Origin of the sequence: Methylorubrum rhodesianum (assembly GCF_014199985.1) — a bacterium.
In the GTDB taxonomy this organism is placed as follows: domain Bacteria; phylum Pseudomonadota; class Alphaproteobacteria; order Rhizobiales; family Beijerinckiaceae; genus Methylobacterium; species Methylobacterium rhodesianum.
On the sequence record NZ_JACHOS010000011.1, the window covers coordinates 1 to 110054 of the forward strand.

The window sequence follows — 110054 nt, forward strand, 5'->3', positions numbered from 1 at the left end:
ATCTCGCGGATGCCGGCCAGCATCAGCACCGAGATCGGGTAGTAGATCATCGGCTTGTCGTAGACCGGCAGCAGCTGCTTGTTGATCGCCAGCGTGGCCGGGTGGAGCCTGGTGCCGGAGCCGCCGGCGAGCACGATGCCCTTCATACGAACCCGTCCCGATCAGTTGGAGCGAACCGGCCCGATCAGCCGGTCGAGGATGTCGTCGAGCGCCGCCTCCCAGGGCCGCGGCGCGAGGCCAAAGGCGTCGCTCAGGCTCTGGGTCGAGAGACGGGAATTGGCCGGGCGCTTCGCCGGCGTCGGGTAGGCGGCGGTCGGGATGCCCTCGACCGCAACGCTGCGTCCGCCGCGCCGGGCCGCGCCCGCGACGATGGCGCGGGCGAAGTCGCACCACGTCGTCGCGCCGTCGTTGACGCAGTGAAAGGTACCGGTGGGCGCCCGCTCGTCGCCCGCCATCTGCAGGGCGATGGTGGCGAGGGTTGCGGCGAGGTCGGCGGCCGAGGTGGGGCAGCCGTACTGGTCGTCCACGACGGTGAGCTTCTCCCGCTCTCCTGCGAGCCGCAGCATCGTCTTGACGAAGTTGCCCCGGTGCGGGCTCACCACCCAGGCGGTGCGCACGATCGCGTGGCGCGGGTTCGCGCTGCGCACCGCCATCTCGCCGGCCGCCTTGCTGGCGCCGTAGACGCTCTGCGGGTTCACCGGGGCATCGGGGGCGTAGAAGCCGTCGCCCGCCCCGTCGAAGACGTAGTCGGTCGAGACGTGGACGAGGGGGATGGCGCGCCGCTTCGTCTCGGCGGCGAGGAGGGCCGAGGCCAGCGCGTTGAGGCGCCACGCGGTGGCAACTTCGCTCTCGGCCTTATCGACGGCGGTGTAGGCGGCCGTGTTGATCACCGCCGCGTAGGCGCGCGCGTCGAACGCCGCGGCAATGGCGGCCTCGTCGGTGACGTCGAGGCTCCGGCGGTCGGGGGCGTGGACCCGCACCCCCTCGGGCCAGGAAAAGGCCTGAAGCTCCGTGCCGACCTGCCCGGCCCCGCCGAGGATCAGGATGTCCATCGCTCTCACGCGCCCCTCACGCGCTCTTGCCCGCGAGGCCGAGCCGCTCGCCGGAATAGCGGCCCTCGCGGATCGGGCGCCACCACGCCTCGTTGTCGAGGTACCAGCGCACGGTCTCTTCCAGCGCCTGCTCGAACACCTTGGTCGGCCGCCAGCCGACCTCGGCCTCGGCCTTGCTCGGATCGATGGCGTAGCGCCGGTCGTGGCCGGGCCGGTCGGCGACGAAGGTGATCAGGCGATCGTGCGGGCCGTTCTCGGGGCGCAGGCGATCGAAGGCGGCGCAGAGCGCCTTCACCACCTCGAGATTGTTGCGCACCGAGCGCCCGCCGAGCAGGTAGGTCTCGCCGATCCGGCCGCGCTCCAGCACCGCGACGAGGCCGCGGGCATGGTCCTCGACATGGATCCAGTCGCGCTCGTTCATCCCGTCGCCGTAGACCGGCAGCGGCTTGCCCTCCAGCGCCGCCAGGATCATCAGCGGGATCAGCTTTTCCGGGAAGTGGCGCGGCCCGTAATTGTTGGAGCAGTTCGTCACCAGCACCGGCAGGCCGTAGGTCTCGTGCCAGGCGCGGGCGAGGTGATCGGAAGCCGCCTTCGACGCCGAGTAGGGCGAGCGCGGGTCGTAGCGGCTCTCCTCGGTGAAGAAGGCGTCCGGCGGCAGCGAGCCGTAGACCTCGTCGGTCGAGACGTGGAGGAAGCGGAAGTTCGCCTTCGCCACGTCGGACAGGCTCTCCCAGTGGGTGCGGGCGCCGTCGAGCATGACCTGGGTGCCGATGACGTTGGTGCGCACGAAGGCACCCGGATCGGTGATCGAGCGGTCGACATGGCTCTCGGCGGCCAGATGCATCACCGCGTCGGGCCGGAACGCGGCGTAGAGCGCGTGGACGCGGGCCGGATCGCAGATGTCGGCCTGTTCCAGGCGGTGGCGCGGATCGTCCGCCAGCGGCTGGAGCGAGATCGGGTTGGCGGCGTAGGTCAGGGCGTCGAGGGTGAGCACCTCGTGGCCGAGATCCTGCACCAGATGCAGCACGAGGGCGGAGCCGATGAAGCCGCAGCCGCCCGTCACCAGAATCCGCATCGATCTCAACTCCGTCGCTTCGTTCACGCGAGGCATCCGAGGATCACGCCCGGCTGCATCGCGGCCCCGTTCGGTTCGATACCAACCCTTGCGGTTGGACGCATCCGGTATCTCGGCTCAGAAGACCCGCCCGAGATCGGCCAGAAGCGGTGCGGCCTTGTCCTTGCCCGAGAGGATCGCGTCGGCCTCCGCCACCGGCCACTCGATGCCGATCGCCGGATCGTTCCAGCGCAGATTCCGGTCGTCGGCGGGGCTGTAATAGGCGTCCACCTTGTAGGCGACCATGGTGTTCGGCTCCAGGGTGCAGAAGCCGTGGGCGAAGCCGGCGGGCACGAAGAGCTGCTCGCCGCGCGCCGCGTCGAGCCGCACGGCGACGTGGCGACCATAGGTGGGCGAGTCCGAGCGGAGATCGACGGCCACATCGAGGATCGCGCCAGCCAGCACGCGGATCAGCTTGGCCTGGGCGTTGGGTGCGACCTGGAAGTGCAGGCCGCGGATCGTCCCGGGGGGTGCGGAGAAGGACTGGTTGTCCTGGACGAAGGCGTTGGCGATGCCGCGCTCGGCCAGCAGGTCGGCGCGGTAGACCTCCGAGAACCAGCCGCGATCATCGCCGTGGCGCTTCGGGATCACCCGCTTCACCGCCGGGATCTCCGTCTCGATCACCTGCATCCGCCGCTCCTGACTCGTCCGTGTCGGATCGCCCCGGGCCGTAGGCCGCGCGAATGGGGTGAAGTCAAGGCCGCATTGTCAAACACCGCCGCCCCCGCACCTTGCGGTAGCGTGGCCGTCTCACTACCGCTGTCGCGAGCCGGCGATCACGACCGGCGAGGAGGAAGACGAAATGACGACGTCGTGCGCCAACAGGCCTCGCGATCCGATGTTCCGCATGGCGGCCTTCGGGCTGCTGTTCCTGGCATCCGGCGGAAGCGCGCTGGCGCAGAAAACCTCCGACCTGTCCGGCCTTTGGCAGACCGAGACGGCGGGTTCGACGGTGCGCATCGTCCGCTGCGGCAACGGCTATTGCGGGACGATCGCGGCGACGGCCGGGCCGGGCGTCGATGCCAAGAACCCTGATCCGGCGCTGCGCACACGCAAAATCGTCGGCGTCCAGATCATGCAGGCCGGCACACCGAGCGGTGCGGGCTTCGAGGGCAGCCTCTACAATCCGAACGACGGAAAGACCTATGCGGGTAGCGTGGCTCCGAAGGGTCCCGACACGATCGAAGTCGCGGGCTGCGTGCTCAGCGTGCTGTGCAAGCGGCAAACTTGGCGGCGGATCCGCTAGACGGATCCGGCTTCAGCCATTCATTGATCCGCACCGCCCGCCGCCGACTCCGTGGCGGCGTCGCCGAGGTTGGCCTTCTCGGCGGCCGGCGGCTCGGCGCTCGCGACGGCCTTCGGCTCCAGCAGCGGCTGGAGACGGGCGGCGAGTTGCTTGTCGAGATGTCGGGCGTAGGCGCCCTTGAAGTAACGTTCACCGGTGCCGCGGCCGTAAATGCGGTCGTGCGCGACCGCCATGCGATCGACCTCGGGGCGGCACAGGAAGCCGGTCACGCCGGCAGCCTCGTACCAGCGCCCGTCGCGCGCGAGCCGCATGGCCTTGGGATTGGCGATCACCGTCTCGGCGAAGCAGGCCGTTGCCGCCTCCTCGAGCGGCGCCAGGACCGCGTGCTCGGAACCGGGAACATGCTGCCGTGCCGGGCGCGCCTCGGCCGCGGAACTGAGCACGACGAAGGCGAGACCGAGAAACGGCAAGGCTCTCATCACGGCGGTCATGGGGGCGCCTCGAACGGGTATCGAACGCCCGCACTGTTCGCCCAAGATCACGCCGGATCTAGGGCGAAAACAGGTTTCGCATGGTGCGGCGCGGAGCGAGTGCCGATCTGTCGCCCGGCCGCCACAGGCCGGATGGCTTAGGCGCTCTGAGGGTATCGCCGGGCCACCAAAGCGGACTCAGCCGCGTCGCATCGCGTTCCAGCTTCCGCTGCAGCTGATCGGGCCGTCGCCGAGCGTCGACCAGCGGCCGGCTCCGGTGCCGTTGGCGGACAACCGTCCGGACACCTGCGCCGCGTTCCCGCCCCGGGAGATGGTGCCGCGCACCGTTCCGTTCGCCGCAACACGACCGCTGATGTCGACCTCGCCGCCTCCGTAGACCGCCTCACCCCGCTGGATCTGGACACCGTAGCGATAGGCGCGGTCGCAGGGTCCATCGAGGGTGAGCACTTCGATGCTCCAGCGGCCGTCGTACCGGTTCGGGACCTGTACCTTCCGCTTGGCCGCCTCCGCTGTCCCGACGCCCAGCGCGACGATGGTGACAGTAGCGACGGCGAAAATCGGCAGACGCATGAGGTTGAAATCCGGCTTTGACTGTGGGGCCGCGCGGGCCCGCTTCAGCCGGAAGATTGTCTCGCATCCCGCAGTGTCAAGGTTGCTCACACCGCCTTGAGTGTCAGCGCTCCGCCCACTCGGCGGCCTCCCGCAGGAGCGCCAGCAGGTCGCAGCCGGCGAACAGGAAGCCGTGGACGCCCGCCTGGCGCAGGGCATCCGCCTCGGCGGGCTTGCCGGCGAGATAGATCGTGCCGGCACCGGCCGCCTTCAGCGCCTCGGCGGCGGGCACGGCCTCGGTCTGGTAGACGGTGTCGGACGAGCACAGGCAGGCGAGACGCGCACCCGACGCCTTGAAGGCCTCGGCCAGAGCGCCGGCATCGGAGAAACCGTCATTGCCGATCGCCTCGATACCGCCCGCGGCGAAGGCATTGGCGGCGAAGGTCGAGCGGGCATTGTGAACCGCCACCGGGCCGAGATTGGCGAGAAACACCGCGGGACGCTTGCCGATCCGCGCCAGGGTCGCGTCGGAGGCGTCGCGCAGGGCCTCGTAGGGCTCGGCGAGGCGCTGCGAGGGCAAGCCCCCCTGCGAACGAACGGTCTCCGCCGGTGCCACGTCGAGCACCGCCACCGGTTTCTCGGCGAGGAACGGAAATTCGCTGGCGCCGGTCAGCGGCTCCTTGCGGGTCGCCACCGCCTTCGCCCGCAACTGCGCCACCGCCGCGATCCGGCCCGCGAGGGCGCCGGAATCGAGGCTCGTTGCGAGGCCGCCCTCGCGTTCGATCTCCTGGAAGAGGCCCCAAGCCTTCTCGCTCAGTTCGGCGGTGAGCGCCTCGAAACCGCCCGCGCCGGCCGCCGGATCGGACACCTTGGCGAGGTTCGACTCCTCGATCAGCACGATCTGGCTGTTGCGAACCACGCGGCGGGCGAAGGCGTCGGGCAAGCCGAGCGCCTGCGTGTAGGGCAGAGCGGTGACCGAATCCGCCCCACCGAGGCCGGCCGACGCCGAGGCCATCGTGGTACGCAGGATGTTCACGAAGGGATCGCGGCGGGTCATCATGCGCCACGCGGTCTCGGCCAGAACCCGCAGCGGCTTCGGCTCCAGGCCGCAGGCCTGCTCCACTCGCGCCCAGAGCCGCCGGATCGCCCGGAATTTGGCGATGGTCATGAACTCGTCGGCATCCGCCACGAGGAGGACCGCGATCGCGTCGTGGGCGCGCTCCAGATCGTGGCCGCCGGCTTCCAGCGCCCGCAGGTAGGCGACCGCCGTGGCCAGCACGGCCGCGAGTTCCTGCACCTCGCTCGCTCCGGCCTCGTGGTAGGGCCGGGCATCGGCCAGAGCCACGCGCCCGCGATATCCGGCGAAGCTCGTGACGGTCTCGGAGAGGCGCGCCTCCCACCCCTGTTCGAGCCGGCCTGTGGCCGCGCGGGCGCCGAGGGGGTCGAGCCCGAGATCGAGGTCGAGGGCGGCAGGATCGTCACCGCGGCGCTCGACCAATTGCTTGAGCAGGGCGGCCGTCTCGAATCCAGCCGCGCCCGCGTCGAGCCTCAGGGCGATCAGCGGCAGCATCACCCCCTTCAGCGCCGCGTCGAGAGCGTCGAGCGAGGAGAGGTCGAGACCGAAGCCGCGGGCGGCGGGCGCATCGCGATGGACGAGCACCAGCGCGTCGGCGCCGCCCTCGAGGTCGGTCAGCGCCTGCGCCGCGGCCTTCTCCGCGTCCGGGTGGTCGATGCGCTGCGCCAGGCGCCAGGGCCCGGGTGCCCGCACGGGCTGCGTCACCCCCGCGGCCGGCTCGTAGAGCGGCTCGATGCGCAGGCCGTCGGCGGTCTTCGAGACGAGGCGCTTCTCGAAATCGCCCCCCTTCAGCGCGGCCTCGACGGCGCTGCGCCAGCGCTCGCGGGTCGCAGGCTCGAACAACTCGGCGAGCGGACGATCTTCCATCTTGGGCGAGACCTTGACGTTCTGAGCGTTTTCTCGCCGCTTCTTGAGCGAGCGGCGACTTGGCCGCAATCCCTCGCACGGGGCGCGGGCGGGCGACAACCGACTTTAGTCCGGGTTGCCGCGCCTGCCTCGTTCAAAATCCTGAAGGTTCAGCCAAAAATAATCAGTCCAGCGAAGCCCAGCGAGCCGACGATGATGCGCCACCAGGCGAACAGCCAGAAGCCGTGGCGAGAGACGTAGTCGAGCACCGTGCGCACGACGATCAGCGCCGAGATGAAGGCGGCGACGAAGCCGATGACGATCAGCAGCGCGTCGTTGGAGGAGAGGTTCTTGTAGTTGTCGAGCAGGTCCTTGGCGAAGGCGCCGGCCATGGTCGGCATGGCGAGATAGAACGAGAACTCGGTGGCCGAGCGCTTGCTCGCCCCCATCAGCATCGCGCCGACGATGGTGGCGCCGGAGCGCGACACGCCGGGGATCATGGCGATGCACTGGAACAGGCCGATCTTCAGCGCCATCGGCAGGCTGAACTCGAACACGTCGGTCTTGCGCGGATGCTCGGTCGGCCCGTCATGCGGCGCGGCCTTCGGCTCGCCCACGGTGTCGTCGATCACGAGCAGCACGAGGCCGCCGGCTACCAGCGTGGCGCAGACGATCCAGGGGTTGAACAGGTAGAACTTGATGTATTTCGAGAACAGGCCGCCGATGATCGCCGCGGGCAGGAAGGCGATCAGCACGGCGAGCACGAAGCGGCGCGCCCGCGGATCGTTCGGCAGCGCCGTGGCGATGCTCCAGAGCTTGCCGAAATAGGCGTACAGGATGGCCAGGATCGCGCCCAGCTGGATCAGCACCTCGAAGGTGTTGTTGGGCGAGTGGAAGCCGATGAAGTGCCCGATGAGGAGTTGATGCCCGGTCGAGGAGACCGGGATGAACTCGGTGGCACCCTCCACCACGGCGAGCACGAGCGCCTTCGCGATCAGGACGAGATCCATGAGCCTGCTGTTCCCCACGCCGATGTCCCGGCAGATGCGGAGCGCGGCAGACGACGGCGATGCGGCAGCTTTGCGGCGGCAGGGTTGACGGGCGGTTACCGAGTTGCGGCGCGTTTGTTAATGAGGTGGCAACGATGGAGAAATAATCCTGGCGCGTCGCCCCAATTTCGCCGGTGCGACACGGTCTGCCCAGGGCACTGCCTTCTTTCCGCTGAACCACGGCCTCGATGGCGACGCTCTATCATTCTCCCTTCTGCCCGAACTCGCGCTTCATCCGCCTCGTCCTGGCCGAGATGGGCATGGAGCCGACCCTCGTCGAGGAAAGGGCCTGGGAGCGCCGCCGCGACTTCCTCGTGATCAACCCGGCCGGCACCACGCCGGTGCTGGTGGAGCAGACCGGGCTCGCCATCCCCGGAGCGGGGGTGATCGCGGAATATCTCGATGAGACGCGGGGGCTCGGGCTTGCCGGACGGCGTCTTCTGCCGGACACCACCACGGCGCGGGTGGAGGTGAGGCGCCTGCTCGACTGGTTTCTCGTCAAGTTCAACAGCGAGGTGACCGAGTATCTCGTCACCGAGAAGATCGACAAGCGCTTCATGTCGTCCGCCGCAGGGGGCGGCCCTCCGGACATGAATGCCATTCGTGCGGCGCGCACCAACGTGCGCTATCACCTCCAATATGTCGGTTACCTGATCGGGCAGCGCCGCTGGCTCGCCGGCAACGATCTGACCTATGCCGACCTCGCGGCGGCCGCCCATCTTTCCTGCGTGGACTATCTCGGCGACGTGCCATGGGACGAGGACGAGATGGCGAAGGACTGGTACGCGCGTCTGAAGTCGCGCCCCTCCTTCCGCGCGCTCCTGGCCGACCGGGCGCCGGGGATGCCGCCGGCCGCGCATTACGCGGACCTGGATTTCTGAAATCCGGGAAGGCCCTTCTCGCGGGCCGCTCCCTGCGCGAGACCGTCGAGGCGCGCGCGCGCCATCTCGGCTTCGAAGCCGTCCGCGTGACCCGTCCCGACGCCGTGCCCGCCCTGCGCGAGCGGCTGCCCGCCTGGCTCGCGGCCGGGCACCACGGCACGATGGGCTGGATGGAGGATCGCGCCGAGCAGCGCGCCGCACCCTCGGCCCTGTGGGAGGAAACCCGCAGCATCATCATGCTCGGCATGAATGCCACGCCTCAGCACGATCCCCTCGACCTCGTCCGGCTGACCGATCGCGGCGCCATCGCGGCCTACGCGCAGCGGCGCGACTATCACGACGTGATCAAGGGCAAGCTGAAGGAACTCGGCGGCTTCCTCGCCGCGAAGTCGGGGGAGCCGGTAAAGGTCTTCGTCGATACCGCCCCCGTGATGGAGAAGCCGCTGGCGCAAGCGGCCGGGCTCGGCTGGCAGGGCAAGCACACGGTGCTGATCTCGCGCGAGCACGGCAACTGGCTGATGCTCGGCGCGATCTTTTCCCGCGCGGAACTGGAGCCCGACGCACCCGAGACCGACCATTGCGGCTCCTGCCGCCGTTGCCTCGACATCTGTCCGACGGACGCCTTCCCGGCCCCCTACCGGCTCGATGCGCGCCGCTGCATCGCGTATCTGACCATCGAGCATCACGGTCCGATCCCGCGGGAGTTCCGCGAGAGCATCGGCAACCGCGTCTTCGGCTGCGACGACTGCCTCGCGGTCTGCCCGTGGAACAAGTTCGCGGGCGCGGCGCGGGAGACGCGCCTGGCCACCCGCGAGGATCTCGCGGCACCGCCGCTCGCCGAACTCGCCCGCCTCGACGAAGCGGGGTTCCGGGCGCGGTTTTCCGGCACGCCGATCAAGCGCACCGGCCGCGACCGCTTCCTGCGCAACGTCCTGATCGCCATCGGCAACTCGGGCGATGCCGGGCTGGCCGAACAGGCGGTGGTGAGCTTGACCGATCCGGATCCGGTGGTGCGGGGCGCCGCGGTCTGGGCGTGCGGGCGGCTTCTCGGCCGGGCGAGGCTGCACGATCTGTTCGACGCCCATGGACGCGGGGAGACCGAGGCGCATGTGAGGGAGGAGTGGCGCGCCGCCGCCGGCCTTCCTATGGAAGCGGATCGCCCTCGGGAGACCTGACACCGCATGAACCTGTTCGTCTTCGGCCTCGGCTTCTCCGCCCGGCATTTCGCCGAGCGCGAACGGGCCCGCTTCGGCGCAGTGCGGGCGACGGTGACCGAGCCCGAACGGGCGAAAAGCCTCGCAGCCGAGACCGGCTTCACTGTCCGCGCCTTCGGGCCGGAAGCCGACGATCCCCGCATCGCCGAAGAGCTGGCCGATACCGATGTGCTGCTGATCTCCGCTCCGCCCGGCCGGGACGGCGACACGGTGCTCGCCCGACACCGGGAGGCGATCGCAGAGAGCAGGATCCGTTGGATCGGCTACCTCTCGACCATCGGCGTCTACGGCGATCACGGCGGTGCCTGGATCGATGAGACGACGCCGGCCGCGCCGAAAAGCGCGCGCTCGCGCGACCGCCTCGCCGTGGAAAATGCTTGGCTCGCGCTCGGGGCCGAGACCGGAAAGCCGGTACAGGTGTTTCGCCTGTCGGGGATCTACGGCCCCGGCCGCAACCCGATCGTGAAGCTGCGCGAGGGACGCACCCAGCGCATCGTCAAGCCGGGCCAAGTGTTCAATCGCATCCACGTGGATGACATCGCCGCGACGCTCGCCGCCTCGATCGAGCGCCCGCGGCCGGGCGCGGTCTACAACGTCACCGACGACGAGCCGGCGCCGCCGCAGACGGTGACCGAGCACGCGGCGGCGCTCACCGGATTGCCGCTGCCGCCGGAGATCGATTTCGAGACCGCCGACCTCAGCCCGATGGCCCGCAGCTTCTACGGCGAGAACAAGCGGGTGCGAAACCGGCTGATCCGCGAGGAGTTGGGCGTGCGGCTTGCCTTCCCGACCTATCGCGAAGGTCTGGCCGCGCTGATCTCCGACGCCCGCGGGTGATGGGGCTTTCGGATCAGACGAACTGAACGCCGATCCCGTCAGCGGCGCGACGCGCCACCCGGCAGCGCCGGGACGGTTCGCCGTCGATATGGAGGGTGAAGGTCTCCGGCAGGTCCGCCGCCTCGATCGCCAGCTTGGCACCGCCCTCCGAGAGGTTGAGGACCGTGCAGGGCAGGCTCTGAGGCTCGCCTGCCCTTCGCCCACGCGTCGGCACGAAGGTGACGTGACCGGACAGCGCCGTTCGGTGTCGCCCCTCGCCGCGCCGTTCCTCCAGGCCGACATTCCAGGCGTCGAGGCGGCTCGCGAACTCCGCCACGCTTGCGGCGGTGGCCTGCATGTCGGTGTTGACCTGACCGGTGGTCGCGCGCTGCCGGCCACTGTCCGCCGTCGTCTGCGCGATGAAGCCCTGCACCGTGTCGACCACGGCGGCGGTGGAAGCCAGGGCCGTGCCGACGTCCCGGGAGACGGCCTGCATGGCGCCGATCTCGCCGGTGATGCGGGCGGTGGCCGAGCGCGCCTGCTCGGCGAGACTCTTCACCTCGGTGGCGACGACGGCGAAGCCGCGGCCGGCCACGCCCGCGCGGGCCGCCTCGATCGTTGCGTTGAGGGCGAGCAGGTTGATCTGCTCGGCGATGCCGGTGATGACCTCGACCACGCCGGTCATGGCGGCGGCCGCGTCGTCGAGCTTGGTCGAGAGCGCACCGGCGGCGCTCATCCGAGCCTGGATGTCTCCGACCGCCTCGTGCGAGCGGTTCATCTGCTCGGCGATCGAGGCCGAGATCCGGTGCATTTCCTCGGACGCTCCCGCCACCGCCCGCACCCGGCCCAGCGTCTGCTCGGCCATGGCGAGGGCGCTGGCGCGCACCGCCATGCTCTGGCTGATGTCGAAGGCGTACTTGACGACCTTGAACGGGCGCCCGGCCGCGTCGAGAACCGGGTTGTAGGAGGCCTGGATCCAGACCTCGCGGCCGTTCTTGCCCACGCGCTGGTACACGGCCGAGGCGAACTGTCCCGCCCGCAGCGTCGCCCAGAACTGAGCATAGGCCGGGCTCGCGGCGTAATCGGGCGTGACGAACATCCGGTGGTGCCGGCCCTGCACCTCGGGAAGGGTGTAGCCCAGCGCATCCAGGAAATTGTCGTTGGCATCGAGGACGGTGCCGTCCATGTCGAACTCGATGACGGCCTGCGAGCGGCGGGCCGCCTCGACCTTCCCTGCCATGTCGGCGGCGGCGCGCTTCGCCGCCGTGATGTCGGAGGCGTACTTCACGACCTTGAAGGGGCGCCCGGAGGGATCGAGGATCGGGTTGTAGGTCGCCTGAATCCAGACGTCCCGTCCGTCCTTGCCGACACGCCGGAACTCGCCGGCCCGGTACTCGCCGCGGGCGAGAGCCTCCCAGAAGGCGCGGTACTCGGCGGACGCCGCCTCCTCCGCTCTGACGAACAGGCTGTGATGGCGTCCCTCCACCTCGTGCGCGGCGTAGCCGAGAGCGTCGAGGAAGTTGGCGTTGGCGCTGCGCACCGTCCCGTCGAGGTCGAACTGGATGACCGCCTGCGAGCGGCCGATCGCGGCGATCTGACCGGCCGTCTCGGCGGCGGCGAGGCGCTCGGTCGTCACGTCGAGGGCGAATTTGACGATCTTCCGGACACGGCCGGCGGCGTCGAGGACGGGGTTGTAGCTGGCCCGGATCCAGACCTTGCGCCCGTCCTTGGCGAGACGACCGTAGGCCGCCGTCTGGATTTCGCCGCGCCGCAGGCTCTGCCAGAATGCCTCGTACTCGGCGCTGTCGGCCTCCTGAGGGTCGACGAACAGCCGGTGATGCCGCCCGCGCACCTCGGCGAGCTCGTAGCCCATCAGCTTGAGGAAGTTGTCGTTCGCGTCGAGCACCGTTCCGTCGACGGCGAAGGTGATGACGGCCTGCGAGCGGTTCAGGGCGTCGAAGACGGACGCGGCGTCGGAGCGGCGAAAGGCGGCAAGCATCAGCAATCGGGCTCCGGCAGGCGCCTCAAGATGTCTCGTCCGCCTTAAGAAACCCCTGTTATGTTGCGCACGATCAATTGGTGCATTTCGCGGCCTGCCGATACCGCCGAGGGTGCTGGAGCCGTCCCGTTCAGATCTCCTCGCGGAGCCCCTTGCCGCGGCGCTCGAAGTAGAACGGGATCGGTCGGTAGGGCGGAAAGCCGGCTTCCGCCGCCGCCTCCAGATCGTCGAGGATCACGCGGGTGATGCGCGGCAGATCGAGCTTGCGCGCCGCGGCCAGATCGACCCAGGCCAACTCGGTGAGTTCGGCATCCGGCCCGACGATACCGGGCCGCTCGGCGGCCACCGCCCTCCGATCGACGGCGAAGAAGCGGGTATCGAAGCGCCGCACGCGCTTGGGCGGCGTGATCGCCCGTGCCACGAGATGCAGGGCTTCGAGGTCGGGCATCACCCCCTCCTCGTGGAACGCCCGCCACGCGCCTTCCGGCGCCGTTTCCGGCGGGCCGTAATCGCGGGTGCCGATGAGAAGGCCGGTCTCCTCGTAGGTCTCGCGGATCGCCGCGAGGGCGAGCGAGCGGCCGAGATGATGGGGCGCGCGGGGCAGCTTGGCGCGCAGGGCGTCGTCGGTCCGCTGCGACAGGGCGCCGGCCACCGGCATCTGCCGGTCGGACGCTTCGATCCGCCCTCCGGGGAACACGAACTTGCCACCCATGAAGGCGAGGCCGGCATGGCGCCGGCCCATCAGCACCTTCAACCGCTTCCGCGACCGGTCGAGGACGATCAGGGTCGCGGCATCGCGCGGCCGCAGGCGTGGCGGCGGGGCCGCCGCGGCGGATGGATCGCGCCCGTCCGGGTCAAGCCGATCCGAGTTCAGGAGCGCCGCCTGCCGTGCTTCCCGCGTCGCTTCCTGCGTCACCGCCGCGTCTCTCCCCCGTGCCGGTCCCGCCGCGCGCGGGCGGCGCCTTGCCGAAGCCGTGCATGCCGAACGTGTATTGCAGGCCGATCACCGCGCCCTTGACCGGCTGAAGAAGCCCCAGCGCGAGAACGAGGGTCAGCAGCGGCCAGACGGTGAGCGAGATCCCGAGCGGCACGTCGTAGCCCATCTCGACCTCGAGCACGAGGTAGCCGACGATGTGGCCCACGAGGAAGATGACGAGATAGGGCGGCAGGTCGTCGGCCCGGTGGCCCTCCATCTCCAGGCCGCAGGACTCGCAGGCCGGCCGCACCTTGAGGAAGCGCCCGAACATGTGGCCCTCGCCGCAATGCGGGCAGCGGTTGAGGAAGCCGCGCGCCATGGCCGGGACCAGCCGCGTCCGCTCCTGGGGAGACGGCGCCGGAGGGGAGAGGTAGGTTTCCATAGCCCGACTCTAGCTCCTCCCGCTCAGCGGCGCGAGCCGCGGTGGCGCCGCGCCGCATCGCCCTCGGACGCCGATCCCTTGCCCGGGCGCGGCTTGCCGGGCGTGGTCTTGCCCGGTGTAGTCTTGCCCGGTGTAGTCTTGCCCGGTGTAGTCTTGCCCGGTGTAGTCTTGCCCGGTGTAGTCTTGCCCTTGGCCTTGGCGCCGGCCTTGCCCGGCCTCGCCTTGAACCCGCTCCGCTTGATCCCGCCTCCCCTCGCTCCGGTGCGGCTGCGCCCTTCCGAGAGGATCTCGAAGCGCAGCGCCCCGGCCACCGCCGCCGCTTCCACGAGACGGACCTCGACGGTGTCGCCGAGGCGGTAGGTCTCGCCGCTGCGGTCGCCGACGAGGGCGTGCAGGGCCTCGTCGTGGCGGTAATATTCGTGGCCGATGGTGGAGACCGGCACGAAGCCGTCCGCACCGGTCTCGTCGAGCTTCACGAACAGCCCGGAGCGCGTCACCCCGGAGATCCGCCCCGAGAAGGTCGCGCCGACCCGGTCGGCGAGGTAGCCGGCGATCAGCCGGTCGATGGTCTCGCGCTCCGCCGCCATTGCCCGGCGCTCGGCCGCGGAGATCTGCTCGGAGACCGCATCGAGCATGCCAGGCGTGATGTCACCCGGAAGACCGTCCTTGCCCAATCCGCAGGCACGGACGAGGGCGCGATGGACGATGAGATCGGCATAGCGGCGGATAGGTGAGGTGAAGTGCGCGTAACGGCGCAGGTTCAGGCCGAAATGGCCTAAATTCTGTGCGGCATAGACCGCTTGTGCCTGCGAACGCAGCACCACCTCGTTGATGAAGGGGGCGTGCTCGCTCTCGGCCACCTGAGCGAGGATGCGGTTGAACAGGTCGGGCCGCAGCGCCCCGGCCTTCGTCATCTTGATGCCGACCGAGGCGAGCACTTCGGCGAGCGCGCGCATCTTCTCCAGGGCCGGCTCGTCGTGGACGCGGTAGATCAGCGGCGAACCCGCCTTCTCCAGGGTCTCGGCCGCCGCGACGTTGGCCTGGATCATGAACTCCTCGATCAGCCGGTGCGCCTCCAGCCGCTCCGGCACGATCACCCGGTCCACGCCCCCTTCCGCGTTGAGGAGCACCTTGCGCTCGGGCAGGTCGAGGGCGAGGGGACCGCGGGCGTCGCGGGCCCGCTTCATCGCCTCGTAGGCCGCGTAGAGAGGGCGGAGCGCCGTCTCCAGAACCGGGCCCGACTTCTCGTCCGGCCGGCCGTCGATCGCGGCTTGGGCCTGCGCGTAGGCGAGCTTGGCGTGCGAGCGCATCAGGATGCGGTGGAAGCTGTGGCTCCGCTTCACCCCGTCGGCGCCGATGATCATGCGCACGGCGAGCGCCGGACGGTCCTCGCCCTCGCGGAGCGAACAGAGATCGTTCGAGATCCGTTCGGGCAGCATCGGTACCACCCGGTCGGGGAAGTAGACCGAGTTGCCCCGCAGAAGCGCCTCCCGGTCGAGGGCCGAGTCCGGCCGGACATAGGCCGCCACGTCCGCGATCGCGACGGTGACCACGAAGCCGCCTTCATTGGCCGGATCGGGATCGGGTTGCGCCATCACCGCGTCGTCGTGATCCTTGGCATCGGGCGGGTCGATGGTGACGAGCGGCGCCTCGCGCCAATCCTCGCGGCCGCGCCGCGTCGCGCCCTTGGCCGCATCGGCCTCCGCGAGAACCGCGGCGGGGAAGACGTGCGGGATGTTGTGGAGGTGCAGCGCGATCAGGCTCACCGCCTTCTCGGAGCCGAGCGTGCCGAGCCGTTCCGTCACCCGCCCGCGGGGCAGGCCGAAGCGGGTCTCGCGCTCGACCGCGACGCTGACGAGATCGCCGTCGCGCGCCTCGCCCTCCTCGCCGGCGGGGATCGCGATCTCGCGCCCCTGCGACTTCTTCTCGACGGGGAGCAGGCGCCCGCCGTCGCGCCCGGCGCGATAGACGCCGATCACTTCCGCACGGTTCTTGCCGATCACCTTGATGACCCGGCCGGTATAGCGGCCCGGCGCCTCCGGATCGGGTGCGACGCGGATCAGCGCCCGGTCGCCGAGGCCGGGCGCCGGGCGGTTGCCCTTGCGGCCGGCACGGGGCACCTCGACGGCGATTTTCGGCGCCTCGCCCCCGCCCTCCCACTGCGCCGGGCGCGCGATCAGGTCGCCATCGCGGTCGCGCGAGACGATGTCGGCGAGAACGACGGGCGGCAGGCTGCCGCCCTTGCGGAACCCGCCGCGGTCGCGGTCGAGCGCGCCGTCGGCCTCGATCTCCTTCAGGATCGCCTTGAGACCGATCTTGTCGGCGCCCGAGATCCCGAAGGCTTTGGCGATCTCGCGCTTGCCGACCTTTCCGGGCGTCTCGGTGATGAAGGCGAGGATCTGCTCGCGGGAGGGAAGAGCGGGGGCACCCGCCTTCGGATTGATGCGTCTGGCCAAGGAGTCGGGCTCGCCGCGCCGGCCCGGACGGGCTCGACGCGCTGAAGATTCGATGATCGGAGAGACCGTGATGGGTCCCGATGTCCGACGAAGATGGGCTCTCGCAGCGCCCAGGACAACGTTTCGGCGTCGTCCGTGAACAGCTTCGGCCCCCTGCTCAGCCGGTCGAGGCGGATTTCCGGATCGTTTCGACGGCCGTGTCCACGTCGAATCCTCGGCTCGTCAGATCTTCGAGGGCGAAGGGCGCCATCCGCGGCAAGGTCAGGTTCACCTGCCCCTCCTCCGGCTGAAGCTCGGGCGCCTCCGCCGCGCGGACCGCCAGGGTCCAGGCGCCGTCGATCCGCACCGCATCGGCCGGCGGCGGATCGGCGGCGAGCCCCGCCAGCTTCTCCGCCGCCGCCTGCCGGAAGGCGAGGCTCCTGCCGTCGTCGGAGACGAGCGCCGCCTTGATCAGCTCGGCCAATGCGTCCCTGACCCTGTCCACACTCGCGTTCATGGGCGTCCCGTCCTCAGGCTGTTCCGCGTCGAGGAGAGCAAACGGAGTGCCGCGCGCGAGGTTCAGTAGGGCGTACCGCCCGCCCGCTGCGCCTTCAACGCCTCGGCGTACCATGTCAGCTCGTCGAGGAATCGGCCCGCCGCCCGACCGAGCCAGTCCTCGGCCGGCTCGCCGGCCTCGCTCAGCGCCTTCTGGACGCGCGGGATCGGCAGGAGCGAGGGAATGCTCGGCGTGCCGAGTTCGGCCAGCATCGCCCGCAGCTGCATCGCCGCGCGCACGCCGCCGTATTGTCCGGCCGAGTAGCAGCAGATGGCGGAGGGCCGCCAGAAATACTCTTCGAGGAAGTGGTCGAGGGTGTTCGAGAGCGCGGGCGGGATCGAGTGGTTGTACTCGGCCGACACCACCACGAAGGCGTCCGCACCGCGAAACAGCGTCGCCAGCCGCTCCAGCGGCTCGGGCGCCTCGCCCTGGGGATACTCCTTGTACATCCGGTCGAGCAGCGGGAGCTTCAGCTCGACCGGATCGACCAGCGGGGCCGCGTGGCCGCGGGCTTCGAGCCGCGCCGTGAGGAAGCGGGCGGCGCGGATGCCAGCGCGATCCGCGCGCACGGAACCGAGGATCACGGGGATGGTGAGGGTCATGGGCAGGTCTCCCGATCAGACGAGCCTACTCGCTCCGCCCCGACCGTCAGCGTCAAGCATTCCCCGAATAAAAAAGGCACCGGAGCCTCGAAGGCCCCGGTGCCGGACGCAGTACGCTGCGCGAGACAATCTTACAGCGAGTAGTAGTTCACGAACTCGATCGGGTGCGGGGTCATCTCGTAGCGCAGCACCTCGGTCATCTTCAGCTCGATGAACGAATCGATCTGGTCGTCCGAGAACACGCCGCCGGCCTTGAGGAAGGCGCGGTCCTTGTCGAGGTTCTGCAGCGCCTCACGCAGAGAGCCACAGACGGTCGGGATCTTCTTCAGCTCGCGCGGGGGCAGGTCATAGAGATCCTTGTCCATCGCCGGGCCCGGATCGATCTTGTTGATGATGCCGTCGAGGCCGGCCATCAGCAGCGCCGAGAAGGCGAGGTAGGGGTTGGCCATCGGATCGGGGAAGCGGACCTCGACGCGCTTGGCCTTCGGGTTCGTCGTCCACGGGATACGGCAGGAGGCCGAGCGGTTGCGGGCCGAGTAGGCCAGCAGCACCGGCGCCTCGTAGCCCGGCACCAGACGCTTGTAGGAGTTGGTGGACGGGTTGGTGAAGGCGTTCAGCGCCTTGGCGTGCTTGATGATGCCGCCGATGTACCACAGGCATTCCTGGCTGAGGTCGGCGTACTTGTCGCCGGCAAACAGCGGCTTGCCGTCCTTCCAGATCGACTGGTGCACGTGCATGCCGGAGCCGTTGTCGCCGTAGACGGGCTTCGGCATGAAGGTGGCGGACTTGCCGTAGCTCTGCGCGACGTTGTGGATGCAGTACTTGTAGATCTGCATGTGGTCGGCAAGCGTGGTGAGCTTGTCGAACTTCATGCCGAGCTCGTGCTGGGCCGAGGCCACCTCGTGGTGATGCTTCTCGACCTTCACGCCCATCGACTGCATCGCGGCCAGCATCTCGCCGCGCATGTCCTGGGCCGAATCCTGCGGCGGAACGGGGAAGTAGCCGCCCTTGGTCTGGATGCGGTGGCCGAGGTTGCCGCCCTCGTAATCGGTGAAGCCGTTGGTCGGAAGCTCGGTGGAATCGAGCTGGAAACCGGTGTGGTAGGGGTCGGCGCCGAACTTCACGTCGTCGAACACGAAGAACTCGGCCTCGGGACCGACGAAGATGTCGTCGCCGATGCCGGTGGAGCGAAGATACGCCTCGGCGAGCTTGGCGGTCGAGCGCGGATCGCGGGAATAGGGCTCGCCGGTCGACGGCTCCAGCACGTCGCAGACGATCGACATGGTGGAGGCGGAGAAGAACGGATCCATGCAGGCGGTCGCCGGATCCGGCATCAGCAGCATGTCGGACTCGTTGATCGCCTTCCAGCCGGCGATCGACGAGCCGTCGAACATCGTGCCGTCCTGGAAGATCTCGTCATCGACCAGGGAGACGTCGAAGGTCACGTGCTGCCACTTCCCGCGCGGGTCGGTGAAGCGGAAGTCGACGTACTTTACGTCGTTGTCCTTGATGGCCTTCAGCACATCGGCGGCCGTAGTCATGCTGTGCGTCTCCTCGGCAAAGTCTGAGAGCGGGGCGGTGGGCCACCCGCCGGGTTCGGGCGCGGGTCTAGCCGGTCCGTTCCTGCGGCGCGAGGGGCTGATCGGGAAAGCGGGACATCTCGAAGGGGCGGCGCGGCGTCCGCGGCTTCGTTCCTGATCCGGGCACCGGCCCCCTCTCGCACCCCCGGCCGGTCTCGCCGGCCGGCGCGGACGATATCGTCGGCGCTTCGCGGTTGCCACCCGTCGGAGGGCAAAAAATCCACGTGATCGCGGGACGTTCGAGAGGTTTCGTTCCCGCACGCGCCGCCGCAACGGTCGAATTTGCCGCAGGAACCCGCGTAACGATACCGTGACGATTGGCATGCCACGTGCTTAGGGCTGCCCGGAGCGTCCGCGGACAAATCGGGCGCTCGGGGGTCGGGCTGGCGCCCTGCTCTTTCCGCGGGTCGGCGTTTCGGATGCGGCGGGGAAGGTCCCTGCCGGACGCGATCCTCCCGGAGGGCAGGCTCTCAACGGCGCCGGTTCCGCAAAAGGTTTCGTCAGGACACGGATCCTCAAGGTACGAGAGACTCGGAATGACCAAGTTTAAGCTCGAGTACATCTGGCTCGACGGCTACACGCCCACTCCGAACCTGCGCGGCAAGACGCAGATCAAGGAGTACGACAGCTTCCCGACCTTCGAGCAGCTCCCGCTCTGGGGTTTCGACGGCAGCTCCACCCAGCAGGCCGAGGGCTCCTCGTCCGACTGCGTGCTGAAGCCCGTTCGCCACTTCCCCGACCCGACCCGCACCAACGGCGTGCTCGTGCTGTGCGAAGTGATGATGCCGGACGGCAAGACCCCGCATCCGTCGAACAAGCGCGCCACCGTGCTCGACGATGCCGGCGCCTGGTTCGGCTTCGAGCAGGAATACTTCCTCTATAAGAACGGCCGTCCGCTCGGCTTCCCCGAGACCGGCTATCCCGCTCCGCAGGGCCCGTACTATTGCGGCGTCGGCGCCTCGAATGTCGGCCCCGTGGCGCGCCAGATCGTCGAGGAGCACCTCGACCTCTGCCTCGCCGCCGGCATCAACCACGAGGGCATCAATGCCGAAGTGGCCAAGGGCCAGTGGGAATTCCAGATCTTCGGCAAGGGCTCCAAGAAGGCCGCCGACGAGATGTGGATGGCCCGCTACCTGCTGCAGCGCCTGTGCGAGAAGCACGAGATCGACATCGAGTATCACTGCAAGCCGCTCGGGGACACCGATTGGAACGGCTCGGGCATGCACTGCAACTTCTCGACCACGTTCATGCGCGAGACCGGCGGCAAGGAGTATTTCGAGTCCGTGATGGCTCAGTTCGAGAAGAACCTCGACGACCACATCGCCGTCTACGGTCCCGATAACCACATGCGCCTGACCGGCAAGCACGAGACGGCGCCGTGGAACAAGTTCTCCTACGGCGTGGCCGATCGCGGCGCCTCGGTGCGCGTGCCGCACTCCTTCGTCAACAACGGCTACAAGGGCTACCTTGAGGACCGCCGCCCGAACTCCATGGGCGACCCCTACCAGATCGCCTCGCAGGTTCTGAAGACGATCTCCGAGGTTCCGCTCCCGGGCGAAGCCGCGCAGAAGGCCGTCGCGTAAGGATTTCGAGGCCGGATATCGAGGCTAGAGACAAGCCGCTCCCGTCGAAGGACGGGAGCGGTTTTTTGTTACCTTACAATGCGCCGTCATCGCGAATACAGACGAAGCGATCCGGCGGCGCGGATTTTCCAGAGAAGGCGGAGCGCTGAGTTGCTTCGGCGCCGCCTTGTAACGACGGGATTTTAGGTCTCAAACCCCGAAGATCGACCACCCGGTCCGCTTCACCAGCATTTCCAGGGCGATGCGCCCGAGATGCGAGTTGCCCGCCGCATCCAGCCCCGGCGACCAGACGCAGATCGAGGCCTTGCCCGGCGCCACCGCCAGGATACCGCCGCCGACGCCGCTCTTGCCCGGCAGGCCGACGCGGTAGGCGAAGTCGCCCGACCCGTCGTAGTGGCCGCAGGTCAGCATGATGGCGTTGATGCGCCGCGCCCGCTCGGCCGAGATCACGGAGTGCCCGGCGAGCGGATGGTGCCCGGAATAGGCCAGGAACAGCCCGGCGGTCGCGAGCTGGCGGCAGGTCATCGCGATGGCGCAATGATGGAAGTAGACGCCCAGCGTGTAATCGACCGGATTCTCGATCACGTTGAAGGAGCGCATGTAGTTGGCCAGCGCCGCGTTACGGAATCCGGTCCGCTTCTCCGAGGCGGCCACCCGCTCGTCGATCGCGATGCTGTTGTCCTGCGCCACGAACTGCATGAAACGCAGGATCTCGCCGAGCGCCTCGCGCGGCTGGTGGCCCGACAGGATCAGGTCGGTGACGGCGATGGCGCCCGCGTTGATGAAGGGATTGCGCGGGATGCCGTTCTCCCGCTCCAGCTGCACGATCGAGTTGAACGGACTTCCCGACGGCTCGCGGCCGACCCGGCGCCAGAGCCGGTCGCCGACCATGCCGAGCGCCAGCGTCAGGGTGAAGACCTTGGAAATGCTCTGGATCGAGAAGGGGCTATCGGCGTCGCCCCCGGCCGCGACGCGACCATCGCCGTCGATCACCACGAGGCCGAAGGCCTGCGGATCGACGCGGGCCAGTTCCGGGATGTAGCTCGCCACCGTGCCGCGATCGGGCCGCGCCCGCATCTCCTCGGCAATGTCTTTGACGATACGGTCGAGATCGGGCACGGCGTCGCTCGGCTACGGCGCTTCACGGCAAGCGCGGACGAGCCCGGCCCTTCACGAAGCGGGCCAGGGAAGATCGGGCCGCCGGGATCAGATCGCGTCGGAGCCGGTCTCGCCGGTGCGAATGCGGATAGCCTCCTCGATCGTCGAGACGAAGATCTTGCCGTCGCCGATACGGCCGGTCTGGGCCGACTTGCGGATCGCTTCCACGGCACCCTCGACGAGGGCGTCCGAGAGCACGATCTCCAGCTTCACCTTGGGCAGGAAATCCACGACGTACTCGGCGCCGCGGTAGAGTTCGGTATGGCCCTTCTGCCGGCCGAAGCCCTTCGCCTCGATCACGGTGATGCCCTGGAGGCCGACCTCCTGGAGGGCTTCCTTCACCTCGTCGAGCTTGAACGGCTTGATGATCGCCTCGATCTTCTTCATCCGGAAAAGCCCGATCCGCCTGGTCCTTCAGTCAGCCATTTATGTACCATCGCCGCTGCCCGACCGCCACGGCGATTTGGATAACCGGGCTGGGAAGTTGCGTACGAAATATGCAAACAAAGCGGAATGTGTAGGCAATTCCGCTAAAATCGATGAATTTTCGGGCACACGTTGAGCCAGTTGCATGCATGAGCCGGTAAAATCCCCGAAGGCCGCGGAGCGGCTGCTCACCGTTGAGGCGATGCGCCGGGTCGATGCCGCCGCCATCGCCGGGGGGACGGCAGGCCTGACCCTGATGGAAGCGGCGGGCGCCGCCGTCGCCGACCGCACCCGCGCGCTGGCGCCCGAGGGCGGGCGGGTGCTCGTCCTATGCGGCCCCGGCAACAACGGCGGCGACGGCTTCGTCGCCGCCCGCCTGCTGGCCGGAGCCGGCTACCGCATCGATCTGCGCCTGCTCGGCGAGCGCGCCGGGCTCAAGGGCGACGCGGCGCTCGCCGCCAAGGCCTGGACCGGTCCGGTCGGCGATGCGGCGGCGGGAATGCCGGCGGCCGACCTCGTCATCGACGCGCTGTTCGGCGCCGGCCTCTGCCGCGATCTCGAGGGGGCGGCCCGGGCCCTGGTCGAAGCCGTCAACCGCTCCGGCATCCCCGTGCTCGCGGTCGATGTGCCCAGCGGCGTCGACGGGAACAGCGGCGCGGTGCGCGGGGTCGCCATCGAGGCGACCGAGACGGTGACCTTCGTCGCGCTCAAGCCCGGCCATCTGCTGCAGCCCGGCCGGACGCATTGCGGCGGCCTGCGTGTCGCCGATATCGGCACGGGCGAGGCCGCCTTCGCCGCCGGCATCGCCGGGGAGACGCGCGCGCTGTATCGCAATGCGCCCGGCCTCTGGACCCTGCCGCGTCTCACCGCGGCCAGCCATAAATACACCCGCGGCCACGCCCTCGTTCTGTCGGGCCCGGCCCACCGCACCGGCGCGGCCCGGCTCGCCGCCCGCGGGGCGCTGCGGGTCGGCGCGGGTCTCGTCACCGTGGCCTCGCCCGCCTCGGCGCTCCCGGAGAATGCCGCCCATCTCACCGCGATCATGCTGCGGGCATGCGAGAATGCCGACGATCTCGACGACATGCTGGCCGACGAGCGGCTCAACGCCCTGCTCCTCGGCCCCGGCCTCGGCACCGGCCCGGCGACCTGCGACCTCGTCGCGGTGGCGGCGGGGGCCGGGCGCGCCCTGGTGCTCGATGCCGACGCGCTCACGAGCTTCCGCAGCGAAGTGCGCACGCTCGCCCGCCATATCCGGGACGGTGAGGCGCGGGCCGTGCTGACGCCACACGAGGGCGAGTTCGCGCGGCTGTTTTCCGGCACGGAGGCCGTGGCCGAGGGGCTGAGCAAGTTCGAGCGCGCGGCGCGGGCGGCGGAGATCGCCGGGGCGGTCGTGGTTCTGAAGGGGGCCGACACGGTGATCGCCGCTCCCGACGGCCGCACGGCGATCAACGACCACGGTACGCCGCATCTCGGAACCGCCGGCTCCGGCGACGTGCTCGGCGGCCTCGTCGCCGGATTGCTGGCGCAGGGCATGGAGCCGTTCGAGGCGGCCTGCGCCGCCGTCTGGCTGCACGGCGATGCGGGCCTGCGGTTCGGGCCGGGGCTGATCTCGGAGGATATCCCGGAGCTGATCCCGGCGGTGCTGCGCGACCTCGCCGGCCGTGCGTGACCGCGGCCCGGCTATCCGGCCGCGGCGACGGCGTGCTTGCGGCCGTAGAGCGCGTAGAAGACCAGCCCGAACACGTTCCAGATCGCGAACCAGAGCTGGGTCGTCGCGGGCAGGCTGAGGAACAGGTAGCCGCAGCCCAGGATCGTGACCGGTCCGATGAGCCAGGGCACCGGCGCGCGGAAGGTGCGCGGCGCGTCGGGATCGCGCAGGCGCATCACGAGCATGCAGGCGGCGACCGCCACGAACGCCGCGAGCGTTCCGGCATTGGCGAGCGCCGCGAGTTCTCCCAGCGGAACAAACCCGGCGAGCACGGTCACGACGGCGGCGGTGAAGAGGGTGATCCGCACCGGCGTGCCGGTGGACGAGACCTGAGCCAGGCCCTGCGGCAGCATCCCGTCGCGGGCCATGGTGAAGAAGATCCGGCTCTGCCCGTAGAAGAAGGCGAGAATGACGGTGGGCAGGGCGATCACGGCCGAGGCCGCGAGGTATTGCGCCACCAGTGGGCGCCCGAGCTCGCGCAGGATGAGGGCCAGCGGCTCCGGGCTGTCGGCGAACCGGGTATAGGACACGGCCCCCACCGCCGCGACCGCCACCGCGACGTAGATCAGGACGCAGGCCGCCATTGAGCCGACGATCCCGATCATCAGGTCGCGCCCCGGGTTGCGCGTCTCCTCGGCGGCGGTGGCGATGGCGTCGAAGCCGTAGAAGGCGAAGAAGATGATCGCGGCCGCAGCCATGACGCCGCGCTCGACGCCGTCGGCCCCCACGCGCTTGGGGAAGCCGTACGGATCGAACGGTTCGAGATGGGTGGCGTCGAAGGCCGGCAGCGCGAAGGCGACGAAGACGACGAGTGCGGCGATCTTCACCAGAACCAGGGCTGCATTGACCGTGGCGCTCTCCCGCGTGCCGCGCAGGAGCAGCACGGCGACCACGACGATGATGCCGACCGCCGGGAGGTTGACGATGCCGCCCGCCTCCGGTCCCCGCATCAGGGCGGTCGGAACGCCGAGCCAGCTTTCCAAGAGCGGCGCCGCGTAGCCGGACCAGCCGACGGCGACCGCACTGACCACGAGCGAGTATTCGAGAATCAGGCTCCAGCCGATGATCCAGGCCAGCACCTCGCCGAGCACGACGTAGCTGTAGGTATAGGCGCTGCCCGAGACCGGAATCGTCGTCGCCATCTCGGCATAGGCCAGCGCAGCGCAGGCACAGATCGCTCCGGCGACGGCGAAGGACAGGATCACCGCCGGCCCAGCCTTGGCCGCGCCGACGCCGATCAGCGTGAGGATGCCGGTGCCGACGATCGCCCCGACGCCGAGCGCCATGAGGTGGGGCCAGCTCAGCGTCCGGACCAGCTGCCGCTCCCCGCCGGGCTCCAGTTGCAAGGGCTTGCGGCGAAGAAGGCTGGACGGCATTCGGGCTCCTGACGGGCGGTTGTAGGCGGACGCCGGCTCGCGCGAAAGTCACATCATCGCGCGGGCGTCGCCAGACACGCCCGCCCCGGTCCGGCGTCGTGCTTCCGAGCGCATCGGCCGTTCGTCGCTACGGTGAGAGGCTCGCCCGATCCGCCGCCAGCACCTCGGCGCGCTTGCGCTCGTCCGGGTTCAGGCCCGCAGTCGCCTGATCGAGGCCGGCATCGGACCGGCCTTGCGACGCGGCGGCGAGATTCCAGGCGGCCGCCTCGACGAGGTTCTTCGGCACGCCGCGGCCGGCGACGTAGAGCTTGGCGATCCGGTTCTGGGCGATGGCGTTGCCGCGCTGGGCCGCGTGCAAAAAGTAGCGGGCGGCCCGGGCCTCGTCCTTGGGAACCCCGTCGCCGTTGAACAGGCGGATCGCGAACTCGACCTCCGCCCCGAGATCGCCGTTGTCGGCGGCGCGGCGGAACCATTGCGCGGCCTGGGTCGTGTCCTTGGGCACGCCCTTGCCCTGGAGGTAGAGCACCCCGAGCGCGTATTGTGCGGCGGGAACCTCGGCCTCGGCCGCGGTTCGGAAGTTGGCCACAGCAGCGGCCAGATCCGCCGGCTTGTCGCTGGCGAGCTGGATCAGCGCGAGGTTGTAGCTGGCACTGGGCTGCCCCTTGCGCGCCGCCTGTTCGAGCCAGACCCGGCCGGCCTTCTCGTCCTTGGGCTGGCCGCGTCCGTCCATCGCCATCAGGCCGAGGGAGGCCATGGCGTTGGCATCGTTCTGCGCGGCGGCGAGCCGGTACCATTCGTGGGCGCGCTTCGGATCCTGCTTGACCCCGAGGCCCTGGTTGTAGAGCTCGCCCAGCAGCGTCATCGCCGCGGCGTCCTTCGGGTTCGTCTCGATGCGCCTCGTCGCCTCGCGGAAGGCGGTGACGTAGCGTCCGCGCTGGTAGGCGCCGTAGGCCGCGTCGGCATTCGGGTTCGCGGTCGTCGGCTGCGCTCCCTGCGCGTTGGCCGAGTACGGCGAGGGCAGCTCGCGCTTCAGATCGAGCTGGTTCGGCTTGGCCTGGCCCGCATTGGCCGGCGTCTGCGCAGGAGGCTCCTTCGTCGCCGGCTGTTTGGGGGCGGCATGCACCCCGCCGGCGCCGAGCGCGAGGAGGGCGAAGGCGCCGAAGGCCGCGAGGAAAACGGCTCGGGCCATGGCCTGCTTCGATCCCGCGAGCCCCCTTGCTGCCTCCAGCCGCAAGGCACGGTGGCCTTCGAAGAAGCTCGAGCGAGGGGCGCCCGGATTCAGGCAGGGGCGGTGGCTCGCAGGCCGGGCGCGACGTCCGACACCGCCCCTGTCCTCAGCCGCCGGGGCTTCGAACCCCCTCCCCCGCAGAAGGGAGAGGATTTCGACCGACACCGCCCCGGTCCTCACATCGAAAACGATCATCGCGCCCCGTCGAGCTGCGCCTGCGCGGCCCGCACAGCTTCGGGATCGTCGCGCCACAAGACGCTCTCCAGCCCGACGAACTCGGCGCCCGTTCCCGCGAGCGCGGCAACATCCTCGGCGGCGGTCGCCACGGCGATGCAGGGCGTCTCGAAGATCTCCGCCCACCACGCCGCGCGCTCGCGCACCTCTTGCAACTCGGGAGCGGCACCGTCGGGGAAGAGACCGCCGAACATCAGATAATCGACGCCGGTCTCGCCCGCGACCATCGCGGCATCCCGCGAGCCGAGGACGCCGCCGGTTCCGAGGATCCGGCCATCGCGCAGGCGCCCGCGCAGATCGCGCAGGGTCTCCTCATCGGCCCGGTCGAGATGCACCCCGTCCGCTCCGCCCCGGGCGGCGACGGAGACGACGTCGCCGGTGAGTCCCGGCACGCTGACGAGCACCGCCGCGCCGCGCTCCTGTGCCGACGGCGCCAGCCGCTTCACGAGATTGACGAGGCTGCGCTCGTCGGCAGCCGCCAGCCGCAGGATCACCGCCGCCACGTCGCCCGCGGCACAGGCCGCATCGAGCGCCGCGGCGGTCGCCTCGGCCTCGGGCGCGCCGAGGCCGTAGGGCGTGAGGAGGGCGAGGCGGGGCCGCGGCGCTGCGTCGGATTCGGGCATGGGGATCAGGCGTCGATCTTCGGGTCGAGGGAGCCGCTGGCGTAGCGCTTGGCCATCTCGGCCACCGAGATCGGGCGGATCTTCGAGCCGTTGCCGGCGGTGCCGAACTCCTCGAAGCGCTGCTTGCAGAGCTTCGTCATCGCCTCCATGGCGGGCTTCAGGTACTTGCGCGGATCGAACTCGGCCGGGCTCTCGGAGAGCACCTTCCGGATCTGACCGGTCATCGCCATGCGGTTGTCGGTGTCGATGTTGATCTTGCGCACACCGTGCTTGATGCCGCGCTGGATCTCCTCGACCGGCACGCCCCAGGTCGGCTTCATCTGGCCGCCGTACTGGTTGATGATGTCCTGCAGATCCTGCGGCACCGAGGAGGAGCCGTGCATGACGAGGTGGGTCGTCGGCAGACGGCGGTGGATCTCCTCGATCACGTTCATGGCGAGCACGTCGCCGTCGGGCTTCCTCGTGAACTTGTAGGCGCCGTGGCTGGTGCCCATGGCCACCGCCAGCGCGTCGACCTTGGTGGCGGCCACGAACTTCACCGCCTCGTCCGGGTCGGTCAGGAGCTGGTCATGGGACAGGACGCCCTCGGCGCCGTGGCCGTCCTCGGCCTCGCCCTGGCCGCTCTCGAGCGAGCCGAGCACACCGAGCTCGCCCTCGACCGAGACACCGGCCCAATGGGCCATCTTGGTGACGTTGCGGGTGATCTCGACGTTGTAGTTGTAGTCGGCCGGGGTCTTGCCGTCGGCCTTGAGCGAGCCGTCCATCATCACCGAGGTAAAGCCGTACTGGATCGCGGTGGCGCAGGTGGCTTCGTTGTTGCCGTGGTCGAGATGCATGCAGACGGGAATGTGCGGATAGATCTCGACGAGGCCGTCGATGAGCTTGGCGAGCACCACGTCGTTGGCGTAGGCGCGCGCGCCGCGGCTGGCCTGGAGGATGACCGGCGAGTCGGTGGCATCGGCCGCCGCCATGATGGCGAGCCCCTGCTCCATGTTGTTCAGATTGAACGCGGGCACGCCGTAGCCGTACTCGGCGGCGTGGTCGAGGAGCTGCCGGAGGGTGATGCGTGCCATGTCTCGATCCTCGTGCGATGCGGCCTTGAGCCGGGCTGGTCCCTTGCTCAGACCAATATAGGTGCCGCCGCGCCGTCAGCCTGCGCGGGGCCGTGAAAAACTTGGGCGCAAGCCGTGCCGTGCTTCCTCTCCCCTCAGCGGGTGAGGGAATCGCCGTTTGCGGCAGGACCTGAACCGGCCCCTCTCCCGCCTCGCATGAGCAAGGCCCCCTCCCCCGCGGAGGGGAGAGGGTTCCGGCCGTGGAATCAGCCCTGCGCCCGCAACGCCTCGACGCCGGGCAGTTCCTTGCCCTCCAGCCATTCGAGGAACGCGCCGCCGGCGGTCGAGACGTAGGAGAAGTCCTCGCCGACGCCCGCATGGTTCAGGGCCGCCACGGTGTCGCCGCCGCCGGCGACGCTGACGAGCTGGCCGGCCTTGGTGCGGGCCGCCGCGTGCTGGGCCACCGCCACCGTACCGGTGTCGAACGGCGTCAGCTCGAAGGCACCGAGCGGACCGTTCCAGACCAGCGTGCGGGCCTCGTCGATGGCACCGTCGATGGTGGCGATCGAGGAGGCGCCGACATCGAGGATCATCGCGTCGGAGGGCACGGCATCCACCGTCACGGTCTCGTTCTCGGCGTTCGCCTTGAACTCGCGGGCCACCAGCGCATCGACCGGCAGGATGATGGTGCAGTTCTTCTCCTTGGCCGCAACCAGGATGCGCTGGGCCGTCTCGGCGAGATCCTTCTCGCACAGCGACTTACCGACATCCTTTCCCTGAGCGTGCAGGAAGGTGTTGGCCATGCCGCCGCCGATCACCAGCATGTCGACCTTGGCGACGAGGTTTTCGAGGAGGTCGATCTTGGTCGAGACCTTGGCGCCGCCGACGATGGCGATGACCGGGCGGGCCGGGGATTCGAGCCCCTTGGTCAAAGCATCGAGCTCGGCCTGCATCAGGCGGCCGGCATAGGCCGGCAGCAGACGGGCGAGGCCTTCGGTGGAGGCATGCGCCCGGTGAGCGGCGGAGAACGCCTCGTTGACGTAGACGTCGCCGTTGGCCGCGAGCGCCTTGGTGAACTCCGCCTCGTTCTTCTCCTCGCCCGCGTGGTAGCGGGTGTTCTCGAGGAGGAGCACATCGCCGTCCTTCAGCGCGGCGACCGCCTTGGACGCCGCCTCGCCGACGCAATCCTCCCCGAAGGCCACCGGCCGGCCGAGCTTCTCGGAGAGCGTCGGCAGAAGCGGCTTCAGCGAGTCCTTCGGGTCCGCCTTGCCCTTGGGACGGCCGAAATGCGCCAGCAGGATCACCCGCCCGCCCTGATCGGCGATCTCGCGGATCGTCGGCACCACGCGCTCGATCCGGGTCGCATCGGTGACGCGACCGCCCTCCATCGGCACGTTGAGATCGACGCGCAGCAGCACGCGCTTGCCCTTCAGCGGGCCGGCATCGTCGAGGGTGCGGAAGTCCGTCATGGCGGCGTCAGATCGCTTCTTAGGGGTTGGAGGCCGGGGGATTGGCGGGAGCCGTCTGGCTCTGTCCGCCGACGCTGTGCGGCAGCATCCGGTCGAGGTTCAGCCGCTGGACCGCGACCATCAGCGCGACGGTGAGCACGGCGGTGATGATGGCGGTCAGAACCAGGGCCCCGGTCCCGGGCAGGCGTCCGACCCGGTCGGACAGGGTGCGGACTTCGCTGCGCAGCGAGGAGAGGTCGGCCTGACGGGCGGCGTCGTTCATCCGGGTCGAGGCCGACTCGACCTTCTCCTCGACGCGCGAGAGCAGCGCCTCCGAGCGGGCGTACTTGTCCTCGATGCGCGCGGTCTTGTCCTCGATGCGGGCAAGCTGGTCGGCGTGGTTGACGGTGGCGGGCGGCTCGGTCCTGCCGGCGCTCGTCGGCGGGGCTGCCGGAGCGGGTGTCGTCACGGCGGACGGCGCGGGGGAAGACGGCGCAGGGGAGGACGGGGTCGCGGGTGGAATGAAACCGCTCCCGGAAGGCTTGGCCGGCGAAGTCTCGGTCATCGCATACGCACCTTGGATCTTCGGCGAGTCGGGCTCGCCTAAGGGAACTCGAAGGCAATCGGGAGCGGCCGGACCGATCGGTCGGCCGCTCCCGTGGAAGCGTAGCTAGAGCGTCAGATCAGCTTGGCCATGGCCACGGCGGTGTCGGCCATGCGGTTCGAGAAGCCCCACTCGTTGTCGTACCAGGACAGGATGCGCACGAAGGTGCCGTCCATGACCTTGGTCTGATCGAGGTGGAAGGTGGACGAGTGCGGATCGTGGTTGAAGTCGATCGACACGTTCGGGCGGTCGGTCACGCCGAGCACGCCCTTGAGCGGGCCGGAGGCGGCGGCCTTGATCGCGTCGTTGATCTCCTGGACGGAGGTCGCGCGCTTGGCGGTGAAGACGAGATCGACGGCCGACACGTTCGGGGTCGGCACGCGGATCGCGGTGCCGTCGAGCTTGCCCTTCAGCTCCGGCAGCACGAGGCCGACGGCCTTGGCCGCGCCGGTCGAGGTCGGGATCATCGACAGCGCCGCGGCGCGGGCCCGGTAGAGATCCTTGTGCATCTGATCCAGCGAGGGCTGGTCGTTGGTGTAGGAGTGGATCGTCGTCATGAAGCCGCGCTCGATGCCGACGGTCTCGTCGAGGACCTTGGCGACCGGGGCGAGGCAGTTCGTGGTGCAGGAGGCGTTGGAGACCACCAGGTGGTCGCCCGTGAGCCGGTCGTGGTTGACGCCGTAGACGACCGTCAGGTCGGCGCCGTCGGCGGGGGCCGAGACGAGGACGCGCTTGGCGCCGGCGTCGAGATGGGCCTCCGCCTTGTCCTTCGAGGTGAAGATGCCGGTGCATTCCATCGCGATGTCGACGCCCAGATCGCGGTGGGGCAGCTCGGCCGGATTGCGCACGGCGGTGACGCGGATGCGCCGGCCGTTGATGACGATGTCGTCGCCCTCGACCGCGACCTCGGCCGGGAAGCGGCCGTGCACGGAATCGTAGCGCAGCAGGTGAGCGTTGGTCTCGACCGGGCCGAGATCGTTGATGGCGACGACCTCGATGTCGGTGCGACCGGCTTCGACGATGGCGCGCAGCACGTTGCGGCCGATGCGGCCGAACCCGTTGATGGCAACCTTGACGGTCACGGCGTGACTCCTTCGTAATGGGGCGCACCCGCGCGCCGATGGGAAACAGGTCGGGCCCGCCGGCGGCCTTCGCCAGCGGCGTCCGATGACGATGCGACCGCTCCAAGCGGGGCGGCACTGAACCGGGGATGAACCGTGCGGCAGCCCGCGCCCGTCCGGTCGGCGGACGGTCTGAGCGGGGAGCCGGGGAGAGTCACGGTTTTGGGATTCCGTTGGGCGGCCCCGCGCCGGGGGATCGAGGCCGGGCGCCGGCTCTCTAACATGGCGTCCGGGGCTGTCAAAGATCGGGGGTAGGCCTGTGAATTGGCTGGAATTTCGAATGCTCTTGGCTGAAACCTGTCGACCGCGAGGATTCGGAGTACCGCGAAAGTCCTTCCGCCGTCGGCCGTTTGCGTTCTGGCCGCCACGGCGCCGGACGCGTTCCGTGGCAGGCTCCGGCGAAGCGGCAACCGACGGGTGACCATGGCGCGAACCGATTCGAAGACGTTGCAGGTGAAGGAGCAGGCAAAGGGACCGGACGCCGGCCTGGAGGAGGCGCTTCACCGGCTCGACACGGCGCTCGCGCTGCTGGAAACGGCGGTGGCCCGCAAGCTCGAGGCCGAGCGCAGCCGCGGCGACCGGGAGACCGAGTTCGCCCTGCTCGAGGAGGACCGGGTCCGGCTCGCCGCCGAACTCGATGCGGCGGGCGCCCGTCTCGCCCGGATGACGAGCACCACCGGCGAGGTCAACCGCCGCCTCGATCGCGCCATCGAGACGGTGGAAGACGTCCTGTCCGGCTCCGCCGGCCGCTGAGTTCGAGTCAGGTTCATCACGGATGCCGCACGTCAACGTCACCATCGCGGGCAAGAGCTACCGCATGGCCTGCGGCCCCGGCGAGGAGGAGCATCTCTCCGCCCTCGCCAAGAGCTTCGACGACCGGATCACGGAGATGCGCGGTGCCTTCGGCGAGATCGGCGACATGCGCCTGCACGTCATGGCCTCGCTGACGCTGGCCGACGAGTTGCACGAGGCCCGGCGGCGCATCGCCGATCTGGAGCGGAACGCGGCCCAGGGCGCCGCCGAGCAGGCGCGGCTCGCCGGCGGCGTCGGCGTCGCCGCCGAGCGGATCGACCGGCTCGCCCGGGCCCTGTCGGGTCAGCCGACCGGGCATGCCTCCGGCAAGGGCGAGGCCGACCGCGGCAATTGACCGGGCCGGCGGGCGTTTCACGGCCGGATCATCGCGCCGGCTTCGATTTTCTCCGGCATGACGCGGTCAGCCCCTGGCGCAAGGGCCGCCGCGCGTCTATCTCTGGCGGGCGGGGCTGCAGAGTTCGTCAGGAGAACTTTCCCCGGGGCCTTATCGACTCCCTCGGGAGCTGTCACTGGCCTCGTCCGTGGACCTGGCCAACACGGCGCCCACCTACTCTGTAGGTTTCCCGGGATCGACACTCCAACGGCTCAGGTGGCTCCGCACTCTTCCCCCGAACGCTCGCTCAAGGCGAGCCTCCGCGCCGAGGCGCTCGGCCGCCGCGACGCACTCTCGCCCGAGGCCCGCGCCGCCGGCTCGTTGCGCGCCGCCGAGATCATCGCAGGCCTTCCCGAACTGGCGGAGGCGCCGCTCGTCGGTGCCTTCTGGCCGATCCGCTCCGAGATCGACCCGCGCCCGCTGATCGAGCGCCTGTTCGCCCGCGGCCAGCGGGTGGCGCTGCCGAAGGTCACGAAGCAGGGACTCGTCTTCCGCGAATGGCGCGCGGGCGAGGAACTGGTGAAAGGCGGCTTCGGCCTCAGCGAGCCCCGCGACGACCTGCCCCCACTCGACCCGACCGCCCTCATCGTGCCGCTCGCCGCCTTTGATCGGACGGGCCAGCGCATCGGCTACGGCGCGGGCTACTACGATCAGGCGATCGAGCGGCTCTCGCAGAACGGCCCCGTGCTGACGGTGGGCATCGCCTTCTCCGTGCAGGAGATCGCCCGCGTCCCGGCCGAGCCGCACGACCGCCCCCTCGACCATCTCGTGACCGAGACCGGCCCCGTACCGCTCCGGCAAAGCTAGATCTTCCTCACGATGCGCATCCTCTTCCTCGGCGACATCGTCGGACGCTCCGGCCGCTATGCCGTCACCGAACGGCTGCCTGGCCTGCGCGAGCGCTGGCGCCTCGACTGCGTGGTGATCAACGGCGAGAACGCCGCCGGCGGTTTCGGCATCACCGAGTCGATCTGCGACGAGATCCTCCAGGCCGGCGCCGATGCGGTGACCCTGGGCAACCACTCCTTCGACCAGCGCGAGGCCCTCGTCTTCATCGCCCGCCAGCCCAGGCTGATCCGGCCGGCGAACTACCCGCCCGGCACCCCCGGCCGCGGCGCCACCGTGATCGAGACGGCCCGCGGCGCCCGCGTGCTCGTCGTCAACGTGATGGGCCGCATCTATCTCGATCCCCTCGACGATCCCTTCGCCGCGGCCGAGCGGGAACTCGAAGCCTGCCCGCTCGGGGCGGCGGCGGACGCGGTCATCGTCGACATGCACGCGGAGGCGACCAGCGAGAAGCAGGCCATGGGGCATTTCCTCGACGGCCGCGCCAGCCTTGTCGTCGGCACCCACACCCACGCGCCGACCGGCGACCACCGCATCCTGCCCGGCGGCACCGCCTATCTCTCGGATGCCGGCATGTGCGGCGACTACGACTCGATCCTCGGCATGCAGAAGGACGAGCCGGTGCGCCGCTTCCTGCAGAAGACGCCGGGCTCGCGCCTCGAAGCGGCCACCGGCGAGGGCACCCTGTGCGGCGTCGCGGTCGAGACCGACGATGCGACGGGGCTGGCCAAGCGCGTCTGGGCGGTCCGGCTCGGGCCGCATCTGGAAGAGACTTGGCCGCGCGAGTGGGATTGAGGCCGCCTCGGCGCGCGTCGGGCGCCGCCGCACTGTGACTTGATCGCGGCAGGCCGAGCCGCCAGAGTGCCGCCGGTTTTGTCACAGCGGTGCCGCCGATCCCGGCGTCAGGCCCAACACGAGTATGGACCCGATGGCGGCCCGTTCCGCGTCCCTCGACACGCCTCCCCTGGCCAAGCCCGGCATGACGCTGGTGCGGATGCTGGTGTTCCTGGCGCTCGCGGGCTTCCTCGCCTTCGTCCTCTACAAGCAGATCACCCCGGCCTTCCTCGCCAATCCCGGCCTGAACGGGCTGATCCTCGGCGTGCTGCTGATCGCGGTGCTGCTCGCCTTCGGGCAGGTGACGCGGCTGTTCCGCGAGGTGCGCTACGTCAATGCGGTCGCCGCCGGGCAGAATCCGAAGGACCGTCCGAGCCTGCTCGCGCCCCTGCTCCCCGCCATCGCGGCCCGGCGCGAGGGCGTGACGCTGTCGAGCACCCGCGCCCATCTCGACACCACCGCCGTCCGCCTCGACGAGGGCCGCGAGATCCTGCGCTACATCGCCGGCATCCTGATCCTGCTCGGCCTGCTCGGCACCTTCTGGGGCCTGATCGAGACGCTCTCGGCGGTGGGTTCGGTAATCGGCGGCATGCGCGGGGGCGGCGATGCGGCGGTGATGTTCGACGAACTCAAGAGCGGGCTCGCGGTGCCGCTCTCCGGCATCGGCCTCGCCTTCTCCGCCTCGCTGTTCGGCCTCGCCTCCTCGCTGATCGTCGGCTTTCTCGACCTTCAGGCGGGTCAGGCGCATTCCCGCTTCCACAACGAACTCGAAGATTGGCTCGTCTCCGGAGAGGAGCAGACGCAGGTCTCGGCCGTCGCCGCGCGGCGCGCGCCGGAGCACGACCCGGCCATCGCCCGCGACCTGCAGGCCGCGGTCGACCGCCTCAGCGGCGTCATCGCCGAGGGCGCCGGAGGCCGCGGCGCAACCCAGGCCATGACCAATCTCGCCGAGGGCATCCAGGGCCTCGTGCAGCACATGCGGGCCGAGCAGCAGATGATCCGCGACTGGGTCGAGGCCCAGGCCGCCCGGGAGCGCGAGCTGAAGCAGGTGCTCGACCGGCTGGCGCGCGAGAAGGTCAATTAGGAGCATGGCCGAGCGAAGTGGAGGCCGGTTCGCGTGAAGACCATGCAATCACGAGGGTCAGCGCCGCTGCTGCGCCAGCGGGCGGGGCGCTGAGATGGCCTCCGCTCGCGCGCGCTCGCAGCGCAGCCTGAACGTCTGGCCGGGCTATGTCGACGCGCTGGCCACCCTCCTGCTCGCGGTCGTGTTCCTGCTCACCGTCTTCGTGGTGGGGCAGTTCTTCCTCTCGCAGGAATTGACCGGCCGCGACGCGGTCCTGAACCGCCTCAACCGCCAGATCGCCGACCTCACCGACCTGCTGGCGCTGGAACGCTCGGGCCGCCGCGCACAGGAAGAGGCGGCGGCCGGACTGCGCAACACCCTGACCGCGACGGAGGCCGAGCGCGACCGACTCCGCGCGCTCGCGGACGCGAACGAGGCGGACCAGGGCAAGAGCGCCGATGTCGATGCGCAGCTCGCCGCCGAGCGCGGAGCGACGCTGCGGGCGCAGAATCAGGTCGAGCTGCTGAACGAGCAGATTCGTGCCCTGCGCCGCCAGCTCGCGGCGCTCGAAGATGCGCTGGCGGCCTCCGAATCCCGCGACCGGGAGAGCCAAGCACGAATCGCCGAGCTCGGCAGCCGCCTCAACGTGGCGCTCGCCCAGAGGGTGCAGGAACTCGCCCGCTACCGATCCGACTTCTTCGGACGCCTGCGGCAAGTCATCGGCAGCCGCACCGACGTCCGCATCGTCGGCGATCGCTTCGTGCTGCAATCCGAGGTGCTGTTCGCCGCGGGCTCGGCGGCGCTGAAGCCGGAGGCCGAGCCGGAACTCGACCGGATCGCGGGGGCCATTCTCGACATCGCGCGGGAGATTCCGGCCGACATTCCCTGGGTGCTGCGCGTCGATGGCCATACCGACGCGCGGCCGATCCAATCGGCCCAGTTCCCGTCGAACTGGGCGCTGTCGGCGGCACGCGCGATCGCGGTCGTGCAGTACCTGCGGACCAAGGGCATCCCGCCGCAGCGGCTGCTCGCGGGCGCCTTCGGCGAGTTCCAGCCGCTCGATTCGGGGACGAGTGACGAGGCCTACGCGCGCAACCGCCGGATCGAGATGAAGCTGACGGAGCGGTGAGAGGTCCTCGATCGTCGCTTGCGTAAATTCGTGTGCAGCCTACTCTCTCCGCATGACGGTGGAAGCATTCTACACTCTACGTCAGCAGGCACCGCGATCCGTCTTCAAGGATCTCGACCGCGTCGTCCTGACGGCCGAGGTGACGACCGACGACGGCGATCGTGTCGAGGCGGGATCCGAGGGGACAGTGGTCGGCGTCTGGCGTGATGGCGCGGCCTATGAAGTGGAATTCACGACGCCCGTCGCGGGTCTGGCGACGGTGCTTCCGAGCGCCCTGCGCGCCTTGACCCTGAAGCCTTGAACAGACCGACACGATCGCCTTCGGCTTTCACGATCAGTTCGGACAAAATCGTCGATTACCTCTTGAATTCGACGCATCCCGAAGGTGGATCCAAGGCGCGCTTTCTGGCGATGTTCGGCTTTTCCATCTCCGCCCCGGAGGTCTTGGCTCAAGCATTGCCTGCTCATGCCAAGCCCGAACACTTGGCCAGGGAGGGGCTGACACCCCTCGGTGACGTGAAGCTCGTCTACGAAGGCCCGCTTCAGACGCCCCATGGGCGTTCGCCGACTGTGCGAACAGTCTGGCGCCTCATTTCCGATGATACAGCCTACTTCGTCACGGCGGTACCATTGAAAGAGAACCGCTAAAAAACTCGCTCCGATACGCGAACAGCCCCGGCACGCCGCCGGTCATCACGAACAGAACAGGCGCACCGCGCTCGTACAGGCCCGCCCGCACGTCGTGGAGCAGCCCCGCGAACGCCTTGCCGCTGTAGACGGGATCGAGCAGCAGCCCTTCCGTGCGCGCCATGAGCCGTACGGCCTCGCGCATGCCCTCGGTCGGGATGCCGTAGCCGGGTCCGCGATGGGCGCCGTCGACGCGGATGGCGTCGTCGGAGAGTGTGTGGCCACCGTCGATCAGCGCGAGTGTGTCGCGGGCTCGGGCAAGCGTCGCCGCCCGCGCCTCGGCTTCAGGAGCGAGCACCGTGTAGGACTGCGCCAAGTGCGGGTCGCGTCCGGCGGCGGCCAGCCCGGCGGCGAGGCCGGCATGGGTGCCGGAACTGCCGTTCGGCACGACAATCCGGGCGAAGCCGAGACCGAGATTGGCGGATTGCTCGAGGATCTCGGCGGCGCAGGCCGCGTAGCCGAGGCAGCCGAGCGGGCTCGACCCGCCGGATGGGAAGACGGAGACCCGCCGGCCCTCCGCCCGCAGCTCGTCCGCCCGCGCCTCGGCCAGGGCCAGCGAATCGGCCTCGCCCGGCAGCAGGTGGACGCGGGCGCCGAACAGGTCCTGCAGCAGACGGTTGCCGTTGCCGGTGTAGTCGGCATCCTCCCGCGGGACGCTGCGGGTCAGGAACAATTCGCAGGCGAGTCCCATCCGCGCGGCTGAGGCGGCGGTGAGCCGGGCGTGGTTCGATTGCAGCGCGCCGACGGTAATCACCGTGTCGGCCCGCGCCGCCAGCGCTTGGCCGAGCAGGAATTCGAGCTTGCGCAGCTTGTTGCCGCCGAGTCCCACCGGGCCGACATCGTCGCGCTTCACGAAGAGGCGGACGCCGTTCAGCTCAGCCCCGAGATGGGTCGAGAGCCGATCGAGCGAGCGGATCGGCGTCGGCCCGTCGGTCAGCGCCACGCGGGGGAAGCGGGTGAGGTCCATGAATCTCCCTTGCAGCCGCTACTCCGCCGCGTGTTTCGGACGCGGGTCGCGCGCCCGGGCGCTCTCTTCGAAGCTGTCGGCGAATTGCAGGCTCGCGAGCTGCGCGTAGAGGGCGCCGCGGGCGAGCAGGCTCTCGTGGGTGCCCTCCTCGACGATTTTCCCGCCGTCGAAGACGAGGATGCGGTCGGCGGCGCGAATCGTCGCGAGGCGATGGGCGATCACAAGGGTCGTGCGGCCCTGCATCAGCCGGTCGAGGGCGTTCTGCACGGCCCGCTCGCTCTCCGCATCGAGGGCCGAGGTGGCCTCGTCGAGGAGCAGGATCGGCGCGTCCTTGAGGATCGCGCGGGCGATGGCGATGCGCTGGCGCTGGCCGCCCGAGAGGGTGGTGCCGCGCTCGCCGAGCAGCGTCGCGTAGCCCGCCGGCAGGGCGCGGATGAAGCCGTCGGCATTGGCGAGCCGGGCGGCCTCCTCCACCTCCGCCTCGCTGGCGCCCGGGCGTCCGTAGCGGATGTTCTCCAGCACCGTTCCGGAGAACACCACCGGATCCTGCGGCACGAGCGACAGGCGCTGGCGCAGCGCGTCGAGATCGGCCTGCGGCAGGGGGACGCCGTCGATCGTCACGCGGCCCTCGTCGGGATCGTAGAAGCGCAGCAGCAGTTGCAGCACCGTGGTCTTGCCGGCGCCCGAGGGGCCGACCAGGGCGATGCGCTCGCCCGGTGCCGCGGTGAACGAGACACCGTCGAGCGCCGCGTGTTCGGGCCGGGTCGGGTAGCGGAAGCGCACCGCCTCGAACGCGACCGCGCCGCGGGCCGGGCTCGGCAGGGCGAGCGGGTGCTCGGGGGAGCGGATCGCCGGCTCGGCAGCCAGGATCTCGCCGAGCCGCTCGGCGGCCCCCGCCGCCTGGGCGAGTTCGCCGTAGACCTCGGAGAGCTGGCCGAGCGCGCTCGCGCCGAACACGGCGTAGAGCACGAATTGCGAGAGTTGGCCGGCGGTGGTGGTGCCCGCGAGCACGCCCTTGGCGCCGTACCACATGACGCCGACCACCGAGGCCGAGATCAGGAAGATCGCCACGCCCGTGAGCAGGGCGCGGGCGACGATCGAGGCTCGCGCGGCCCGATAGGCGTTCTCGGACGCGTCGGCGAAGCGCGCGGCGGTGGCGCGGCCCATGCCGAAGGCCTGCATCGTGCGCACGGCACCGACGGCCTCCGCCGCGTAGGCGGAGGCGTCGGCGAGCCGATCCTGCGCCGCGCGGGAGCGCCGCCGCACGCCGCGGCCGGACAGGATCAGCGGGAAGACGATCAGCGGGATCGCGGCCAGCACGAGGATCGACAGGCCGGGGCTCGTCCAGACCATCATGGCGACGGCGCCGACGAACAGGAACAGGTTGCGCAACAGGATCGAGATCGAGACGCCGAACACCGCCTTGACCTGCGTCGCGTCCGCCGTCAGCCGCGAGACGATCTCGCCCGACTGCGACTTGTCGAAGAAAGTCGGATCGAGGCTCGTCAGCCGGGCGAAGACGGCCGAGCGCAGATCCGCCACGACGCGCTCACCGAGCGTTACCACCGAGTAGTAGCGGCCCGCGCTCGATACCGCGAGCACCGCGACGACGCCGAGCAGCGCCACGAAGTAGGAATTGATGAGCGCCTGCCCCTCCGGCGAGAAGCCATGGTCGATCACCCGCCGGATCGCGATCGGCACGACGAGCGTCGCACCGGAGGCCGCGATCAGCGAGACCAGCGCCGCGAGGATGCGGCCCCGATAGCGGCTCGCGAAGGGAATCAGGGGTTTGAGCGCTCCGAGCGGCGCCCGCCCCCGAAGGGCCGCCTGCGGGTCGTTCCGCAGGTCGTTGCTTGCGCCGGACGACGCGTCACGCCTGCGGGCCATCATTCCTCGACATCGTTTCGTCCCCTCCTGTGCCGCTTCTGTCTCGGCTGTCGTGTCGGTCGTGTCGCCGCCTTCAGGCCATCGCATAAGCAGAGCGCGCGTTGATTTCCAGTTCGTGCCCGCTCTGCGGACAGATCATGGCCGGCCTTCTGTGCCGCGCTTTCGCGCGCAACGGTCGATCCGCCCTCCCCTGGCGGTCTTGTCGGTTGCCCGAGGCTGAGGTATAGGCGCGCCTTCATCGGAATGCGCGCGATGTTTTGCCCCTGGCTCTTCCCCTGAGTGGCGGGGCCGGTCGGCGTGCTACCTCAGGAATTCGTCATGGCAAAGAACGAGGCCGCCAAGGCCAAGGGGACCGAGCACCCCGACTACCACTTCATCAAGGTCGTGATGACCGACGGCACCGAGTACAAGACCCGGTCGACCTACGGCAAGGAAGGCGACGTCCTCAACCTGGACATCGACCCGACCACGCACCCGGCCTGGACCGGCGGCGAGCAGAAGATGCTCGATCGCGGCGGCCGCGTCTCGCGCTTCAACAACCGCTTCGCCGGCCTCGGCTTCGGCAAGAAGTGATTTCTCGGGATTTGGGCTCTGGCCCGAGTCGTTGAAACGGCGCCGCTTGCGGCGCCGTTTTCGTATGCGTGCGGTTCGGCGCCTCCCAGGAAGCGGGCGGGCGAATCAAAACGGGCGCGGCCACCGCTTGATGACACGCGCCCCGTTCCGCTCCGGCCTCGACCGCCCGGGGGACTGCTTTTCAAGGCCGAAAACTCACTCTCCGCCGAAGGCCGCCCGCAGGCGCCCGAACTGCGCGGTCACCGGGCTCTCCCGCGGCACCGGCACGGGACGGTCCTCGCTGATCAGCGCATCGAGGTGGAGGATGCGCGCGTGCAGCCGCCGCGAGCGGCGCACGAGATCCTGAAGCCGGAGCGGCAAGGCGGCGAAGGTCTCGCCGGCTTCAGGGAGGGCCCGGTCCGTTTCGGCGAGCTTGACGCGGGTCTTCTCTTCCTGCGCCTGGCTCAAGGAGATCTCACCCTCGGACACCGCCCGCTGAACCAGCAGCCAGGAGGCAATCTGCATCAGCCGGGTGGTGAGGCGCATGCTCTCGCTGGCATAGGCGAGCGTGGCATCGCGCGAGATCAGCCGCGACTCGGCCCTGCCCTCTCCGTCGAGATAGGCCGCGGTCTCCTCGACCAGCAGCATGCCGTCGCGGAACAGGGTCTTGAAGGCTTCCGACGACACGTAGGACTCGCCGAAGCTCACCCACTCGCGGTCGTCCCGGAACGTGACGTCGAACTCGGTCATCCTGCCTCCTGTACCGCCAGCGAACCATCTGTCCCACCGTGGGACGATTTCGGTGCGAATGCAGCCAGTGGGGCAAGTGTAGCGCCGAACGCGAGCCGCGAGGGGGTTCACGTCCTTTTAACGTTAACGGCGACGGGGCGGCGGACGGCGTGACGCCGGAGCGATGCCGAGATCAGGGCTCGGCACCAAAAAAAGAAGCCGCTCCAGAGGAGCGGCTGTCACGAGTCTTACAGGGAGGCATCAAACAGACTGGACAGAGATCCTAATTAGGATCCAGACAATCTGGATGTATCTCTTTCTAAAACAGAAAGGTTAACGCATCGTTAAACGCTGCCTGAGCCTTCGAAAATGTTGCGGACGCCGGGATCAGCGGGGCGTGATCGCACGTGCCTGCGTTGCCGTGCATCGGAAACGCAGGACGATGATCGAACCGGACCGCAGCACCGTTCCAAGTCCTGCGCCGCATCGGCAGGCCGACATTGACTTGCAGCGCCCCCTCCTCCATAAGCCGCGCCATTGCGAAGCGGCGCCCTGTCCCGGGCGCCCTTCGCGTTTGCAGATCCCATTTCGAGGTTCACACACGGTCCGCGCGCTGATCGCAAGCGCCGCCGGGTCGATACCTCGACCGCCGGAGACCGACCATGAAGAGAACCTACCAGCCCAGCAAGCTCGTCCGTAAGCGCCGTCACGGCTTCCGCGCCCGCATGGCGACCGCCGGCGGCCGCAAGGTCATCGCCGCCCGCCGCGCGCACGGCCGCAAGCGCCTCTCGGCCTGACACAATCCGTGGCGCCGGACGCCGGCGCCGCGTCTTGCAACACGAGCCCGCAAATCGGGATCGGAGCGCCCGTGCCGACGATCGGACGTCTCCGGCGGCGCCCGGATTTCCTGGCAGCCGCCCAGGGCCGACGCTTCCATACGGAACGCATGAGCGCCCAGGGGCGCCTGCGCGCTCCCGACGAGACCCGCGACGGTGCGACCGCCGAGGGGCTCTTTCTCGGCTTCACCATCACCAAGCGCGTAGGGCATGCGACCGAACGCAACCGGATCCGGCGACGCCTGCGCAGCGCCGTCGCTGCCGTGGCGGCGGATGCTCCTTCGATCGGAGCGGATGTCGTGGTAATCGCCCGACGCCCTGCCCTCGATGCTCCCTTCGAGAGCCTCGTCGAGGATCTGCGCCGCGCCCTTCACTCGGTGACGCGCCCGGCCGCGCCGCGCTCCGGCGACGCCGCCCGATCGCCGTCGTCCAAGCTGCCCTCATCGCCGCCCTCGCCCCGATCGGGACGCGGCGGCTCACGCTCCGGTCGGGGCGCGGCCTCGGGCGGCACGTCCACCTTTCCCTCCACATCGAAGGCGCCTGACGGATCGACCGATGGGTAACGACAAGACGAACATGTTCGTCGCCATCGCCTTGTCGCTGGTGGTCCTGCTTGGCTGGCATTACTTCGTCACCGGGCCGGCCAGCGAGCGGCAGCGACAGGCGGCACAGAGCCAGACCGCACAGCAGCCCGGCGCGCCGCAGACGGCCGACGGCATCCCGGCCCCGAGTCCGCGGGAGGGCAGCCCCCACGCGCCCGTTCCCGGCACGGTGCCGGGTACCGCCGCACAGGGCCCCGTCTCGCGCGAGGACGCCCTGGCCCGCTCCGCCCGCGTCCGCCTCGACACGCCGGCGCTCTACGGCTCGATCGCGCTCAAGGGCGCGCGCATCGACGATGTGAGCCTCAAGAACTACCACGAGACCGTGAGCGACGAGAGCCCGCGCATCGTGCTGCTCTCGCCCACCGGCAGCGCCAACCCGTACTACGCCGAGTTCGGCTGGGTCGGTGCCAATGCCGGCCCGCTGCCCAACGGCGACACGGTGTGGAAGGCCGACGGCGACCTGCTCGCCCCCGGCAAGCCGCTGACGCTGAGCTGGGACAACGGCCAGGGCCTCGTGTTCAAGCGCATGATCGCCGTGGACGACAAGTTCATGTTCACGGTGCGCGACGAGGTGGAGAACACCTCGGCCAACCCCGTCACGCTCTTCCCCTACAGCCTCGTCTCGCGCTGGGGTAAGCCGCACACCCAGGGCTACTACGTGCTGCACGAGGGCCTGATCGGCGTGCTCGGCAACGACGGCCTGCAGGAATACACCTACGACAAGGTCGCCAAGGAGCCCGCCTATGGCGGTCCCGGCACCCTGGGCAAGGCCTGGACGAACGTGACCGGCGGCTGGGTCGGCATCACCGACAAGTACTGGGCCGCCGCCGCGATCCCGGAGCAGGACAAGCCCTTCACCGGCGCCTTCACCGAGCGCACCGACGGCGCCACCAAGGTCTACCAGACCTCCGTGCGCGGCGACGCGGTCACGGTCGCGCCGAACGCCTCCTCGGCCACCACCCAGCGCCTGTTCGCGGGCGCCAAGGAGGTGAACCAGATCAATGCCTACGAGCGCGAGCTCGGCATCAAGCAGTTCGACCTGATGATCGACTGGGGCTGGTTCTGGTTCCTGACCAAGCCGATGTTCCGGGCGCTGGACTTCTTCTTCCATCTCGCCGGCAATTTCGGCGTCTCGATCCTGCTCGTGACGCTGATCCTGAAGATCTTCTTTCTGCCGATCGCCAACCGCTCCTACGTCTCCATGGCCAAGATGAAGGCTGTGCAGCCGGAGATGACCTCCATCCGGGAGCGCTACAAGGACGACCGGACGAAGCAGCAACAGGCGATGATGGAGCTGTACAAGAAGGAGAAGATCAATCCGGTGGCCGGCTGCTGGCCGGTGCTGATCCAGATCCCGGTCTTCTTCGCGCTGTACAAGGTCCTGTTCATCACCATCGAGATGCGGCACGCGCCGTTCTTCGGCTGGATCCAGGACCTCGCCGCGCCCGATCCGACCAGCATCGTGAACCTGTTCGGCCTGCTGCCCTTCGCCGCGCCCGACTTCATCCATCTGGGCGTGTGGCCGATCATCATGGGCATCACGATGTTCGTGCAGATGAAGATGAACCCCGCGCCGCCGGACCCGGTCCAGGCGCAGGTCTTCGCCTTCATGCCGATCGTGTTCACCTTCATGCTCGGCTCGTTCCCCGCCGGCCTCGTGATCTACTGGGCCTGGAACAACACCCTCTCGGTGATCCAGCAATACATCATCATGCGCCGCAACGGCGTGAAGGTGGAATTGTGGGACAACATCAGGGGCATGTTCAAACGCGGCGACAAGAAAGCCGCGGCCACCAAGGGCTGACCGCGACAGCCCTCTCTCCACCCCGCGGATCCCGGCCCTGTCCGGGATCCGCTGCGTTCCGGCCCGGGCCGAGCCCGCCCGGCTTCATCGGGACGGCGTCGGCGGGTAAAGCGATATCCGTGATGACCGAAGCCGCCACCGACGCTCCCTCCCCCGGACTGCTGGAAGCCGGCCGCCTGCTGTTTGCGGGCGAGGCCGAGTTCACCGCCGCCGCGCCGGCGCTCGGCGCCCTGCCGCCGATGGAGGGCGTGGAGATCGCCTTCGCCGGGCGCTCGAACGTCGGCAAGTCGAGCCTCGTCAACGCGCTGACCGGGCGCAACACCCTGGCGCGCACCTCGCACACGCCGGGCCGCACCCAGCAGCTCAACTTCTTCCGCATCGGCGGGCGCCTGATGCTCGTCGACATGCCGGGCTACGGCTACGCTGCGGTCGAGAAGGCCAAGGTCGAAGCCTGGACCCAGCTGATCCACGCCTACCTCAAGGGCCGCTCGAACCTCGCGCGGGTCTATGTGCTGATCGATTCCCGGCACGGTCTGAAGTCGATCGACACCGACCTGCTCGACGGGCTCGACAAGGCGGCCGTGTCCTACCAGATCGTGCTGACCAAGGGCGACGCCCTCAAGAAGTCCGAGATCGAGCGGCGCATCGCGGGCATCCAGGCGGCCCTCGCCAAGCGCCCGGCGGCCTATCCGGAGGTGCTGCTGACCTCGAGCCGCGACGATCGCGGCGTGGCGGAGCTGCGCGCCAGCATCGCCCGGTTGCTACAGGAGCGCGGCGCGTGACCGGCCTCGACCGCGTTCTCGCTGCGCTCGCAGCCCTGGCCGGCGGCCTCGGCGTGGCAGCCAGCGCCGCGGCCGCCCATACCAGCGGCGGCGAGACCCTGAAGACCGCGGCCCAGTTCCTGCTGTTCCACGCGCCGGCCGTGCTTGCGCTCACGGGCCTCGCCGCAGCGGGCCCGATCCGCGCCGGCCTGGCCCGCCTCGCGGCCGCCGCGCTGCTGATCGGCCTCGCGCTGTTCTCGGGCGATCTCGCCCTGCGGGCATTGGCCGGGACGCCGCTGTTTCCCATGGCGGCGCCGAGCGGCGGCGTGGTGCTGATGGCCGGCTGGCTCCTCGCGGCCGTCGCTGTGCTGGTGCCCGCACGGCGCTGAGACGGGCCACGGGCGAGGGAGGATCGCGTGCTGAGACGCTGGCTCGTGCTCGCCATCAGCCTCGCGGCGCTTCCGCTCCAGGCCGCAGAGATCGAGGAGAACGAACCCCTCGTCATGCGGCTGATCTTCGAGGATTGCCTCGGCTACATCCGCCACGGCCGCACGCCGTTCGAGGGGCTCGCCACCCGGCCCGCGTCCCGGGAGGCGATCGCGGAGCTCCCATCCCGCGCGCCGGACCGGGAGAAGGCGGTCGAGCTCCTGTCGCCGCGCTACGTCGCCGCCTGGGGCCGCGACGGCCAGACGCGGCACTGCCTGATCCGGACCGTGTGGTGGGCGGAGCGGGACCGGCTTCCCGCTCGCCTCGGCGTGCGGGCGACGGGTTTCCTCTCGCGCGTCACCGAGAGGGCGCGCACCGCGGGCTTCAAGGAAGCCTTCCCAGCGGACACCTTCTCCTCGCTCGCCACGAGCCACTGGTCGGAGAAGAGCACCGGCCATGACAGCGGCCCGCTGCGGCCCGTCAGCTTCACGATCCTCGCCACCGGCGGCGACGAGGCCCGCGGCCTCCTGGATGCCGGTCTCATCGTGATGGGCGGCCCGCCGCAGGGCCGCCCCTGACCGTGCCTCAGCCCGGCATCACCGGCGGGTGATATTCCAGCGTGAAGGCGAGCGCCCAGAGCAGGAACAGCACCAGCGGCAGGTGGACGATGAGCTGCAGGAAGCTGAAGCCGACGATGTCGCGGGCCTTCAACCCCAGGATGCCGAGCAGCGGCAGCATGAAGAACGGGTTGATCAGGTTGGGCAGGGCCTCGGCCGCGTTGTAGACCTGCACCGCCCAGCCGAGATGCACCTTCAGCTCATTGGCCGCCTGCATCACGTAGGGCGCCTCCAGCAGCCACTTGCCGCCGCCCGAGGGGATGAAGAAGCCGAGCAGCGCCGAGTAGACGCCCATCGCCAGAGGGAAGCTTCCCTGTGTGTTCAGGGCCACGAAGGCGTGGGCGATCACGTCCGAGAGGCTGTGCCCGGCGGCGTTCTTGGCGCCCGTCAGGATCGCGGCGATGGCGGCGTAGAACGGAAACTGGATCAGGATACCGGCGGTGGCGGGCACCGCCTTGGCGAGCGAGGCCAGGAAGCGCTTCGGCCGCCAGTGGAGGACGAGGCCCGCCATCAGGAACAGGAAGTTGTAGGTGTTGAGGTTGGAGATCGCGATCATCCAGTCCTGGCGCGCGAATTCCTGGATCAGCCAACCGGCCGCCAGCAGGCCGATCAGCACCGTCAGGACGGGCGCGTGTTCGAGCCACTCGCCGGGCTGCTTCGGCGGGGGCAGGCTCGCCTCCTCCTTCGACACGTCGACGCCGAGATCCTGGGCCGTCATCGCGGTGTCGCGCCCCGGTGCGGAAGCGACCGCGATCACCGCCGAGATCACCACGAGGATCACGGTGATCAGGATCGACTGCCACAGGAAGATCGTTTCGCTGAACGGGATCACGCCAGTGATCGGCAGCAGGCCCGGCGGCAGGCTCTTCGGATTGGCCTGGAGCTGCGCGGCGGAGGAGGACAGGCCCATCGCCCAGGTGGCGCCGAGGCCGAGATAGGCGGCGGCGCCGGCCGCACGATAATCCATCCGCAAGTCGGTGCGGCGGGCGAGCGCCCGGGCGAGCAGGCCGCCGAAGATCAGGCTGAGCCCCCAGCTCAGGAGCGAGGAGAGCATCGTGGCCAGCGCCACGTAGCCGATGGCGCCGCGCCCGGTCTTGGGCACCAGCGCCATCCGCTCGATCAGCGCCTGGACCGGTGCGGAGGTCGCCACCACGTAGCCGCCGATGGTGACGAAGACCATCTGCATGGTGAAGGGGATCAGGCTCCAGAAGCCGTCGCCGAAGCTCTTGGTCACCGCCTGGACCGGCGCGCCGTTGATGAGGGCGGCGCCGGCCACGATGACGACGGCGATGGCCACGAACACGAAGGCGTCCGGAAACCACTTCTCGGCCCAATCGGTGAAGCGCAGGGCGAGGCGGGCCATCGCCCTCTCCTCGGTCCGGTCGCGGGGCTTTGCGGGCGCATCCATGGACGTCGTCTCCTGATCCGCAGCGCCAGCGGCCGCGGTTATCCCCGTTAGACGGGGAGCCGCGGCCGGGTTCAAGCGGGTCCCGTTACGAAACCTCAGCGCTCACAGAAATCGAGATCGTCCTCCCTCGCGGCATCGGCACCTCAGCGGGCCGGCACGCGCAGGAATTCAACGGCCGGCCCTTGGCTCTCCGAAAACACGCCCGCCGTCAGCGCGTTGCCGAAGACCGCGCCGGTATCGAGATTGGTGCGGAAGCGGCGGCAATCCGGTCCGCCTCGGGTCTGCGGCGTGTGACCGTGAACCACGTGTCGGCCGAAATCGTGATCCTCGGACAGGAACGGCTCGCGGATCCAGAGGCGGGTGTGCCGGTCCGAATCCGGCACTTCGGTGTCGGAGCGGAAGCCGGCATGGACGTACCAGCGCTGCGCATCCTCGTGCAGGGTCGGAAGGGCCTCGATCCAGTCCAGCACCTCGCCGGGCAGTTCCTCCGGCCCCGAAACCCCGAACGACGCGAGCGCCTCGGCGCCGCCATTATAGACCCAATGGTCGAGGGCGCCGGGCTCGTGAAGGCTCTTCAGCAGCATCTCCTCGTGGTTGCCCATCAAGCAGACCACGTCGTCCGGCGCCCGCCATTGCAGGCGGCGCAGGGTCTCGACCACCCGGGCGCTGTCGGGCCCGCGGTCGATGTAATCGCCGAGGAAGACGAGTTTTTTCGCGCGATCCCCCGCGTGGGACTCGATGCGCTCCAGCAGGCGGTCGAGGAGGTCGGCACAGCCGTGGATGTCGCCGATGGCGTAGGTGAGCGTTTCCGCCGTCATCCAGCGGTTGTCGGCGGGAAATCGCTGCGATGCAAGAAGCTGCGGCAACGTCGCCTGAGACGCCGATCGTGACGGCCGTCGCGCATGACGGTCGCCACGAAAAGCACCCCGGCGCGATGTCCCGCGCCGGGGCCTGTCACTCACCCGATCAGTTCAGCAGCACCCCCGCCGGCCGGCGCTCGGCGGCGATGTCGCCGATCATCAGCCCCGCGGGTCCGACGCGGATCGGCACCGTCTCGCCGTCGTGGATCACACCGGACAGGATCGCTTCGGCGAGCGGATCCTGCACGTTCTTCTGGATCACCCGCTTCAGCGGCCGCGCCCCGTAGGCAGGGTCGTAGCCCTTGTCGGCGAGCCAGGTGCGGGCCTCGTCGTCCACGTCGAGGGTGATCTTGCGATCCTCCAGAAGCTTGGCCAGACGCCCGAGCTGGATATCGACGATCGCTCCCATCTCCGAGCGCGCGAGGCGATGGAACAGGATGATCTCGTCGACCCGGTTCAGGAACTCGGGCCGGAAATGACCCCGCACCACGCCCATCACCTCGTCGCGCACCGCGTCGGTGTCCTGGCCGGCGGGCTGGTTGACCAGATACTCGGCACCCAGGTTCGAGGTCATGATGAGCAGCGTGTTGCGGAAATCGACCGTCCGTCCCTGCCCGTCCGTCAGGCGCCCGTCGTCGAGCACCTGCAGCAGGACGTTGAACACGTCCGGATGCGCCTTCTCGACCTCGTCGAACAGCACGACCTGGTAGGGCCGGCGCCGCACGGCCTCGGTCAGCGCACCGCCCTCCTCGTAGCCGACATAGCCCGGAGGTGCGCCGATGAGGCGGGCGACGGCGTGCTTCTCCATGTACTCGGACATGTCGATGCGGACCAACGCCGTATCGTCGTCGAACAGGAAGCCGGCCAGAGCCTTGGTCAGCTCGGTCTTGCCGACGCCCGTCGGCCCGAGGAACATGAACGAGCCGATCGGCCGGTTCGGATCCTGCAGGCCGGCGCGCGCCCGGCGGACCGCGGTCGAGACCGCCTCCACCGCCTCGCGCTGGCCGACGACGCGTTTTCCGAGCGCCTCCTCCATCGCAAGCAGCTTCTCGCGCTCACCCTCCAGCATCTTGTCCACGGGCACGCCGGTCCAGCGCGAGACGACCGCCGCGATATGGGCGGGCGTCACCGCCTCCTCGACCATGCCGTCTCGGGCGACCGCGCTCTCGCCCGCGGCCTCGATCTCGGCGAGCTGCTTCTCCAGACCCGGAATCACGCCGTAGGCGAGTTCGCCGGCGCGCTGATACTGGCCCTGGCGCTGCGCCCCGGCCAATTCGTTGCGAGCCTCGTCGAGCTTCTTCTTCAGCTCGGCGGCGGCTCCGAGCTTGTCCTTCTCGGCCTTCCAGCGCGCCGTGATGGTGGCGGACTGCTCCTCGAGATCGGCGAGTTCCTTCTCCAGACGCTGCAGCCGGTCGCGGGAGGCGGAATCCGTCTCCTTCTTCAGCGCCTCGCCCTCGATCTTCAGCCGCACGATCTCGCGGTCGACGTTATCGAGTTCCTCGGGCTTCGAATCGACCTGCATGCGCAGGCGCGAACCCGCCTCGTCGACGAGGTCGATCGCCTTGTCGGGCAGGAAGCGGTCGGTGATGTAGCGGTTCGACAGGGTCGCCGCCGCGACGAGCGCGCTGTCCTGGATGCGCACGCCGTGGTGCTGCTCGTACTTCTCCTTGATGCCGCGCAGGATCGACACCGTGTCCTCGACGGTCGGCTCGGACACGAAGACGGGCTGGAAGCGCCGCGCCAGCGCGGCATCCTTCTCGACATGCTTGCGGTACTCGTCGAGCGTGGTCGCGCCGACGCAGTGCAGCTCGCCGCGGGCGAGCGCGGGCTTGAGAAGGTTCGAGGCGTCCATCGCCCCGTCCGCCTTCCCGGCGCCGACCAGCGTGTGCATCTCGTCGATGAACAGGATGATCTGGCCTTCCGCCGCGGTGACCTCGGAGAGAACGCCCTTGAGTCGCTCCTCGAACTCGCCGCGATACTTCGCGCCGGCGATCAGCGCGCCCATGTCGAGCGCCAGGAGGTTCTTCTCTTTCAGTGATTCCGGCACGTCGCCGTTGACGATGCGCAGCGCCAAACCCTCGACGATGGCGGTCTTGCCGACGCCGGGCTCGCCGATCAGCACCGGGTTGTTCTTGGTGCGCCGGGAGAGGACCTGGATCGTACGGCGGATCTCCTCGTCGCGGCCGATCACCGGATCGAGCTTGCCCTCGCGGGCGGCCTCGGTGAGATCGCGGGCATATTTCTTCAGCGCGTCGTAGGCGTTCTCGGCCGAGGCGTTGTCGGCGGTGCGACCCTTGCGCAGCGCGTTGATCGCCGCATTGAGCGAGGCCGCGGTGACGCCCGCCGCACTCAGGATGCGGCCGGCCTCCGAGTCCTTCTCGACGGCGAAGGCGATCAGCAGGCGCTCGACGGTGACGTAGGAATCGCCCGCCTTCTCGGCGGCCTGCTCCGCAGTGTCGAACAGGCGCACGAGTTCGCGCGTCGCCTGCGGCTGCGCGGCGTTGCCCGAGACCTTCGGCTGCTTGGCGAGCCACTGCTCAACCTGCGCATGGGCGACCCGCGACTGGCCACCGGCCCGGTCGATCAGACCGGCGCAGAGCCCTTCGGGATCGTCGAGCAGGACTTTCAAAAGGTGGCCGGGCGCGAGCTGCGGGTTGCCCTCGCGGACGGCGAGATTCTGCGCGGCCTGGACGAAGCCCCGGGCGCGCTCGGTGTATTTCTCAAAATTCATGCGTGTTGCCCTTCCCCGGACCGGATGGGTCATCCGCCCGCTCACGCGGCACGAAGCCCCCGATGCGTTGCCCCGCGGGGTCTGCCCCGCCGGGACACCGGCGCTGTCTTGAGAGCCGCCGGCAGGGCTGAATTGGGTGTTGCGTTTACGTAACACAAGGGGCGAGGGCTGCCGAAACATACGCGGGGCGAGCCCGCGGATCGGATCGTCCGTGCCGGCGCTCAGGCGGCGTCTTCGGTCCCCGGGAGCACCGCCATCCGGTCGCCGACCGCGATGGCGCCGTCGGCGAGCACTTCGAGATAGATGCCGAGATCGACATGGCCGAAGTTGCGCTTGAGCGCCTTCGGCAGGTTGGTGTCGCGCGCGGCCGTCTCCGGGTTCACATCGACAGCGGCGCAGCGCGGCGTGCGGGCAAGGCCCCGAAGCCGCAGGAATCCGATCGTCACCTCCCGATCGACCCAGTCCATCTCCGCCCACGGCTCCAGCCCATCGACGTAGATGTTGGCGCGGAAGCGCAGGGGATGGATCGGCCCGCCCGTCCGCTCCTCCAGGGCGCGGACCGAGGCGAGGTTGATCAGCGAGACCGCCCGCATGAAGGCCGGCGAGATCACGCTGCCGTCGGTGAACTTGTGGCCGGCGGCCCGCACGAGGCGCGGTCGCCCCCGCGCCGCCGGGCCGATATAAGCCTCGAAGAACGCCTCGACCGCCGCCCGGCCCGAGGCGCTCGCCACATCCTCGCTCAGCACCGTCTCGCCGTCGCGGATCACCGTGAGCCGTCCGGTCCCGGGATCGAACCGCGTCGAGAGCGCCGCCAGCACCTCATTGCTGCGCAGCATCAGGAAGAAGCCCTTGTCGAGGGGCTCCGGGTTCTGCGGATCGAACTCCGTGGTGCCGAGGGCGAGGGCGTATTCACGGTCGAAGGCGAGGCCGGACGCGCGGGCCAGCGTCAGCGCCGGAAGCGGCTCGGCCGAGAGGCCCTTGACCGGATATCTGTAGAGCGCGGTGACCTCGGCCATCTGTCCTCATCCTCTTGCCCGAAGCGGCAGGCTGGCCGAGACCGTGCCGGAGGACCATGCGGAATTCTCCGTAGATGCCGCGCGGCGCCGGCCGGCCCGGTTGCAAACCGTGCAGGGCCGGGCGTAGCGGTGAGGGATGAGCCAGAGCCCCGCCCTCCGCATCGCCGCACTCTATCGCTATCCCGTGAAGGGGCTCTCGCCCGAGGCGCTGGAGACGGCGGAGCTGGAAACCAGCGGCTACTTCCCCGGCGACCGGCTCTACGCCATCGAGAACGGCCCTTCCGGCTTCAACGAGACCGTGCCGCGGCATCTGCCCAAGGTCGCCTACCTGATGCTGATGCGCAACGAGGCGCTGGCGCGGCTGCGCACCCGCTTCGACGACGCTACGCATCGCCTGACGGTCGAGGCGGACGGTGATCCGGCGATGGAGGCGGATCTGAGCACGGCGGAGGGCCGCGAAGCCTTGGCCGGCTTCATGAAGGACTTCCTGCCGCAGGAGCTGCGCGGCGTCCCGCGGGTGCTGGCGGCGCCGCCCGGCTACCGTTTCACCGATTCGCGCACCGGCTACGTCTCGCTCATCAACCGGGCGAGCGTGGCGGCGACCGAGGATCTCGTCGGCGCGCCCGTCGATCCCCTGCGCTTTCGCGGCAACCTCTATCTCGACGGGCTGGAGCCTTTCGCCGAACTCGACATGGTCGGCCGGGTGCTGGAGACGGAGAGCGGGGCCCGGCTGAAGATCACCAGCCGGACCGTGCGGTGCGCCGCCACGAACGTCGATCCGCAGACGGGACAGCGCGACCTGTCGATCCCGAAGGCCCTGATGGATGGGCTGGGCCACGCCGATTGCGGCGTCTACGCCGAGGTTCTGGCCGGCGGCCGGCTGCGGCCGGGCGACGGCCTGCGGGTGATCGGCTGACCCGAAGTCGGGCGTGAGGGAGCAGCGCCTGCGGGATCAGCGCTTGCGGGCTTGGACACGGGCCGTGAGCCAGAGCGGCTCGGGCTCGGCACAGGGCAGGAGCGCGGCCACGGCGTCGAGATCGACCGCATAATTCTCGGTGAGCTGGCGCCAGACGTCAGCAGACGAACTCGCCCCCTGACCGAGACGCTCGACGACGCGGGCGAGCAGACCGGGATGAGTGAGGCTTGGACGCGGCGTTACCAGATCGGCATTCAGCATGGCCGGCCCCTCCGTTCGGCCGGAGAAGAATTGGCGAGGATGGTTAACGCCGGATTAAGCTCTGCAGTGAAACCGCGACCAGCGCCTGATGTCGGCCGGGCCCCGGCTGCAGGATGGCTCTGAGCGCTCACCGTCCGACTCGATCCGGCGCTGCCCTCGCGCCGCGGCTCTCGCCGGATCGCGAGCAGGCAATGTCTTCGCTCTGCACAAAGCCTGCGCTAGAAGCCTGCCGAATCCGCCCGCGACTCGAACAGAGAGCCAGGACGACCGCGATGACCGATCCGTTGCCGAACGTGCATGTGCGCGCCGAGATCCTGACCCAGGCGCTGCCGCACATGCAGCGCTACGATCAACAGATCGTGGTCATCAAGTACGGCGGCCACGCCATGGGCGATCCGGCCGCGGCGGAGGACTTCGCCGAGGACATCGTGCTGCTCGAACAATCCGGCTTGAAGCCCATCGTCGTGCATGGCGGCGGGCCGCAGATCGGCAAGATGCTGGCCCGGCTCGGCATCGAATCCGAATTCCGCGGCGGGCTTCGCGTCACCGACGAGGCCACCGTGGAGGTGGTCGAGATGGTGCTCGCCGGCTCGATCAACAAGCAGATCGTCGGCTGGATCGCCGCCGAGGGCGGCCGGGCGATCGGCCTGTGCGGCAAGGACGGCAACATGGTCCGCGCCAAGCGCGCCATGCGCACGATCAAGGACCCCGACAGCAACATCGAGCAGGCGATCGATCTCGGCCTCGTCGGCGAGCCGGAACACGTCGAGCGCGGCGTGCTCGACGCGGTGCTGAAGGCCGAGCTGATCCCGGTGCTCGCCCCCGTCGCCTACGGCGAGGACGGCAAGACCTACAACGTCAACGCCGACACCTTCGCCGGCGCCATCGCCGGCGCGCTGCGGGCCAAGCGCCTGCTGCTGCTGACCGACGTCCCCGGCGTGCTCGACAAGGACAAGAACCTGATTCAGGAGCTGTCGGTCGAGGATTGCCGGCGCCTGATCGCCGACGGCACGATCACGGGCGGCATGATCCCGAAGGTCGAGACTTGCATCTACGCCATCGAGCAGGGCGTGGAGGCGGTGGTCATCCTCAACGGCAAGGTCGCGCACGCCGCGCTGCTCGAATTGTTTACCGATTTCGGTGCGGGCACCCTGATCCGCCGCACCTGACGGCAGCGCTTCCCTGAGACGTGGGAACACCTACATACGGGATGGGGCTAGCCCCATCCCGTTTCTCCTGATCGAGCGTCGCCCCTCCCTTGCTTCTTCCCGGCGAGAGCCACTTCACCACCCCCGACGCCCGCGGATTTTCCGACGTCGATACCTGGGTGTTCGACCTCGACAACACGCTCTATCCGAGCGACGCGCGGGTCTGGCCGCAGGTGGACGAGCGGATCACGCTCTACGTGATGCGGCTCTACGGCCTCGACGCGCTCTCCGCCCGCGCCCTTCAGAAGCATTTCTACCACCGCTACGGCACCACGCTGAAGGCGCTGATGGTGGAGGAAGGAGTTGACCCGCACGACTTCCTCGACTTCGCCCACGACATCGATCACTCGACGATCAAGCTCGACGAATCCCTCGGCACGGCCATCGAGCATCTGCCGGGGCGTAAGCTGATCCTCACCAACGGCTCGCGCCGCCACGCCGAGCGGGTCGCGGACAAGCTCGGCATCCTCAACCATTTCGAGGACGTGTTCGACATCGCGGCGGCCGATTTCGTGCCGAAGCCCGATCGCTCGACCTACGAGCGCTTCCTCCTGCGCCACGGGGTCGATCCGCGACGCTCGGCCCTGTTCGAGGACATCGCCCGCAACCTCGTGGTGCCGCACGATCTCGGCATGGCCACCGTGCTGGTGGTGCCGCCCACCTTCGATCCGTTCCGCGAGCAGTTCGAGCAGGAGGCGGTGAGGGAGCCGCATATCGACCATATCACCAGCAACCTCGCCTCCTTCCTGGAGCGCTGCGTGCTGCCGGTCGTCCCGCCCGAGTCCGCCGCGCCGTGAGCGGGCGAGCCGCGGACCGCTGGGCCGAGACCAGGGCGCCGAGCCTTGCCGAGATCGAGGCTCTGGCCGACGCCGCCTTCGCCGCGCTGCCGGAGGAATTCCGCACCCTCTGCGCGGGCGTGCGCATCCACGTCGATGACTTCCCCGACGAGGAAACCCTGACCGAGATGGGCTGCGAGACGGAGTTCGACCTGCTCGGCCTGTTCCGCGGCGTCGGGCTGGCGCAGTCCGGCGAGGTCGTGTCGGGACAGATGCCCAACGCCGTCTGGCTCTACCGCCGGCCGCTGCTCGACTACTGGGCCGAGCACGACGAGACGTTGGGCCACCTCGTCATCCACGAGATCGGCCACCATTTCGGCCTCTCCGACGACGACATGGCCGGCATCGAGGCGGCGGCGGACGACATCACGCCATCCGAGGCGTGACGGTCAGTCCCGGGCGGGCAAGCGCGGGATCAGCCCGACCTTGGGCCGGCGGGATCGGAACTGGCCGCGCTCGATCGCCACGAAGGTCAGGATCACCAGGGCGAGCGTGGTGAGCCACCAGATCGTGGTGAGGCCGACGCCGATGCAGCCGATGGCGAAGGCGGTGGTGAAGGCCGCCATGGCGCAGGGCGCCAGCACCGTGGCGTCGCGGCCGGCGCGGCGGATCGCATCGTAGAGGGCGAAGGCCGCAGCGAAGGCGCCGACGATGCCGAGTTCGTACCAGAACTCGAACAGCATCGTGGTCGGCGCATTGATCGGCAGGATGCCGAAGATCTTGCCGCGCAGGGCCGTTTCGAGGCCGTGGCCGGTCACGAGCCGCACCGGCTCCAGGGTGACGACCTTCTGCCACGCCTTGAGCGCGAGCACGCCCGGCGCCACGGGACCGAACAGGGCGATGCCGACGGGACGCGCCAGGAACGGCAGCAGCGGTGCGACCACGAGCAGACCCGCGGCGGTGAGCGCCGTGACCCGCACGCCGAGGGACAGGCGCCAGTGGGTCAGGGCGAAGGCGAGCGCCCCGACGGCCAGCGCGAACAGGGCGGTGACGCCCGGCGCCAGCAGCAGCGCCCCCGCCACCAGCACGACCACGACCAGCGAGCCGATGTCGCGGCGGCGCGAGCGCAGCCAGGCCACGGCGGGCCAGGCGAGCAGCGCCAGCAACACCGCGCCGCGCTCCAGGGCGCTGTCGCCGTCCGGGTTGTCCTTGAGCATCGCGTCGCCGACGAGATTGATCAGGATCGCGACGATGGCGGCGGCACCGACGCCGAGCGGCAGCAGGTAGAGGTTGGCCGAGCGCATCCGGTCGGGCAGCGCGAGATAGGCCAGAAGCGTCATTACCACGGTGGCGACGAGGTTGGCCAAACGCTCGCTCGCGGGTCCGGGAAACGGCGTCCACACGAGGGACAGCGCCGACCAGAACACCACCAGCATGCCGGCCAGGAAGGACGGCGCGGTCAAAAGCCGCTTCAGGGCCGGCCCGACGGCGCGCTGGTGCTGGTCGATGGCGCTCGCGGTGATCAGCAGCACCACGGCGATCGGCGCGAGCACCACGGTGGCGCGCCGGGAGACCTGGGCGGCCACCGGCAGCACCACGAACAGGCCGAAGAAGCCGATGCGGCGCAGCAGGGCCGCCGCGTCGAGGGCGGGATCGATCGTCGTGGAGGGGGGACGCGGCATGATCGAGGGAAGACCGGATCCGGCGCCCCTGCGGGGTGCGGGCGCGTGCCTACACCTAGTGCAGGCGGGAGAACCGGGCTGTAGAGGCGCTGCAACACCTCAGGCCCGCAATCAGCGGCGGATTTGCATCAAACTGGCGTGGTCGCGGCACGGGCGCGGCGGCGGCGGGCGAGATGGCGGCCGAGATCGCTGGTGACGCGCCAGCCGCCCCAGGCGGCGAAGAAGCCGAGCAGGCCGGCGAGAAGGCCGTCCGCCGTCGTCGGCACCGCGGGCTGGTAGTCGCGATAGGCGGCGCGGGCGATGTCCATGTCGGGGTCGCGGGCCATGACGCTCAGGCGCCCGAGCGGGCTCGCTGCGGTATCGAGGGCGAGCTTCTGGGCCTCCAGCCGCTTCAGCCGCTCGACATCGATCCGGGCCGATTCCCCGCGGCGGGCGATGAAGGCGTCCGGATTGGTCCGCAGGAGCGAGAGCGCCTCGTCGCGGCTGCGGCCGGTGGCCCGCGCGTCGGCGTCGAGGGAGGCGATGGAGCGGCGCAGCTCGTCGAGCGCCCCGCCCAGGCGCTGGGTGTATTGCTGGGCGAATTCCGGCGCCTGCGCGGCGATCACCGCCGCGAGCAGTCCGAAGGCGAGGCCGAGCGTGCGGACGACACGGAACACTAGGCGTTCTCCTTCGGTTGCGGCTCCCGGTTTGTAGGGCGGTCCGAGCGCGCTGCGAGAGCCTCAGAGCGGATCCCGCTCGAAAGCCGCCGCCACATCGGCCGCGCTCAAGGCTTCGAGCGCGCCCGCGATCTTCACCGCCCGCGTCTTCGCGCCGGGCGCGAAGATCAGGACGACGGTCTCGGTACCGGGACAGGCCGGGTCGGCGCAGACGATCTCGCTCACCGTCATCGCCGTATCCGGCCCGTAGCCGCCCGCGCCCCGAACCCAAGCCTCGACCCGTCGCCGGGCGGCGGCATCGGGCTTCGGCGCGCGTCCGAACAGGGCCACGGCGCCCGGTCAGGCCGGCAGGGTGAGCAGGCCGGCCTGACCGTCGGCGCAGCCGAAGGCGAGGCGGGCGCCGGTAGCGTCCCAGGCGAGCGCCGAGATCGCGCTGCCCCGCACCGCCGGACGCACCAGCAGTTCCGAGGCGTCGGTGAAGCGCACCAGCAGCACGCAGCCATCCTCGTAGCCGATCGCCAGGACCGGCGCCTTCGGGTGGAAGGCGACGCGCGACACTCGCGCCGGCCGCACGCCGCACTCGCGCGGCGCCTTGCCGGTGGGCCCCTCCTTCGAGTCGAACGGCCAGACGATGGCGGCCTCGGCGCCGCTGGTGGCGAGCCACTTGCCGTCCGCCGACCACGAGAGCGAGCGCACCTTGGCGGGGTAGCCCGACATCCGCATGTGGCCGCGATCCGGCTGGAGGCGCCAGCCGTGCAGCGCATTCTCCTGCATGGTCGAGACGACGAAGCGACCGTCGGGCGACCACGTCACGTCGAGATGCGAGCCCTTCCACTCGATGAATTCCGGCGGCGTCTCGAGGTTCGGGTACCAGAGGCTCACGCCGTTGTAGTGGGCCACCGCCAGCCGGTAGCCCTTCGGCGCGAAGGCGAGGCCGCGGGCGGTGGAGGGAGCGGCAAAGGTCTTCTCGCGCCCCTTGGCATCGCGGGCGACGACGTTGCGACCCGAGGCGAAGGCGACCGAGCCGTCGCCGTGGAGCGCCAGGGCGTCGATCCAGCCGCCGGCCTTCGCCAGCTCGCTCGTCCCGCCATCCGCCGCCGTCACCGCGACGCGGCCGTCATCGCCCCCGCTCACCAGCCGCGCACCATCGCCGGCCGCGACGAGGATGCCGCTGTCGGGATGGGCGGGAACGGTCCGAACCGCCCCGTCGCGGGCCAGCAGCACCCCGCCATCGGCAAGCGCCAGGGCCAAGGTCCCCTTCAGCCAGTGGGCGGCGGTGACGTGCGCGCCGGCCGCGATGTCCGCGACATGGTCGGTGAGGGAGGGAGCGGAGACGCTCATGCCGGAGGGCCTTCCTTCAGATCTTGGTCAGCGTCACCGGCGGCTGCCGGGTGATCACGGTGGACAGGCTCGCGGCGAGGCACAAGCCGGCCGCGACGCAGGCGGGAATCGCGAGCGCCGCGATCCCGAGATGCATATGGGCCAAGGTGCCTGCAACCGCTCCGACGAGGAGCGAGAGCCAGACCGAGCCGTCCCCGACCCAGCCGAAGCGCGGCCCTCTCCCGGCGAGCGCCAGCGCCGCCTTCTGCCCGAACGCGAACAGCGCACCCGTGACGAAGGTGGTGCCGGCGCGAAAGCCCTGGACGTGGGCGAGCACCGCGTTCTGCCCGCCCATGGCAAGCGCCAGGAACAGCGAGGCCACGCCGACATGGGCGTGCTCGGCCGCCAGGGCAACCGCCGCGCTCAGCGCCGCGGCCTCCAGGCCGAGCACCGCCGGGGTGACCCATCGGGGCGGGCACAGGGCGGCGATCGCCCCGCCCGAGACCGCGCCGACGAGGAAGGCCGCGATCAGCAGCGCCGGCAGCACGGCGCCGAGCAGCTCGCCGTGACCGAGCGAGACGGCGAGTTGGGTCGTGTTCCCGCTCATGAGCGAGGTGTAGAGGCCGCCGAGCCGGATGAAGCCGAGCGCATCGACGAAGCCGGCGAGCGCGGTGAGCACCACGCCGAAGCCGATCTGCCAGGGTCGGGTCACGGGGCGGACACGATCGTTAAGGCGCTCTTCGAGAGACGGGCCGCAGCGTGGGCGAAAGTCGCCCTCGTCCGACAGGGAGTTAGAGGCGTCACGGCGTCCGGTGCGGCTGAATGCAGTCGCGGCCTCCTCCCGTCAAGGTTAACCGATCGGTTACCAAATGCGCGCAAATCGAAGCAATCACGGTGAACGCGGCCCTTCACGGCCCCGTTGGTCCGGCGATCCGCAAGCTCGGCCGTTGCCCGAGCACGGGTGAGTTGGAGTTCTGCCATGATCCCCTTCGCTTGCGCCCCCGCTGCCCTGCCTCCGTTCTCCCTGGCGCCGCGCGCCGACACGATCCTCGTGGTCGAGGACGAGTCCTTCGTCTGCGAGCTGGCCGCCGAGGCGCTGCTCGACGAAGGCTACCGGGTGCTGACTGCCGCCGATGCGGACGAGGCCGAGGCGATCCTGTCGAGCGAGCACGTGGACCTGCTCTTCACCGATATCGATCTGGCCCGCAACACGAACGGCATCGCGCTGGCCCACCGCGCCCGCCGCAGCCTGCCGCGCCTGCCGGTGGTCTACACCTCCGGCGGTCGCGAGGGCCTTTCGTCCGCCGAGGCGGTGAACGAGTCGGTGTTCATGCCCAAGCCCTACCGCGCGGCGCAGCTCGTGGCCGTGACCAACGATCTGCTGCGCCACCGCGGCTGAGGTTTTCGAAAGCCCCCAACTGGAACGAGACGTAACGATGCGTCGCCTGATCGCCTGCGCCTTTCTGATGCTCGCCGCGATGCCGGCAGCCCGAGCCGAATGCGATGTCGAGGATACCGGGCTGGAACCGGCCATCGCGAAGAAGAAGGAGCTTCAGGAAGCCAAGAACGCGCAGATCGTGCGCGATCTGCGCACCCTGCGCGACGCGGCGATCGTGCTCGAGTCCTACGGCTTCCCGGACGAGTGCAAGCGCCTCGTAACGATCGTGAAGGGGCTCGCCGCCAAGCCGGACGACACGATCAAACGCAGCAGCGACACCGACGAGGAGAAGGCCGAGGAGATCCAGGAATCCCGCGAGCCGAAGGCGCCGCGTGGCCGGTAATCACCGGCGCACCGGATCGTCCCGCTCGGAACGGCAGCGCGGATCGTAGCTCGAAACCACCGGATCGTCGGCGTCGCCGACGGTGACGAGCGACAGGGTCGCCTCCGGGCGCGCATAAGCGTAGGAGCAGAAGCCGAACCCGGTACCCGAGCAGGCCTCGCCCTCGACGACGCCGCGCTCGATCAACGCCGCCTCGCGCGAGGCGGGATGATCCGGCACCGGTCCCTTCACCGGCTTCCATCCGAGCTGCCGCAACGCCTCGCGCGCGCGGGTGACCGGCTGGCCGTAGACGTTCGGAACGAGGCTGCGGCCGTCGCAGAACGCCTCGAGCGGTGCCAGCGGCACGATGCTCAGGCTCGCCTCCCCCTCCACCTGCAGATCGGCCAGGGGCTGCGGGAGGAGGTCGCCGTCCCACAAGCGCAGGGCATCGGCTCCGAAGGGGACCACGCGGCCGATCGAGCGGGCCGCGTCCTTGCGCGTATAGACGACCGCCCGGAGCCCCTCGCCCTCGAAGAGGCCGACATTGCCGGCGGCGACCTCGCAGGAGCCGCTGGTGCCTTGCACGAAGCGACCCGCGAAGCTGACCGCCTGGAACTGTCCGATCCGCGCCTCGCCCGTCACCGCCCAGCCGGCCGCGGCCACCTGCCGCCCTGCGTTCGAGCGCGGCGTCACGATGAATTGGGAGCAGAGTTCACGCTCCCCGGCCTGCGGCGGCGCCTTCGGCAGGACCGAGAGCGGCGCGGCCGCGACGGTCTTGACCGACGATGACACCTGGAGCCGCGCCGGCTCCTCCTGCGGATGGGCGGACGTCGCCGCGCCGCCGGTGAGAAGGCTGGCGATCAGGACGGGGGTGACGGCACGGCGGCTCATACTCTCCCTTGGGGTTGGGATCAGCGGAGAACGCCACGGTGACCGGCCTTCGCGCGCCCGGCAAGACGCAACCGCCGGACCGTCAATCCAGGCCGATGAAACCGTCCGGAAAGGCGCCTCCCCAGGACAGACATCCGACCGGCACGTCGGCATGCCGCGCGATCTGCCTGGCCACCGTCTCCGGCGGGGTCGGCGCGCCCTCGCTCTCGCTGACCACGATTCCGACGAGCGGGACGCCATGCGCACGGAGCGTCTCGACTGCGGTCAGCGCGTGGCTGATTGCGCCGAGATAGCTGCCGGACACGAGCAGGGCCGGGATTTCCTGTGATTTCAGCCAGTCGAGACCGGTCGCGGCCTCGGTGATCGGGCTCATCAGCCCGCCGACGCCCTCGATCACGACGATCTCGCCGTCCTCGGCCTCGACCAGACGCGCACGGCACCAGTCGACCAGTTCGACGAGGGTCAGGCTGCGCCCCTCGCGGGCCGCGGCGAGGTCGGGCGCCAGCGGCGCGGCGAAGCGCCAGGGCGAACAGGCCCCGACGCTCTCGCGGGTGATCGCGAGCCCCTGCGCGGCGAGCAGCCGGCCGGTGTCGCTCTCGGCGAAATCAGGATGGTCGAGGGGGGGAACGCCGCTGGCGAGCGGCTTCAGGGCCCGCACCCGCCGGCCCCGGCCGCGCAGCCGGCGGACGAGGGCGGCCGTGGTGTAGGTCTTGCCGATCTCGGTGCCGGCGCCGATGACGAACAGGGCGGGCAGAGCGGTCATGTCGCGCGCATCGGCCCTCGGCCCGGCCTCGCTGCCCCTGTCCGGATGGCGCCGCCACGCTCGCGGGAACGGGACGGGTCGATCCATGCCGTCCTTGCGAGGCGAAGCGCGAGCGCCGAACGCCTCACTTCTCGACGAAGGCCTTCTCGATGACGTAGTGGGCCGCCTCGCCGTGGTTGCCCTCCTCGTAGCCGAGGCCGGTCAGCATCTCGCGGGTGTCCTTGATCATCTCCGGCGAGCCGCACAGCATGAAGCGGTCGTTCTCGATCGACATCGGCGGCAGGCCGATATCCTCGAACAGCTTGCCCGAGGTCATCAGGTCGGTGATCCGGCCACGGTTGCGGAACGGCTCGCGGGTCACCGTCGGGTAGTAGATCAGCTGGTTGGCGATCATCTCGCCGAGGAACTCGTGCTTGGGCAGGGTCTCGGTGATGGTCTCGCCGTAGGCCAGCTCCTGCACCTGGCGGCAGCCGTGGACCAGCACGACCTTCTCGAAGCGGTCGTAGGTCTCCGGATCCTTGATGATCGACAGGAAGGGCGCGAGCCCGGTGCCGGTCCCGAGCAGGTAGAGGTGGCGGCCGGGCAGGAGGTTGTCGAGCACGAGCGTGCCGGTCGGCTTCTTGCCGACCATGATCGGGTCGCCGACCTTGAGGTGCTGGAGCTTCGAGGTGAGCGGACCGTTGGGCACCTTGATCGAGAAGAACTCCAGCTCCTCCTCGTAGTTGGCCGACACCACCGAGTAGGCGCGCAGCAGCGGCCGGCCCTCGACCTCGATGCCGATCATCGTGAACTCGCCGTTGCGGAAGCGGAACGAGGGATCGCGCGTCGTGCGGAAGGAGAAGAGCGTGTCGGTCCAGTGATGGACGGAGAGGACGCGCTCCTCGTTGTACTTGCTCATCGGCCGCAGGTTTCCCGATTCTCGAAGCGTCGAAAGCGGGCTCTTCTCGCAGTTGCAGCATCCGCGTCAAGACGCAGCGCCGCCACAGCGGTTCGAATGTGGGTTTGTCTAGAACTGTTCTTGATGCCGGCGCATGCCTGCCCTGGCGGGAGCGCATCGCCGGCCCGGCCTAGAGCGGCTTCAGCCCCGCCTCGATCTCGGCCCGGCGCGGTTCGAGGAAGGGCGGCAGGGCGAGACGCTCACCGAGCCGCTCCATCGGTTCGTCGGTGGCGAAGCCCGGCCCGTCGGTGGCGATCTCGAACAGGATGCCATTGGGCTCGCGGAAGTACAGGCTGCGGAAATAGTAGCGATCGACCGGCCCGCTCGACGGCACGCGCTGCTGCTTCAGCCGGTCGGCCCAGGCGTCGTATTCGGCGTCCGGGATACGGAAGGCGACGTGATGCACGGCGCCCGCGCCCTGACGCGCCTGGGTCCCCGTGCCCTTGAGAAGCTGAACCTCCGCCGCCGGTCCGCCAGCACCGGTCTCGAACACGCTCACCTCGCCCTCGGGCAGCTCGAAGGTTCGCGCGCGCCGGAAGCCGAGGATCTGCGTCAGCACCGCCTCGGTGCGCTCGGGCTGCGAGACCGTGAGGCGGATCGGTCCGAGCCCCCGGATCTGGTGCTCGGGCGGCACGGGGCTGCCGTTCCAGGGATGCGCCTCGCCCGCGCCGCCGTCATCGACGAGGCTGAGGCGCTGTCCTTCGCCGTCCTCGAAATCGAGGGTGAGACGCCCGTCCCGCTCGATCGCCGGATGGTGGCTCACGCCCTGGCGGCCGAAATGCTCGCGCCACCAGTCGAAGCTCGCCGCGCCGCCGACGCGCAGCAGCGTGCGCGAGATGCTGTCGGTGCCGCGCCGCTCGGGCGGCGCCGGCCAGTCGAAGAAGGTGATGTCGGTGCCCGGCGAGGCGCGGCCGTCGGCGTAGAACAGGTGGTAGGCCGAGACGTCGTCCTGATTGACGGTCTTCTTGACGAGCCGAAGCCCCAGCACGCGGGTGTAGAAGGCGAGGTTGTCGGCCGCCTGTCCCGTGATGGCGGTGACGTGGTGGAGTCCGGTGAGCTGCATCGCGGGGCCCTCGCGCGGGAAGCGGGTTCGGCCCCCCCCAGATAGGGAGTTCGGGCGCGAGCCCAAGGCACCGGCTTCAGCCAGCCACCGTGCCGCGCTCCCAAAGTCTTGCGCAGAAATGAAAAAGGCCGGCAACGCGTTTCCGCACGCCGGCCTCGTCAAACCCGGATTGGGCAGGAACGCTTACAGTCCCGTCGGCCGCCCGGCGGCGACCACCAGCATCCGGCCGTCGCCCAGCGTGCGCGCGCCGGCCCGGCGGATGTCTTCCTGGGTCACGCTCGCCACGAGGTCGTTGCGGCGGGCGATGTAGTCCATGCCGAGGCCCTCGAAGGCGATCTGCACGAGCTGGTTGGCGATCTTGGTCGAGGTGTCGAAACCGAGGGCGTAGGAGCCGGTGAGGTAGTCCTTGGCCTTCTCCAGCTCCTCGTCCGAGGGACCGTCGGTGATGAGGCGGTGGATCTCCTCGCCGATCACGTCGAGGGCCTCGACCACCCGCTCGTTCTTGGTGGCGGTGTAGCCCCAGGTCATGGCGACCGCCCGGTGCGAGGTCAGCGAAGTGCCGACCGAATAGGCCAGGCCGCGCTTCTCGCGCACCTCTTGGAACAGGCGCGAGGTGAAGGCGCCGCCGCCCAGGATGTGGTTCAGAACGTAGGCGGGGATGAAGTCGGGGTCGCGCCACGCCACGCCCGGCAGGCCGAAGCGGATCACCGATTGCGGCACGTCGAGGTCGACGACGATGCGCCGGCCGAGCTCGTTGATCGCCGTCGGCGGCACCGGCTTGAGCGGCCCGGCCTCGGGCAGATCGCCGAACGCGCGGGCGATCATGCCGGTGATCGCCGCCTCGTCGAAGGCGCCCACGGCCGCGACCTTCAGGCCGCCGCGACCGATTACGGCGCGGTGCATCGCCACGAGGTCGTCGCGGGTGATGGCCGAGAGGGTCTCGATGGTGCCGGCCGACGGGCGACCGTAGGCGTGACCCGGGAACGCCTCGCGGAAGTAGCGGCGGGAGGCGAGCACGCCGGGATCGTTCTGCTGGTAACGCAGGCCGGCGATCATCTGCGCCCGCACCCGCTCGATGGCGGGCGGATCGAAGCGCGGCTCGGCGAGGGCGAGGGTGAGCAGGCGGATCGCCTCGTCGGCGTGCTTCGTCAGCGTCTTCAGCGAGCCGCCGATGGAATCGGGGCCGGTATGGAAGCTCAGCTCGATCGCGCGGGCCGCGAGCGCCTCCTGGAAGGCGTCGGAATCGAGGTCGCCCGCGCCCTCGTCGAGCAGCCGCGCCATCATCTGGGCGGTGCCCGCCTTGCCCTCCGCGTCCTGCGCCGCGCCGCCCTCGAAGGTGAAGGCGAGCGCGATCATCGGCACCACCGGCGAGGCGACATGCCACGCCTCGATGCCGGGGGCGGCCGCGAGCGGCAGCGCCTGGGTCGGCGAGGTCGCGGTGCGGGTGCCGGTCTCGGCGAGATTCATCGGAAGTTCCTCAAAGCGTCTTTTCGCAAACGGCGCCGCCGGCCTTCCGGCGGCGCGAAGAATCGGGATGTCAGGCGACCGCCAAATCCGTCTCGCGGGCCTTGGTGAGGTAGCCGGTCACCGAGCGGGCGGGCACGAGGTAGCGGGCCGCGACCGCCGCGAGCTGGTCGCGGGTCACGGCCTCGATCTCGGTCGGCCAAGCGCGCACCTCCTCGACGGTCTCGCCGATGGCGAGCGCCGAGCCGTAGATGCGGGCGAGCGAAGATTGCGAGTCGGAGGAATAGACCGTCTCGGCCACGAGCCGGGTCTTGGCCCGCTCGATCGCCTCCGGATCGAGCGCCTCCGGCACGCGGCGCAGCACGCGGTCGACGTGCTCCTCCAGCGCCTCGAGCGTCACGCCCTCGGCCGGCACGGCGTAGACCGCGAAGCGCGTGTCGTCGATGGCCGAGCCCATGTACCAGGCGCCGGCATTCACCGCGACGCCCATCTCCAGCACCAGCTTGCGGTAGAGGAAGGAGGTCGCGCCGCCGCCGATCACCTCGGCGAGCAGTTCCAGCGCGTGGCCCTCGCCGTCGCGGGCGGTCATGCAGGACGGGGTGAGATAGAGGCGCTGCAGCGTCGGCTGCTCGACCTTCGGGTCGGCCACCGCGATGCGACGCATCGCCCGCGGCTCCGGCTCGCGCGGACGCACCCGCTGAGGCCGCGCCCCCTGCGGCGTGACCCGGCCGTAGGTGTCCTCGGCCAGCCGCCGCACCTCGTCGGGCGTCACGTCGCCGGCGACCACCAGGATCGCGTTCTCGGGGGTGTAGAAGCGCTTGTAGTAGTCGATCGCGTGGCTGCGGTTCAGCTCCTCGATCTCGTGCATCCACCCGATGATCGGGATGCCGTAGGGATGATGCACGAACAGCGACGCCGCCATCGCCTCGGAGAGCTGCGCCGACGGGTCGGTCTCGACCCGCATCCGGCGCTCCTCCAGCACCACGTCGCGCTCGGGCGCCACCACGGCGTCGTCGAGGACGAGGCCGCTCATGCGATCGGCCTCGAAGGCCATCATCGTCGAGAGGTGGTCGCGGGCGACGCGCTGGAAGTAGGCGGTGTAGTCGTAGCTGGTAAAGGCGTTCTCCTGGCCGCCGAGCGACGAGACCGCCTTCGAGAAGGCGCCGGCCGGGTGGCGCTCGGTGCCCTTGAACATCAGGTGTTCGAGGAAGTGGGCGATGCCGGACTGGCCGATCGGATCATCGGCGGAGCCGTTGCGGTACCAGATCATGTGGGTCGCCACCGGCGCCCGGTGGTCGGGCACCACCACCACGTCGAGCCCGTTGTCGAGCACGAAGGCGGAGACCTCCGGGCCGCCGGCCTCTGAGCGCCCGAACGGAGCGGCGTCCACACGGCCGGCGTGATTCAGGCCTCGCTGCGGTCCCAAGGGCGCGATGGCCTTCCGGTAGAGGTGCATCCTGCTGTCCTTTGCGGGGGCCCTTCCGCCCTCCGCGCTTCCCGTCCCAAGAATCCCGGCATTGTCCCGAGATCGTATGTCGATGGCAAATCCCGTACCGCGCGGCGTGTCCGCGCGGTCACGGTCCGCCCGGATGCTCGACGACCTCGCCGGAACCGACGGGGCCGCACGAAGATCGGTCCTCAGCGACCGGACGAACTTCTCATATAGGCACGCGGGTCGGCCTCGTCCCGGTCGTTGATCGGGCCGCCGATCGGCCCCCCCTGCGGCTTGGCGACCTTGACCGGCGCCTTTCGGTAGCCGGTGGGCGGATCCGTCAGCGCATCGCGGTCGGGCTCGACCAGGGAGGGCTCGGTCTTGTCGGGGGTGCCCTTGAGGAGCTCGAACGGATTGAGCCAGGTCGACGTGCGGGTATCGCCCTCGCCGGGGGCGTTGGCCGGACCGCTCAGGGCGCCGGCGCCGGCCCGGCGGCCGGCCTCCATCTCGTAGACCGAGAGCGTCTCGTTGTTGTCGTTCATGCGACCCTGCGCGCCGCGCACGATCGGCTTCTTCGCCTCGACGGCGGCCCGCTCGCGCCGGACCAGTTCGGGATCCTTGGGCCAGGCCGGATCGGCTTGCCGCGCCCGGGGCACGGGGAGGCCGGCGGTCAGGTCCTCCTTGCTGCCGAGCTTCGGCGGCATGGCGAGCGGGGCGCGCTCGCGATAGGTGATGGCGGGGCGGTCCGGCTCGATCAGGCCGAGATTGCTCAGCGTATCGCGCATGAACTCCCCCTCGGCGCGGGCCGCGCCGGTGGCGAGGCCGGGCAGCAGGGCCACGCCCAAGCTCGCACTTAAGGCCAGGGGACGGATCGATCCGAAAGCCCGCGAGACGCTGCGCCGCCCGTTCATGCCATTTTCCCCAAGGTTTCCAGGACCGGCTCCGCCCGCTTTTCAACCGGGGCAGTCAGCCGGAGGGCGATCCCATGTGAATCGCGTACCGAGACCTTCCCGACCGAGGTGAGCCGGGTTTCAGGCGAAGGTATGGCGCCTTGACGCAGCCGGGATGAACCTCGCCTCAGGCCTGGGGATGATTGCGGTCCCCCGCGACGTCCGTGCGCGGGTCCCGTCCGGCGGGCCGCAGGCTGTCGAAGAGCAGGCCGACGACGCCCGCGACGATGGCCGCGTCCGCGACGTTGAACACGTACCAGGACCACGTGCCCGCATGCAGGTGGACGAAGTCGAACACGGCGCCGTAGGCCGCCCGGTCGATGGCGTTGCCGAGCGCGCCGCCGACGATGAGGCCGAGAGCCACCCCGAGCAGCCGCGAACCGGCCCGGTGCATCCAGACCGACAGGCCGATCGCGGCGGCGAGAGAGACCGCGACGAGCAGCCAGCGCCCGAAGCCGCCGTCCTGCTGGAACAGGCCGTAGGAGACACCCCGGTTCCACACCACGACGAAATCCGCGAACGGCGCCAGCCGCCAGGGCTGGGTCATCACGAGATCGGTGCCGAAGTAGAGCCAGAGCTTGGAGGCCTGATCGAGAACCAGCGTGGCCAGGGCCGCGATCAGGCCGGCGCGGGCGGGGGTCACGCCGCGCCCGGATGGGCTGCGTCCCATTCCCGCAGGGCTTTCGCGTCGCGGGGGGTCACGTCGGGATAGTCCGGATCGCTGCCGACCTCCGGCGTGACCCGCCAGGAACGGGCGCATTTGCTGCCCGCGGCGCGCTCGGGCACCACCGCCACGCCCTTCACCTCGTCGAGGCGGAAGGCCTCGGCCGGGCCCTCACCGGCACGGACCGTGATCGCGGAGGTGATGCAGACATCGGCGAAATCCACCCCGTCGAGGGCACCGAGCAGATCGGCGTCGGCGACGTAGACGGTCGGGGCCGCCTCGAGGCTCGCGCCGATGCGCTTGGCGGCCCGCTCGATCTCCAGCGCCCCGGTGACGACGCGGCGGACCTTGCGCACTTTCTGCCAGCGGGCGGCCAAGGTGTCGTCGCGCCACGCGGCGGGCGTCTCCGGCAGAGTCTGGAGATGCACCGAGCCGTCCTGCGACGGGTAGCGGTCGAGCCACGCCTCCTCCGCGGTGAAGGCGAGGACGGGTGCGAGCCAGATCGTGACCCGGCGGAACGCCTCGTCGATGACCTGCAGCGCGGCCCGGCGCGTCACCGAGGAGATCGGATCGCAGTAGAGCGCGTCCTTGCGCACGTCGAAGTAGAAGGCCGAGAGGTCGCCGGTCATGAAGCCGTTGAGGAGCGCGACGATCCGCTTGGTGTCGAACGCCGCGTAGGCCTCGCGGATCTCGCCGTCGAGCTGCGCCAGGCGGTGCAGGATGAAGCGCTCGAGTTCCGGCATCTCACTGAGCGGCACGTCGTCGCCCGCGACGCGATGGGCGAGCGAACCCAGCATCCACCGGAGCGAGTTGCGCAGCTTGCGGTAGGTCTCGGCGAAGGTTTTGACGATCTCCGGCCCGATGCGCAGGTCGTCGGAGTAATCGGCCGCCGCGACCCAGAGGCGGAGGATGTCAGCGCCCGATTCCTTGATGACGTTCTGCGGCGCGACGACGTTGCCGCGCGACTTCGACATCTTCTCGCCCTTGGCGTCGAGGACGAAGCCGTGGGTGAGCACCACGTCGTAGGGTGCGTGCCCCCGCGTGCCGCAGGATTCGAGCAGCGAGGATTGGAACCAGCCGCGATGCTGGTCGGAGCCCTCGAGGTACATCACCGTGTCGGGCCCGCCATCGACTGCCCGGCGGATGCCGGCCAGCCCGGGAAAGGCCTCAGGATCGTCCAGCACGAAGGCGTGGGTCGAGCCGGAATCGAACCAGACGTCGAGGACGTCGGTCACCTTCTCGTATTGCGCCGGATCGTGCTCGGGCGCGAGGAAACGCTCAGCGGCACCGTCGGCGAACCACGCATCCGCCCCCTCGGCGGCAAAGGCCTCAGCGATGCGGGCATTGACCCTCTCGTCGCGCAGCACCTTCCCGGTCTCGCGCTCGACGAAGACGGTGATCGGCACGCCCCAGGCGCGCTGGCGCGAGACGACCCAGTCGGGCCGGCCCGCGACCATGCCGTTGATGCGGTTCTTACCCTGGGGCGGCACCCACTGCGTCTCGTCGATGGCGTGGAGCGCCGTCTCGCGCAGAGTGCGGTTGCCGAGCGAATCCACCGGCCGGTCCATGGCGATGAACCATTGCGGCGTGTTGCGGAACAGCACCGGCTTCTTCGAGCGCCAGGAATGCGGGTACTGGTGGCGCAGCACCCCGCGGGCGACCAGCGCGCCGACCTCGGTCAGCGCGGCGATGAGCGCCTTGTTGGCGTCGCCCTTCTCGCCCTTGGCGGTGAAGACGAAGCGGCCGGTGAAGCCCGGCGCCTCCTTCGTCAGCATGCCGTCGGCATCGACGGTGTAGGGGATGCGGGTATCGATGCCGGCCTCAGTCAGGCGGCGGCCGTTGGCCATCCACACCTCGAAGTCCTCGCGGCCGTGGCTCGGCGCCGTGTGGACGAAGCCGGTGCCGGCCTCGTCGGTGACGTGCTCGCCGTCGAGCATCGGCACGGGAAAGCCGTAGCCGGGATCGAAGGCGTGCAGCGGGTGGGACAGGGTGAGACCGGCCAGGCGCGCCGCCGGCACGTCGGCCACGCGCTCGTAGGCCTCGACGCGGGCGGCCTTGAACACGCCGTCGGCGAGCGCGTCGGCGAGGATGAAGCGGTCGCCGACCTTGGCCCAATTGTCCTCGGCCGCGCCCGTGACGCGGTAGAGCCCGTAGGCCACCCGCTTCGAGTAGGCGACGGCGCGGTTGGCCGGCAAGGTCCAGGGCGTGGTCGTCCAGATCACGACGCGGGCACCGTCCAGCTCGGGGGCGGCTCCCTCCCGGATCGGGAACGCCACGAAGACCGTGTCGCTGACATGCTCCTCGTACTCGACCTCGGCCTCGGCCAGCGCGGTCTTCTCCACCACCGACCACATCACCGGCTTCGAGCCGCGATAGAGCTGGCCGCTGACCGCGAACTTCATCAGCTCCGAGGCGATGCGCGCCTCGGCCGGGTAGGCCATGGTCGAGTAGGGATGATCCCAGTCGCCGGTGACGCCGAGCCGCTTGAACTCGTCCCGCTGGATGTTCAGCCACTCCGCGGCGAAGGCCCGGCATTGCTGGCGGAACTCCAGCACCGGCACCTCGTCCTTGTTCTTGCCCTTGGCGCGGTACTGCTCCTCGATCTTCCACTCGATCGGCAGGCCGTGACAGTCCCAGCCCGGCACGTAGTTCGCGTCGCGGCCCAGCGCCCCCTGCGAGCGAACGACGACGTCCTTGAGGATCTTGTTGAGCGCGTGGCCGATGTGGATGTTGCCGTTGGCGTAGGGCGGCCCGTCATGCAGCACGAAGCGCGGGCGCCCCTTCGCGGCGGCGCGGATCTTTCCGAAAAGGTCGATGTCCTTCCAGCGCTCCAGCAGGAGCGGCTCGCGGGTCGGAAGCCCCGCGCGCATGGGAAAGTCCGTCTTCGGGAGAAACAGGGTCCGCGAATAGTCGCGGGCGGCCGCGGGGGCGGCGTTGGTCTGGTCGCTCATGGGTTCGGCAGAGTTCTCGTCGCGGGGACGGCGATAGGGGAACGGGCGGAGGGCTTCACCCGGCATCCGGGGCGGCCGCAGGGGCGGCGCCTTACGCGGAGGCCGGGCCCGTAATTCGCGTCGCGCTGGGGATGAGGCCGAACATGCTGTGCTTCTAGAGCGCTCCCCGACCGAGGGGAAGGGCCAACGACGCGGGTCGGAACGATCGCGGGAGAGGCAGCCGGGCGCGGGCCCCACGTCCCACACACCGGTTTAATCCACCCTTGAACTGCGGCATCGGGGCGCCAGGCCCTTGCACAGCCTCCGCTTCCTTGCCATCAGCCGCGCGCAAACGGGATCCGACGGGGCGCGAGGCCGCGCCGGTGAGCCCAAGGTGTCGTCAGTTACAAAGGCGACGCCGACTACCGAGGTGCGATTGAGCACTGAAACTAAACAGACTAGCGTCCGCGCAAAGCCGCCCGGGCGAGGCCGCGCGACACGGTATCGGTGAGGAAACATGGCCCATTCCGCTACGCATGAGGCGGGCGCCCCCGGCGCGCACGTGCCCTGGTACCGGGTGCTCTACATCCAGGTTCTGATCGCCATCGTGCTGGGCGTGCTGCTCGGCTGGTACGCGCCGGAATGGGGCAAGTCGCTCAAGTGGCTCGGCGACGCCTTCATCGCGCTGATCAAGATGCTGATCGCGCCGATCATCTTCTGCACCATCGTCCACGGCATCGCCTCGATCGGCGACCTGAAGAAGGTCGGCCGTGTCGGCCTCAAGGCTTTGATCTACTTCGAGGTGGTCTCCTCCCTGGCGCTCCTCGTCGGCATCATCGTCGGCGAAATCGTTCAGCCCGGTGCCGGCTTCGGCGCCGACGTGTCGAAGCTCGATGCCAAGGCGGTCGAGGGCTACGCCAACAAGGCGGCGGCGGATTCGACGATCGCCCACATCATGGCGATCATCCCGAAGAGCTTCTTCGACGCCTTCGCCACCGGCGATCTGTTGCAGGTGCTGCTGATCGCGGTGCTCACCGGCGTCGTGCTCACCGGCATGGGCGAGAAGGGCGCCGGCATCACCCGCGGCATCGACGCGGCGGGTCAGCTGTTCTTCCGCATCATCGGCCTCGTGGTGAAGCTCGCCCCCATCGGTGCCTTCGGCGCCATGGCCTTCACGGTCGGCCAGTACGGCATCGGCAAGGTGATCGACCTCGCTTGGCTGGTGGGCACGTTCTACACCACCTCGCTGGTGTTCATCTTCGTCGTGCTCGGCGGCATCGCGGCCTTTGCCGGCTTCTCGATCGTCCGGTTCCTGGCCTACATCAAGGACGAACTGCTCATCGTGCTCGGCACCTCGTCCTCCGAGACCGTGCTGCCGCACATGATGACCAAGATGAAGCGTCTCGGCGCCTCGGACTCGGTCGTCGGTCTCGTGATCCCGACGGGCTACTCGTTCAACCTCGACGGCACCAACATCTACATGACGCTCACGACCCTGTTCCTGGCGCAGGCGGTGGGCGCCGACCTCACGGTCGGGCAGTACGCGACGATCTTCCTCGTCGCCATGCTGACCTCGAAGGGCGCCTCGGGCGTGACCGGCGCGGGATTCATCACGCTGGCGGCGACGCTGGCGGCCATTCCGGGCAACCCGGTGCCGGTGGCGGCGATGACCCTGGTGCTCGGCGTCGACAAGTTCATGTCGGAATGCCGCGCGCTCACCAACCTCATCGGCAACGGCGTGGCCACCATCGTCGTCTCCCGCTGGGAGGGCGAGCTCGACAAGAACAAGCTCGCCGAGGTGATGGCGCATCCGGTCTCGATCGGTACCGAGATCTCGGACGAGGCCCCCGAGGGCCCCGGCGAGGACGCGCCCCCCACCGCTCCGAAGGCCGTGGCGGCGCAGTAATTCCGCCTTGGCTTCCGAGCGGTTGCGGATCGGGATCGATCTCGGCGGCACCAAGATCGCCGGGATCGCCCTCGACGCCGAGGGGGCGACGCGCGCGGAAGTCCGCGTGCCGACCCCGCGGGGCGACTATGCCGGAACCCTCGACGCCATCGCCGGCCTGGTCGCCGCGCTGGAGCGGCAGGCCGGCACGAGGGAGGCGAGCGTCGGCGTCGGCATGCCCGGCGCGGTCTCCCGCGCCACGGGGCTGATCAAGAACGCCAACTCGATCTGGCTGAACGGCCGGCCGTTCGCGGAGGATCTCGCCGCCCGCCTCGGCCGCCCGGTGCGGGTCGAGAACGACGCCAACTGCCTCGCCGTGTCGGAGGCGGTGGACGGAGCCGGTGCGGGCGCGGCCGTCGTCTGGGCGATCATCCTCGGCACCGGCGTCGGCTCCGGAATCGCGCTGCGGGGGCAGGCGCTGACGGGCCTCAACGCCATCGCCGGGGAATGGGGCCACAATCCCCTCCCCTCGCCCCGCGACGACGAGCGCCCCGGCCCCGCCTGCTATTGCGGCCGCCACGGCTGCATCGAGACCTGGCTCTCGGGACCCGGCCTCGCCGCCGATTTCCTCCGATGCACCGGCCAAGCAGCCTCCGGCGAGGCGATCGTCGCCCTGTCGCGAGCCGGGGATGCGGCGGCGACCGCGGCGATGGCGCGCCACCGCGACCGGCTCGGGCGCGGCATCGCCCACGTGGTCAACATCCTCGATCCCGACGTGATCGTGCTCGGCGGCGGCCTGTCCCGGGTCGAAGGGCTCGTCGCGGCTTTGCCCGAGGCGATCGCGCCGCACGTCTTCTCCGACGCCTTCGATACACCGGTGCGAGCGAGCCGGCACGGCGACGCCTCGGGCGTCCGCGGTGCGGCCTGGCTTTGGGGGACGACATGATCGCTTGGCTCCGCCGCCTGCTCGGCCAGGACCGCCCGCCCCCGCTGCCCGTGGCTGTCTGGGAGCCGGATCCGCCTCCGCCCCCCATGCCGGCCTGGGAGCCGAAACCGCAGCCGCCGCGACAGCGCAGCGAGGCGGAGATCGATGCCGTCGAGGCGGTCCTGAACGGGTTGATCGCGGCCGGCCTCCGGCTCGGGCCCCACTACGAAGGGATGGACCGGCGCGCGGTGGCGCGCGCGATGGCGGAGCATCCCGAATTCGCCGTGGGCGACGGCAACGAGACCCTGCCGCTGACCGAGCGCAGTGCGGACGCGCTGTCGATCGACATCCTGTGGAGCTATCGCGCCCTCGCCGACGCGATCGAGGACGAGTTCGCCAACGCGGCGATCTTCGAAGATCACTGCTACGACGGGGCCGACGAAGACACCTATCGCGCGCTGTTCACCCGGCTGATCGCTCTCGCCGGGGTCTGGACCGGCCGCGGCGTCACCGTGTCCCGCGTTCCGGGCCTTGGGCCCTACGGGCACGGCTTCCGCGTCACCTTCGACACCGAGCCGGCAATCCCGCCCCTCACCTTCCCGGCCGACAAGAACTTCGACTGGAGCCTGCTCGAACGGCTCGATGCGTGCCGGCCGGCGGGCGAAACGCGCCGCTTCCGGGTCGCGGCCGATGGCGGGGCCGGGCTGATGCTGTTCGTCGAGAATGCCGAAGCGCGGGCGATCGCACTGCGCCTCGGCTGGGGGCCGGACGACCTTTAGCGTCAGCCGGCCCGATCGGTTGTAGCACCCCCGACCCTCCTCATGCTGGGCTTTTGCGCAGCATGAGGAGCGACGCGCTTGGCAGATCCACCTCAGACAGCCTCGAAGGGCTGCTGCATTCCGCGGCGCAGTCAATCGGCATTGACTTCACCCGTCCGCCTTCCGAAAACCCGCCGGCCCCTTTCGCGGGGCGCAATTCGCAAAGCCACGGTCCCATCATGCCCATCCTGACCTTCCCCGACGGCAACACCCGCGCGTACGACGCCGCGGTGACCGGTCGGACCGTGGTGGAGGGCATCGCCAAGTCGCTCGCCAAGCGCACGGTCGCCATGGCGCTCGACGGCACGGTGCGCGACCTCGACGACACGATCGAGCACGACGCCGCGATCGAATTCATTTCGCGCGACGACGCGCGGGCGCTGGAGCTGATCCGCCACGACTGCGCGCACGTGCTGGCGGAAGCCGTGCAGGCGCTGTGGCCCGGCACGCAGGTGACGATCGGCCCCGTCATCGAGAACGGTTTCTACTACGACTTCGCCCGGAACGAGCCCTTCACGCCCGAGGATTTTTCCAAGATCGAGGCGAAGATGCGCGAGATCATTTCGCGCGACGCTCCGTTCACGAAGGAAGTCTGGAAGCGCGAGGACGTGAAAAAGCTCTTCGCCGACCGGGGCGAGAGCTACAAGGTCGAGCTGGTCGACGCGATTCCCGCCGGCGAGGATCTGAAGATCTACCGCCAGGGCGAGTGGTTCGATCTCTGCCGCGGCCCGCACATGACCTCGACGGGCAAGGTCGGCACCGCCTTCAAGCTGATGAAGGTGGCGGGCGCCTACTGGCGGGGTGATGCCAACAACCCCATGCTGACGCGCATCTACGGCACGGCCTGGGCCTCGCAAGGAGACCTCGACGCCTACCTGCACCGGCTGGAGGAAGCGGAGCGCCGCGACCACCGGCGCCTGGGCAAGGAGATGGACCTCTTCCACTTTCAGGAGGAGGGGCCGGGCGTCGTGTTCTGGCACGCCAAGGGCTGGACGATCTTCCAGGAGCTGATCGCCTATATGCGCCGCCGCCTGAAGGGCGACTACGCTGAGGTGAACGCGCCCCAGATCCTCGACAAGTCGCTGTGGGAGACCTCCGGCCACTGGGGCTGGTACCGCGAGAACATGTTCGCGGCCCAGAGCGCCGGCGAGGAGGCTGAGGACAAGCGCTGGTTCGCCCTCAAGCCCATGAACTGCCCCGGCCACGTGCAGATCTTCAAGCACGGCTTGAAGTCCTACCGCGACCTGCCGCTGCGCATGGCCGAGTTCGGCGTCGTCCACCGCTACGAGCCGTCCGGCGCCATGCACGGCCTGATGCGCGTGCGCGGCTTCACCCAGGACGACGCGCATATCTTCTGCACCGAGGACCAGCTCGCCGCCGAGTGCCTGAAGATCAACGACCTGATCCTCTCGACCTACGCCGATTTCGGCTTCGACCAGATCCTGGTGAAGCTCTCGACGCGGCCGGAGAAGCGCGTCGGCTCGGATGCCCTGTGGGACCACGCCGAAGCGGTGATGACGCGGGTGCTGGCTCAGATCGAGGAGCAGTCCGGCGGCCGGATCAAGACCGCCGTCAATCCCGGCGAGGGCGCGTTCTACGGGCCGAAATTCGAGTACGTGCTGCGCGACGCCATCGGCCGCGACTGGCAGTGCGGCACGACGCAGGTGGACTTCAACCTGCCAGAGCGGTTCGACGCCAGCTACATCGACGCCGACAGCCAGAAGAAGCCGCCGGTGATGATCCACCGCGCCATCTGCGGCTCGATGGAGCGCTTCACCGGCATCCTGATCGAGCATTTCGCCGGGCACTTCCCGCTCTGGCTGGCGCCGGTGCAGGTGGTGGTCGCCACCATCACCAGCGAGGCCGACGCCTATGCCCGCGAGGTGGTCCGCGCCCTGGAGCGGGCCGGGCTCCGGGTCGAAGCCGATCTGAGAAACGAGAAGATCAACTACAAGGTCCGCGAGCACTCCCTGGCCAAGGTGCCGGTGCTGCTGGCGCTCGGCCGCCGCGAGGCGGAGGAGCGCACGGTCTCGGTGCGCCGCCTCGGCAGCCAGAAGACGACGACGCTCACCCTTGATGCGGCGCTCGCCGCCTTCGTCGAGGAGGCGACCTCACCGGATCGCCGCCGGGCGGAGGCCGCCGCCGACAGCGTTCCAAGCACCGACACGGTGCTGGACGGCCAGCATGTCGAGGTCCCGGCGCCGTGAGACGTAAGGGGTGAGACGCCTCACCCCTCCATCGCCCGGGCCAGCTCGGAAAACACCCGCGGGTCGGCACATTGCGCCACGTTGAAGCGCATGGCGTCGGCGGCGCCCTGGCTCAGCGAGAAGACGTTGCCCGGCGCCAGCACCACGCCGCGGGCGAGCGCCCGGCGGGAGATCTCGGTCGCGTCGAGCCGGTCCGGCAGGCGCCCCCAGAGGAACATCCCCGCCGTCGGTACGAACGGTACGGCGACGCCGACCGCGGCGAGCCGCTGCACCACCGTGCCGCGGGCGTCTGCCAGACGTGTGCGCATGGCATCGACATGGTGGCGGTAGCTGCCCTCGGCGAGGAAGCGGTGGAGGGTGGCCGCCGTGAGATGGTTGTCGCTCAGCGACACCGCGAGCTTGAGATCGACGAGGCGCTCGACCCAATCGTCGCGGATCGCGATCGCGCCGACGCGGGCACCGGTCGAGATCGTCTTCGAGAAACCGCCGACATGGATCACCCGGTCGAGCCCGTCGAAGCCGGCGAGCCGTGGCCCCGGCTCCGCCTCGAAATCGGCGTAGGCGTCATCCTCGACGATGAGCGTGCCGTGCATTTCGGCGAGCCGCAGGATGCGGTGGACGGCGACCGGGCTCAAGGTCGCGCCGGTCGGATTCTGCAGGCCGGAATTGGTGATGTAGAAGCGCGGGCGGTGCTCGATCAGCGCCTGCTCGAAGGCGGCGAGATCCGGCCCTTCCGGCCCGAACGGCACGCCGACCATGTGCAGGCGGTGGGCGCGGGCCAGCGCCTGGAACGAGAAGTAGCAGGGATCATCGAGCAGGACCGTGTCGCCGGGCTCGGCGAGGAAGCGGATGATCAGGTCGAGGGCGTGGGTGACCGAGTCGGTCAGCACGAGCTGGTCGGGATGGGCGCGGATGCCGCGCTCGGTGAGCCGCTGCGCCAGTTGCTGGCGCAGGGGCGCGTGGCCCTGCGGCGTATCGTAGAACATCACCGCCGCGCTCTGGCGGGCGACCTGGCGCAGCGCCCGGCGCAATTCCGCCTCGGGCAGCCAGTCCGGCGGGAGCCAGCCGCAGCCGGGCCTCAGGGAATCGGGCCGCGCCTCCAGCGATTGCCGGGTGATCCAGACCGGGTCGACCGCCCGGTCGAGACGCGGTCCGATCGCCGTGAGGCTGAGCGGCTCCGGGCGGGCCGAGACGAAGAAGCCGGACCCGGGCCGCGAGACGATGGCGCCGCGGGCCGCCAGCCGGTCATAGGCCTCGACTACGGTCGATTTCGAGACCTGCATGCTCTCGGCGAGCCCCCGCACCGAGGGCAGCTGGGCGCCGGGACTAAGGGCACGGCCCTCGATCCGCGCCTCGATGGCACGCATGACCGTCTCGACCCGTGAGAGGGCCGGTTCCGCGACCGTGACCGTCATGACTGTCCCTCCGAACTGTACCGGCGCTCGTCCCGGACAGTTCGTCGGAATCGTACTGCAACCGTCCCTGTCCGGAAAGCGGTGCGCCCCTCATATCGAGGCCACCGAGAGACGGGAGAGGGATCATGACGCATTCACACGACACGCAGACACGCCATTCCGGCGCCCACGCCTGGATCGGCCGGCGTCTGCGCGACGCCATCGTCCTGGCGGCCGGGGCCTTGCTCGCACTGCCACTGATCGTGCCGTTCGCCTGAGGCCGCTCAGCCGGCGAGACAGTTCGCCTCGAACAGCGCCTTCGCCCGCTCCATGGCTCGGAACGCCGCCATGGAATCCGGGCTGCGCAGCTCCGGCCCTTCGGGCAGCCGCCCGATGAATCCTGCGGAGAGATCGGCGACGAAGGGGCGAGGCCCGGTATAGGCGCCCATGCGGTTCCTCGCATCGACGGTGCCGCACACGGCCCCGGCCCGGCCGATCCGCAAGTCGGCGACCCGGGCCTCGGGATCGCGGATCTGCTTTCCGATGAGGCTCAGCGCGGTGCGCGCCGCCTCGGCCCCGATGCCGGCCGCCGAGCCGTCCACGACGGTCTGAGCGCCCGCCATGCCGGCGCCGGAAAGGAGCAGAAGGGACGCGAGGATTGTGGTGCGCAGACGCATCCGGATCGGCTTCGCTCAGCTTCCCTTGGCCACGACTTCGATATCGCGGTCCATGCCGCTCTCCACCTTGAACTCGCGGGTGAAGACCTGCCCGTCATGGCGGGCGATGAGGACGTAGTCGCCCTCCGCCAGCGTCACCGAGGGGAAGGCGCCGATCGCCTCGCGGATGGTGTCGCCGCCCGGCGTCAGCACGCTGAAGGCCGTGCCGGCAAAGGCCTCCGAGCCGGGGGCGGCGACGAGCTTCAGGGTCACGGTGGCGGCGCGATGGTTCATGGTCGCGTCGGTGACCTTGCCGTTCTCGACCCGGAGATCGGCGCGCTGGATCGCGTTCGAATCACCGTAGCTCGACACGACATGGTACGTGCCCTCGGGCAGGCGCACGATCTCCCCGGCCTTGATGCCGCTGCGCACGAGCCGGCCTTCCGAGTTCGTCCCGATCGGCACGTAGACGGAGAAGCCGAGTTGGTTGCCGGGGATCTTCTGGTCGCCGACCGCGCCCGACAGCTTGAGGGCGCCCGCCGCGATGCGGAGCTGATCGGAATTGGCGGTGCCCGCCATGGTGATCCGCTTCGACGCGCTGGCATAGCCGTAGGTGACGGTGGCGACGTAGGCGCCGGCCGCGAGCTTGAAGGTCGGGGCCGGATCGTTGGAGCGGGCGACGATGGCCGGGCGGGCGCCGTCGCCGTTCTCGCCGTAGATGCGCCAGGTCAGACCGGAGCGGACCGGCCCGTTCGAGCCGACGAAGACCGCCGAGAGCGAAAGGTCCGCCTCACCCTCCGCCGTGGGCGGAGGCAGCATCGGCCCGGTGACGCCCGGCGAGGGCAGGCCCGGCCCGAACGGCGTCGGCGCCTGCGCGGCGGCGGGCGCGACCGCGAGGAGGACGGCCAGGGAGCCGATCGAAGCGAAGGTTTTGCCGCCCGCGCACCCGCGTCCCATCGTCCCCGATCCTTCCGCTCGTCTCGCCGGACGCCATCTCAAGCGTCCCCGCGCTCTTGAAAGCCGACCGTGGCGGCGGCATGGCGTCGTATGGCCCGGTGTCGTGTTCCGAGCCTCACCCATCCTTCAGCCCCTCCACGCGGATTGTCCATGACCGAGATTCGAGACGCCGCCCAGGATAGTACCTCTGCCCGCACCCTCGATTTGCTGCGCACCCGTCGCTCGGTGCCGCCGATGCTGCTCGACGCGCCCGGCCCCACGGCGGAGGAACTCGACGGTTGGCTCGCGATCGCCGCGCGGGTGCCCGACCACGGCAAGCTCGCCCCGTGGCGCTTCCTCGTGATCGCGGGCGAGGCGCGCGAACGCGTGGGTGCGATCATCGAACGGACCTTCCTCGCCGACTTTCCCGAGGCCGACGAGAAGCGGCGCGCCCAGGAGCGGCAGCGCCTCGCCCACGCGCCGGTGGTGGTCGGAGTGGTCTCCCGCGCGGGGCCGCACGTCAAAATTCCCGAATGGGAGCAGGTGCTCTCGGCGGGCGCCGTCTGCATGAATCTCGTGGTGGCGGCCAATGCTGCGGGCTACGCCACCTCCTGGCTCACCGAGTGGTTCGCCTACGACCGCCGCGTGCTCGACGCCCTCGGCCTCGACCCGGCCGAGCGGATCGCCGGTTTCATCCATATCGGCCGGGCAAAGGAGGTCCCCGCGGACCGGCCGCGACCGGACCTTGCGCAGATCGTCACGCGGCTTTGAGGGACGGCGGATGCATTACGAGGCGGACCATCCCAGCCTGCCGCACAACCCGCTGAAAGCCATCGTCGCCCCGCGGCCGATCGGGTGGATCAGCGCCATCGACCGGGCGGGCCGGGTGAATCTCGCGCCCTACTCGTTCTTCAACGCGGTCGGCGGCGAGCCCGACATGGTGATGTTCTCCTCCTCCGGCCGAAAGGATGCGATGACCTTCGCGGAAGAGGGCGGCGAGTTCGTGTGCAGCCTCGCCACCTTCGACCTGCGCGAGGCGGTCAACGCCACCTCGGCGCCGCTGCCACGCGGCGAGAGCGAGTTCGGTTTCGCCGGGCTGACGCCCGCGCCGTCGCGCCGCGTGCGCCCGCCCCGCGTCGCGGAATCGCCCGCGGCGATCGAGTGCAAGTGGCTCCAGACCGTACCGCTGGTGCCCCTCGGCGGCGGCGAGCCCGCCAATTTCATGGTGATCGGGCAGGTGGTTTCGATCTATGTCGACGACCGCTTCGTCCGGGACGGCCGGGTCGATACGGGCGCCATGCGCCCGATCCTGCGCGGCGGCTACTTCGACTACTTCACCGCCGAGGCCGAGAACCGCTTCGAACTGCGCCGGCCGAAGGGCGGCTGACAGCGCGCGGCGCGAGATCCCGATCCGCTCTCAGTGCCTGAGGTACCGGTTGGCTCACCGGCACTCACCCTGCTTTCGGAACACCGCCGAACGCCTGCCGTTTGTCATGCAGGACGACATCGACGACCTGTCGCAGGCGGGAACGAACGCATGACGAGATCCCCGGGACGCGCCGTCCTCCTCGGTGCCGCGCTACTCACCTGTCTCGCGGGGAGCGCCGGGGCAGCCGAGGACAAACGGGCGGCCGGGTCGCCGCCGCCGGACCGGAACGAGGCCGGCCGCTCCGGGGACAGTGTCGGCGCGGGTGGCCTGACCGGCTCGGGCGCCACGAAGGACGGCGCCCGCACCGGTGTCCCGGACGCCCACCGACCCGCCGGCTCCCCGACGCCGGCGGCCGGGACCACCCGCTAAGGCGGAGCGATGCCGATACCGCCGACCGCTCACTGCGCGCGCCGGCTGAACGACACCGCGTAGGCCTGGACGCGTGCGTCGATGAGGGGATCGTCCGACACCTCGATGCCGTCGGTCAGCGCATTTGGCATGAACAGAAGCGCCTTCTCGGCCTCAGCGCTGTCCGCCACGACCTTGCTGACCGACAGCGTGCCGAGATCGACGGTCTTGCGGCTCTCCGGCGAGGGCTTCGTGGCGTCGTTGGTCGGATCACCCGCTTCGGCGAGTTGCGCCAGCACCCGGAACTTCGCGGGCTCCTTGGCGACGCGCGGACCGATCTCGTCCATGAGGTAGTTCGGCTCCCGCTTGGCCGCCTCCTCGTCGGGCAGGATCTCCTGGCCCTCAACCGGGACGACCCGGAAGCGGAACGGCTGCCGCTTGCCGTCCTTGTCCACGAAGATGAAGGCGTTGACGCCGTGATAGGTCTGTCGGGCGAGGCTCGACGGGGTCTTGGCCGTGGCGCCGGCCGTGGCGGCGGCGGGATGCGTGGCGACGAAGCGCTCCAGCGCAGTCGGCTTCTTCGCGTCGGGCCCACTCTCCGAGACAGCCTTCAGCAGGTCGCGGAAGTCCTCGCCCGTGGCGACGGGGAAGAAGGCGAGCGCGTTCAGGACGACGTCCATGTCGGAGCCGTCACTGAGCCTGAACTTGAGCGCCATGCCGTGAGGATTGGCGTTGGCGGACCCGTCCGGGATCGTCGGAACGCCTGTCGCATCGGAGAAGCGGATCGTCACGGGCACCGCCGGCCCGGCGAACAGGGAGGCCTTGCTGATCCTCGCCGCATCGGCGGACGGAGTGAAGCTGCCCTCGGCGACGACACCCTTGGCGTGGTTGGCGCGCTTGCCGGGATGCTTGCCGAACAGGGTGTTCATGACATCGATGGTCTGCTCGGCCGTCGAGCTGTCCTGCGCCGCGGCCGGCGGGCTGCTGACGAGAACCAGCGCGACGCCGGCAGCCAGGGCACGTCCGTATCGGAAGACCAACATCCATTCCACTCCGGGAGTGAGGCGACGCCTGAGATGAGCCGCCCTGGCGAAATGGAACGATGACAAGGCGAAGCAAGCGCCGGTGCCTCGGCGACGAAAGGGTCGGTCGCTGCGGGGCGATCAAGGGGAGGAGAACAGGCCGATCCGAGAGAGGGCGACGTCCGGTGCGCGTCCCGGGCTCACGAACAATCCGGCAGACCGGGCATTGCCGTGAAGGGCTGCGGGCCCGGATCCTGGCGCGATCGAGGGACGATCCGGACCTCCAGACGGCAGGGCCCCGCGCGCACGTGGAAGCGGTCGGCATCGAGGCGCTCGATCGCATCGATGGGCCGACCCTCCAGAGCCTTGGCGGCGGCCTCCAGCACGGCCTCGAACTCGCGCAGGCGCTGCCAGGTGGGCGCGAGCGCGCCGCGCGCGGGCGTGGCGAGGGCAAGGCCCAGGATGAGGGCCGCCATCACCGGCGCGACCGGCCTGCCTGCTGTCATGACGTGATCCGGGTTCGAGGACGGGCGGAGGCGGCGGACCGGCGAGGGAGCGCCCTCAGCCGGCCATGCCGAGCGCGGCCTCGACGCGGGCGATCCAAGCCCGCAGCGCCGGATAGGGCAAGAGGTCGAAGCCGCCCTCGTGCGCGAGGCGGGTATAGGCCACGAGCGCCACATCGGCGAGACTCAGGGCATCGCCGACGAGGAACGGCCGATCCGCCAACCTGCCCTCCATCAGGGCGAGCGCGGCGTGACCCCGCTCGAACAGCCTCGGATCGAGCGATGCCTCCGTCCGCCCCAGATAGAGCAGCTGGAAGCGGCGCACGGCGATGAATGGCTCGTGGCTGTACTGCTCCCAGAACAGCCATTGCCGCATCTTCGCCTGCGCGAAGGCATCCGCCGGGATCAGAACGGAGTCGCGGGCGAGAAAGCCGATGATCGCGTTCGATTCGGAGAGACTGCGCCCATCCTCCAGCACCAGGGTCGGCACGCGCCCGTCCGGATTGAGGGCGAGGAAGCCGGGGGTGCGGGTCTCGCCCTTCAGGATGTCGACCTCGCGCCAGTCGAGATCGATTCCGAGATGCGCCGCGACCCACGCCACCTTGAGGCAGTTGCCCGACTTACGGTCACCGTAGACGGTGAGCATGACACCCTCTCCTGTCTCGCCCACGGCCGAGGATGCTTCATCCGGCCCCCACGCGCTCCCGGTCCGCGACACGCGCCGGGCGACGCAGCACGACCCACCCGAAACCGTCCTGGGCGGCTGCCGCAAGCCCTTCGGGTGGGCGATCCGCGCCCGCTGTCAGCCGTTCGAAGACGGATACGCCCGCCGCTGCCGCGGCAAGGCGGATGAGGCCGCGCGCCTGCGCGAGCGCGTCCGCATCCGGCAGACCGGCCGTCGGAGCCGATCCATCGAGGCCGAGGCCGGCGAGCCGCCGGCTCGCACCGATAAAGCTGCGGGCGTCGAGCACGCCGAGGGGATGCCCGATCTCGGCGAAGATCACCGTCGCACCGTCGGGCAAGCCGGCCAGCGCCTCGCACACGGCGAGCCGGCCGCCGAGGGCGGCCACGTCGCGGCCGGAGCGGGCCTCGCGCAGCAGCACGCCGTCCGGCCGCTCTACCATCAGATTGTCGAGCCTCGGATCATCGACCCCGTCCAGGACGGCGTAGATCGCCTGACCGGGCCGGCGCGCCCGCAGATCCGCGAGCGGTCCGACCGGCGCGGTCTCGAAGAGCAGCGTCTCCGCCCCAGCCGCCGCAGGCGGTTCGCCGCCTGCCGAAGCCCCGACGGTGCGGGCGCGGCGCGGCGCGGCGGGCGCGCTCATGCCGGCCCCATGCGCAAGCGGCAGTTCTCGAAGCGGGAGGGAAGCAGGATCATTCAAGCTTCCTTTACCATATACGCAGGAAAGTCAGGTCTCGCGGGACCGAATGACGGTCCCGGCGGGACGCGTCATGTTCCTGTTCACCAATGCTCCCATCGGCCCCCGCGAGACCGCCGCACCGGCGCGAACCTCCGCGGCGAACGGCGAGGTCGTCGAGGCGATCCGCGAGGGAGCGCAGACGAGCGGCGTCGGCTTCGACTACCTGCTCGCCACGGCCCAGCGCGAATCGAGCCTCAACCCCTCGGCCAAGGCGAGCACCTCGACGGCGACCGGCCTGTTCCAGTTCATCGAGCAGACCTGGCTCGGCGTGATGAAGAACGCCGGACCCAAGCTCGGCCTCGCGTCCTACGCCGACGCGATCACCGCGAGCGCCGACGGCCGCTACACCGTGGCGGATCCGGCGGCGCGCCAGGCGATCCTCGACCTGCGCCGCGATCCGAAGGTCTCGGCGGCGATGGCCGGCGCGCTGACCCAGCGGAATGGCGAGGCGCTCAGCGCGGCGCTCGGCCGCGAGCCGAGTGCAGGCGACCTCTACGCGGCCCACGTCCTCGGTGCCAAGGGCGCGAGCGCGTTGATCGCCTCGGCGCAGGCGACGCCCTCGCGCCCGGCCGCCCTCGACCTGCCGGAGGCCGCCGCCGCCAACCGCAGCCTGTTCTACGACCGCGCCGGCCGCCCGCGCAGCGCGTCCGAACTCTACGGGCTGTTGAGCCAGACCCCGTCCGGCGTGGCGACCCCGGTCGCGACCGCCGCGGCCGACACCAACGTGCCGACGGCCTACGCCTCGCTGGAGGGCGGCCTGCGCTCGCTGTTCCAGACCGACCGGCGCCAGGGGGCGATCTCGGAGGGCGTGGCCAAGATCTGGCAGAACCGCGCCGCGAGTGCCGCCGCCCGCACGGCCCCGACCTACTTCCCGCGCTCCGACGGGTGGAGCGAGGCGGAAGGCGCAGCCGCGCCGACGGCCGCGTCGGCCCCCTCGTCCCCGACCGTGGCAGGCGCCGCGTCCGTGTCGGAGCCCATTCTCGTGCCTCTGCCCCCGCGCCGGCCCGCCGGGCTGACGCCGACGGTGCCGACGATGGCCTCCACACCGGCGACCACCTTCATGGCCGGCCCGGTGCCGGACCGGCCGAGCGCCACACCGGCGCGAAACTCGCTGTTCGATCCCTCCGCGTTGCGACTCAGGAGCGGCTCATGATCCTTCGCCAGTTCCTCACCCTCACCCAGAACGCGACGCCCGAGCGCCGTGCCGAGGCCGCGGGCGCCCTGACGCGCAGCTACCTCCAGGGCACGCTGGGGCCGGAGGCGGCCTGGGAGGCCAAGACCGCCCTGCTGGCGCTGCTCGACGATCCGGCAGCAGTGGTGCGCCGGGCGCTGGCGCAGGCCTGCGCCGAGTCCGATCAGGCGCCGCGACCGTTGATCGTCGCCCTGGCCTCGGACCAGCCGGACATCGCCTGTCTGGTGCTGGCACGCTCGCCGGTGCTGATGGATGCCGATCTCGTGGATTGCGTCGCCATGGGCTGCGAGGCGACCCGCGCGGCCGTGGCCGGCCGGTCCGACCTGTCGAAGCCCGTCGCCGCAGCCCTGGCCGAAGTGGGCGGCGCCCCCTCCCTCGTCGCGCTGGCGCGCAATCCGCTCGCAGCGATCGGCACCGCCGCCCTGATGCGGATGGTGGAGCGGCACGGCGAGAATGCGGAACTGCGCCAGGCGCTCCTCGCGCGCACCGATCTGCCGATCGAGGTGCGCCACTCCCTTGTCGCCCTGATGGCGGAGCAGCTCTCGCGCTTCGGCCAGAGCGCCGGCTGGATCAGCTCCGAGCGCGGCGACCGCGCCGCCCGCGAGGCCCGCGACGCCGCCGCCCTCGCGCTCAGCGACGAGGCCGAGGAGGCGCAGCTGGTGCGGCTCGTCGCGCATCTGCGGGTGCAGGAGCAACTCACCGCCGGGCTGATCCTGCGGGCGATTCTGTCCCTGCGCCTGCCCTTCGCGGAGATCGCGCTCGCCGAGCTGAGCGGGCTCAGCCGCGCGCGCGTCGCCGGGCTGATGCTGGAGCCGCAGGGCGCCGGCTTCGCCGCCCTCCACCGCCGCGCGGGCCTGCCCGCCCTGTTGCTGCCGGCGATCCGGGCCGGTCTGACCGTCTGGCACGACGCCAATGGCGGCCGCAACGGCATGGACGGACCGCGTCTTGCCCGCTCGATGATCGAGGCCGCGCTGACCGCTTGCGAGACCCTGCCCTTCGCCGAGGCCCGCGGCCTGATGGCGCTGCTCGCCCGCTTCGAGGCCGAGGCGGCCCGCGACGAGGCCCGTATCCTCGCGCACGAGCAGGCCGAGGCCCAGGCGCGGGAGATGGCCGATGCGCCCGTACGGCTGACGGCACGGGATAGCGCGGACAGCCTCGTCGCGCAGGCGCCTTCGGAAATCCTCATCCTTTCCCCAAGCCTCGCCGCCTCGGAAGCGGGCCTGCCCGACGCCGCAGCGGCGTGGCCGCTGGCGCCCCGGCCCGACGAGCGCATCGGCGCGGCGGTGTTGGATGCGGCGGAGACCGTGGTGGGCACGGCCGAGACCGTGCTGGCCGGCCTCGCCGACGAGATCATGGCGCATTTCCTGGCCGACCGGGCCGCCGTGGCGGCGCAGCTTCCGGCGCCGGTGCCGGAGGTGCTGCCCGAGAGCCTGCCCGAGAGCCTGCCGGAGGTCGCGGTCGAGCCGCGGCGCACCGCGCGGCCGCGCGCGATCGCCGTGGCGGTGGCCGCCGGCATGATCCCGGAAGATCTGATCCTCAGCTACCGCGCCGATCGGGAGCGCCAACGCCTCGCGGCGTGAGGCTGGGGCGGACCTGTCCATGCGAGGCGGAGCCGTGGCAATCCCGGTCTCCGCCCGATCCGGAGAGGTCGCGCCCTGAATCGCTTCGCCTCGCGACGACGGCGCGGATCAGAACCCGAAGCCGCATCAACCCGATGTCAGGCCCGCATCGCCTGCGGCCCGACGATATCGAGCGGCGGCGTGAAATCGCTCGCCCGGCCGCGCATCGCCTCCGGCGGCTCCGGGAAGCCGCTGCGGTTCCCGTAGTCGCGGCGGACCCTCTGCGTGGGCCGGAGCGGCGCCTGCGATAGGTTGCGGGCGCAGACGACATCGAGGGCGGTGGCGCCGGCCAGCGCCATGAGCGCGATCATTGCGTTGCCCCGGCGCGGGTTGGTCTCTTCCAGGGCCGGAAGCACCGTCGCGATATCGACGGCATCGCCCCCGACCCGCCCCCAGATCCAGGGTGTCGCATCCTCCGAGCCGAGGATGCCGACACCGGTGACGATCTCCCGCAGGCCGTAGGCGTGGATAACAGGCGTCAGCTCCGGCTTGCCGAGCCAGCGGGCGATCGCCGCCCCTCCGGCGATCTCGGCGGCGCCGAGGCCGAGGGAGAACCAGCCGAGTCCCCGAGCAAGCCCTTCCGTCGCCGGGTCGGGCCGTCTGCGGGAATCCGGCGCGATCCGGCGCAGCGTGGTGCCGTACGAACCGTCGCTGTCGCGGGACATGTCACCTCCGCCTTTCGAGACTGATCCGCGGGCCGGTCAGGGCCGCAGCACGACCTTGATGCAGTTATCCTGCTTGTCCCGGAACGTCCGGTACAGCTCCGGCCCCTGCTCCAGCCCGGCCCGGTGCGTGATGACGAAGGAGGGATCGATCTGCCCCTCCTCGATCCGGCGGAGCAGATCGTCGGTCCAGCGGTTCACGTGGGTCTGCGCCGCGCGGATCGTCAGGCCTTTGTTCATCACCGCGCCCATCGGCATCTTGTCGACGAGACCGCCATAGACGCCGGGAATCGAGAGGATTCCGGCGGGGCGGCAGACGTAGATCATCTCCCGCAGCACCGAGGCGCGGTCGCTCTCCAGCATCATCGCCTGCTTCACCCGGTCGAAAACCTGCTCGACGGCGCGGGGCGAATGCGCCTCCATGCCGACGGCGTCGATGCACTTCTCCGGGCCCTTGCCGTGGGTCAGTTCGTTCAGACGCTCGACCACGCTCTCGCGGCTGTTGTCGATGATGACGGCCCCGCCCGCCCGGGCCATGTCGAGGCGCTCCGGCACACTGTCGATGCAGACCACCTGCTTGGCGCCGAGCAGGATCGCCGAGCGCACGGCCATCTGCCCGACCGGGCCCGCCCCCCAGATCGCCACGGTGTCGTAGGGTTGGATGTCGGCCTGCACCGCCGCCTGCCAGCCGGTGGGGAAAATGTCGCCGAGGAACAGCACCTGCTCGTCGGTGAGCGAATCCGGCACCTTGATATGTGTCTTGTCGGCGAAGGGCACGCGGACAAACTCGGCTTGACCGCCGGGATAGCCGCCGGTGAGGTGGGAGTAGCCGAAAAGGCCCGCCGTGCCGTGGCCGAACACCTTGGCCGCCATATCGCGGTTGCGGTTCGAGCGCTCGCAGACCGAGAAGAAGCCGCGCTTGCACTGGTCGCACTCGCCGCAGATGATCGTGAACGGGATGACGACCCGCTCGCCTTTCTTCAGCGTTCCGTTCAGGCCCCGGCCGGTCTCGACCACCTCCCCCATGAACTCGTGGCCCATGATGTCGCCCTTCTTCATCGCCGGGATGAAGTGGTCGTAGAGGTGGAGATCCGAGCCGCAGATCGCGCAGGACGTCACGCGAATGATGGCGTCGCGGTCGTCCTCGATCTCAGGGTCGGGAACGGTGTCGCAGCGGATGTCCTGGGTGCCGTGCCAGACGAGGGCCCTCATCGGTTCTCTCCCAAGGATTCTTCTTCGAGCGGGCGCCGGATGCTTGAGCGCGCTGCCTGGATATCCACGGGATGGAGGGTTTTGTTTCAGCGCCGATCGACGATGTTCCGATCTGCTTTCAAATGATCGTTCGACACCGTCACGCCGGCCTCACGCCGCCAGGGCGTGCGCCCGCCGGAGATCGTCGACGAAGGCTTGATAGGCGACTGTCTTAGCCGCCTCGTCGGGCAGGCGCAGGAGGTAGGACGGGTGGACCGTGATGAAGCCCTCGAACGGCCGGCCGAACTCGGCGGGGCCGCGGGCGCGGGTGATCGGGATCTGCTTGCCCGTCAGCGCCAGCACCGCGGTGGCGCCGAGCGCGACGACGAGCTTCGGCGCGATGAAGTCGAGTTCCTTGTCGAGCCACCAGCGGTAATGGCTCACCTCACCCGCCGTCGGCTTCTCGTGGATGCGGCGCTTGCCGCGTAGCGTGAACTTGAAGTGCTTGACCGCATTGGTCAGGTAGGCCTCGCGCCGGTCGATCCCCGCCTCCTCCAGCGCCCGGGAGAGAAGCTGCCCCGCCGGCCCGACGAAGGGCCGGCCTTGCTGGTCCTCCTGATCGCCCGGCTGCTCGCCGACGAAGGCGATCCGCGCGCCGACCGGTCCCTCGCCGAGCACCGCCTGCGTCGCACCGGGCACCAGCGGCTCCGAGCGGGCGATGATCGCGTTCAGGGCCTCCAGGGAATCCGGCTCGTCCTGGCTCATCCGCGCGACGGCGCGGATGGGGTCGCGCTTTGCCGGCATGGTCGGCTCCTTCTCGATCATCGCCTGGGCGCGGGCGCTCGCGGCCCGCACCAGGGCGGGAATCGCCGCCGTCTCCGGCATGTTCCGCCAGTACTTCCGGGGCATCTCGGCGCGCATGGCGTCGAGGTTGAGCCGGGCCGGGTTGAAGGTGCTCTCGTAATAGTCGCGCCAGCCGGCCTCGAAACCATCGCCCTCGGGCACGTCCTCGCGGCGGCCGGGCGGGCCGAAGGCCAGCGCGCCGTTCCAGTGCGCGGAGCCTTCCGGCGTGAGGATCGACCACGTCAGCGCGCGGAAGCGATCGACGAAGAAGGGCGCGGCGGCCTCCAGGATGTGGTGGTCGGGCTCGAACCACGCCGCGAAGCGCTCCCGCCCCTCCCCCGGCACCCGGCGGAAGCGCAGGAAGGCGTGCATCTTATGCAGGTCGCGGCCGATGGCTTTGCGCATCCGGTGCAGGCGGTGGACGAGCGGATCGCTCGCGACCTCCATCAGCGCCCGCTCGCTGGCGAGCACGCGCCAGATCAGGGCGTAGAGCAGGCCGTAGCGTTCGGGGTCGCGGTGCGGCACCACCATCGGGATCAGCTCGGTCACCGCCCGCGGGAGCCGCAGCGGCGGACCGTCGGCGGGGGCCGTGTCCGTGCCGAACAGGCTCGGGGCTTCGGTCTGCCAGACGACCTGTTCGGGCGGTACGTTCGCGGCGATCAGGCGGCGGGCGGCCGCGCGGAATCCGGTGAGATCCGCGCCCGGTGCGAGGCTGACGACGTGGATGCCGCCAATTTGCCCTCCCCCCGCGCCGGGGAGCGGATTCCGCACGTGCGGCGCCTCTCCCATCAGAACAGGCTCAACTGCTCGGCCGGCTCGGCGAGCTTCATCCGCAGATCCAGCCGGTCGGTCAGCGTGGTCGGACGGAAGTCCTCGGCGATGAGGAACGGCCGGGCGCGCTTCAGCCCCGAGGTCAGCCGGGCCACGTCGTCGAGGCGCAGACGCCCGTGGCGGCGGGCCTTGATGATGGCATCGACCGCCCGCGCCCCGAGCCCCGGCACCCGCAGCAGCATCTCGCGGTCGGCGCGGTTCACGTCCACGGGGAAGCGGTGGCGGTTCTTCAGCGCCCAGGCGAGCTTCGGGTCGATGTCGAGGGCGAGCATTCCGTCATCGGCCGCCCCGGCCACGTCGTCGGGGGAGAACTCGTAGTACCGGATCAGCCAATCGGCCTGATACAGCCGGTGCTCGCGCCGCAGGGGCGGCGCCTGCGGCGGCAGGGCGGAGGACGCATCGGGGATCGGGCTGAAGGCCGAGTAGTAGACGCGCTTGAGCCCGTAGGTGCCGTAGAGCAGAGCGGACTTGCGGATCATCGCCTCGTCGGTGGTGGCGTCCGCCCCGACGATGACCTGTGTCGATTGCCCGGCGGGCGAGAAGCGGCGGCGCTCCTCCTTGGCCTGGACGATGCGCTCGCCGATCTGGCCCATCGCTCCCTCGATCGCCGCGCCGTCCTTCTCCGGCGCGAGACGGTTGAGGCTCGCCTCGGTGGGCAGTTCGAGGTTGATCGAGAGCCGGTCGGCGTAGAGCCCCGCCTCCTCGATCAGCCAGGGGCTCGCCTCGGGGATCGACTTGAGGTGGATGTAGCCGCGAAAGCCGTGATCGCGCCGGAGCTTCTTGGCGACGCGGGTCAGCATCTCCATCGTGTAGTCGGGCGAGCGGATAATGCCTGAGGAGAGGAACAGTCCCTCGATGTAGTTGCGCTTGTAGAACTCGACCGTGAGCGTCACGACCTCCTCGACCGAGAAGCGCGCGCGGGCGACGTTCGAGGAACGGCGGTTCACGCAATAAGCGCAGTCGAACAGGCAGTAATTGGTCAGCAGGATCTTGAGCAGGGAGACGCAGCGCCCGTCCGGCGTGTAGGCGTGGCAGATGCCGGCGCCCGTCGTCGAGCCGAGCCCGTCCGCCCCCGCCTTGCGCTTGGGCGCACCGGAGGAGGCGCAGGAGGCGTCGTATTTGGCGGCATCCGCGAGGATGCGCAGCTTGCGCGCGAGCTTCTCGTCCATCGAACGGAAGATGAACACCCCCGCGGCCGGATCAATGCGGCGCGTTGCCTTCCGCACCGGAAAAGCGCCCTCCCGCCCTGGAACGAGAGGGCGCGGTCGGACTCAGTCCTGGACGAGCGTCTTGTCGAGGGTGATCTCGGCGTTGAGCAGCTTCGAGATCGGGCAACCCTTCTCGGCCTTGCCGGCGAGTTCGTCGAACTTCGCCTCGTCGATGCCCGGGATCACGGCCTTGAGGGTGAGGGCCGACTTCGTCACCTTGAAGCCGTCGCCGTCCTGCACCAGCGTGACGACCGCCTTGGTGTCCAGCGACGTCGCCTTGAGCCCGGCCGACTGGAGCTGGAAGGCCAAAGCCATGGTGAAGCAGCCGGCATGCGCGGCGGCGATGAGCTCTTCCGGGTTGGTGCCCGGCTCGTTCTCGAAGCGGGTGTTGAAGCCGTAGGGATTGTCCGAGAGCACGCCGGACTGCGTCGTGATCTTGCCCTTGCCGGTCTTGCCGTCGCCCTCCCAATGGGCGCTTGCGTGGCGGTCGGTCATGCTGTCGTCCTCGTCGTCGTGAGCGGAGGTGATCCCCGCGTGGCCTCCGACGTGGTGCGGTCAGCGAGCCTGTCGAGGGGGCTCCCTCACTCTCCACCGAGGGATGCCTCGTCCTCGCTCGCGTATTCCTGCTCGACGTCGTCCGCCTCCCCGGCGATCACGGTCCTGGCGAGGGCGTAGGAGAATCCCGCCCGCGCCATGGCGGCGAGGTCGCGCTCGCGGTTGACCTCGCGGGTGCCCGGCCGGCGATAGGGCCCGAGACGGCGGCGGCGGGCGTAGGCGCGGGCCGCGGTCGCCTCGGTATCGGCTTCGCCCTCCTCGGCGCCGGCCGCATCCTCCCGCTCGTCGGCAAGGGTCGCCGCGATCGTCGCCGCATCGATCCCCTTGGCGGCGAGCCGTGCCTGCGCCTGACGGGTCGAGGTGCCGCGCCGCCTCAGGCCGCGCAGGCGGGCGGCGGCGAAGCGCGCGTCATCCACCAGTCCGGCCCGCTGCGCCCGGGCCACCGTCTCCTCGATCAGCCCGGCATGCGCACCCGGATCCTCGTCGCGGGAGCGGCAGCGGCGCTCGATGCGGCGGACCAGCACCCGGCGCAGCATTTCGGAGGAGGCGCCGTAGCGGTCGAGGTAATGCGTCGTCACCCGCTCCAGCCACGCGGCGGTGACCGGCGGCTCGGGCCGTGCTTCGCGTCGGTTTGAAACGGTTCGGGCGATCATTCGTTCTTCACGATCCGGACAGGTTTTCGATTCATGAATCTTGGATGGATCGCACGCGATTTCGAGAGCTCCACCGTCGCACGGTGGCTCGGCTCATGAGGCGTGAATGGCTCTACGTGCTGCTGGCCCTCGGGTTCGCGGCCGTGGCCGGCCTCGTTGTGTACTTTTCCCGCCCCACGCTTCTCACCGTGGCGGTGGGCCCGCGCGACGGTGTCGAGGCGGGGCTGATCGAAACTTATGCGCGGGCCCTGACCCGCAATCACGAAGATGTGCGGCTCCAGGTCCTGCCCTTCGACGACGTGCGCGACAGCGCCGCCGCGCTGGAGCGGGGCCGGGCCGACCTTGCCGTGGTGCGGCCCGACGTGAAGCTGCCGGATAACGGCCTGACCCTCGCGATCCTGCACGACGAGGCGCTGATCATCGCCGCGCCCGAGGCCAACGAGATCGAGAGCTTCTCCGATCTCTCGACCCGTCGCCTCGGCGTCGTCACGCGCCACGAGGCCGACCTGCCGGTGCTGTCGAGCCTGCTCGACTTCTACGACTTCAAGGCGGCTCCGGAGACCGAGGCGCTCGGCGGCGAAGCCCTCGCGGCCGGCCGTATCGGCCTCGTACCGCTCAAGGCCAGCGAGATCACCCAGGCGCTGGAGGCGAAACGGGTCGATGCGGTCGCGATCATCGCCGCCCCCACCGCCAAGCCGGCCCAAGCCATGCTACGCGCGGTCGAGGCGGCCTCGCCGGAGCGCAAGGTGACCCTGGTCAGCGTCCCGGACGGCAAGGCGATCGTGCAGCGCGTCCCGGCGCTCCAGCCGGTGACGCTCTCGGCGGGCACCTTCGGCGGACGGCCCAAACGCCCGGAAGAGGATGTCGAGACCGTCGGCGTGTCGTACCGCCTGATGGCCCGCGGCGCGGTGAGCCGCATCGCCGTGGCCTCGGTGGTGCAGCACCTGTTCGAGTGGCGCTCGCGGCTCGCCGCCGCCGCACCGATCGCCCAGCAGATGAAGCCGCCGGACTACGACACGACCGTCACGGCCACGAGCGCGCAGCTTCCCAACCATCCCGGCGCGGTGGACTATTTCGAGCGCGAGCAACAGACCTTCCTCGACCGCTACGAGGACTGGATCTACCTGTTTGCCTTCTTCGGCGGCACGGTGGGTTCCGGCATCGCGTGGCTCGGCCAGCGCCTCGCGCGCAAGCGGCGCGAGCGCATCGACGTGATCCTCGATCGCCTGCTCGACATCCTGGCCGAGGCCCGCGAGGCGCAGTCGGCGGCCGCCCTCGACGCGCTGACCCGCGAGACCGACGCGCTGATCGCCGACGTGGTGCGCCAAGCCCGCGAGCGCAGTATCGATTCGCGGATGATCAGCGCGCTGATCCTCGCCATCGACGCGGTGAACGGCGCCCTCGACGACGGACGCCGCGCCTTCGAGCCCGGCGCCGATCCGAGCAACGGCAGCCGGTCGCGCACCGCGCGGCTGCTGTCGCTGAGCATGCCGGCGGCGGAGTAGGCCGCTCAGACGTGACCGGCATCGAAATTCGGAATCGCCCTTCTCATGTACTGATCGAAGAGAGGCACCGTAAATTCGGTATCGCCATGAGCGGGAGAATAGATCATACCCTTCTTGATCAATGCGCTTCTGGTCGGCGCAACGGATTGCACCTTGACGCCGAGCAAGTCTGCAATCTCTCCCGACCTCTGCTTGCCTGCTCCGAACTCGGCCAGAGCGCGCATGTAGCGCTTCTCAGATGGCGTGCAGCGCTCAAAACGCATCTGGAAGAAACTTTTATCCAGTTCAGCGATCGCCAGGGCATCAGCGCGCTTGGCCGTTTCTTCCGTGATGATACTCGTTTGGGATATATTCCAAGCAACATATCCCCACTGCTGCAAGAAATACGGGTAACGTTCCGTAATCTTCAGAATATGGTCGATCGCACGATCCTCGAAACGCGCTCCCTCGCTCTTGACCGGCTCCTGAATGGCCTCAACAGCATCCAAAGTCTTCAACGCGCCGATGTCGGGAAAATGAAACAATCGTTCGGCGTAGGATTTCGAATTTCCGGCTAAAGCGCGAATCTGCGGGAGGCCTGCACCGATGACGATCAGAGGAAGATTCTTCTGATTGACTTTGTGGACGCTCATAATGAGGGCACTGAACTCCTTTTCCGAGAGATACTGCAATTCGTCGATCAACAGGGCGACGGGCTTCGAAGCTGCCTTTGCCGCCTGGGCAACGGCGACGATTAGATCAGGGAAGTCAGCTTCGATGTTTCCGCTATCGGCAAGCCCTTCCTCGGCATCAATGCTCAGTCCGAAATCGATATCGCTGATGTTGATGCGCAGTCCGTTCAGAAATCCCTTGAGACCGCGAAGTCCCCTCCGGGCCAGGTCCTTCGCGTTCTGAACGTGGCTGAGGCTGTACAGGATCGATCGCAGATGCGGCGCCAGGAGTTCGGGCAGGCCCTTCCCCTCATGCGCCTCGACGAGCGACGCTTTGCACCCGCTCTCGGTGGCCATCTCCTCGAACCGGTTCAGCAGAACGGTTTTCCCGACACCGCGGAGACCGACCATGATGATGCTCTAGGTCGGTCGCCCGGCGGCCATGCGCTGGATGGCAATCGTGCCCTCTTGGATCAGATCCGCACGTCCGGCCAATTCGGGGGGCGGCGTGCCAGCCCCGGGCGCATAAGGATTGCGCACCACATCTATATTGAGCGACCTTATGTATTTATAGCAAAAAACAGCTATAAATCGATAAACTCGCTATCACATGTGCGGCGACTCCCACGCGGCTACCCCACCCCGACAGGATGCTTCACCACGAACGGCGTGCGCATGGTGACCAGTTCCTCGCCCAGCGTCGGGTGCACGGCGATGGTGCGGTCGAAATCGGCCTTGGTCGCGCCCATGGTGACGGCGATGCCGACGGCCTGGATGATCTCACCGGCATCCGGCCCGAGCACGTGGACGCCGACCACCCGGTCGCTGGCGCGGTCCACCAGCACCTTCATGATCACCCGCTCGTCGCGTCCCGAGAGCGTCGCCTTCATCGGGCGGAAGCTGGCCTTGTAGACGTCGACGGCCTCGTAACAGCGGCGCGCCACGTCCTCGTTGTGGCCGATCACCCCGATCTCCGGGGTCGAGAACACGGCGGTGGCGATCAGGCGGTGATCGACGCACCAGGGCTTGTGGCCGAACACCGTGTCGGCGAAGGCGTGGCCCTCGCGGATCGCGACGGGGGTGAGCGCAGCGCGGCCGTTCACATCGCCCACTGCGTAGATCGAGGGCACCTTGGTGCGCGAATCCGCCTCGACGGGGATCGCGCCGCGGGCGTCGAGATCGATGCCGACCCGCTCCAGCCCGAGGCCGGCCACGTTGGGGCGGCGACCGGTCGCCACCAGAACGCAGTCGACGGTCAGGCTCTCGCCGCCGCTCAAGGTCGCGCGGATCGCCGTCCCGTCGCGTTCCAGGCGCTCGACGGTCTGCTCCAGGCGCAGATCCATGCGCTTGGCGTAAGCCTCGCCGAGCGCCGCCGCGATCTCGGGATCGAAGCCGCGCAGCAGGCTCGCTCCGCGGTGGAGGAGCGTCGTTCTCGATCCGAGGCTGGCGAAGACGCCGGCGAATTCCACGGCGATGTAGCCGCCGCCGACGACGAGAATGCGCTCGGGCTGCCGCTCCAGCTCGAACACGCCGTTCGAATCGATGGCGAGTTCCGCCCCGGGGATCAGCGGCTCGCGCACCGGCGTCGCACCGGTGGCGATCAGGATGAAGCGAGCCCGGACGGTGCGGTCCGCGCCGACGAGGCGGACCGTGTGCGGGTCTTCGATCACCGCGCGGTCGGCCACGACCTCGACGCCGGCGCCGGCGAGGTTGCGGCCGTAGATGGCCTCAAGCCGCGCGACTTCCGCGTCGCGGGAACGCTTCAGCGCCGCCCAGTCGAAGCTCGGCTTCTCCAGGCGCCAGCCGAAGCCGGCGGCGTCCTCGAACTCGTCGGTGAACCGGCCAGCATAAACCATCAGCTTCTTCGGCACGCAGCCGCGGATCACGCAGGTGCCGCCGACGCGGTACTCCTCCGCCAGCATCACTTTCGCGCCGTGGCCGGCGGCGATGCGGGCCGCCCGCACGCCCCCTGAGCCGCCGCCGATCACGAACAGGTCGACGTCGCAAGACTCGACCATCTTGGGCTCGCTCATCTCGGTCTCGCTCATACGCTCTCGTATGCGGGCCGCGCGCACGCCGCCGCCCGCAGCCATGTGATGGCCGCCCCGCAGCCCGCCGTCCACCACCCCTGCCACGCGCCGTGCTCGACGAACATCACCGCCACCGCCGCGCCCAGCAATCCGAGTGCCGCGGCGAACAGGAGACGCGGCAGGGCCGCCACTGCCCGCAGCGCGAGGAAGGCGACGAGGGCCGCCAGCATCGCGCCGACGAGGCCGAGTTCGGACCAGATCTGCAGGAAGCTGTTGTGCGGGTGGCCGACGGCCAGCATCGCTCGCATCTCGGGTTCGAGCGCCTGCGCCGCCGGAACGTCCGCGAAGCGCAGGCCCATGCCGTAGCCGGAGCCGATCCACGGCGCCTGCGCCACCGCGGCGCCGAAGCTCTGGGCGATGGCGACCCGCGCCCGCGACGAACTCTGCGTCAGCCGCTCATGCGCCGCCTCCGGCATCAGCCGGTGAAGGATGTCGCCCTCGACCGGCGCCAGGGCGAAGGCGAGGGCGAGGGTCAGCGCCGCGAGCGCCAGGGCGACGTGCCGGGGCGCCAGACGGCCGATCGCGAACATCACGCCGCCCGCGAGCAGGCCGAGGGTCGCCGCGCCGCTGATCGAGCGCAGGATCGCCAGGGCCGTCACCGCCACGAGCGCCCCGGCGGCGAGGGGATAGCCGCGCAGGGCGAGGAAGGCGGCCAGCGGCCCGGCCAGCAGCAGCAGCGTCAACAACGGGCGGTTGAACATGAACAGGGCGACGCGCTGTCCGAGCCAGGCCTGCGGCGCCAGCCCGAGGGCGAGGCTCGCCACGATGTAGAGGCAGGCGGCGGCGAGCAGGCCGGCCCCGAGGGGCAGCGCCCAGGGCGGCAGCCGGGCCGGGGCGAGCCGGGCGAGGATTGCCGCGGCGGCGAGCGTCGGCAGGAATTCGGACAGGACCCGTCCCCACAGGCCGGGAAACGGGCTCCAGGCCAGCGAGACGAAACACCAGCTGAGGAAGGCGAGCGCGGCGAGGCCGAGGGGCGAGCGCAGCGGACCGACCAGCCGCGAAACGGCGCGCCCGCCCTGCTCGACCAAGGCCCCGGCGAGGAACAGCAGGGCGGCCACGCCGACGACGAGGGGGCTCGACCGGTTGGCCAGTGCCATCATCGGCGCCACCAGCGCCAGGGCGACGGCGCCGGCCGCGTAGAGGCGCAGCGCCGCAGCGGGGCCGACGATCACTGGAGCTGGTGGCCGCGCTTGCCCATCTCGGCGCGGGTGCGGACCATGATGTATTCTGAGACCTCCTGGGTCCAGTCCTGCATGGCGCCGACCATGTCGTCGAGGATCTGCGGCTGGGTCTCGACGTAGCGCTTGCCCGCCGGCGAGCGGAAGAAGGCGACGATGTCCTTCAGCTCGGCCTCGGTCAGGCGCTTGGCGTAGATGCGCGCGGCGATGTTGATCAGACGCTGCTTCTGCAGCTCCATCTCGGGATCGAGGCTCTTGAGCACCTCGTCCAGATCCTTGGCGAGATCAGGCCGGGTCACCGCGTTCTTACGGATCTGGTCGGCCATGGTCGGGATGATCGAGTCGAAGGAGCGGGCGATGCCGGAACTCAGCATCACCTCCCGGGCGAGCGCGAGGTGGGAGGGGCTGACCTCCGGCTCCGGCGCGGGCGCCGGCGGCGGGGTCGCGCCGGGCTTCGCGGTCGGCTTCGGGGAAGCGGCCGGGGGCTTGGCGGCCGGCTGCTGCGCGTGCGCCACCGGCACGAGCACGCCCTGCGACAGCAGGGCCGCGAGGAAGGGGCCGCTCAGGGCAGCGAGACGGAGAACCATGCGGGAGAAGCTCCGAAGAGGGGAAAGAGTGCAGCCGGGCGTCAGAGGCGGCCGAGAACGCTGACCACGGCCGTGTCGCCCTCGGCCCCGGCAAGGATGGCCGCGTCGGCGATGCCGAGGAACAGGCCGTGTTCGACCACGCCCGGCACCGCCCAGAGCCGGGCGGAGAGCGCCTCCGGATCGGGGATGCGGCCGAGCCGCAGGTCGAGGATGGCGTGACCGCCATCGGTGAGGACGGGCGCACCGGAGGCATCGTGGCGGCGCGCGATCTCGCCGGCACAGCCGGCCTTCGCCACAGCCGCCTCGACGGCCCGGGTGGTGGCGCCGATCCCGAATAGATTGACTTCGACCGGCAGCGGGAAGGCGCCCAGCGTCTCGACCCGCTTCGAGGCGTCGGCGATCACCACCATCCGGCGGCTCGCCACCGCGACGATCTTTTCCCGCAGCAGCGCCGCGCCGCCGCCCTTGATGAGGCGCAGGTTGCCGTCGACCTCGTCGGCTCCGTCGATGGTGAGATCGAGTTCGGGCAGCTCTTCCAGCGTCGCGAGCGGAATGCCCTCGCGCTCGCAGGCGATGCGGGTAGCCTCCGAGGTCGGCACGCCGGTGACGGTCAGACCCGCGCGCACGCGCTCGCCCAGCAGCGCGATGAAGGCGGCCGCCGTGCTTCCCGTGCCGATGCCCAGACGCATTCCGTCCTCGACCAGGGGGATCGCGCGCTCGGCCGCCGCCCGCTTCAGATCCGGCGCGCTCACGACACGATCTCGGGAATCGAATTCATCGGCTGCCTCGGACCGTCGAATCTAGGGGCGGTTGGGGAGGCAGGCCCTAGCACGCCTCCCCGCCGCCGCGAAAGCCGGAGGCGCCGACGCGCGATCGGGCAGCATGGATCAGGCCGCCCGATGGAGCCGTTCCAGACGATCCGTCCGTCTCGCAGCGGTACTTGCCGCTCGTCGAAGCGTCCGCCGTCAGGGCCGCGTCCCCTGCGGCGGCGTGGCGCTCGGACCCGCGCGGCCGGGGGCCGGGCCGGTCGCGGCGGCGCCCGCACCGCTCGCGGTGCCGGCGGGCGGCGGGCCGGCCTGCTCGGTGCAGACCACGAGTTCCTGGCGGATCTGCACGTAGCAGGCGCTGGTTTCCCCGGTGCGGTAGTTGACCCGGTAGATCCCCGACTCGCGGGCATGGCGCGAGGCGATCAGGCCGTACTCGCCCGGCGTCTGCGGGCCGGCCCCCTCCCCGGCGGCGAAGCAGAGGGTGACGCCGACGCTGTCGTCGCGCAGGCCGTACTGGCAGGAGGTGACCTCGCCGTTGGCGCGGTCGATCCGGTAGATCCGGTTCAGATCGACCGCGGGCGCGGCCACGAATTCGTAGGGACCGGCGGCCTCGGCAGCCACCGGCAGGAGAGCCAGGGCCGCGGCGAGCAGACCGGGGGCCGGACGCGTAAAGGAACGCCGAAGGGTCCGGGACAAGGAACAGATGGTGCGGGGCATCGTATCTTTTGCGGGGGTTCGAGCGGCGAATCGAGAGCGGCGCGATCAAGCACCCGCTCCGTGGCGGAGCTTGGGCAGAGAGGCAACACTCGTTGCCCGCGCTAACCGCCCGTCAACCGCCAGGGTTGATCGTACGGGACACGACCGCTAGCCAGCTTGACAGTGGAACGCACCGGGACGCCGATGACCGTGAACAGCTCCCCGATCGTCGTGTTCGATCTCGACGGCACCCTCGCCGAGACTGCGGGCGACCTGATCGGCACCCTCAACGTCATCCTCGCCCGCGAGGGGCACGCGCCGCTTCCCCTCGAACAGGCCCGCGACCTGCTCGGCGCGGGCGCGCGTGCCCTGATCCAACGCGGCTTCACCGTCGCCGGCGCCAGCCTGACCCCGGAGCGGCTGGAGGCTCTGTTCCACGACTTCCTCGCCTATTACGGCGACCACCTCACCGACAATTCGTATCTCTTCCCCGGCGTGGTCGGGGCGCTCGACCGGCTGGAGGCGGCAGGCTTCCGCCTCGCGATCTGCACCAACAAGGTCGAATCGCACGCGGTGGCCCTGCTCGATGCACTCGGCATCGGCCACCGCTTCAGCACGATCGTCGGCAAGGACACATTCCCCTTCTCGAAGCCCGACCCGCGCCACATCACTCTGACCGTGGAACGCGCCGGCGGTGATCCGCAAAGCTGCGTGATGGTCGGCGATTCCAAGTCCGACATCGCCGCGGCCAAGGCCGCAGGCATCCCGGTCGTCGGCGTGACCTTCGGCTACACCCCCGTGCCGATGCACGAACTGGCGCCCGACTGGATCATCAGCCATTTCGACGCCCTGCCCGAGGCGGTCGACGCCCTCCTCGCCCGCGAGACCGTGAAGCCGGCGGCCTGACGCACCGCACGGCTTGCACCCGCGCGGGCGCTGGGCCACTGAGCGTTGCGACGGGGCCGGCCAGCGCCCCGCAGGGCGCGAGAGGCAGACCGGCGACATGAGCGAGACGGACACCTTCGACCTGACGCTGGAGCGCATCGCGCTGATCCGGCGGATGGTCGTGGCCTGGAACGGGGCGGAGGCCGGTGCGCCGATGATCCATCCGGACGCGCCCTACGGCAGCACCGACCGCGACGGCGACATCTTCAACGTCACCGGCGACGACGAGGGCGCGGACGAGGAGCATCGGGCGATGGGCGACGCCCTCGCCGTGTTCCTGCGGAACGCCACGCTGAAACCCGGCCGCTACCAGTACCACAACCCGCTGGCCAAGCTCGCTCCGGCGGACGTCTTCGACGTGTTCCGCGACGAGGCCACCGGCGAGACGCCCGAGCACATCACCTTCGAGGTGACGGACGAGCACCTGCGGCTGCTGCCGCAGCTCAGCCTCGAATGGGACGACGCGTACGACGTGCCGAGCGTCGATCCGAAGCGCCCCTACGGCCACATGACGTGGTACACGGTGGAGATGGCGGTCCATCTCGGCGAACCGCCGGAAAAGGACGCCGAAGGCCGCGCACTCCTCACGAACGAGCAGGAGAACCGCCTGGAGCGCCTTCACCGCGAGATGCAGCCTGCGATGCAGATCTTTCTGCGCTACGGCGATCTCGGACCGGGGCCGTTCCGGCAGCTCAACGGCACGATCGGGTGGGATCCGGCCTGACGGCGGCGCGATGCCCCTTTGCGAATCGCTGTCTTCACCGCCTGACAGCGGCAGGGCCATGCAGAGGTTCCGAAGGGGGAGGGTCGAATGAGGCGAGGATGGGCTGCGGGAGCGGGGCCTGGCGCCCTCCTCCTGGCGCTGGCTTTGTCAGCCTCACCGGCACGGGCAAACGACAGCGCGGCAACTCTCGACGCGGGCGGCCTCGTTCTGGTGCGCGATACCGAGATCGAACTGGCGAGCGAGGATCTTCGCATCGCCATCGACCGCATCGACGTCGATTACGCGTTCCGCAACCGCTCGCAGGCACCGCGCACCCTGCGCCTCGCCTTCCCGCTTCCTCCGATCGACGGAGCCGAGCTTTCGTTCAGCGCGCTCTCGCTGCCGGTCCGGGGAAGCGCCAACTTCGTCGGCTTCACGGTCAAGGCCGACGGCAAGACCATCGAACCGGCCCTGGAGGAGCGCGCCTTCCACGGCACGCAGGAAGTGACGGAGCGCCTCAAACGGCACGGTCTCCCGCTCAACCCCCTGCGGCGTGAGGAACTGGAGACGGCGCTCAAGCGGCTCTCGCCCGCCGACCTCCAGGCCCTGCACGGCGCCGGTCTGCTGTCCGACGCGACGCCGGACGCCGGCGCGCAATGGCGCAGCGAGGCCAAGTTCCATTGGGAGCAGGTCTTTCCGGCGGGCGCGGAACTGCGCATTTCGCACAGCTACGCGCCTGTGGCCGGCAACTGGTTCCTCTCGCCCAAGGAGGCCGCGACGCGCGAGGTGCGGGCGCGCTACTGCCTCGACGATGCCGGCCTGGCCGGGATCCGGCGCCTCGCTGCGGCAAGGCCGGAGGGCTACACGCGCGCCTTCGAGGTGCCCTACATCGTCACCACGGCTCGGAACTGGGCCGGCCGTATCGGCCGCTTCACCCTAACGGTGGACAAGGGCCGCGCCGACGCCCTGGTCAGCTTCTGCCGGCAGGGCGTGCGCAAGACGGGTCCGACCACTTTCGCCTGGGAAGCCCGCGACTACGTCCCGGATTCCGACCTGCGCGTGCTGCTCGTTTCGAACGATCCCGCCTTCCTGGGGGATCGCTGAGGCGTGGGCCTCAGCCCTCCCGCTTCTTGCGCTGCGCGAGCGTGCGCAGGCGCAGGGCGTTGAGCTTGATGAAGCCGGCCGCGTCGCGGTGGTCGTAGGCCACGGCGCCCTCCTCGAACGTGACGAGGTCCTGATCGTAGAGCGAGTGCGGGCTCGTCCGGCCGATGACGTGGACACCGCCCTTGTAGAGCTTGAGCCGCACCTCGCCGGTCACCTTCTCCTGGCTCTTGTCGATCAGCGCCTGGAGCATCTCCCGCTCCGGGGAGAACCAGAAGCCGTTATAGATCAGCTCCGCGTATTGCGGCATCAGCTGATCCTTGAGGTGCGCGGCGCCGCGATCGAGCGTGATCGACTCGATGGCACGGTGGGCCGGTAGCAGGATGGTGCCGCCGGGCGTCTCGTACATGCCGCGGCTCTTCATGCCGACGAAGCGGTTCTCGACGAGGTCGAGCCGGCCGATGCCGTTGGCGCGGCCGAGCTCGTTCAGCTTGGCCAGAAGCATGGCGGGCGAGAGCCGCTCGCCGTCGATGGAGACGGCGTCGCCCCGCTCGAAGCCGATGGTGATGACGGTCGGCCGGTCGGGCGCCTCCTCGGGCGAGAGGGTGCGCGAATAGACGTAGTCCGGCACCTCGACGGCGGGATCCTCCAGCACCTTGCCCTCAGACGAGGCGTGCAGGAGGTTGGCATCGACCGAGAACGGGCTCTCGCCGCGCTTGTCCTTCGCGATCGGGATCTGGTGCTGCTCGGCGAAGGCGATGAGCTGCTCGCGCGAGCGCAGGTCCCACTCGCGCCAGGGCGCGATCACCGTCACGTCGGGCTTGAGCGCGTAGTAGCCGAGTTCGAACCGGACCTGGTCGTTGCCCTTGCCGGTGGCCCCGTGGCAGACCGCATCGGCGCCGACCCGTTCGGCGATCTCGATCTGCTTCTTGGCGATCAGCGGCCGGGCGATCGAGGTGCCCAGCAGATAGACGCCCTCGTAGACGGCGTTGGCCCGGAACATCGGGAAGACGTAGTCGCGAACGAATTCCTCGCGCAGGTCCTCGATAAAGATGTTTTCCGGTTTGATGCCGAGAAGCTCGGCCTTCCGGCGGGCCGGCTCCAGCTCCTCGCCCTGACCGAGATCGGCCGTGAAGGTCACGACCTCGCAGCCGTAGGTGGTCTGAAGCCACTTGAGGATGATCGAGGTGTCGAGTCCGCCCGAATAGGCGAGAACGACCTTCTTGACGGATTTGTTCGGGCTGGCGTCGGACATGGTGTCGGGCTCGGGCAACAGGGTGTAGGCGGATTACCAGCGGAGGTGCGCGGCGCGCAACCGGCGGGGCGGCATGCCCGTTGCCTCGTTTCGATCCGGCCTGCCCCGAAGCGCCTCCGGACGCGGCGCGGCCACCGGCAGAACCGACGTGACGACCGGAGAACCGACGAATGCCGCGGCGCGCGACCCTGGAATTCTGGTACGAGTTCGCCTCGACCTATTCCTACCTCTCGGCCATGCGCATCGAGGCGCTGGCCGAGGCGGCGGATGTCGAGCTGCGCTGGCGGCCGTTCCTGCTCGGGCCGATCTTCGCGGCGCAGGGCTGGACCAACTCGCCGTTCAACCTCTACCCGGCCAAGGGCCGCAACATGTGGCGCGATCTCGATCGCGAGGCCGCCCGGCTCGGGCTGCCGCGGGTCACGCGTCCGAACCCGTTTCCGCAGAATTCCCTGAGCGCGGTGCGCGTGGCGACCTACGGCGCCGACCAAGACTGGCTGGTGCCGTTCTCCAAGGCGGTCTTCGAGACGAGCTTCGCCAAGGGCGGATCCATCGCCGAGCCGGCGGCGGTCGGGCGCATCCTCGATTCGCTCGGCCTCGACGGGACCCAGATCCTCAAGGCGGCGGCCTCCGAGGCCAACAAGTCCCGCCTGAAGGTCGCGGGCGAGGAGGCCCGATCCCGCGGCATCTACGGGGCGCCGAGCTTCCTGACCGGGGACGGCGAGCTGTTCTGGGGCAACGACCGCCTGGAGCAGGCGCTGGCCTGGGCCGCCGGCGAGCGCCCCGACGGTCTGCGGTGACGGGGCGAAAACGGCGCGGCGTGCCCGGCCCGACGGGCGGTCAGACCGCGACCGGCTCGCTCGACGGCGTCATCGTCCGCAGACCATCGAGCAACTCCGTCATCGGCTGCGGCATGCCGATCAGGTAGCCCTGGACGTAGCGGCAGCCGTGGCGGCGCACCGCGTTCAACTGTTCCGTGGTCTCGATCCCCTCGGCGATGCCGTCGAGCCCGAGATTCTGACACAGATCGAGGATGGTGCTCACGACGCTGCGGCCGAGATCGGTCTCGACGTCGGCCATGAAGCCGCGGTCGATCTTGATCCGGTCCAGCGGCAGGCGGTGGACGTAGTTGAGGCTCGAATAGCCGGTTCCGAAATCGTCCAGCGCGATCTTGATGCCCAGCGCACGCAGCAGCGTGATCGCCCGCTGCGCGCCCTCGAAATCGCGCATCAGCGCCGTCTCCGTCAGCTCCAGGGTGATCCGCCGGGGATCGAGCCCGCTCTGGCGCACCGCGGCGAGAATGGCGACGACCGTCTCCGGCGAGGCGAGGTCGTGCGAGGAGAGGTTGAACGAAAGGCCGATCTCGGGCGGGAGCCGGGCGGCGTCGGCGAGCGCCTTGCGCAGGAGAAGCAGCGTCAGCGCGTGGATCATCCCGCATCGCTCCGCGACCGCGATGAAGCGGTCGGGCGGCACGCGCCCGAGCTTCGGGCTCGTCCAGCGCGCCAGGGCCTCGACCGTGGTGATCCGGTCCGTCGCGGTGTCGAGGATCGGCTGGTAGTGCATCTCCATCTCGGCGGCGAGATCCGCGCTCTGCAGCGCCGTCTCAACCGCGCGCGCATCCCGGATCGCGTCCTCGTGCTCCTGCGAGAACAGCGTCGTGGAACCCCGCTTCCGCTCCTTGGAATGGTAGAGCGCGTAGTCGGCCCGGTCGAACAGCGCGTCCGCGGCGCGTCCGGCCTGCGGATAGAGCGCGAGGCCGCCCGAGCATCCCGGCACGACCTGCGTGTCACCGAGCGAGATCGGCGCGCGCAAAGCCGCGCAGATCCGGTCGCAGAGATCCGCCACCTCGTCCGGTCGGGCAGCTGCGTGGATCAGCACGCCGAACTCGTCGCCGCCGAGGCGCGCGATCGTCATGCCGCTGCCGGCGAAGGCCTCGAGCCGGCGCCCGGTCTCCTCCAGCACCCGGTCCCCGGCGGTATGGCCGAAGGTGTCGTTGATCGGCTTGAAGCGGTCGAGGTCGAAGATGGCGAGGGCGAAGGCGGCACCGTTGCCGGCCGAGGCGGCGATCAAGGCATCGAGACGCTGGAAGAAGTAGCGCCGGTTGGGCAGCCCGGTCAGGCTGTCGGTATGGGCCAGACGCTGGTTCTCCTCGCTCAGCCGCTGCGCCTCGGCCTTGGACGCGACCAGCTGGAGGAAGGCCAGGAAGTTGTTGGTGAGGATGCGCACCATCACCACGGTGACGAAGGCCGTGTTGAGCGCGATCGCGATGAAGACGCTGTTTCCGCTGGTGAAGCAGTGGATCAGGAACACGCCCATGACGATGACGGTCACCAGGAAGGCCGCCAATGGGAGATGCGTCAGGCAGAAGATGCAGGCGATGACGGTGATCGCGACGAAGATCGCGACGTGACCCTGCTCGAACGGTCCGCCATATGCGTTGAGCATCATCGCCCAACCGACGAAGACGACCGAGAACAGGACGGTGAGCAGGCTCGTTGCGCGCATTCGCTTCAGGGCTGCGGGACCGGCGATGTCCTGCGGCTGCATGCGCCACCAGTGCACGGCGCGGAACGCGCACAGAGCGATCATCGGCCCGGGCAATCCGACCGTCAGCCAGGCCGGAGCAAAAGGGTAATGGGTGAAGGCGAGCGCGCAGGCATTGACGGAGAGCAGCGCGTAGAGTGACGGGACCTGCTTCTTCAATTCCATGAGCTGACGGGTGCAGGCTTCCGGATCCGTGTAACCCGGCACAATCCCACTCAACAGTTCTCTGCGCCCGTGGATGAATTTCATCGTATCTTACCGAAACCGGGCTGCAGACTCGCCAACATGTTTTGCGCATATCCTTTCCAGGAACCTGTACTAGGTCCGGCACCTCCTAAGATTCCATTTCATCGGACCAACAGAAATCTCGAACTCGTCGGCGCGGACCGGCGACTCGATCGGCCAGCATTGGAATGTATTCCTTATCGATCGGATGATCGGACCGTTGCTGTCAGGGGTGCGCCCGATCAATGCGGAGATTGGATCAGCCGGTCCGCAAGGGGCCGAGCGAGCCCTGGACCCGCCGTTCCGGAGGGAACGACCGGATCGCGAACGAGGCCATGGTCCTCAACCACGGATCAGGACGCGGTACTCCACGATGGATCGTGGCTCGCCGCGTCCGGCGAGCCGTCCCTGGTCCGGAGCGGACGGCGCAGGGACGGGTCAGCCGCGCGTGGCGGTGTCGACGTGGATGTCGCGGCCGCGGGTCTCCGGCAACAGTCCGGCGGCGAGCGTGCCGACGAGGCTGAAGGCGGCGAGGTAGTAGGCCGGCGCCATCCGGTCGCCGGTCGCGGCGATCAGCCAGTTCACGACGTAGTTGGTGCTGCCGCCGAAGATCGAGACCGAGAGCGCGTAGACGATGGAGAGCCCGGCGCTGCGCACCGCCCGCGGCAGCGCCTCCGGAATGCCGACGATGACCGCCGCCGCGTTGATCGAGGACAGGGCCGAGAGCAGGAAGGTCACGGCGTAGACGCTGAACGCGCCGGGGCTCCGCAGCATCCACAGGAAGGCCGGCACGGCGAGAACGAGGATCAGCGCGCGCGGCCAGATCATCACCGGGCGGCGCCCGAACTGGTCGGCGAGCCAGCCGCCGAGGAGCGGGAAGACCACCGAGGCCAGCCCGAGCGCGATCGGCACGGCGTTGGCCGCCATCTCCGAGAGGCCGAGCGTCGCCCCGGCATAGACCGGCATGTTGGTGCCCACCGCGTTCGAGACGGTGGAGGCGGCGATGACGAGGAAGGTCAGGCCGAGCATCCGCCCGTGCCGGCGCAGCAGCCGGCTCAGCACCGCGCCCGTCGAGTCGGCCGCCGCGGGGTCGTGCCCCTCCCCCGCCGTCTCAGGCAGGTGGCTGCGGATCACGAGACCGACCGGCACGACGAGGAGGCCGAGGCCGAACATCAGCCGCCAGCCCCAATCGGCCATGGCCGCATCCCCCAGGATCAGCGTCAGCACGGTGGCGAAGAGGCCCGCGAACAGGGCGGCGCAGCCCTGGCTCGCGATCTGCCAGCTCGCGACGAAGCCGCGGTGGCGGGCCGGGGCCGCCTCGATCAGGTAGGCGGTCGAGGGTCCGACCTCGCCGCCGAGCGCCAGCCCCTGGATCAGCCGCCCGGCGATGACGATGACCTGCGCCCAGCCGCCGATCACCGCCGTGCCGGGGCAGGCCGCGAGCATCAGCATGCCGACGGCCATCAGCGCGATGG

Annotated in this window: 110 protein-coding genes and 1 other RNA gene (1 of these 111 running past the window's edge); 43 read left to right on the plus strand and 68 right to left on the minus strand. The window is 69.8% G+C overall.

The genetic code is table 11. The features are described 5' to 3' along the window. From HNR01_RS16405 to rfbC, 4 genes are all read right to left on the minus strand, one after another. The coding region (locus HNR01_RS16405) for a sugar phosphate nucleotidyltransferase (protein WP_246417539.1) at positions 1–146 on the minus strand (146 nt) is incomplete at its 3' end. A 15-nt stretch (positions 147–161) separates the two neighbouring features. Then, on the minus strand, positions 162–1052 hold the full coding sequence (gene rfbD / locus HNR01_RS16410) for a dTDP-4-dehydrorhamnose reductase (RefSeq protein ID WP_183668903.1): 891 nt from the start codon (positions 1050–1052) through the stop codon (positions 162–164). 16 nt (positions 1053–1068) lie between these two features. Beyond that, on the minus strand, positions 1069–2127 hold the full coding sequence (gene rfbB / locus HNR01_RS16415) for a dTDP-glucose 4,6-dehydratase (RefSeq protein ID WP_183668671.1): 1059 nt from the start codon (positions 2125–2127) through the stop codon (positions 1069–1071). Positions 2128–2244: 117 nt separating this feature from the next. Beyond that, the gene (gene rfbC, locus HNR01_RS16420) at positions 2245–2796 is read right to left on the minus strand and encodes a dTDP-4-dehydrorhamnose 3,5-epimerase (protein WP_183668673.1); all 552 of its coding nucleotides are present in this window, start codon (positions 2794–2796) and stop codon (positions 2245–2247) included. A 172-nt stretch (positions 2797–2968) separates the two neighbouring features. Between rfbC and HNR01_RS16425 the strand changes: the two genes are divergently transcribed. After that, complete coding sequence (locus HNR01_RS16425) at positions 2969–3412, plus strand: DUF2147 domain-containing protein (protein WP_183668675.1); 444 nt, start codon at positions 2969–2971, stop codon at positions 3410–3412. 20 nt (positions 3413–3432) lie between these two features. Here the strand turns inward: HNR01_RS16425 and HNR01_RS16430 are convergent, their stop codons facing one another. The 4 genes from HNR01_RS16430 to HNR01_RS16445 all read right to left on the minus strand — a co-directional run bounded on the left by HNR01_RS16430 (position 3433) and on the right by HNR01_RS16445 (position 7383). Further along, positions 3433–3903, minus strand: coding sequence for a hypothetical protein (locus tag HNR01_RS16430; protein WP_183668677.1), 471 nt, complete (start codon positions 3901–3903; stop codon positions 3433–3435). Between the two features lie 177 nt (positions 3904–4080). Beyond that, the gene (locus HNR01_RS16435; RefSeq protein WP_017485717.1) at positions 4081–4473 is read right to left on the minus strand and encodes a hypothetical protein; all 393 of its coding nucleotides are present in this window, start codon (positions 4471–4473) and stop codon (positions 4081–4083) included. Between the two features lie 103 nt (positions 4474–4576). Next, positions 4577–6394, minus strand: coding sequence for a methylmalonyl-CoA mutase subunit beta (locus tag HNR01_RS16440; protein WP_183668679.1), 1818 nt, complete (start codon positions 6392–6394; stop codon positions 4577–4579). A gap of 149 nt (positions 6395–6543) precedes the next feature. After that, positions 6544–7383, minus strand: a complete 840-nt coding sequence (locus tag HNR01_RS16445; RefSeq protein ID WP_153875149.1) for an undecaprenyl-diphosphate phosphatase — start codon at positions 7381–7383, stop codon at positions 6544–6546. A gap of 227 nt (positions 7384–7610) precedes the next feature. On the opposite strand from HNR01_RS16445, the gene HNR01_RS16450 reads away from it, so the two are divergent. The 3 genes from HNR01_RS16450 to HNR01_RS16460 are packed head-to-tail and all read left to right on the plus strand — an operon-like array spanning position 7611 to position 10354. Then, positions 7611–8303, plus strand: coding sequence for a glutathione S-transferase family protein (locus tag HNR01_RS16450; RefSeq protein WP_153875150.1), 693 nt, complete (start codon positions 7611–7613; stop codon positions 8301–8303). A 32-nt stretch (positions 8304–8335) separates the two neighbouring features. Continuing rightward, the gene (queG, locus tag HNR01_RS16455; protein WP_183668905.1) at positions 8336–9478 is read left to right on the plus strand and encodes a tRNA epoxyqueuosine(34) reductase QueG; all 1143 of its coding nucleotides are present in this window, start codon (positions 8336–8338) and stop codon (positions 9476–9478) included. Positions 9479–9484: 6 nt separating this feature from the next. Then, positions 9485–10354, plus strand: coding sequence for an SDR family oxidoreductase (locus HNR01_RS16460; RefSeq protein WP_183668681.1), 870 nt, complete (start codon positions 9485–9487; stop codon positions 10352–10354). Positions 10355–10367: 13 nt separating this feature from the next. Here HNR01_RS16460 and HNR01_RS16465 read toward each other — a convergent pair whose 3' ends face one another. The 7 genes from HNR01_RS16465 to glnA form a co-directional block, all read right to left on the minus strand. Further along, positions 10368–12332 (minus strand): methyl-accepting chemotaxis protein, encoded by a 1965-nt coding sequence (locus tag HNR01_RS16465; RefSeq protein ID WP_183668683.1) that lies wholly within the window; start codon positions 12330–12332, stop codon positions 10368–10370. Between the two features lie 130 nt (positions 12333–12462). Next, positions 12463–13206, minus strand: a complete 744-nt coding sequence (locus tag HNR01_RS16470; protein ID WP_183668907.1) for an NUDIX hydrolase — start codon at positions 13204–13206, stop codon at positions 12463–12465. Then, complete coding sequence (locus tag HNR01_RS16475; RefSeq protein WP_183668685.1) at positions 13187–13690, minus strand: DUF983 domain-containing protein; 504 nt, start codon at positions 13688–13690, stop codon at positions 13187–13189. Before HNR01_RS16475 ends, HNR01_RS16470 begins: the two co-directional genes overlap by 20 nt. Positions 13691–13713: 23 nt before the next feature. After that, positions 13714–16146, minus strand: a complete 2433-nt coding sequence (gene rnr / locus HNR01_RS16480) for a ribonuclease R (protein ID WP_183668687.1) — start codon at positions 16144–16146, stop codon at positions 13714–13716. 157 nt (positions 16147–16303) lie between these two features. Beyond that, positions 16304–16642: a hypothetical protein gene (locus tag HNR01_RS16485; protein ID WP_183668689.1), complete on the minus strand. Its 339-nt coding sequence runs from the start codon at positions 16640–16642 to the stop codon at positions 16304–16306. Positions 16643–16704: 62 nt separating this feature from the next. Next, on the minus strand, positions 16705–17283 hold the full coding sequence (locus HNR01_RS16490) for an NADPH-dependent FMN reductase (RefSeq protein WP_183668691.1): 579 nt from the start codon (positions 17281–17283) through the stop codon (positions 16705–16707). Positions 17284–17414: 131 nt separating this feature from the next. Next, on the minus strand, positions 17415–18824 hold the full coding sequence (glnA, locus tag HNR01_RS16495; RefSeq protein ID WP_153875157.1) for a type I glutamate--ammonia ligase: 1410 nt from the start codon (positions 18822–18824) through the stop codon (positions 17415–17417). Between the two features lie 575 nt (positions 18825–19399). On the opposite strand from glnA, the gene HNR01_RS16500 reads away from it, so the two are divergent. Beyond that, complete coding sequence (locus HNR01_RS16500) at positions 19400–20446, plus strand: glutamine synthetase beta-grasp domain-containing protein (RefSeq protein ID WP_017485703.1); 1047 nt, start codon at positions 19400–19402, stop codon at positions 20444–20446. A 189-nt stretch (positions 20447–20635) separates the two neighbouring features. On the opposite strand, the gene HNR01_RS16505 is transcribed toward HNR01_RS16500, so the two are convergent. Together HNR01_RS16505 and HNR01_RS16510 are read right to left on the minus strand one after the other, a co-directional pair. Further along, positions 20636–21565 carry a glutaminase gene (locus tag HNR01_RS16505; RefSeq protein ID WP_017485702.1) on the minus strand — a complete coding sequence of 310 codons (930 nt, stop codon included), beginning with the start codon at positions 21563–21565 and terminating at the stop codon, positions 20636–20638. Positions 21566–21652: 87 nt separating this feature from the next. Next, positions 21653–21991 carry a P-II family nitrogen regulator gene (locus tag HNR01_RS16510; RefSeq protein WP_009866062.1) on the minus strand — a complete coding sequence of 113 codons (339 nt, stop codon included), beginning with the start codon at positions 21989–21991 and terminating at the stop codon, positions 21653–21655. A gap of 184 nt (positions 21992–22175) precedes the next feature. Between HNR01_RS16510 and HNR01_RS16515 the strand changes: the two genes are divergently transcribed. Then, on the plus strand, positions 22176–23699 hold the full coding sequence (locus tag HNR01_RS16515) for an NAD(P)H-hydrate dehydratase (protein ID WP_183668693.1): 1524 nt from the start codon (positions 22176–22178) through the stop codon (positions 23697–23699). 11 nt (positions 23700–23710) lie between these two features. Here the strand turns inward: HNR01_RS16515 and HNR01_RS16520 are convergent, their stop codons facing one another. From HNR01_RS16520 to gap, 7 genes are all read right to left on the minus strand, one after another. After that, positions 23711–25114: an amino acid permease gene (locus HNR01_RS16520; RefSeq protein ID WP_183668695.1), complete on the minus strand. Its 1404-nt coding sequence runs from the start codon at positions 25112–25114 to the stop codon at positions 23711–23713. A 127-nt stretch (positions 25115–25241) separates the two neighbouring features. Beyond that, the gene (locus HNR01_RS16525; protein WP_183668697.1) at positions 25242–26303 is read right to left on the minus strand and encodes a tetratricopeptide repeat protein; all 1062 of its coding nucleotides are present in this window, start codon (positions 26301–26303) and stop codon (positions 25242–25244) included. 230 nt (positions 26304–26533) lie between these two features. Continuing rightward, positions 26534–27199 carry a thiamine phosphate synthase gene (locus HNR01_RS16530; RefSeq protein ID WP_183668699.1) on the minus strand — a complete coding sequence of 222 codons (666 nt, stop codon included), beginning with the start codon at positions 27197–27199 and terminating at the stop codon, positions 26534–26536. A gap of 5 nt (positions 27200–27204) precedes the next feature. Next, positions 27205–28272 (minus strand): class II fructose-bisphosphate aldolase, encoded by a 1068-nt coding sequence (gene fba / locus HNR01_RS16535; protein WP_017485697.1) that lies wholly within the window; start codon positions 28270–28272, stop codon positions 27205–27207. A 245-nt stretch (positions 28273–28517) separates the two neighbouring features. Further along, positions 28518–29720, minus strand: a complete 1203-nt coding sequence (locus tag HNR01_RS16540; RefSeq protein ID WP_017485696.1) for a phosphoglycerate kinase — start codon at positions 29718–29720, stop codon at positions 28518–28520. A gap of 19 nt (positions 29721–29739) precedes the next feature. Further along, positions 29740–30264, minus strand: a complete 525-nt coding sequence (locus tag HNR01_RS16545) for a hypothetical protein (RefSeq protein ID WP_183668701.1) — start codon at positions 30262–30264, stop codon at positions 29740–29742. Between the two features lie 113 nt (positions 30265–30377). Beyond that, positions 30378–31385, minus strand: a complete 1008-nt coding sequence (gene gap, locus HNR01_RS16550; protein ID WP_183668703.1) for a type I glyceraldehyde-3-phosphate dehydrogenase — start codon at positions 31383–31385, stop codon at positions 30378–30380. 462 nt (positions 31386–31847) lie between these two features. Between gap and HNR01_RS16555 the strand changes: the two genes are divergently transcribed. From HNR01_RS16555 to HNR01_RS28145, 9 genes are all read left to right on the plus strand, one after another. Continuing rightward, positions 31848–32177: a DUF4164 family protein gene (locus tag HNR01_RS16555; protein ID WP_017485693.1), complete on the plus strand. Its 330-nt coding sequence runs from the start codon at positions 31848–31850 to the stop codon at positions 32175–32177. Between the two features lie 22 nt (positions 32178–32199). Next, positions 32200–32571, plus strand: a complete 372-nt coding sequence (locus HNR01_RS16560; protein WP_153875165.1) for a cell division protein ZapA — start codon at positions 32200–32202, stop codon at positions 32569–32571. A 109-nt stretch (positions 32572–32680) separates the two neighbouring features. After that, positions 32681–32837: non-coding RNA, 6S RNA (gene ssrS, locus HNR01_RS16565), on the plus strand. After that, on the plus strand, positions 32827–33417 hold the full coding sequence (locus HNR01_RS16570; RefSeq protein ID WP_183668705.1) for a 5-formyltetrahydrofolate cyclo-ligase: 591 nt from the start codon (positions 32827–32829) through the stop codon (positions 33415–33417). The genes ssrS and HNR01_RS16570 overlap by 11 nt, the downstream gene beginning before the upstream one ends. A 12-nt stretch (positions 33418–33429) precedes the next feature. Then, a complete protein-coding gene (locus HNR01_RS16575) occupies positions 33430–34251 on the plus strand; it encodes a TIGR00282 family metallophosphoesterase (protein ID WP_017485690.1) in 822 nt (273 codons plus the stop codon). Between the two features lie 133 nt (positions 34252–34384). Next, positions 34385–35374, plus strand: a complete 990-nt coding sequence (locus HNR01_RS16580) for a MotA/TolQ/ExbB proton channel family protein (RefSeq protein WP_183668707.1) — start codon at positions 34385–34387, stop codon at positions 35372–35374. A gap of 94 nt (positions 35375–35468) precedes the next feature. After that, positions 35469–36482 (plus strand): peptidoglycan -binding protein, encoded by a 1014-nt coding sequence (locus HNR01_RS16585; RefSeq protein ID WP_183668709.1) that lies wholly within the window; start codon positions 35469–35471, stop codon positions 36480–36482. Positions 36483–36534: 52 nt separating this feature from the next. Next, a complete protein-coding gene (locus HNR01_RS16590) occupies positions 36535–36783 on the plus strand; it encodes a DUF4926 domain-containing protein (protein ID WP_183668711.1) in 249 nt (82 codons plus the stop codon). A 62-nt stretch (positions 36784–36845) separates the two neighbouring features. Then, positions 36846–37130, plus strand: coding sequence for a DUF6883 domain-containing protein (locus tag HNR01_RS28145; protein ID WP_376770935.1), 285 nt, complete (start codon positions 36846–36848; stop codon positions 37128–37130). On the opposite strand, the gene HNR01_RS16595 is transcribed toward HNR01_RS28145, so the two are convergent. Together HNR01_RS16595 and HNR01_RS16600 are read right to left on the minus strand one after the other, a co-directional pair. Then, a complete protein-coding gene (locus HNR01_RS16595; RefSeq protein ID WP_183668713.1) occupies positions 37099–38136 on the minus strand; it encodes a D-cysteine desulfhydrase family protein in 1038 nt (345 codons plus the stop codon). The genes HNR01_RS28145 and HNR01_RS16595 overlap by 32 nt on opposite strands. 18 nt (positions 38137–38154) lie before the next feature. Then, complete coding sequence (locus tag HNR01_RS16600; protein WP_183668908.1) at positions 38155–40023, minus strand: ABC transporter transmembrane domain-containing protein; 1869 nt, start codon at positions 40021–40023, stop codon at positions 38155–38157. 318 nt (positions 40024–40341) lie between these two features. On the opposite strand from HNR01_RS16600, the gene rpmE reads away from it, so the two are divergent. Then, entirely contained in the window at positions 40342–40596 is a 255-nt protein-coding gene (rpmE, locus tag HNR01_RS16605) for a 50S ribosomal protein L31 (protein ID WP_017485685.1), read from the plus strand. A 195-nt stretch (positions 40597–40791) separates the two neighbouring features. Here the strand turns inward: rpmE and rcdA are convergent, their stop codons facing one another. Continuing rightward, positions 40792–41325, minus strand: coding sequence for a protease adaptor protein RcdA (rcdA, locus tag HNR01_RS16610; protein WP_017485684.1), 534 nt, complete (start codon positions 41323–41325; stop codon positions 40792–40794). 641 nt (positions 41326–41966) lie between these two features. Between rcdA and rpmH the strand changes: the two genes are divergently transcribed. The 6 genes from rpmH (at position 41967) to HNR01_RS16640 (ending at position 46311) form a co-directional block, all read left to right on the plus strand. Next, on the plus strand, positions 41967–42101 hold the full coding sequence (gene rpmH / locus HNR01_RS16615; protein ID WP_012253788.1) for a 50S ribosomal protein L34: 135 nt from the start codon (positions 41967–41969) through the stop codon (positions 42099–42101). A 71-nt stretch (positions 42102–42172) separates the two neighbouring features. Continuing rightward, positions 42173–42703, plus strand: coding sequence for a ribonuclease P protein component (gene rnpA / locus HNR01_RS16620; protein WP_183668714.1), 531 nt, complete (start codon positions 42173–42175; stop codon positions 42701–42703). Then, on the plus strand, positions 42696–44546 hold the full coding sequence (gene yidC / locus HNR01_RS16625) for a membrane protein insertase YidC (RefSeq protein WP_017485682.1): 1851 nt from the start codon (positions 42696–42698) through the stop codon (positions 44544–44546). Before rnpA ends, yidC begins: the two co-directional genes overlap by 8 nt. A gap of 122 nt (positions 44547–44668) precedes the next feature. Beyond that, entirely contained in the window at positions 44669–45328 is a 660-nt protein-coding gene (gene yihA, locus HNR01_RS16630; protein ID WP_183668716.1) for a ribosome biogenesis GTP-binding protein YihA/YsxC, read from the plus strand. Then, the gene (locus tag HNR01_RS16635) at positions 45325–45696 is read left to right on the plus strand and encodes a DUF423 domain-containing protein (protein ID WP_183668718.1); all 372 of its coding nucleotides are present in this window, start codon (positions 45325–45327) and stop codon (positions 45694–45696) included. Before yihA ends, HNR01_RS16635 begins: the two co-directional genes overlap by 4 nt. A 27-nt stretch (positions 45697–45723) precedes the next feature. Next, positions 45724–46311 carry a hypothetical protein gene (locus tag HNR01_RS16640; RefSeq protein ID WP_183668720.1) on the plus strand — a complete coding sequence of 196 codons (588 nt, stop codon included), beginning with the start codon at positions 45724–45726 and terminating at the stop codon, positions 46309–46311. 7 nt (positions 46312–46318) lie between these two features. On the opposite strand, the gene HNR01_RS16645 is transcribed toward HNR01_RS16640, so the two are convergent. The 4 genes from HNR01_RS16645 to HNR01_RS16660 form a co-directional block, all read right to left on the minus strand. Further along, complete coding sequence (locus HNR01_RS16645) at positions 46319–47758, minus strand: short-chain fatty acid transporter (RefSeq protein WP_017485678.1); 1440 nt, start codon at positions 47756–47758, stop codon at positions 46319–46321. Between the two features lie 143 nt (positions 47759–47901). Continuing rightward, positions 47902–48576 (minus strand): metallophosphoesterase family protein, encoded by a 675-nt coding sequence (locus tag HNR01_RS16650; RefSeq protein WP_183668722.1) that lies wholly within the window; start codon positions 48574–48576, stop codon positions 47902–47904. Positions 48577–48724: 148 nt separating this feature from the next. Beyond that, positions 48725–51349: an ATP-dependent chaperone ClpB gene (clpB, locus tag HNR01_RS16655; RefSeq protein WP_183668724.1), complete on the minus strand. Its 2625-nt coding sequence runs from the start codon at positions 51347–51349 to the stop codon at positions 48725–48727. Between the two features lie 221 nt (positions 51350–51570). Beyond that, on the minus strand, positions 51571–52365 hold the full coding sequence (locus HNR01_RS16660; protein ID WP_183668726.1) for an MOSC domain-containing protein: 795 nt from the start codon (positions 52363–52365) through the stop codon (positions 51571–51573). Between the two features lie 136 nt (positions 52366–52501). On the opposite strand from HNR01_RS16660, the gene HNR01_RS16665 reads away from it, so the two are divergent. Beyond that, entirely contained in the window at positions 52502–53281 is a 780-nt protein-coding gene (locus HNR01_RS16665) for an MOSC domain-containing protein (RefSeq protein WP_183668728.1), read from the plus strand. 36 nt (positions 53282–53317) lie between these two features. On the opposite strand, the gene HNR01_RS16670 is transcribed toward HNR01_RS16665, so the two are convergent. Then, positions 53318–53542 carry a hypothetical protein gene (locus HNR01_RS16670; RefSeq protein WP_017485673.1) on the minus strand — a complete coding sequence of 75 codons (225 nt, stop codon included), beginning with the start codon at positions 53540–53542 and terminating at the stop codon, positions 53318–53320. 272 nt (positions 53543–53814) lie between these two features. Between HNR01_RS16670 and argB the strand changes: the two genes are divergently transcribed. The 3 genes from argB (at position 53815) to HNR01_RS16685 (ending at position 55972) form a co-directional block, all read left to right on the plus strand. Further along, a complete protein-coding gene (gene argB, locus HNR01_RS16675; RefSeq protein ID WP_017485672.1) occupies positions 53815–54711 on the plus strand; it encodes an acetylglutamate kinase in 897 nt (298 codons plus the stop codon). An 89-nt stretch (positions 54712–54800) separates the two neighbouring features. Next, complete coding sequence (locus HNR01_RS16680; protein ID WP_183668730.1) at positions 54801–55547, plus strand: pyrimidine 5'-nucleotidase; 747 nt, start codon at positions 54801–54803, stop codon at positions 55545–55547. Further along, on the plus strand, positions 55544–55972 hold the full coding sequence (locus tag HNR01_RS16685) for a metallopeptidase family protein (RefSeq protein ID WP_183668732.1): 429 nt from the start codon (positions 55544–55546) through the stop codon (positions 55970–55972). The genes HNR01_RS16680 and HNR01_RS16685 overlap by 4 nt, the downstream gene beginning before the upstream one ends. Before the next feature lie 3 nt (positions 55973–55975). On the opposite strand, the gene HNR01_RS16690 is transcribed toward HNR01_RS16685, so the two are convergent. From HNR01_RS16690 to HNR01_RS16710, 5 genes are all read right to left on the minus strand, one after another. Further along, on the minus strand, positions 55976–57208 hold the full coding sequence (locus HNR01_RS16690) for a peptide ABC transporter permease (RefSeq protein WP_183668734.1): 1233 nt from the start codon (positions 57206–57208) through the stop codon (positions 55976–55978). 128 nt (positions 57209–57336) lie between these two features. Next, a complete protein-coding gene (locus HNR01_RS16695) occupies positions 57337–57864 on the minus strand; it encodes a DUF2937 family protein (protein WP_183668736.1) in 528 nt (175 codons plus the stop codon). 63 nt (positions 57865–57927) lie between these two features. Continuing rightward, the gene (locus HNR01_RS16700; RefSeq protein ID WP_183668738.1) at positions 57928–58194 is read right to left on the minus strand and encodes a hypothetical protein; all 267 of its coding nucleotides are present in this window, start codon (positions 58192–58194) and stop codon (positions 57928–57930) included. A gap of 9 nt (positions 58195–58203) precedes the next feature. Next, complete coding sequence (locus HNR01_RS16705) at positions 58204–59205, minus strand: WD40 repeat domain-containing protein (protein ID WP_183668740.1); 1002 nt, start codon at positions 59203–59205, stop codon at positions 58204–58206. Positions 59206–59221: 16 nt separating this feature from the next. After that, positions 59222–59896 (minus strand): YoaK family protein, encoded by a 675-nt coding sequence (locus tag HNR01_RS16710; protein WP_017485665.1) that lies wholly within the window; start codon positions 59894–59896, stop codon positions 59222–59224. A gap of 267 nt (positions 59897–60163) precedes the next feature. Between HNR01_RS16710 and HNR01_RS16715 the strand changes: the two genes are divergently transcribed. Both HNR01_RS16715 and HNR01_RS16720 read left to right on the plus strand, forming a co-directional pair. Next, entirely contained in the window at positions 60164–60583 is a 420-nt protein-coding gene (locus tag HNR01_RS16715) for a response regulator (RefSeq protein WP_153876688.1), read from the plus strand. 37 nt (positions 60584–60620) lie between these two features. Beyond that, positions 60621–60965 (plus strand): hypothetical protein, encoded by a 345-nt coding sequence (locus HNR01_RS16720; protein ID WP_017485663.1) that lies wholly within the window; start codon positions 60621–60623, stop codon positions 60963–60965. On the opposite strand, the gene HNR01_RS16725 is transcribed toward HNR01_RS16720, so the two are convergent. The 9 genes from HNR01_RS16725 to ileS form a co-directional block, all read right to left on the minus strand. Then, a complete protein-coding gene (locus HNR01_RS16725; protein ID WP_183668742.1) occupies positions 60966–61835 on the minus strand; it encodes a hypothetical protein in 870 nt (289 codons plus the stop codon). An 82-nt stretch (positions 61836–61917) separates the two neighbouring features. Continuing rightward, positions 61918–62598: a dethiobiotin synthase gene (gene bioD, locus HNR01_RS16730; protein ID WP_183668744.1), complete on the minus strand. Its 681-nt coding sequence runs from the start codon at positions 62596–62598 to the stop codon at positions 61918–61920. A 124-nt stretch (positions 62599–62722) separates the two neighbouring features. Next, on the minus strand, positions 62723–63496 hold the full coding sequence (locus tag HNR01_RS16735; RefSeq protein ID WP_017485660.1) for a ferredoxin--NADP reductase: 774 nt from the start codon (positions 63494–63496) through the stop codon (positions 62723–62725). 169 nt (positions 63497–63665) lie between these two features. Then, positions 63666–64598, minus strand: a complete 933-nt coding sequence (locus tag HNR01_RS16740; protein WP_183668746.1) for a ring-cleaving dioxygenase — start codon at positions 64596–64598, stop codon at positions 63666–63668. A 183-nt stretch (positions 64599–64781) separates the two neighbouring features. Next, complete coding sequence (locus HNR01_RS16745; RefSeq protein WP_017485657.1) at positions 64782–66065, minus strand: M16 family metallopeptidase; 1284 nt, start codon at positions 66063–66065, stop codon at positions 64782–64784. A 70-nt stretch (positions 66066–66135) separates the two neighbouring features. Then, a complete protein-coding gene (locus HNR01_RS16750; RefSeq protein ID WP_017485656.1) occupies positions 66136–67518 on the minus strand; it encodes a M16 family metallopeptidase in 1383 nt (460 codons plus the stop codon). A gap of 182 nt (positions 67519–67700) precedes the next feature. Continuing rightward, a complete protein-coding gene (locus tag HNR01_RS16755) occupies positions 67701–68405 on the minus strand; it encodes a hypothetical protein (protein WP_183668748.1) in 705 nt (234 codons plus the stop codon). 166 nt (positions 68406–68571) lie between these two features. Then, positions 68572–69087: a signal peptidase II gene (lspA, locus tag HNR01_RS16760; RefSeq protein ID WP_183668751.1), complete on the minus strand. Its 516-nt coding sequence runs from the start codon at positions 69085–69087 to the stop codon at positions 68572–68574. Then, positions 69084–72059, minus strand: coding sequence for an isoleucine--tRNA ligase (gene ileS, locus HNR01_RS16765; protein WP_183668753.1), 2976 nt, complete (start codon positions 72057–72059; stop codon positions 69084–69086). Before ileS ends, lspA begins: the two co-directional genes overlap by 4 nt. A gap of 496 nt (positions 72060–72555) precedes the next feature. Between ileS and HNR01_RS16770 the strand changes: the two genes are divergently transcribed. The 4 genes from HNR01_RS16770 (at position 72556) to thrS (ending at position 77873) form a co-directional block, all read left to right on the plus strand. After that, positions 72556–73944: a dicarboxylate/amino acid:cation symporter gene (locus HNR01_RS16770; RefSeq protein WP_017485652.1), complete on the plus strand. Its 1389-nt coding sequence runs from the start codon at positions 72556–72558 to the stop codon at positions 73942–73944. 7 nt (positions 73945–73951) lie between these two features. Further along, positions 73952–74869 carry an ROK family protein gene (locus HNR01_RS16775; protein ID WP_183668755.1) on the plus strand — a complete coding sequence of 306 codons (918 nt, stop codon included), beginning with the start codon at positions 73952–73954 and terminating at the stop codon, positions 74867–74869. Further along, positions 74866–75627, plus strand: a complete 762-nt coding sequence (locus tag HNR01_RS16780) for a hypothetical protein (protein WP_183668757.1) — start codon at positions 74866–74868, stop codon at positions 75625–75627. The genes HNR01_RS16775 and HNR01_RS16780 overlap by 4 nt, the downstream gene beginning before the upstream one ends. A 218-nt stretch (positions 75628–75845) precedes the next feature. Beyond that, entirely contained in the window at positions 75846–77873 is a 2028-nt protein-coding gene (gene thrS / locus HNR01_RS16785) for a threonine--tRNA ligase (protein ID WP_183668759.1), read from the plus strand. A 20-nt stretch (positions 77874–77893) separates the two neighbouring features. On the opposite strand, the gene HNR01_RS16790 is transcribed toward thrS, so the two are convergent. Further along, positions 77894–79288 carry an aminotransferase-like domain-containing protein gene (locus HNR01_RS16790; RefSeq protein ID WP_183668761.1) on the minus strand — a complete coding sequence of 465 codons (1395 nt, stop codon included), beginning with the start codon at positions 79286–79288 and terminating at the stop codon, positions 77894–77896. A 125-nt stretch (positions 79289–79413) separates the two neighbouring features. Here HNR01_RS16790 and HNR01_RS27920 point away from each other — a divergent pair, with 125 nt between their 5' ends. Beyond that, positions 79414–79545: a hypothetical protein gene (locus tag HNR01_RS27920; RefSeq protein WP_017485647.1), complete on the plus strand. Its 132-nt coding sequence runs from the start codon at positions 79414–79416 to the stop codon at positions 79543–79545. 6 nt (positions 79546–79551) lie between these two features. On the opposite strand, the gene HNR01_RS16795 is transcribed toward HNR01_RS27920, so the two are convergent. Both HNR01_RS16795 and HNR01_RS16800 read right to left on the minus strand, forming a co-directional pair. Next, positions 79552–79944: a hypothetical protein gene (locus tag HNR01_RS16795; protein ID WP_153874501.1), complete on the minus strand. Its 393-nt coding sequence runs from the start codon at positions 79942–79944 to the stop codon at positions 79552–79554. Positions 79945–79959: 15 nt separating this feature from the next. Beyond that, complete coding sequence (locus HNR01_RS16800) at positions 79960–80880, minus strand: RgsD C-terminal domain-containing protein (protein ID WP_153874502.1); 921 nt, start codon at positions 80878–80880, stop codon at positions 79960–79962. A gap of 150 nt (positions 80881–81030) precedes the next feature. On the opposite strand from HNR01_RS16800, the gene HNR01_RS16805 reads away from it, so the two are divergent. The 3 genes from HNR01_RS16805 (at position 81031) to HNR01_RS16815 (ending at position 82657) form a co-directional block, all read left to right on the plus strand. Continuing rightward, positions 81031–81630, plus strand: a complete 600-nt coding sequence (locus tag HNR01_RS16805) for a nitroreductase family protein (RefSeq protein ID WP_153874503.1) — start codon at positions 81031–81033, stop codon at positions 81628–81630. A 10-nt stretch (positions 81631–81640) separates the two neighbouring features. Beyond that, positions 81641–82246, plus strand: coding sequence for a flavin reductase family protein (locus HNR01_RS16810; protein WP_153874504.1), 606 nt, complete (start codon positions 81641–81643; stop codon positions 82244–82246). A 150-nt stretch (positions 82247–82396) separates the two neighbouring features. Beyond that, complete coding sequence (locus tag HNR01_RS16815; protein WP_183668763.1) at positions 82397–82657, plus strand: hypothetical protein; 261 nt, start codon at positions 82397–82399, stop codon at positions 82655–82657. A gap of 29 nt (positions 82658–82686) precedes the next feature. Here HNR01_RS16815 and HNR01_RS16820 read toward each other — a convergent pair whose 3' ends face one another. The 4 genes from HNR01_RS16820 to HNR01_RS16835 form a co-directional block, all read right to left on the minus strand. Next, positions 82687–83679 carry a catalase family peroxidase gene (locus tag HNR01_RS16820; RefSeq protein WP_183668765.1) on the minus strand — a complete coding sequence of 331 codons (993 nt, stop codon included), beginning with the start codon at positions 83677–83679 and terminating at the stop codon, positions 82687–82689. Between the two features lie 179 nt (positions 83680–83858). Next, positions 83859–84164 (minus strand): hypothetical protein, encoded by a 306-nt coding sequence (locus HNR01_RS16825; RefSeq protein WP_246417533.1) that lies wholly within the window; start codon positions 84162–84164, stop codon positions 83859–83861. Positions 84165–84219: 55 nt separating this feature from the next. Further along, positions 84220–84807 carry a glutathione S-transferase family protein gene (locus tag HNR01_RS16830; protein WP_183668767.1) on the minus strand — a complete coding sequence of 196 codons (588 nt, stop codon included), beginning with the start codon at positions 84805–84807 and terminating at the stop codon, positions 84220–84222. A 37-nt stretch (positions 84808–84844) separates the two neighbouring features. Then, positions 84845–85486 carry an aldolase/citrate lyase/malate synthase family protein gene (locus HNR01_RS16835; RefSeq protein WP_183668769.1) on the minus strand — a complete coding sequence of 214 codons (642 nt, stop codon included), beginning with the start codon at positions 85484–85486 and terminating at the stop codon, positions 84845–84847. A gap of 127 nt (positions 85487–85613) precedes the next feature. Here HNR01_RS16835 and HNR01_RS16840 point away from each other — a divergent pair, with 127 nt between their 5' ends. Both HNR01_RS16840 and HNR01_RS16845 read left to right on the plus strand, forming a co-directional pair. Continuing rightward, the gene (locus HNR01_RS16840) at positions 85614–86735 is read left to right on the plus strand and encodes a transglycosylase SLT domain-containing protein (protein WP_183668771.1); all 1122 of its coding nucleotides are present in this window, start codon (positions 85614–85616) and stop codon (positions 86733–86735) included. Next, on the plus strand, positions 86732–88354 hold the full coding sequence (locus HNR01_RS16845; RefSeq protein WP_183668773.1) for a DUF2336 domain-containing protein: 1623 nt from the start codon (positions 86732–86734) through the stop codon (positions 88352–88354). Before HNR01_RS16840 ends, HNR01_RS16845 begins: the two co-directional genes overlap by 4 nt. Before the next feature lie 137 nt (positions 88355–88491). Here the strand turns inward: HNR01_RS16845 and HNR01_RS16850 are convergent, their stop codons facing one another. The 6 genes from HNR01_RS16850 to HNR01_RS16875 all read right to left on the minus strand — a co-directional run bounded on the left by HNR01_RS16850 (position 88492) and on the right by HNR01_RS16875 (position 94336). Next, positions 88492–89058, minus strand: coding sequence for a cyclase dehydrase (locus tag HNR01_RS16850; protein ID WP_183668775.1), 567 nt, complete (start codon positions 89056–89058; stop codon positions 88492–88494). A 36-nt stretch (positions 89059–89094) separates the two neighbouring features. Further along, a complete protein-coding gene (locus HNR01_RS16855) occupies positions 89095–90267 on the minus strand; it encodes a zinc-dependent alcohol dehydrogenase (protein ID WP_183668777.1) in 1173 nt (390 codons plus the stop codon). 150 nt (positions 90268–90417) lie between these two features. Continuing rightward, on the minus strand, positions 90418–91878 hold the full coding sequence (locus tag HNR01_RS16860) for a UdgX family uracil-DNA binding protein (protein WP_183668779.1): 1461 nt from the start codon (positions 91876–91878) through the stop codon (positions 90418–90420). Further along, positions 91878–93089 carry a putative DNA modification/repair radical SAM protein gene (locus tag HNR01_RS16865; RefSeq protein ID WP_026105696.1) on the minus strand — a complete coding sequence of 404 codons (1212 nt, stop codon included), beginning with the start codon at positions 93087–93089 and terminating at the stop codon, positions 91878–91880. The genes HNR01_RS16860 and HNR01_RS16865 overlap by 1 nt, the downstream gene beginning before the upstream one ends. A gap of 102 nt (positions 93090–93191) precedes the next feature. Then, positions 93192–93623 carry an OsmC family protein gene (locus tag HNR01_RS16870; RefSeq protein ID WP_183668781.1) on the minus strand — a complete coding sequence of 144 codons (432 nt, stop codon included), beginning with the start codon at positions 93621–93623 and terminating at the stop codon, positions 93192–93194. Positions 93624–93709: 86 nt separating this feature from the next. Then, positions 93710–94336 carry a RecX family transcriptional regulator gene (locus HNR01_RS16875; protein WP_375373202.1) on the minus strand — a complete coding sequence of 209 codons (627 nt, stop codon included), beginning with the start codon at positions 94334–94336 and terminating at the stop codon, positions 93710–93712. 95 nt (positions 94337–94431) lie between these two features. On the opposite strand from HNR01_RS16875, the gene HNR01_RS16880 reads away from it, so the two are divergent. Beyond that, the gene (locus tag HNR01_RS16880) at positions 94432–95841 is read left to right on the plus strand and encodes a TAXI family TRAP transporter solute-binding subunit (RefSeq protein ID WP_183668783.1); all 1410 of its coding nucleotides are present in this window, start codon (positions 94432–94434) and stop codon (positions 95839–95841) included. Between the two features lie 5 nt (positions 95842–95846). On the opposite strand, the gene HNR01_RS16885 is transcribed toward HNR01_RS16880, so the two are convergent. From HNR01_RS16885 to HNR01_RS16910, 6 genes are all read right to left on the minus strand, one after another. Further along, positions 95847–96902, minus strand: a complete 1056-nt coding sequence (locus tag HNR01_RS16885) for a DUF8462 domain-containing protein (RefSeq protein WP_246417534.1) — start codon at positions 96900–96902, stop codon at positions 95847–95849. A 221-nt stretch (positions 96903–97123) separates the two neighbouring features. Further along, positions 97124–98524 (minus strand): glutathione-disulfide reductase, encoded by a 1401-nt coding sequence (gene gorA, locus HNR01_RS16890; RefSeq protein ID WP_183668912.1) that lies wholly within the window; start codon positions 98522–98524, stop codon positions 97124–97126. Between the two features lie 11 nt (positions 98525–98535). Further along, on the minus strand, positions 98536–99681 hold the full coding sequence (locus HNR01_RS16895; RefSeq protein ID WP_183668914.1) for an O-antigen ligase family protein: 1146 nt from the start codon (positions 99679–99681) through the stop codon (positions 98536–98538). Between the two features lie 68 nt (positions 99682–99749). Beyond that, positions 99750–100346, minus strand: a complete 597-nt coding sequence (locus tag HNR01_RS16900; protein WP_017485625.1) for a DUF2059 domain-containing protein — start codon at positions 100344–100346, stop codon at positions 99750–99752. A gap of 41 nt (positions 100347–100387) precedes the next feature. Then, positions 100388–101098 carry a ribose-5-phosphate isomerase RpiA gene (rpiA, locus tag HNR01_RS16905; RefSeq protein ID WP_183668785.1) on the minus strand — a complete coding sequence of 237 codons (711 nt, stop codon included), beginning with the start codon at positions 101096–101098 and terminating at the stop codon, positions 100388–100390. A gap of 213 nt (positions 101099–101311) precedes the next feature. After that, entirely contained in the window at positions 101312–101830 is a 519-nt protein-coding gene (locus tag HNR01_RS16910; protein ID WP_085987107.1) for a hypothetical protein, read from the minus strand. 183 nt (positions 101831–102013) lie between these two features. On the opposite strand from HNR01_RS16910, the gene gph reads away from it, so the two are divergent. The 3 genes from gph to HNR01_RS16925 all read left to right on the plus strand — a co-directional run bounded on the left by gph (position 102014) and on the right by HNR01_RS16925 (position 104561). Then, entirely contained in the window at positions 102014–102715 is a 702-nt protein-coding gene (gene gph, locus HNR01_RS16915) for a phosphoglycolate phosphatase (RefSeq protein ID WP_183668787.1), read from the plus strand. Between the two features lie 97 nt (positions 102716–102812). Next, entirely contained in the window at positions 102813–103478 is a 666-nt protein-coding gene (locus tag HNR01_RS16920) for a hypothetical protein (RefSeq protein WP_183668789.1), read from the plus strand. 87 nt (positions 103479–103565) lie between these two features. Beyond that, the gene (locus tag HNR01_RS16925; RefSeq protein WP_183668791.1) at positions 103566–104561 is read left to right on the plus strand and encodes a DUF4424 family protein; all 996 of its coding nucleotides are present in this window, start codon (positions 103566–103568) and stop codon (positions 104559–104561) included. Positions 104562–104571: 10 nt separating this feature from the next. On the opposite strand, the gene HNR01_RS16930 is transcribed toward HNR01_RS16925, so the two are convergent. Next, the gene (locus tag HNR01_RS16930) at positions 104572–105813 is read right to left on the minus strand and encodes an argininosuccinate synthase (protein WP_153874520.1); all 1242 of its coding nucleotides are present in this window, start codon (positions 105811–105813) and stop codon (positions 104572–104574) included. Between the two features lie 170 nt (positions 105814–105983). On the opposite strand from HNR01_RS16930, the gene HNR01_RS16935 reads away from it, so the two are divergent. Then, entirely contained in the window at positions 105984–106610 is a 627-nt protein-coding gene (locus HNR01_RS16935) for a 2-hydroxychromene-2-carboxylate isomerase (protein WP_017485618.1), read from the plus strand. A 40-nt stretch (positions 106611–106650) separates the two neighbouring features. Here HNR01_RS16935 and HNR01_RS16940 read toward each other — a convergent pair whose 3' ends face one another. Together HNR01_RS16940 and HNR01_RS16945 are read right to left on the minus strand one after the other, a co-directional pair. Then, positions 106651–108603, minus strand: a complete 1953-nt coding sequence (locus HNR01_RS16940) for a putative bifunctional diguanylate cyclase/phosphodiesterase (protein WP_183668793.1) — start codon at positions 108601–108603, stop codon at positions 106651–106653. Positions 108604–109017: 414 nt separating this feature from the next. Next, on the minus strand, positions 109018–110054 hold the 3' portion of the coding sequence (locus HNR01_RS16945; RefSeq protein WP_183668795.1) for an MFS transporter. The gene runs 274 nt beyond the window's last position; only the last 1037 of its 1311 coding nucleotides appear in the window; the start codon falls outside the window, past its right edge — the gene reads right to left on this strand; it ends in the stop codon at positions 109018–109020.

Excerpts from the sequence above, each read along its gene's own strand:
- rfbD (WP_183668903.1), bottom strand. The coding sequence starts at position 1,052 with ATGGACATCCTGATCCTCGGCGGGGCCGGGCAGGTCGGCACGGAGCTT.
- rfbB (WP_183668671.1), bottom strand. The coding sequence starts at position 2,127 with ATGCGGATTCTGGTGACGGGCGGCTGCGGCTTCATCGGCTCCGCCCTC.
- rfbC (WP_183668673.1), bottom strand. The coding sequence starts at position 2,796 with ATGCAGGTGATCGAGACGGAGATCCCGGCGGTGAAGCGGGTGATCCCG.
- HNR01_RS16425 (WP_183668675.1), top strand. The coding sequence starts at position 2,969 with ATGACGACGTCGTGCGCCAACAGGCCTCGCGATCCGATGTTCCGCATG.
- HNR01_RS16430 (WP_183668677.1), bottom strand. The coding sequence starts at position 3,903 with ATGACCGCCGTGATGAGAGCCTTGCCGTTTCTCGGTCTCGCCTTCGTC.
- HNR01_RS16435 (WP_017485717.1), bottom strand. The coding sequence starts at position 4,473 with ATGCGTCTGCCGATTTTCGCCGTCGCTACTGTCACCATCGTCGCGCTG.
- HNR01_RS16440 (WP_183668679.1), bottom strand. The coding sequence starts at position 6,394 with ATGGAAGATCGTCCGCTCGCCGAGTTGTTCGAGCCTGCGACCCGCGAG.
- HNR01_RS16445 (WP_153875149.1), bottom strand. The coding sequence starts at position 7,383 with ATGGATCTCGTCCTGATCGCGAAGGCGCTCGTGCTCGCCGTGGTGGAG.
- HNR01_RS16450 (WP_153875150.1), top strand. The coding sequence starts at position 7,611 with ATGGCGACGCTCTATCATTCTCCCTTCTGCCCGAACTCGCGCTTCATC.
- HNR01_RS16460 (WP_183668681.1), top strand. The coding sequence starts at position 9,485 with ATGAACCTGTTCGTCTTCGGCCTCGGCTTCTCCGCCCGGCATTTCGCC.
- HNR01_RS16465 (WP_183668683.1), bottom strand. The coding sequence starts at position 12,332 with ATGCTTGCCGCCTTTCGCCGCTCCGACGCCGCGTCCGTCTTCGACGCC.
- HNR01_RS16475 (WP_183668685.1), bottom strand. The coding sequence starts at position 13,690 with ATGGAAACCTACCTCTCCCCTCCGGCGCCGTCTCCCCAGGAGCGGACG.
- HNR01_RS16485 (WP_183668689.1), bottom strand. The coding sequence starts at position 16,642 with ATGAACGCGAGTGTGGACAGGGTCAGGGACGCATTGGCCGAGCTGATC.
- HNR01_RS16490 (WP_183668691.1), bottom strand. The coding sequence starts at position 17,283 with ATGACCCTCACCATCCCCGTGATCCTCGGTTCCGTGCGCGCGGATCGC.
- glnA (WP_153875157.1), bottom strand. The coding sequence starts at position 18,824 with ATGACTACGGCCGCCGATGTGCTGAAGGCCATCAAGGACAACGACGTA.
- HNR01_RS16500 (WP_017485703.1), top strand. The coding sequence starts at position 19,400 with ATGACCAAGTTTAAGCTCGAGTACATCTGGCTCGACGGCTACACGCCC.
- HNR01_RS16510 (WP_009866062.1), bottom strand. The coding sequence starts at position 21,991 with ATGAAGAAGATCGAGGCGATCATCAAGCCGTTCAAGCTCGACGAGGTG.
- HNR01_RS16515 (WP_183668693.1), top strand. The coding sequence starts at position 22,176 with ATGCATGAGCCGGTAAAATCCCCGAAGGCCGCGGAGCGGCTGCTCACC.
- HNR01_RS16520 (WP_183668695.1), bottom strand. The coding sequence starts at position 25,114 with ATGCCGTCCAGCCTTCTTCGCCGCAAGCCCTTGCAACTGGAGCCCGGC.
- HNR01_RS16525 (WP_183668697.1), bottom strand. The coding sequence starts at position 26,303 with ATGGCCCGAGCCGTTTTCCTCGCGGCCTTCGGCGCCTTCGCCCTCCTC.
- HNR01_RS16530 (WP_183668699.1), bottom strand. The coding sequence starts at position 27,199 with ATGCCCGAATCCGACGCAGCGCCGCGGCCCCGCCTCGCCCTCCTCACG.
- fba (WP_017485697.1), bottom strand. The coding sequence starts at position 28,272 with ATGGCACGCATCACCCTCCGGCAGCTCCTCGACCACGCCGCCGAGTAC.
- HNR01_RS16540 (WP_017485696.1), bottom strand. The coding sequence starts at position 29,720 with ATGACGGACTTCCGCACCCTCGACGATGCCGGCCCGCTGAAGGGCAAG.
- HNR01_RS16545 (WP_183668701.1), bottom strand. The coding sequence starts at position 30,264 with ATGACCGAGACTTCGCCGGCCAAGCCTTCCGGGAGCGGTTTCATTCCA.
- HNR01_RS16555 (WP_017485693.1), top strand. The coding sequence starts at position 31,848 with ATGGCGCGAACCGATTCGAAGACGTTGCAGGTGAAGGAGCAGGCAAAG.
- HNR01_RS16560 (WP_153875165.1), top strand. The coding sequence starts at position 32,200 with ATGCCGCACGTCAACGTCACCATCGCGGGCAAGAGCTACCGCATGGCC.
- HNR01_RS16575 (WP_017485690.1), top strand. The coding sequence starts at position 33,430 with ATGCGCATCCTCTTCCTCGGCGACATCGTCGGACGCTCCGGCCGCTAT.
- HNR01_RS16580 (WP_183668707.1), top strand. The coding sequence starts at position 34,385 with ATGGCGGCCCGTTCCGCGTCCCTCGACACGCCTCCCCTGGCCAAGCCC.
- HNR01_RS16585 (WP_183668709.1), top strand. The coding sequence starts at position 35,469 with ATGGCCTCCGCTCGCGCGCGCTCGCAGCGCAGCCTGAACGTCTGGCCG.
- HNR01_RS16590 (WP_183668711.1), top strand. The coding sequence starts at position 36,535 with ATGACGGTGGAAGCATTCTACACTCTACGTCAGCAGGCACCGCGATCC.
- HNR01_RS16595 (WP_183668713.1), bottom strand. The coding sequence starts at position 38,136 with ATGGACCTCACCCGCTTCCCCCGCGTGGCGCTGACCGACGGGCCGACG.
- HNR01_RS16600 (WP_183668908.1), bottom strand. The coding sequence starts at position 40,023 with ATGGCCCGCAGGCGTGACGCGTCGTCCGGCGCAAGCAACGACCTGCGG.
- rpmE (WP_017485685.1), top strand. The coding sequence starts at position 40,342 with ATGGCAAAGAACGAGGCCGCCAAGGCCAAGGGGACCGAGCACCCCGAC.
- rcdA (WP_017485684.1), bottom strand. The coding sequence starts at position 41,325 with ATGACCGAGTTCGACGTCACGTTCCGGGACGACCGCGAGTGGGTGAGC.
- rpmH (WP_012253788.1), top strand. The coding sequence starts at position 41,967 with ATGAAGAGAACCTACCAGCCCAGCAAGCTCGTCCGTAAGCGCCGTCAC.
- yidC (WP_017485682.1), top strand. The coding sequence starts at position 42,696 with ATGGGTAACGACAAGACGAACATGTTCGTCGCCATCGCCTTGTCGCTG.
- yihA (WP_183668716.1), top strand. The coding sequence starts at position 44,669 with ATGACCGAAGCCGCCACCGACGCTCCCTCCCCCGGACTGCTGGAAGCC.
- HNR01_RS16645 (WP_017485678.1), bottom strand. The coding sequence starts at position 47,758 with ATGGATGCGCCCGCAAAGCCCCGCGACCGGACCGAGGAGAGGGCGATG.
- HNR01_RS16650 (WP_183668722.1), bottom strand. The coding sequence starts at position 48,576 with ATGACGGCGGAAACGCTCACCTACGCCATCGGCGACATCCACGGCTGT.
- clpB (WP_183668724.1), bottom strand. The coding sequence starts at position 51,349 with ATGAATTTTGAGAAATACACCGAGCGCGCCCGGGGCTTCGTCCAGGCC.
- HNR01_RS16660 (WP_183668726.1), bottom strand. The coding sequence starts at position 52,365 with ATGGCCGAGGTCACCGCGCTCTACAGATATCCGGTCAAGGGCCTCTCG.
- HNR01_RS16665 (WP_183668728.1), top strand. The coding sequence starts at position 52,502 with ATGAGCCAGAGCCCCGCCCTCCGCATCGCCGCACTCTATCGCTATCCC.
- HNR01_RS16670 (WP_017485673.1), bottom strand. The coding sequence starts at position 53,542 with ATGCTGAATGCCGATCTGGTAACGCCGCGTCCAAGCCTCACTCATCCC.
- argB (WP_017485672.1), top strand. The coding sequence starts at position 53,815 with ATGACCGATCCGTTGCCGAACGTGCATGTGCGCGCCGAGATCCTGACC.
- HNR01_RS16690 (WP_183668734.1), bottom strand. The coding sequence starts at position 57,208 with ATGCCGCGTCCCCCCTCCACGACGATCGATCCCGCCCTCGACGCGGCG.
- HNR01_RS16705 (WP_183668740.1), bottom strand. The coding sequence starts at position 59,205 with ATGAGCGTCTCCGCTCCCTCCCTCACCGACCATGTCGCGGACATCGCG.
- HNR01_RS16715 (WP_153876688.1), top strand. The coding sequence starts at position 60,164 with ATGATCCCCTTCGCTTGCGCCCCCGCTGCCCTGCCTCCGTTCTCCCTG.
- HNR01_RS16720 (WP_017485663.1), top strand. The coding sequence starts at position 60,621 with ATGCGTCGCCTGATCGCCTGCGCCTTTCTGATGCTCGCCGCGATGCCG.
- HNR01_RS16725 (WP_183668742.1), bottom strand. The coding sequence starts at position 61,835 with ATGAGCCGCCGTGCCGTCACCCCCGTCCTGATCGCCAGCCTTCTCACC.
- bioD (WP_183668744.1), bottom strand. The coding sequence starts at position 62,598 with ATGACCGCTCTGCCCGCCCTGTTCGTCATCGGCGCCGGCACCGAGATC.
- HNR01_RS16735 (WP_017485660.1), bottom strand. The coding sequence starts at position 63,496 with ATGAGCAAGTACAACGAGGAGCGCGTCCTCTCCGTCCATCACTGGACC.
- HNR01_RS16740 (WP_183668746.1), bottom strand. The coding sequence starts at position 64,598 with ATGCAGCTCACCGGACTCCACCACGTCACCGCCATCACGGGACAGGCG.
- HNR01_RS16745 (WP_017485657.1), bottom strand. The coding sequence starts at position 66,065 with ATGAATCTCGCCGAGACCGGCACCCGCACCGCGACCTCGCCGACCCAG.
- HNR01_RS16750 (WP_017485656.1), bottom strand. The coding sequence starts at position 67,518 with ATGCACCTCTACCGGAAGGCCATCGCGCCCTTGGGACCGCAGCGAGGC.
- HNR01_RS16755 (WP_183668748.1), bottom strand. The coding sequence starts at position 68,405 with ATGAACGGGCGGCGCAGCGTCTCGCGGGCTTTCGGATCGATCCGTCCC.
- ileS (WP_183668753.1), bottom strand. The coding sequence starts at position 72,059 with ATGAGCGACCAGACCAACGCCGCCCCCGCGGCCGCCCGCGACTATTCG.
- HNR01_RS16770 (WP_017485652.1), top strand. The coding sequence starts at position 72,556 with ATGGCCCATTCCGCTACGCATGAGGCGGGCGCCCCCGGCGCGCACGTG.
- HNR01_RS16780 (WP_183668757.1), top strand. The coding sequence starts at position 74,866 with ATGATCGCTTGGCTCCGCCGCCTGCTCGGCCAGGACCGCCCGCCCCCG.
- thrS (WP_183668759.1), top strand. The coding sequence starts at position 75,846 with ATGCCCATCCTGACCTTCCCCGACGGCAACACCCGCGCGTACGACGCC.
- HNR01_RS16790 (WP_183668761.1), bottom strand. The coding sequence starts at position 79,288 with ATGACGGTCACGGTCGCGGAACCGGCCCTCTCACGGGTCGAGACGGTC.
- HNR01_RS27920 (WP_017485647.1), top strand. The coding sequence starts at position 79,414 with ATGACGCATTCACACGACACGCAGACACGCCATTCCGGCGCCCACGCC.
- HNR01_RS16795 (WP_153874501.1), bottom strand. The coding sequence starts at position 79,944 with ATGCGTCTGCGCACCACAATCCTCGCGTCCCTTCTGCTCCTTTCCGGC.
- HNR01_RS16800 (WP_153874502.1), bottom strand. The coding sequence starts at position 80,880 with ATGGGACGCGGGTGCGCGGGCGGCAAAACCTTCGCTTCGATCGGCTCC.
- HNR01_RS16805 (WP_153874503.1), top strand. The coding sequence starts at position 81,031 with ATGACCGAGATTCGAGACGCCGCCCAGGATAGTACCTCTGCCCGCACC.
- HNR01_RS16810 (WP_153874504.1), top strand. The coding sequence starts at position 81,641 with ATGCATTACGAGGCGGACCATCCCAGCCTGCCGCACAACCCGCTGAAA.
- HNR01_RS16815 (WP_183668763.1), top strand. The coding sequence starts at position 82,397 with ATGACGAGATCCCCGGGACGCGCCGTCCTCCTCGGTGCCGCGCTACTC.
- HNR01_RS16820 (WP_183668765.1), bottom strand. The coding sequence starts at position 83,679 with ATGTTGGTCTTCCGATACGGACGTGCCCTGGCTGCCGGCGTCGCGCTG.
- HNR01_RS16825 (WP_246417533.1), bottom strand. The coding sequence starts at position 84,164 with ATGACAGCAGGCAGGCCGGTCGCGCCGGTGATGGCGGCCCTCATCCTG.
- HNR01_RS16830 (WP_183668767.1), bottom strand. The coding sequence starts at position 84,807 with ATGCTCACCGTCTACGGTGACCGTAAGTCGGGCAACTGCCTCAAGGTG.
- HNR01_RS16835 (WP_183668769.1), bottom strand. The coding sequence starts at position 85,486 with ATGAGCGCGCCCGCCGCGCCGCGCCGCGCCCGCACCGTCGGGGCTTCG.
- HNR01_RS16840 (WP_183668771.1), top strand. The coding sequence starts at position 85,614 with ATGTTCCTGTTCACCAATGCTCCCATCGGCCCCCGCGAGACCGCCGCA.
- HNR01_RS16845 (WP_183668773.1), top strand. The coding sequence starts at position 86,732 with ATGATCCTTCGCCAGTTCCTCACCCTCACCCAGAACGCGACGCCCGAG.
- HNR01_RS16850 (WP_183668775.1), bottom strand. The coding sequence starts at position 89,058 with ATGTCCCGCGACAGCGACGGTTCGTACGGCACCACGCTGCGCCGGATC.
- HNR01_RS16855 (WP_183668777.1), bottom strand. The coding sequence starts at position 90,267 with ATGAGGGCCCTCGTCTGGCACGGCACCCAGGACATCCGCTGCGACACC.
- HNR01_RS16860 (WP_183668779.1), bottom strand. The coding sequence starts at position 91,878 with ATGGGAGAGGCGCCGCACGTGCGGAATCCGCTCCCCGGCGCGGGGGGA.
- HNR01_RS16865 (WP_026105696.1), bottom strand. The coding sequence starts at position 93,089 with ATGGACGAGAAGCTCGCGCGCAAGCTGCGCATCCTCGCGGATGCCGCC.
- HNR01_RS16870 (WP_183668781.1), bottom strand. The coding sequence starts at position 93,623 with ATGACCGACCGCCACGCAAGCGCCCATTGGGAGGGCGACGGCAAGACC.
- HNR01_RS16875 (WP_375373202.1), bottom strand. The coding sequence starts at position 94,336 with ATGATCGCCCGAACCGTTTCAAACCGACGCGAAGCACGGCCCGAGCCG.
- HNR01_RS16880 (WP_183668783.1), top strand. The coding sequence starts at position 94,432 with ATGAGGCGTGAATGGCTCTACGTGCTGCTGGCCCTCGGGTTCGCGGCC.
- HNR01_RS16885 (WP_246417534.1), bottom strand. The coding sequence starts at position 96,902 with ATGGTCGGTCTCCGCGGTGTCGGGAAAACCGTTCTGCTGAACCGGTTC.
- gorA (WP_183668912.1), bottom strand. The coding sequence starts at position 98,524 with ATGAGCGAGCCCAAGATGGTCGAGTCTTGCGACGTCGACCTGTTCGTG.
- HNR01_RS16895 (WP_183668914.1), bottom strand. The coding sequence starts at position 99,681 with ATGATGGCACTGGCCAACCGGTCGAGCCCCCTCGTCGTCGGCGTGGCC.
- HNR01_RS16900 (WP_017485625.1), bottom strand. The coding sequence starts at position 100,346 with ATGGTTCTCCGTCTCGCTGCCCTGAGCGGCCCCTTCCTCGCGGCCCTG.
- HNR01_RS16910 (WP_085987107.1), bottom strand. The coding sequence starts at position 101,830 with ATGCCCCGCACCATCTGTTCCTTGTCCCGGACCCTTCGGCGTTCCTTT.
- gph (WP_183668787.1), top strand. The coding sequence starts at position 102,014 with ATGACCGTGAACAGCTCCCCGATCGTCGTGTTCGATCTCGACGGCACC.
- HNR01_RS16920 (WP_183668789.1), top strand. The coding sequence starts at position 102,813 with ATGAGCGAGACGGACACCTTCGACCTGACGCTGGAGCGCATCGCGCTG.
- HNR01_RS16925 (WP_183668791.1), top strand. The coding sequence starts at position 103,566 with ATGAGGCGAGGATGGGCTGCGGGAGCGGGGCCTGGCGCCCTCCTCCTG.
- HNR01_RS16930 (WP_153874520.1), bottom strand. The coding sequence starts at position 105,813 with ATGTCCGACGCCAGCCCGAACAAATCCGTCAAGAAGGTCGTTCTCGCC.
- HNR01_RS16935 (WP_017485618.1), top strand. The coding sequence starts at position 105,984 with ATGCCGCGGCGCGCGACCCTGGAATTCTGGTACGAGTTCGCCTCGACC.
- HNR01_RS16940 (WP_183668793.1), bottom strand. The coding sequence starts at position 108,603 with ATGAAATTCATCCACGGGCGCAGAGAACTGTTGAGTGGGATTGTGCCG.